General features: G+C 72.1%; 59 protein-coding genes and 1 pseudogene (1 of these 60 running past the window's edge). 29 read left to right on the top strand and 31 right to left on the bottom strand.

Annotation, left to right across the window (positions count from 1 at the left end; translation table 11 throughout):
* Positions 1-167: 167 nt before the first annotated feature.
* The 3 genes from K8612_RS14320 to K8612_RS14310 all read left to right on the top strand — a co-directional run bounded on the left by K8612_RS14320 (position 168) and on the right by K8612_RS14310 (position 3,420).
* Entirely contained in the window at positions 168-944 is a 777-nt protein-coding gene (locus tag K8612_RS14320; RefSeq protein WP_223762656.1) for an IS5 family transposase, read from the top strand.
* Positions 945-966: 22 nt separating this feature from the next.
* Positions 967-2,271, top strand: a complete 1,305-nt coding sequence (locus K8612_RS14315; protein ID WP_223762655.1) for a glycoside hydrolase family 2 TIM barrel-domain containing protein — start codon at positions 967-969, stop codon at positions 2,269-2,271.
* A 219-nt stretch (positions 2,272-2,490) separates the two neighbouring features.
* The gene (locus K8612_RS14310) at positions 2,491-3,420 is read left to right on the top strand and encodes a hypothetical protein (protein ID WP_223762654.1); all 930 of its coding nucleotides are present in this window, start codon (positions 2,491-2,493) and stop codon (positions 3,418-3,420) included.
* A gap of 10 nt (positions 3,421-3,430) precedes the next feature.
* Here the strand turns inward: K8612_RS14310 and K8612_RS14305 are convergent, their stop codons facing one another.
* The 5 genes from K8612_RS14305 to K8612_RS14285 all read right to left on the bottom strand — a co-directional run bounded on the left by K8612_RS14305 (position 3,431) and on the right by K8612_RS14285 (position 13,027).
* The gene (locus K8612_RS14305) at positions 3,431-5,980 is read right to left on the bottom strand and encodes a hypothetical protein (protein ID WP_223762653.1); all 2,550 of its coding nucleotides are present in this window, start codon (positions 5,978-5,980) and stop codon (positions 3,431-3,433) included.
* 96 nt (positions 5,981-6,076) lie between these two features.
* Entirely contained in the window at positions 6,077-8,593 is a 2,517-nt protein-coding gene (locus K8612_RS14300; RefSeq protein ID WP_223762652.1) for a hypothetical protein, read from the bottom strand.
* Between the two features lie 365 nt (positions 8,594-8,958).
* Positions 8,959-11,097, bottom strand: a complete 2,139-nt coding sequence (locus tag K8612_RS39235; RefSeq protein ID WP_306799651.1) for an FUSC family protein — start codon at positions 11,095-11,097, stop codon at positions 8,959-8,961.
* Positions 11,098-11,254: 157 nt separating this feature from the next.
* Complete coding sequence (locus tag K8612_RS14290) at positions 11,255-12,331, bottom strand: hypothetical protein (protein ID WP_223762651.1); 1,077 nt, start codon at positions 12,329-12,331, stop codon at positions 11,255-11,257.
* Between the two features lie 135 nt (positions 12,332-12,466).
* Entirely contained in the window at positions 12,467-13,027 is a 561-nt protein-coding gene (locus tag K8612_RS14285; protein WP_223742876.1) for a DUF2378 family protein, read from the bottom strand.
* A gap of 228 nt (positions 13,028-13,255) precedes the next feature.
* On the opposite strand from K8612_RS14285, the gene K8612_RS14280 reads away from it, so the two are divergent.
* The 3 genes from K8612_RS14280 (at position 13,256) to K8612_RS14270 (ending at position 16,582) form a co-directional block, all read left to right on the top strand.
* Entirely contained in the window at positions 13,256-14,698 is a 1,443-nt protein-coding gene (locus tag K8612_RS14280) for a hypothetical protein (protein ID WP_223762650.1), read from the top strand.
* Positions 14,699-14,792: 94 nt separating this feature from the next.
* Positions 14,793-15,656: an ATP adenylyltransferase gene (locus K8612_RS14275; RefSeq protein WP_223762649.1), complete on the top strand. Its 864-nt coding sequence runs from the start codon at positions 14,793-14,795 to the stop codon at positions 15,654-15,656.
* Positions 15,657-15,769: 113 nt separating this feature from the next.
* Positions 15,770-16,582: an SAM-dependent methyltransferase gene (locus tag K8612_RS14270; protein ID WP_223762648.1), complete on the top strand. Its 813-nt coding sequence runs from the start codon at positions 15,770-15,772 to the stop codon at positions 16,580-16,582.
* Here K8612_RS14270 and K8612_RS14265 read toward each other — a convergent pair.
* Both K8612_RS14265 and K8612_RS14260 read right to left on the bottom strand, forming a co-directional pair.
* A complete protein-coding gene (locus K8612_RS14265; RefSeq protein ID WP_223762647.1) occupies positions 16,563-17,780 on the bottom strand; it encodes an MFS transporter in 1,218 nt (405 codons plus the stop codon). The genes K8612_RS14270 and K8612_RS14265 overlap by 20 nt on opposite strands.
* A 13-nt stretch (positions 17,781-17,793) precedes the next feature.
* Positions 17,794-18,309 carry a hypothetical protein gene (locus K8612_RS14260; protein WP_223762646.1) on the bottom strand — a complete coding sequence of 172 codons (516 nt, stop codon included), beginning with the start codon at positions 18,307-18,309 and terminating at the stop codon, positions 17,794-17,796.
* 145 nt (positions 18,310-18,454) lie between these two features.
* On the opposite strand from K8612_RS14260, the gene K8612_RS14255 reads away from it, so the two are divergent.
* Genes K8612_RS14255 through K8612_RS14240 form a run of 4 tightly spaced genes read left to right on the top strand, consistent with a single transcriptional unit; the run spans position 18,455 to position 21,830 of the window.
* The gene (locus tag K8612_RS14255; RefSeq protein ID WP_223742882.1) at positions 18,455-18,967 is read left to right on the top strand and encodes a sigma-70 family RNA polymerase sigma factor; all 513 of its coding nucleotides are present in this window, start codon (positions 18,455-18,457) and stop codon (positions 18,965-18,967) included.
* Positions 18,960-19,679, top strand: a complete 720-nt coding sequence (locus K8612_RS39545) for a hypothetical protein (protein WP_223762645.1) — start codon at positions 18,960-18,962, stop codon at positions 19,677-19,679. The genes K8612_RS14255 and K8612_RS39545 overlap by 8 nt, the downstream gene beginning before the upstream one ends.
* Positions 19,676-21,226, top strand: coding sequence for a caspase family protein (locus K8612_RS14245; RefSeq protein WP_223762644.1), 1,551 nt, complete (start codon positions 19,676-19,678; stop codon positions 21,224-21,226). Before K8612_RS39545 ends, K8612_RS14245 begins: the two co-directional genes overlap by 4 nt.
* A 43-nt stretch (positions 21,227-21,269) precedes the next feature.
* Positions 21,270-21,830: a sce7726 family protein gene (locus tag K8612_RS14240; RefSeq protein ID WP_223762643.1), complete on the top strand. Its 561-nt coding sequence runs from the start codon at positions 21,270-21,272 to the stop codon at positions 21,828-21,830.
* On the opposite strand, the gene K8612_RS14235 is transcribed toward K8612_RS14240, so the two are convergent.
* Entirely contained in the window at positions 21,808-22,878 is a 1,071-nt protein-coding gene (locus tag K8612_RS14235) for a beta family protein (protein ID WP_223762642.1), read from the bottom strand. The genes K8612_RS14240 and K8612_RS14235 overlap by 23 nt on opposite strands.
* 215 nt (positions 22,879-23,093) lie before the next feature.
* Between K8612_RS14235 and K8612_RS14230 the strand changes: the two genes are divergently transcribed.
* Positions 23,094-23,591 carry an FmdE family protein gene (locus K8612_RS14230; RefSeq protein ID WP_223762641.1) on the top strand — a complete coding sequence of 166 codons (498 nt, stop codon included), beginning with the start codon at positions 23,094-23,096 and terminating at the stop codon, positions 23,589-23,591.
* Positions 23,592-23,603: 12 nt separating this feature from the next.
* Here the strand turns inward: K8612_RS14230 and K8612_RS14225 are convergent, their stop codons facing one another.
* On the bottom strand, positions 23,604-23,981 hold the full coding sequence (locus K8612_RS14225) for a DUF1304 domain-containing protein (RefSeq protein WP_223762640.1): 378 nt from the start codon (positions 23,979-23,981) through the stop codon (positions 23,604-23,606).
* A 91-nt stretch (positions 23,982-24,072) separates the two neighbouring features.
* On the opposite strand from K8612_RS14225, the gene K8612_RS14220 reads away from it, so the two are divergent.
* Together K8612_RS14220 and dbpA are read left to right on the top strand one after the other, a co-directional pair.
* Positions 24,073-24,666, top strand: a complete 594-nt coding sequence (locus K8612_RS14220) for a TetR/AcrR family transcriptional regulator (protein ID WP_223762639.1) — start codon at positions 24,073-24,075, stop codon at positions 24,664-24,666.
* An 87-nt stretch (positions 24,667-24,753) separates the two neighbouring features.
* Positions 24,754-26,139, top strand: a complete 1,386-nt coding sequence (gene dbpA, locus K8612_RS14215; RefSeq protein ID WP_223762638.1) for an ATP-dependent RNA helicase DbpA — start codon at positions 24,754-24,756, stop codon at positions 26,137-26,139.
* Between the two features lie 21 nt (positions 26,140-26,160).
* Here the strand turns inward: dbpA and K8612_RS14210 are convergent, their stop codons facing one another.
* The 3 genes from K8612_RS14210 to K8612_RS14200 all read right to left on the bottom strand — a co-directional run bounded on the left by K8612_RS14210 (position 26,161) and on the right by K8612_RS14200 (position 28,850).
* Positions 26,161-26,850, bottom strand: a complete 690-nt coding sequence (locus K8612_RS14210) for an abortive infection system antitoxin AbiGi family protein (protein WP_223762637.1) — start codon at positions 26,848-26,850, stop codon at positions 26,161-26,163.
* Positions 26,851-26,978: 128 nt separating this feature from the next.
* A complete protein-coding gene (locus K8612_RS14205) occupies positions 26,979-28,232 on the bottom strand; it encodes an APC family permease (RefSeq protein ID WP_373692104.1) in 1,254 nt (417 codons plus the stop codon).
* An 84-nt stretch (positions 28,233-28,316) separates the two neighbouring features.
* A complete protein-coding gene (locus tag K8612_RS14200; RefSeq protein WP_223762635.1) occupies positions 28,317-28,850 on the bottom strand; it encodes a hypothetical protein in 534 nt (177 codons plus the stop codon).
* An 89-nt stretch (positions 28,851-28,939) separates the two neighbouring features.
* Between K8612_RS14200 and K8612_RS14195 the strand changes: the two genes are divergently transcribed.
* Positions 28,940-30,064: a hypothetical protein gene (locus K8612_RS14195; RefSeq protein WP_223762634.1), complete on the top strand. Its 1,125-nt coding sequence runs from the start codon at positions 28,940-28,942 to the stop codon at positions 30,062-30,064.
* On the opposite strand, the gene K8612_RS14190 is transcribed toward K8612_RS14195, so the two are convergent.
* Entirely contained in the window at positions 30,048-31,097 is a 1,050-nt protein-coding gene (locus K8612_RS14190) for a GNAT family N-acetyltransferase (protein ID WP_223762633.1), read from the bottom strand. The genes K8612_RS14195 and K8612_RS14190 overlap by 17 nt on opposite strands.
* Before the next feature lie 238 nt (positions 31,098-31,335).
* On the bottom strand, positions 31,336-32,337 hold the full coding sequence (locus K8612_RS14185; RefSeq protein WP_223762632.1) for an endonuclease/exonuclease/phosphatase family protein: 1,002 nt from the start codon (positions 32,335-32,337) through the stop codon (positions 31,336-31,338).
* 369 nt (positions 32,338-32,706) lie between these two features.
* Between K8612_RS14185 and K8612_RS14180 the strand changes: the two genes are divergently transcribed.
* On the top strand, positions 32,707-34,260 hold the full coding sequence (locus K8612_RS14180) for a DUF4153 domain-containing protein (RefSeq protein ID WP_223762631.1): 1,554 nt from the start codon (positions 32,707-32,709) through the stop codon (positions 34,258-34,260).
* Between the two features lie 25 nt (positions 34,261-34,285).
* Entirely contained in the window at positions 34,286-35,170 is an 885-nt protein-coding gene (locus tag K8612_RS14175; protein ID WP_223762630.1) for a DMT family transporter, read from the top strand.
* Between the two features lie 19 nt (positions 35,171-35,189).
* Here K8612_RS14175 and K8612_RS14170 read toward each other — a convergent pair whose 3' ends face one another.
* Together K8612_RS14170 and K8612_RS14165 are read right to left on the bottom strand one after the other, a co-directional pair.
* Positions 35,190-36,380, bottom strand: coding sequence for a cysteine desulfurase-like protein (locus tag K8612_RS14170; RefSeq protein ID WP_223762629.1), 1,191 nt, complete (start codon positions 36,378-36,380; stop codon positions 35,190-35,192).
* A 37-nt stretch (positions 36,381-36,417) separates the two neighbouring features.
* Positions 36,418-37,032, bottom strand: coding sequence for a CAP domain-containing protein (locus K8612_RS14165; RefSeq protein ID WP_223762628.1), 615 nt, complete (start codon positions 37,030-37,032; stop codon positions 36,418-36,420).
* A 182-nt stretch (positions 37,033-37,214) separates the two neighbouring features.
* On the opposite strand from K8612_RS14165, the gene K8612_RS14160 reads away from it, so the two are divergent.
* The 4 genes from K8612_RS14160 (at position 37,215) to K8612_RS14145 (ending at position 40,785) form a co-directional block, all read left to right on the top strand.
* A complete protein-coding gene (locus tag K8612_RS14160; protein WP_223742901.1) occupies positions 37,215-37,667 on the top strand; it encodes a putative toxin-antitoxin system toxin component, PIN family in 453 nt (150 codons plus the stop codon).
* An 85-nt stretch (positions 37,668-37,752) separates the two neighbouring features.
* Positions 37,753-39,153: a LysM peptidoglycan-binding domain-containing protein gene (locus K8612_RS14155; protein ID WP_223762627.1), complete on the top strand. Its 1,401-nt coding sequence runs from the start codon at positions 37,753-37,755 to the stop codon at positions 39,151-39,153.
* A 15-nt stretch (positions 39,154-39,168) separates the two neighbouring features.
* Positions 39,169-39,882, top strand: a complete 714-nt coding sequence (gene deoD / locus K8612_RS14150; protein ID WP_223762626.1) for a purine-nucleoside phosphorylase — start codon at positions 39,169-39,171, stop codon at positions 39,880-39,882.
* 12 nt (positions 39,883-39,894) lie between these two features.
* Positions 39,895-40,785: an alpha-ketoglutarate-dependent dioxygenase AlkB gene (locus K8612_RS14145; RefSeq protein WP_223742904.1), complete on the top strand. Its 891-nt coding sequence runs from the start codon at positions 39,895-39,897 to the stop codon at positions 40,783-40,785.
* A gap of 188 nt (positions 40,786-40,973) precedes the next feature.
* Here the strand turns inward: K8612_RS14145 and K8612_RS14140 are convergent, their stop codons facing one another.
* Positions 40,974-43,214, bottom strand: a complete 2,241-nt coding sequence (locus tag K8612_RS14140) for an RIO1 family regulatory kinase/ATPase (RefSeq protein ID WP_223762625.1) — start codon at positions 43,212-43,214, stop codon at positions 40,974-40,976.
* A 296-nt stretch (positions 43,215-43,510) separates the two neighbouring features.
* On the opposite strand from K8612_RS14140, the gene K8612_RS14135 reads away from it, so the two are divergent.
* On the top strand, positions 43,511-44,248 hold the full coding sequence (locus K8612_RS14135; RefSeq protein WP_223742906.1) for a murein L,D-transpeptidase family protein: 738 nt from the start codon (positions 43,511-43,513) through the stop codon (positions 44,246-44,248).
* Between the two features lie 69 nt (positions 44,249-44,317).
* On the top strand, positions 44,318-45,817 hold the full coding sequence (locus K8612_RS14130; protein ID WP_306799650.1) for an amidase: 1,500 nt from the start codon (positions 44,318-44,320) through the stop codon (positions 45,815-45,817).
* 1 nt (position 45,818) lies between these two features.
* Here the strand turns inward: K8612_RS14130 and K8612_RS14120 are convergent, their stop codons facing one another.
* Complete coding sequence (locus K8612_RS14120; RefSeq protein WP_223762624.1) at positions 45,819-47,186, bottom strand: hypothetical protein; 1,368 nt, start codon at positions 47,184-47,186, stop codon at positions 45,819-45,821.
* A 213-nt stretch (positions 47,187-47,399) separates the two neighbouring features.
* Between K8612_RS14120 and K8612_RS14115 the strand changes: the two genes are divergently transcribed.
* The 4 genes from K8612_RS14115 (at position 47,400) to K8612_RS14100 (ending at position 55,191) form a co-directional block, all read left to right on the top strand.
* Positions 47,400-50,528: a tetratricopeptide repeat protein gene (locus K8612_RS14115; protein WP_223762623.1), complete on the top strand. Its 3,129-nt coding sequence runs from the start codon at positions 47,400-47,402 to the stop codon at positions 50,526-50,528.
* Positions 50,529-50,596: 68 nt separating this feature from the next.
* The gene (locus tag K8612_RS14110; protein ID WP_223742910.1) at positions 50,597-51,463 is read left to right on the top strand and encodes an NAD-dependent protein deacetylase; all 867 of its coding nucleotides are present in this window, start codon (positions 50,597-50,599) and stop codon (positions 51,461-51,463) included.
* Between the two features lie 153 nt (positions 51,464-51,616).
* Positions 51,617-53,635, top strand: a complete 2,019-nt coding sequence (locus K8612_RS14105) for a protein kinase (RefSeq protein ID WP_223762622.1) — start codon at positions 51,617-51,619, stop codon at positions 53,633-53,635.
* Positions 53,636-53,649: 14 nt separating this feature from the next.
* Positions 53,650-55,191, top strand: coding sequence for an adenylate/guanylate cyclase domain-containing protein (locus K8612_RS14100; RefSeq protein ID WP_223762621.1), 1,542 nt, complete (start codon positions 53,650-53,652; stop codon positions 55,189-55,191).
* Between the two features lie 3 nt (positions 55,192-55,194).
* On the opposite strand, the gene K8612_RS14095 is transcribed toward K8612_RS14100, so the two are convergent.
* The 8 genes from K8612_RS14095 to K8612_RS14060 all read right to left on the bottom strand — a co-directional run bounded on the left by K8612_RS14095 (position 55,195) and on the right by K8612_RS14060 (position 84,264).
* Positions 55,195-55,875, bottom strand: coding sequence for a Crp/Fnr family transcriptional regulator (locus K8612_RS14095; RefSeq protein WP_223762620.1), 681 nt, complete (start codon positions 55,873-55,875; stop codon positions 55,195-55,197).
* A gap of 418 nt (positions 55,876-56,293) precedes the next feature.
* On the bottom strand, positions 56,294-58,729 hold the full coding sequence (locus K8612_RS14090) for a penicillin acylase family protein (protein ID WP_223762619.1): 2,436 nt from the start codon (positions 58,727-58,729) through the stop codon (positions 56,294-56,296).
* On the bottom strand, positions 58,726-60,129 hold the full coding sequence (locus K8612_RS14085; RefSeq protein ID WP_223742915.1) for an MFS transporter: 1,404 nt from the start codon (positions 60,127-60,129) through the stop codon (positions 58,726-58,728). The genes K8612_RS14090 and K8612_RS14085 overlap by 4 nt, the downstream gene beginning before the upstream one ends.
* Before the next feature lie 93 nt (positions 60,130-60,222).
* On the bottom strand, positions 60,223-64,803 hold the full coding sequence (locus K8612_RS14080) for a type I polyketide synthase (RefSeq protein ID WP_223762618.1): 4,581 nt from the start codon (positions 64,801-64,803) through the stop codon (positions 60,223-60,225).
* Positions 64,796-68,119, bottom strand: a complete 3,324-nt coding sequence (locus tag K8612_RS14075) for a non-ribosomal peptide synthetase (protein WP_223762617.1) — start codon at positions 68,117-68,119, stop codon at positions 64,796-64,798. The genes K8612_RS14080 and K8612_RS14075 overlap by 8 nt, the downstream gene beginning before the upstream one ends.
* Before the next feature lie 2 nt (positions 68,120-68,121).
* Complete coding sequence (locus K8612_RS14070) at positions 68,122-74,082, bottom strand: type I polyketide synthase (RefSeq protein WP_223762616.1); 5,961 nt, start codon at positions 74,080-74,082, stop codon at positions 68,122-68,124.
* Between the two features lie 39 nt (positions 74,083-74,121).
* On the bottom strand, positions 74,122-78,780 hold the full coding sequence (locus K8612_RS14065) for a type I polyketide synthase (protein WP_223762615.1): 4,659 nt from the start codon (positions 78,778-78,780) through the stop codon (positions 74,122-74,124).
* A 45-nt stretch (positions 78,781-78,825) separates the two neighbouring features.
* On the bottom strand, positions 78,826-84,264 hold the full coding sequence (locus tag K8612_RS14060; RefSeq protein ID WP_223762614.1) for a non-ribosomal peptide synthetase: 5,439 nt from the start codon (positions 84,262-84,264) through the stop codon (positions 78,826-78,828).
* A 642-nt stretch (positions 84,265-84,906) separates the two neighbouring features.
* On the opposite strand from K8612_RS14060, the gene K8612_RS14055 reads away from it, so the two are divergent.
* The 3 genes from K8612_RS14055 (at position 84,907) to K8612_RS14045 (ending at position 86,496) form a co-directional block, all read left to right on the top strand.
* Complete coding sequence (locus tag K8612_RS14055) at positions 84,907-85,479, top strand: hypothetical protein (RefSeq protein ID WP_223762613.1); 573 nt, start codon at positions 84,907-84,909, stop codon at positions 85,477-85,479.
* A gap of 94 nt (positions 85,480-85,573) precedes the next feature.
* Entirely contained in the window at positions 85,574-86,293 is a 720-nt protein-coding gene (locus K8612_RS14050; protein ID WP_223762612.1) for a YcnI family protein, read from the top strand.
* A 23-nt stretch (positions 86,294-86,316) separates the two neighbouring features.
* Positions 86,317-86,496, top strand: a complete 180-nt coding sequence (locus K8612_RS14045) for a hypothetical protein (protein WP_223742923.1) — start codon at positions 86,317-86,319, stop codon at positions 86,494-86,496.
* A gap of 6 nt (positions 86,497-86,502) precedes the next feature.
* On the opposite strand, the gene K8612_RS14040 is transcribed toward K8612_RS14045, so the two are convergent.
* The 5 genes and pseudogenes from K8612_RS14040 to xdhB form a co-directional block, all read right to left on the bottom strand.
* Positions 86,503-87,462, bottom strand: a complete 960-nt coding sequence (locus K8612_RS14040; protein WP_306799649.1) for a hypothetical protein — start codon at positions 87,460-87,462, stop codon at positions 86,503-86,505.
* A 703-nt stretch (positions 87,463-88,165) separates the two neighbouring features.
* Positions 88,166-88,678 (bottom strand): annotated as a pseudogene (locus K8612_RS39540) (hypothetical protein); the annotation flags it as partial.
* Positions 88,679-88,748: 70 nt separating this feature from the next.
* Entirely contained in the window at positions 88,749-89,897 is a 1,149-nt protein-coding gene (locus K8612_RS14030) for a methanobactin export MATE transporter MbnM (protein WP_223762610.1), read from the bottom strand.
* A 16-nt stretch (positions 89,898-89,913) separates the two neighbouring features.
* A complete protein-coding gene (locus K8612_RS14025; RefSeq protein ID WP_223762609.1) occupies positions 89,914-90,771 on the bottom strand; it encodes an MbnP family copper-binding protein in 858 nt (285 codons plus the stop codon).
* An 86-nt stretch (positions 90,772-90,857) separates the two neighbouring features.
* On the bottom strand, positions 90,858-92,697 hold the 3' end of the coding sequence (gene xdhB / locus K8612_RS14020) for a xanthine dehydrogenase molybdopterin binding subunit (protein ID WP_223762608.1). 1,994 nt of this gene lie beyond the right edge of the window; 1,840 of the gene's 3,834 nt are visible here — the last part of the coding sequence; the start codon falls outside the window, past its right edge — the gene reads right to left on this strand; its stop codon occupies positions 90,858-90,860.

Below are 92,697 nucleotides of genomic sequence, written 5' to 3'. Positions count from 1 at the left end.
TGCCCCCTCTGCCGCAGGCTCGTCGACGACTCGAACCTGCCGCGCGGCCCCTCACGAATCTGATCAGGTGGTACTAGAGCCGATCTCAGAATTGAGCGGGCAGGCTTGAGGGCGCAGGCCGGGCCGCTGATCGACATGGTGGGGATGGCCATGTTCGAAGCTGACGGGTGGACCTGACGAATGAACAGTGGAGCCTGATTGAGCCGCTCCTCCCCGCGCGGAGGTTGAAGCGGGAGGACCGGCCCGGGCGAACGCCTACGCCCTCGCGGGCGCTGTGGGACGGCATCCTGTGGATTCTGCGGACCGGTGCGCAGTGGAGCGAACTGCCGAGGGGGAAGTACCCGCCCTACAAGACGGTCCACCGCTGGCTTCAGGGATGGGGGAAGGACGGCACCTTCCGGGCGGTCCTGCGTGCCTTGGCCCTGGACCTCAAGGATCGCGGAGGCTTTGACCTGGAGGAAGGCTTCGTCGATGCGTTCTTCGCCTCGGCGAAAAAGGGGGGCCCCTGCGTCGGGAAGACGAAGCGGGGCAAGGGGGCGAAGGTCATGGCAGATGCAGACGGCGCTGGTCTTCCTCTCGCCATTGGCGCGGCAAGCGCTTCTCCCCCTGAAACCAAATTCCTCGAGGCCACCCTCGACGAAAGCCTCCTCGACGAGCTTCCCGAGAGGCTCATCGGAGACAAGGCCTACGACGCCGACAAGCTCGACGAGCGACTGTGGCGCGAGCGCGGAGTGAAGCTGATTGCCCCGCACCGCCGCGGGCGCAAGACGAAGACGCAGGACGGGCGTGAGCTCCGCCGGTACCGACCGCGTTGGAAGGTGGAGCGACTCTTCGCCTGGCTCCAGAACTTCCGTCGCCTCGTGACTCGCTACGAGGTGAGGCTGGAGAACTTCCTCGGCTTCCTCCATCTCGGCTGCATCCTCATCCTCTTGAGGCAATTCTGAGATCACTTCTAGACTCCCTGTCATGGCTACTGCCCGCCCCGTCGCCGCTGGTGTGCTGCTGTTGATCGCGCTCCTCCTGCCCACGTGGGACGTGGAGGCTCGCACCGCCATCGTGAAGGCAGGGGAGGGCTGGAAGTTGGAGGTGGATGGACAGCCCTATGTGGCGAAGGGCGTTACCTTCAGTGGCACGGGCGGGCCCGCGAACTTCGACAGGGATTGCGAGCAGCTCAAGGCCCTGGGCGTCAACACGCTGCGCACCTGGGGCACCGGGGATGAGACGGCCGCGCTGCTCGATGCCGCGCAGAAGCATGGCCTGCGCGTGCTCGTCGGGCTTTGGCTGCGGCCGGGCCGCCCGGGTATGGAGAATGACGACGCCTTTGACTACGTGCGCGACGCCAGGGGCCGTGAGGCGCAGCTCCAGGCCACGGTCGCGCAGGTGCGCCGCTTCAAGGACCACCCGGCGGTGCTCGCCTGGGGCGTGGGCAACGAGGTCATCCTCAACTCGCCGGATGAGCCGTCGAAGGTCGCCTACGCGCGCTTCCTGGAGAAGGTCGTCCGCGCCGTGAAGAGGGCGGACGCCGGGCACCCGGTGCTGTCCGTGGATGCATGGACGCTGGGCATCCCGCTCTGGGAGAAGTACGTCCCCTCGCTGGATGCGTATGGCCTGAATGTCTACGGCCGGGGCATCCACGCGCTGGCGGACGCGGTGAAGCAGGCCGGTGGGCGCAAGCCCTGGTTCATCACCGAGTTCGGTGCGCAGGGCGAATGGGAGGTCCCGAAGGACGCTCGCGGTGTGCCGCAGGAGCCAGGTGACGGGGAGAAGTACGACGTCATCGTGGACGGCTGGCGCAACGCGCTGGCGCCGCATGTCCAGGCAGGGCGGTGTCTGGGATTGTTCGTCTTCAACTACAGCGCGGCGCTGGACCACGGAGGCCTGTGGCTGGGGATGCTGTCCGGTACGTCCAGACGGCCGGCGTGGCACGCGGTGCGAGAGGCATACACGGGCGTGAAGCCGGCGCCGGCGTTGCCTGTTCCGGTGCGCCTGGAGGTCCTGGGCCTGGAGCAAGACTGGGCGACCGTGGCCTTCGACGTCACGTCCGCCACTTCGCTGGAGGTCTCCTTCGCCTACAACTTCCGGGGCGCGCCAACCCGGGCGGAGCGCGACCGCGTGACGGTGCTGGAGTCCCGGAAGGGGAGCACTCCGGGTACGTGGCGGGTGCGCCTGCCCGTCGTGACAGGCACAATCAAGCTGTATGGGCTGGCCAGGGACGGCACGGGGAACCTGGTCGCGGCCACGACGTCCGTGGCGGCTCCCGCGACTCCCTGAAGCATTGCGCTACAGTGCGCCGCCATGTCCTGGCGTCTGCTGGTCCTTTTCCTGCTTTGCCTTTCAACGGGTTGTGGCCATTCCGGTCTTCCCCCACCCACGGCGAGTCATGGTCATTTGTCATTGGCCATGCATGCCTACCTGGACGACCCCAGCTCTTATGAACGCCGTGTCGCCCAGGCCACGAACCTCGGGTACTTCACCCCCAAGGCGTCTTCCTTGGAGGCTGCTTCCCTGGAGCTGGAGCCGGATCAGGCTCCTCGTGTCTTCGAAGAGGTCCTCCAGGTCCTGAAAGGGAATCCCTCCGACGACGTGCTTCGCCGCGCATTGGAGGACCTGCGGGCCGCGTGTGATGCCGACTACGAGAAGGCCTGCGTGTTCTTGAAGGAGGAGGTGCGGGGGCCGGTCAAGGTGGCGGGCGAGGTGGTGCACCCCCTGGAGGGCGGTGTGAAGCGCCGCGGTGCCCAGTTCGCGGTGATCGTCCTCGATTGCCGGCTGGAGGTGGATGGGCGCCTGCATGCCTGTCAGGTCATCGAGGATGGGCCGAACCAATATGCGGCGCGCCTCATCGCGCAGCTCTCCGTGCACCGGTACACGCCGTGGATGCTGGCGGGACATCCGATGAGCAGTCCGTACTCCGTCAACTTCAACCTCCAGTACGGCAGCAGCCGCGCACTGGAGTTGTCCACGGAGCAGAAGCTGCAGTGGGCCCGGCTGCGGGTGGCCTGGTCTCCCCGGAGTCCGTCGGCCTGGACCAACCTGGCCGCGCAGCTCGCCGTCCATGCACCGGCGGATCTGGATTATCCCGGCGCGCTGGAGCGGGCCTACGCGCTGTCGCCTGGATTCTGGTGGACCGCCACGGAGATGGCCTGGCAGCGCATCCAGTCGGGCCAGCACGCCGCCGCGCTGATGGCGCTGCGTCCCGTCATCCGCCGCTCCTCGCTGGGCGAGCACCCCAACCCCTACGTGCTGGAGACCGCCGCCGCCGCGCACTTCGGGCTGAAGCAGTGCACCGAGGCGCTGGCGGAGCAGCGCAAGGCCGTGGAGCTGATGCCCGCGGAGTGGCCCGCGCCCGAGAAGATGCGTTTCCAGGCCAGGCTCCAGGACTACCAGGCCGCCTGCACGCCTTCCGCGCCAGCGGCTCCCTGAACTCCCGCGCTCAAGGCGCCTTGGGCTGGTCCTCCGGGAACTGACGCATCCATCCAGGCGCGAGGTTGGCATTGGCCTTCAGCGCGGCGTCCCGGTCGGCGCGGGCCTGGGCCGAGCCCGGGTCCTTCGTGCGCAGGAGCGCCGCGCGCAGCAGCAGGGCCTCCGGCCAGTTCGGGCGCTCCTTGAGCAACGCGTCCACCAGCGTGAGGCCCTTTGCCAGCAAGGACTCCGCGTCCTGTCCGGCGGCCTTCCTCGCCACGGCCCGGTACCGGTTCAACTCGCCCAGGGCCAGACGGACCTCCTGACTCCGGGGCGCGTGCTCCAGGGCCTTGGTGAGGTTCGCCTCCGCGGCGTCGAAGTGCTTCTGCGCCTCATGTGGATCCGTCCGGGCCGTCCACCGGGCCATCAAGAGAGAGTCCTCGCCCGCGATTCGCAGGTATTGGGGGCGCCTGAACAAGGCAAGCCGGGCGAGCAGGTCGATGGACTTCGCCGCGCGGTCGAAGGTGGGCTGCGGATCCTGCCCCTGCTCCAGCAGGAAGCGCGCCTGGAGTTGAAGCGCCCGCATGAGGCCCATGATGGCCTCCGCGTTCGTGGGGCCCTCGGGCATGGCTTGGAGATAGAAGGCCTCGGCCCTGTCCACGTGGCTGGAAGGATCCTCCCCTCGCCACAAGGCGTACTCCGCTCGGAGCGCATGGATGTCCGCCTGCGCCCGCTTCCCCGGGCCATGCCCGGAGTCCAGCGTCGTGGCTTCTGCCTGCGCCGCCTCCGCGGCATCGAGCAACCGGGTGGGATCGCCTCCGCGCGCCCATCGCTCCTTCGCCTGCTCCAGGAAGACCTGGCCCAGAACGTGATGCAGGGACGATTCACGCGGATGCGCGGTGAGGCCGTCGCGAAGGCGGGCCTCGGCGGTCTTCCATGTGCTACCGGCGTCCTCGCCCCGGGCGCGGTGGCTCAGCGCCTTCGCCATCTGGACATGGGCTCCCAAGAGCCACACCCCATGCGCCTTCGTTTCGAGGGAGCGCACCTTGGTCCAGGCCTGCTCCGCCAGGTCCAGGTCCGCTGCCCCGTCCACCGTCAACGGGTCCATGCCCCGCTCCACGAGGAGCTCCCCGAACCGGATCCAGTACGTGGAGACACGGGGTTCGCGCGCGAGGACGGTCCGCCAGACGTCGAGCGCCTGGTCCCGGTGCGCGCCGTGCCGGTCCCCGACCCGGGGGCCTCCCCATCCGTTTTCGACCGCCGCCCAGTGCTCCAGGAGCCGGGCGTGCAGCAGGTGGAACGCGAGGTCCCGTTCGGCCGGGGGAACGGCGTTCAACAGGTCCTCCTCCGCGGGCTCCAATGAGCCGGAGCGGGCCTGCCTCGCCTTCTCCTGCTGGAACACCAGGGTCCGGATCCGTTCCATCCCGACGCAGCGGTTCGTGGAGTCCCGGGCCAGCATCACGTCCGCGATTTCCTGCGGGTGCTGGGTCAGGTAGCCGCTGAAGGCCTCCTGGAGCAGGGGATGCTCCACCAGGGCATTCAGCAGTCGCAGCCGCTCACAGGCAGGGCCGGAGGCGGCAGGGTTGATCCGGGACGCCGCGTCCAGTGCGCTGAAGGCACGGCCCGCGGGCCCCAGGCCCTCGGGGCCGTCAAAGGCCATGACGCCGGGCACCCGCTCCTCGCGGTCGTAGGAGGGCATGGTGCCGGGCGGATCCGTAGGGATGAAGGCGATGACGGCGGATTCGAACCGGACCTGCGCCAGGTGGGCCTGCATCCGGCTCTCCGCCGTGCTCCTGGCGGCATCCAGGGACTTGCGGCCGTGCTCCAGTCGCGCCCGGGCCGCGCCCTCCTGGCCTTCCTCCCACAACTGGGCGGCGCGGAGCAGCAGCACGTCCGCGCGCAGCAGCGGCGCCTCGACGAACCAGGGATGCGAGGCGGCCAGGGGCTCCAGCAGGGCCGCCGCCGCGTCCAGCCTGCCCTCATGAAAGGCGACGAGCGCCGCGAGGAGGTTCGCCGACGGGGCCTCCTTCTCCCGGGCCTGACGAAGCAGGGCGAGCACCGGCTCGCGGTACTGACGTTCCGTGTCCTGCTCGCGCACCCGCCGCTCATCCGGATCCAGCACCGTCAACGCCGTGATGCGCTGCTCGCGGTAGCGCTGGCTGAGCGCCAGGGCCCGGACCCACGCCACGGAGGGCTCACGGAAGCCCGCGCTCCACGCGGTCTCCAGGTGCTTGATGGCCGCGTCCAGGTCGCCCAGGGCCAGTGCCCCCCGCCCGAGCGCGGCGTGTCCGGGCCCCTGGGCCCCGGCACCTCCGAGGGCCATCTCCTTGGACAGCTTCATCATCCAGCCGCGCAGCTCCGCCTGCTCCGCGCGCGCGTCGTGCACCCGGGTCAGGTCCACCGCGCGGGCCCGCGCCTCGATGCGCTCGGCCTCGAAGGTGAAGTGCGAGGCCCAGGCGGTGTCTTGCTGGGAGCGGTGGGTCGACGCGCAGGCCGAGGCCGCGACGAGCAGCAGGACCTGTGAGGCCAACACCGCGCGCCTGGACCAGCCCGAGGTCGCGTCGTTCTGGGAGTCTTTCAAGCGGACGGCTCCAGGTGTTCCGGAACAGGTTTCATTCCAGGGGATGCAGTTTGACGACGACACGGGTTTTGCCCCGGAGCCATTCCAGCCTCGCGCTCACGGCTTGAGTGGCGGGTCCTCCGGGAACAGACGCAGCCACCCGGGCGCGAGGTTGGCATTGGCCTTCAGCGCGGCGTCCCGGTCCGCGCGGGCCTGGACCGAGCCCGGGTCCTTCGTGCGCAGGAGCGCCGCGCGCAGCAAGAGGGCGTCGGGCCAGTTCGGACGCTCCTCGAGCAACGCGTCCGCCAGCGCGAGTCCCTTCGACAGGAGGGGCCCTGGATCCTGCTTCGCCGCCTTGCGCGCGACTGCCCACTCCCGGAACAGGTGGCCCTCCTCCAACCGGATCTCCTGATTCGAGGGCTCCAACTTGAGGGCCTCCGCGTAGTTCTGCTCCGCGCCGCTGAACTGCTCCTCCGCCTTCCGCGGATTCGTGCGTGCCGAATGGCGGGCCCGTAGACCCAAGGACTCGCCGATGGCCCGATGATGCACGACGCGGTCACGGCCGAGCCACGATATCCCGTCGTTCTCGCCGTGCGGGCGCATGAGGAGGGGCTCCGGATCACGGCCCTGCTCCAGCAGGTGGCGCGCCTGGAGGTGGACCGTCTTCCCGAGGCCCACGAATCGCTCATCTTTCTGCGCCTGGAAGGAGGGACGTGTCTGGAGGTAGAGCGCCTCCGCCCGGGCCGCCTCTCCGGTGGGATCCGCTCCCCGGCGCCAGGCGTACTCCGCTCGCGTCACGATGACCTCCGCCTGCCCGAACCTTCCCAGGTTCAGGTAGGGCGCCAGCGCCGTCGCCTGGGCCTGGACCGCCTCCGCCTTGTCGAGCAGCGCGCTGGGATCGCCTCCGTGCTCCCAGGCCTCCTTCGCCTGTTCCAGCAGGAGCCGTCCCAGCTCATGTTGCAGGGAGGGATTGCGTTTCTGCCGGAAGTACTCGGAGTCGAGGTAGGCCACGGCCTTCTCCAGGTTCGGTCCGGCCTCTTGCCCCCGGGCCCGGTGCCGCTGGGCCTGCGCCACGCGGATGCGCGCCTCCAGGAGCCACACCTCGGGGGCTCGCGTGTTGACCCTGACGGACTTCTCCCAGGCCGCTTCCGCCTGCGCCAGGTCCGCGAGGGCGTCCTTCGTCGCCGGATCCATCCCCCGGGCCAGGAGCAGCTCCCCCAGCCGGACCCAGTACGTGGGGATGCGCGCCTCGAGCGCCAGCGCGCTCCGGTAGGCTTCGATGGCCTGCTCCCTGCGCTCCCAGCCAGGAGATGCGTCGTTGATCCTCCCCACCAGGAGGAGGGTGTCCATCCAGGCACGCAGGAGCCGGGCTCGCAGGAGGTGGTACGCGAAATCCCGTGCGGGAGGTGGCGTGGTCTCCAGCAACTCCAGGGCCTCCTTGAGCTGCTTGCCCCCAGCGGTGTTCTTCCTCAGGGCCTCCTCCGCCTCCTGCACCAACGCCCGGCTCCACTCCGCGCGGCCACACGTGCTCGCCGGCTCCAGCTCCAGGACGTGTTTCGCGGCCTGGATGGCATGCTGGAGCAGGGCTCCTGGGAAGGGCTCGTCGCGGTCCGGGCGCTCCGCCACCGTGTTGAGGAAGCGCGCCTTCTCGCAGGCGAACCCGGCGTTGCCGGGATCCACCCGGGCCGCCAGGTCCAATGCCTCGACCCCCCACTTCGCCGGGCCGGGGTCTCCACCGGTCAAGAGCAGCACGGTGCCGGAGAAGTCGGGACGGGTGAGGTTCATCGCGGCGGTCTCGAAGCGCGCCCGCGCCAGGGAGGCCGGGGCGAAGCTCTCCGCGGTGGACGCGGCCTCCTGGAGCGTCTGGCGTCCGGCCATCAGGTCCTCGCGGGCATGGACCTTGTCGTCCTTGTGCCAGCGTTGGGCGGAGCGCAGCAGGAACACGTCCGCGCGCAGCAGCCGCGCTTCCACGAACCACGGGTGCCGGGTGCCCACGGACTCCAGGAGCGCGAGCGCCGCGTCCAGGCGGCCCTCATGCAACGCGATGAGCGCCGCGCCGAAGTCCGCCGACGGAACCTCCGCCCCCGCCGCCTGTCGCAGCAGCGTGAGCACCGGCTCCCGGTACTGGCGCTCGGCGTCCTCTTCCCGCACCTTGCGCTCATCCACGTCCGGCGTGGCAATCGCAGCCAGCCGCAGCACGCGGTAGTGCTCGCTCAAGGCCAGGGCCCGGGCCCACGCCACGTGAGGCTCGCGGAAGCCCGCGTTCCAGGCGGCCTCCAGGTGCGTCCGTGCCTCCGCGTCCCGGCCCAGCGCGCGCGCCCCGCACCCGAGCGCGTAGTGCCCGGGCCCCTGCGCCTCGGGGCCGCCCAGCGCCATCTCCTTCGACAGCGCCTCCATCCAGGCACGCAGCTCCGCCTGCTCCGCGCGCACGTCGTGCAGCCGGGTCAGGCCCACCACGCGGGCCCGCGCCTCGATGCGCTCGGCCGCTTCGGTGAAGTGCGACGCCCAGGAGGTATCCCGCCGGGAGGGAGCACGGGTCGCGCAGGCCGATGCGGCGACGAGCAGCAGGACCCACGACGCCCACGCCGCGAGCCTGGGCCATCCTGGGGTCGAGTCGTTTGGGATGTCTTTCAAGGCGACGGCTCCAGGTGCGTTCCGGATGATGTCTCTTCCCAGATGACGCACCCTCGCGTCATCACGGTTTGCGCATGGAGGCCTCATTCGTCCGGCACAGGGGCGTCCCGACCCTGCCCGCGAGTCATGGCCATCTGCTGTCCGCGATGGAGGACGTCCAATCGAAGGGGGCCTCCCTTCGACGGGGCTCTGGGACCTTGCGCTGGGGGACGAGGTCGCGCCGCGATCTCCGCTCAAAATCGAGCAGAACCTCGCGGCGCTGAAGGCCGTGGAGCTGCTGCCCGGGGAATGGCCCGCGCAGGAACGGGAACGTTTCCAGCGCAAGCTCCAGGACTACCAGGCCGCCTGCGCCGCGCCCAAGGCCGTCAGCGCAGCGACGGATCCTCGCTGATCCGCGCCACCGCGCCGTGCAGGATGCCCAGTTGCCGGGGCACGCGCTCCAGGAGCGCGCCCAGCACCGGGTCATCGCTCGTGCGCGGCAGCGCCAGGGCCGGCAGGGGCGGGGGCTCGCGCCGCTCCTGCAACGCGCGGGCGAGCAGCTCCAGGCTGTCGCTGGCCCGCTGCGCCAGTTGCTGCGGCAGGACGGACGTCGTCCTTCCCTCGAAGCGCCCCGTGCCCAGCGCCGTCACCGCCAGCGCGAACCTGCGCGCGTAGGTGAGCAGCGCCATGCCCGGCTCCAGGTGGCCGGGCGGGCCCCGGTACTCCGTCATCAGCCGCTGGAAGGACGACTCCGCCTCCAGCAGCGCCTGGTCCAGGCGGCGGCGCTCCTCGTTCACCGCGGGCTCCGTGCCGCTGCGGTGCGTGGCCAGTTGTTGCAGGTACTTCCCGTCCGCGCGCAGGGCGGAGGCCGCCGCGTCCGGGAAGCGGCGGCGCTCCGGGCTGGGCCACAGCGTCCAGGCGCCCACCAGCGCCAGCGCCCCCGCGATGAGCACGCCCAGCGAGCGCTGCGACGCCACCGTCCAGTCCCCGGAGCTGAGCGTGGCCATCAAGAGGTAGTCCGGCGTGAGCAGGACCTGGAACGCGCCGAAGTTCAGCGGCAGCAGCGCCACGGAGATGGCCGTCAGCGCGCTGATGACGGCCACCATCATGGGCGGCGTGTGCACCAGGGTCGCGATGAGCGCCGCCAGGCTCGCGCCCATCAGCGTCCCCAGCGTGCGCTGGAGCACGCGCTCCTCCGTGCTGCCCGCGTAGGGCTGGAGGATGGAGATGACCACCAGGCTCACCCAGTGCGCGTCGCCCACCTGCAAGGCCCGCGTCAGCCCCAGCGCCGCCGTGGCCACCATGCCCGTGCGCAGCGCGTGCCGCAGCACCACCGAGTCCGGGTGCAGGTGGTCGCGCACCGGCTGCCAGAGCGAGAAGCCCGGCGCCTGCCTGGGGCCGCCCACCCGGCCCCTGCCTCGCGCCGACACCGGGTCTCCGAAGAGCAGGCCCGACGCCGTCTCGTGCGCCACACCCGCGTGCTCTCGCAGCCGGTCCAGCAGCGTGGCGACGTGCGTGGACAGCGGCCCCTCCGCGCCCTGACGCACCGGCGGCGCGGCCATCCTCGCGGGCTGCCGGCGGCGGGGCCTCAGCGCCAGCCGGGGCGGCTCGCGCATGCCCTCGTTGCGCTCCTGCCGCAGCGCCCGCGCCACCCATTGGTCCATCGCCCCAAAGGCCTCGCACAGCTTGACGACGCGCTCGCGCGTGGCGTGCATGTGCGGGTCGCGCCCCACCACCTGCATCGCCTCCGCCAGCGCGCTGAGCAGCGCCACCATGGGCTCCACCAACTCCACCAGCACCAGCAGGTGCTCGCCGCGCTCGGACTCGTCCGGCCTCCCGCGCCGCGTGGCCGCGAGCACGTCCCGCGCATGTTCGACGTCCGGGCGCAGCCTCGCGTGGCGCTTCAGCCCCGCCGCCCATTCCTCGGGCGAGGCGCCGTCCCGCGTGGCCCTCCCCAGCTCCTCCGCCGCGAGCGCGAGCCCCGCGTACACGCGTGCCACCGCCCTGCGCGCGGGGCGGTAGGGCCTGAGCGGCCACAGCAGCAGGGAGAGCGTCATCGCCCACAGGCCCCCCAGCAGCAGCGCCGCGCCTCGCAGCAGCGCCTCTCGCGGCGAGGAGGTGGGCGCGCCCAGCGACACGACGAAGATGACGGCGAGCTGCCCTCCCACGGAGCCCGCGGTCTCGCCGTAGCAGCGCGCGAAGTTCGCCGCCGTGACCCCCAGGAAGAGCAGCGTGGCGTCCACCTGGTACGTGTGGCCCGCGGGCGCGGCGAGCAGGCCGACCAGCGCCCCCAGCACCGTCACCACGCCCATCACGCGTGCTCGCACGTGGTAGGAGCCGCCCTTGTCCGCGAGCGTGACGAGCAGCCCCGTCAGGCCCGCCCAGCCGGCCTCGGGCACGGTGAGCAGGAAGGACAGACACAGGGGCAGGGCGGTGGCGACGGCGGCCCGGATGCCCGCCCACAGGGCCGGTCTTCCGGGCTCCACCCGGAGGAGCGACTGGAGGTGTCTCCACAGTCGGTGCATGGGTCTCGGGGGAGCGGCGGGCCGTCACCCCAGAGGGTGGCCACGGCCGTCCCCATCCACAGGCGGAGGCAGCCTCTTCCCCCGGGACCCGGGCGATGCCCCGGGCCCCGTCCCACCAGCCCCTCCCCCCCGGAAGGCGGAGGCGGGCGGCCCGGCGTCAGCCCGTCCCCCGCGCGGTCTCGCCGCCGGGCGCTGGCTCCGCTTCGAGCGCGGTGCCGTCCCAGGGGATGTAGCGCACGCCCGGCATCGGCTCCGGGGCATGGAACTCCAGCGCGCCCACGGCGGAGGTCAGCTTCGCGGTGGGCTTCCACGCCGCGAAGGGGTGGGGCCGGGAGAAGAGCTGGACTTCACAGCGGGCCACGTCGCTCTGGGCCACCAGCACGTCCCAGCCCTGGGGGTCGCGGTACGCGTAGCCCGCCAGCGTGCGCGGGTCGCACCACGCGCGGCCCTCCAGGGCCACGGTGGCGGACGCGGCGCGGAAGGACAGCTCCCCGGACGCGGGCGACGTCACGCGCGACAGCAGCACGTGGGGCATCTCGTGGAACGTGTGCTCGGCGTCTCGCGTGCGCAGGTAGATGGGCGAGAGCTGGGGGTGGCCCCGCTTGCGCCGCGCGCGCACCGCCATGATCTCCAGCCGCGCGTCCGGGTCCTCGGCGAAGCGCGGGCAGTACAGCCACGTCAGCTCCTCCAGCCGCCGGTGGCCCCACAGGTGCTTCTGCAGGCCGGGCGCGCCCTTCACGTCGATGCGTTCGCCGTCCACCGTCACCGTGCCCTCGAAGAGGACGTCGTCGTGCACGTGGGCCACGTGCGTGGGCAGGGGCAGCAGCGCGGTGCCTCGCGGCTCGCGGCGCACCGGCTCCGGGTGACCGCCCTGGAAGCGCAGGTCCCACGCGATGGCGTGCCCGCCGCTCTTCACCTGGCCGTGGACGTGGCCGGGCCTCAGCTCCGAGTCCGCGATGCGCACGCCGCCGTCCGGCAGCGCGGTGAACGCGGAGGCCGGATGGATGGCCTTGAGCGCCACCGCGGGCCGGTCCTGGGACGCGCAGTCGAACGCCGCCGCCCACAGCGTGGCGCGAGGCTCGCCGCCGCTGCCCGGCGCGGGCGTGAACAGGGTGTAGCGCAACCACCAGGCGCGGTCTCCGCCCGGGTCGAGCACCACCAGGAACCAGATTTCGAAGAACCCCTGCTGTTGACCGTTCCAGCGCGGCAGGTTGGCGCGCTTGCTCGACGGCATTTGGATGAATCCCCCTCTTCGCGCGGCCGTTCACGGCCCGGACGCCGCGCGCAGGCCCTCACGCTGGCAGAAGGGGCCCGGTGCGGGCAAGGGGCCCCGGGGTCGCGGATCCGCGAGCAGGGGGACGCCGGTGACTCAGGAGCCCGGAGCGCCCCAGGACACGCGGTACGTGACGCTGTCGTCGTCGAACTGGACCACATCCACCTGCGTGGCCGGGCCGCTGGCGGCGCGCACCGTGGCCAGCATCACGCCCTGCTTGAAGTAGCGCAGCAGGCCGGGCTCGTTGAGCCACAGGTCCGCCTCGCGCTCGCCGCGCTCCGTGATGCGCACCTCGGTGTAGTTGTTGCCGGTGCGGAAGCTGTGCTGCGTGCGCAGCAGCATCCGCTTGGGCCCGATGAGCCGCAGCACGCCCAACAGCGCCCGGCCCACCATCGTGTCGCGGTAGCCGTCGATCATCCGCTCGCCGAGCATCCGCCACGCCACCGCGTCCGGCTGCTCCGGGTGCAGCGTCTTCGCCGTCAGCGCCACGCAGCGCGTCCACGTGTCCAGCGAGTACGCGGGCTGCAGGGGCCGGTCCAGGTCCAACCCCTCCTTGCGCAACTGCTCCTTGAGGGCGAAGGGCACCTTCCCGGAAAGTCCCCGGACGAAGAGTCCTTCGACGATGGTCGGGAATACGAGTTTCTCGGCGGTGGCCATGGGGGCCATTCCGCACGCCACCGCGTGTCCTGGTCAAGACCTACCGCCCGGGTGGCGTCCAACGCCCGAAAGCGAGCTCGGCCTCCAGGGCCATTCCACCCGTCCCGGCGCCCGTGAAACATCGCGTGTAGCTCCGCAATTCACGCAAGGTGCGTAAACACTCCCAGCCCTCGCGGGGCGCGCCCATCTGGTAGCGTCCGGGCGCCCCCCGGCTTCCCCCTGGCCCTGATGACGTCCCGTGTCCTGACGTGCCTGCTCCTGTCCGTGCTGTGCGCGCTCCCGGCGCTGGGCGCCCGCCCGGTGCCCGCGCCCGCCGCGGACGGCATGGCGATGCTCCAGCGGGTGGACACGGCGCGCGTCCAGGGCAGCCCCAGCACGCTGCGCACGGAGCTGGACGCGTTGCAGGCGAAGGCGCCCAAGGACCCCATGCCCCGGGTGTACCGGGCCTTCCTCGCGCTGCCCTCGGACGAGAGCTTCAGCGAGTTCAAGGCGCTGGCGGTGGTGTACCCGGAGAACCCGTGGCCGCACGTGGGGATGGGGCTCGTCTACGTGCGCTGGGGCATGTTGAAGGACGCGGCCGCGCCGCTGGAGACCGCGCGCAAGGCGGTGCCCGGCTTCGCGCCCGCGCTCTGGGTGGACGGCCTGCGGCTCCAGGCGGAGGGCCGGCCCGCGGAGGCGGAGGCCCGGCTGCGCGAGGCGCTGGCGAAGCTGGACATCCCGCGCTTCCGCACGGACCTGGCGCTGCTGCTGGCGGGCCGTCCGGGGGGCGCGGCGGAGGCGCGCGCGCTGCTGGTGCGCTCGGTGAAGGACTGGCCCGAGCAGCCGGAGGCGCTCCAGGTGCTGTCGCGGCTGGCCCGCGAGGCCGGGGACGCGAAGGCGGGCGCGGAGGCCGGGGCGCTGCTCGTCGCGCTCCAGCCCCATGACCGCGAGGCGCACCGGCGTCAGGCGGAGGCGTGGCTCGCCGCGGGCGACAAGGCGCAGGCGGCGAAGATGCTGGAGCGCTACGCGACGCTCGGGGGCGCGGACGCCGCGGTGCTCGCCTCGTGGGTGAAGCTCAACGTGGAGCTCGACCGGCCGGACGACGAGGCGAAGGCCCTGGTGCGCCTGGCCGCGGCGACGCCCAGGGACCCCGAACCGCTCCTGCGGCTGGCGACGCTGGCGGAGGCGAAGCAGGACGCGGCCGGCACCGAGGCGCGGTTGGAGCAGGCGGCGGCGGTGGCCCCGGAGCGCGCGGACATCCAGGTGCGGCGGGCGCGGCTGCTCCTCAAGCAGGAGCGCTACTTCGAGGCCGTGCCCGCGTACCGCGCGGCGCTCGCCGCTCCGGAGCGGCCGGTGCCCGAGGCGGCGGAGGAGGCCGCGCAGTTGAGCCGGAAGCTGCACCTGCCCGCCTCGCCCGCGAAGGGCACGGTGGAGCAGATCTACGACCGGGTGTCGCTGGGGCTGGTGGCGCTGTACCTGGAGCACCTGATGGAGAAGCCGGACCTCAAGGGCAACCTGAAGGTGCGCGTGGACCTGGACCCCACCGGGAAGGCCACGAACGTGGTGGTGCTCTACGACAGCCTCCAGGACGTGCTCATCACCCACAGCGCGCGCGTGGCCTTCATGGACGCCCAGTACCCGCCCGGCAGCGAGCCGCAGGTGTACCAGTACGTCTTCCGCCCTCCGCGCTGAGGCGGACATCCGGAGCGCTCCCCTTCCGGAGGCGGGTTGACGCTCGGGGCGGCGGAGGGCACAGACTGGGAGGCCCCGCGCCAGGAGCCCGCCCGTGAACGCCGCACCGCTGACGCCCGCCGCCCTGTGGCCCCGCACGCTGGACGTCACCCGCCACGCGCTGGAGACCGGAGCGCTCCAGCCCATCGCCACGGAGGCGCGCACGGTGCCGGTCGCGGGCACGGCGTTCCAGGTGCGCGTGCTGGGACGGGTGGCGCTCAAGGAGCGCAAGCGTCCGCCCGCGACGGGCACGGAGCCGTTCAACCCGTTCGCGGACCCGGAGCCGGACCTGGTGCTGGGGGCCGTGGCGCCCGCGCACGTGTGCCTGCTCAACAAGTTCAACGTCGTGGAGCACCACCTGCTCCTGGTGACGCGGGCCTTCGAGCCGCAGGACGCGCTCCTGACGCTCGCGGACTTCGACGCGCTCTCCACGTGCCTGGAGGGGCTGGACGGGCTGGCCTTCTACAACGCGGGGGAGACGGCCGGCGCCAGCCAGCGCCACAAGCACCTGCAACTGGTGCCGCCGCTGGGGCCGGACCGCCTGCGCGCGCCGGTGGAGGCGCTGTTGCCCCCACTGCCGGGGCCGGGCCGCGTGGTGGCCGCGGACTCGCTGCCGTTCGCGCACCTGCTGGCGGGCCTGGGGCCGTGGGGCGCGCCGGGGCAGGGCGCGCGGATGCTGGCGGCGTACCGGCTGCTGCGGGACGCGCTGGGCCTGGCGGAGACGGCGCCGTACAACCTGCTCGTCACCCGGGACTGGATGCTGCTGGTGCCCCGGAGCCGCGCGGAGGCCCTGGGCGTCAACGTCAACGCGCTGGGCTTCGCCGGGTCGCTGCTGGTGCGCACGCCCGAGCAGTTCGACGCGGTCGCCGCGCTGGGGCCGCTGGAATTGCTGCGCCAGGTCGCGGGCGTCGCTCCGTAGGAAGTGTGCATCCGCGCGAGCGGACCGGCACAATGCCCGGGCAGCAGGCTCACCCGTCGACAGAGGCAGTCGCACGCCGCGGGTGGGGGGCCCGAACCGATGGAGCGACGACCATGGATGTGAACGAGCTGGCCCGCGTGCCGGGCGTGAATCCCCAGGTTCCCGACGCGGCACGCATCTACGACTACACGCTGGGCGGCACCCACAACTTCGAGGCGGACCGGCAGGCGGCGGAGTACATGTTCTCGCTGCTGCCCTCCACGCGGAAGTGGGTGCGGATGCTGCGCGGGTGCCTCCAGGCCGCGGCGAAGCGGCTGTCCACGGAGGGCTTCACGCACTGGGTGGACTTCGCGTCCGGCCTGCCCACCAACGACCACGTGCACGGCGTGCTGCCGCCGGACGTGAAGGTGCTCTATTCGGACATCAACCCGCTGACGATGGCGCAGGCGCGCGTGCTCCTGGGGGACGACCCGCGCGTGCGCTACCTGGAGTGCGACATCCGCCAGGCGAAGTCCTTCCTGGAGCGCCCGGACGTGCGCGACTTCCTGGGCGGCGAGCGCAAGGTGGCCCTGGGCGCCAACGGCATCACCGTGTTCCTCCAGGCGGAGGAGAACCGGAAGTTCTTCCGCGACTTGTACGACTGGGCCGCGCCGGGCTCCCGGCTCTTCACCACGTTCGAGACGAAGGACCCCGCGAAGACGACGCCCCAGTGGGAGCAGTTCGTGGGCATGTTCCAGAAGATGGGGGAGCACTTCGAGCTGTTCTCCCTGCCGGAGTACCTGGAGCTCTGCAAGCCGTGGACGCCGGGCCCCGGGGGCGTGCAGCCCGTGAGCCGGTTCCTGGGGCTGCCGGACGACGCCATCACCGAGGAGGACCGGCAGGGCGTGGGCATCGAGTTCTACGCGGTCATCCTGGAGAAGAAGTAGCCGCCGCCTTCGCGCGGTAGCGCAGGCCGATGAGCGCCGCGACGAAGCCCGCCGCGGCGCCCACGCCCAGCGCCTGGCGGGGACCGAACGTGTCCGCGACCCACCCGACGATGGGGGCGCCCAGGGGCGTGCCGCCCAGCGCGATGGCCAGGAGGATGGCGAGCACGCGCCCGCGCATCGCCGGGTCGGTGGACAACTGCACCAGGCTGTTCGCGGTGGTGGTGAAGGTCTGCGCGGACACGCCGATGATGACGAGCATCACGCCGAAGAGGGCGTAGGCCGGCATCAGCGCCGCGAGCGTGAGCCCCGCTCCGAAGACCGCGGCCCCCGTCACCAACAGGCCGATGCGCGGGTGGGCTCGCCGGGCGGAGAGCAGCGCGCCCGTCACCGAGCCGAGGGCCATCACGGACGTGAGCAGCCCGTAGCCGCTGGCGCCTTTTCCGAAGACGCGCACGGACATGGTGGAGATGAAGATGGGGAAGTTGAGGCCGAAGGTGCCGATGAGGAAGAACATGGTCAGCACCGCCACCAGGTCGGGCCGCTTCCAGACGTAGCGGAAGCCCTCCAGCAGGCTCCCGCGCGTGCGCGGCGCGCGGTCCGTCACGTGCAGTTCGTGCCCGCGGAGCAGGCTCAGCGAGAGGAGCACGGCGCCGAACGAGGCCGCGTTGAGCACGAACATCCACCCGGAGCCCACGGCGGAGATGAGCAACCCCGCGATGGCGGGGCCCAGCATGCGCGCGGCGTGGAACGAGGTGGAGTTGAGGGCCACGGCGTTGGCGAGGTCCTCCTCGCCCACGAGCTCCGACACGAACGTCTGGCGCGCGGGGGCGTCGAACGCGGTGACGCACCCCAGGAGGAACGCGAACACGTCCACGTGCCACAGCCGGATGTGCCCGGAGAGCGTGAGCAGCCCCAGGCCCAGCGCCAGGGCGCCGAGCGCCGCCTGCGTCGCGAACAGGAGCTTGCGCCGGTCCAGGTGGTCCGCCGCGAAGCCCGTCAGGGGGAGGAACAGGAGCGGCGGCGCGAACTGGAGCGCCATCACCACGCCCACGGCGGTGGCGTTGTTGTGGGTGAGCTGGGTGAGGACGAGCCAGTCCTGGGCGGTGCGCTGCATCCACGTGCCCACGTTGGACACGAGCGCCCCGGCCGCCCACGTCCGGTAGTTGTAGCCGCGCAGCGAATGGAAGGTGCCCTTCATCCCGCCGGAGACCTTATCCGCATGACTCCCCGTTGGGTGCGCAGCGGCCGGACGCGCAGGGGGAGAAGGCCGCGCCGGAGCAGCCCGTGGGCTCGCAGCGGCAGGTGGTGACACGGTGGGTGAGCGGGTCGCAGCACGGCTCGTAGTTCACCGGCGGCGTGCCCGCGTCCGTGCCGCCGTCGGTGGGAGTGCCCGCGTCGGTGGGGCTGCCGCCGTCTTCGGTGCTGGCGCCTCCGTCGGTGGTGGTGCCCGCGTCGCTGGGGCTGCCTGCGTCGGAGCCCGCGCCGGCGTCCTGGGTGCCGTGGATGCTCTCGCAGCTCTCCCGGAGCGACGGTGTGCAGGTGCCTGCCGCGCATGCCTGGAAGGCGACGTCACAGCCGTGGGGGGCCTCGCAGAGGCAGGTGTCCACCTGGTTGCGGACGCAGCAGACGGCCCAGGACCCCTCGCCCAGTGCGTCCGGGTCCTCGTAGAGCGGGTCGAAGCAGGCGCCCAGGAGCGCGACGAGGGTGGCGAGGACGGGTCGTTTCACGGCGGTTGGGACACCCGGTGCGGCGGGCCTGGGACATGCCGCCGGGGGCGACTAATATCCCACAGCCCATCGCGGATGCGATGCGATGTCCCAGGCCGCCGGGGCCGGGTGTCTCAAGGACGAAAAGGAAGGTCGGACCCATCGGATGGCGAGCGGGCTCGGTGCGGAGGAGCTCAGGGAGCTCTACGAGCGCTTCGCGCCCGTGGTGCACCGTCGCGCGCTCGCGCTGCTGGGACGCGATGCGGACGCCTGGGACATCGTCCAGGAGGTCTTCGAGCGCATGTTGACGGCCGGAGCGCGGTTCCGACGGGAGGCCCGTCCGATGACGTACGTGTACCGCGTCACCACCAACCTGTGCCTCAATGCGCTGCGCTCGCGCCAGCTCCGGGAGCCGGCGCTCCTGGAGGCGCCGGAGGCCGCGGCGCTCACGCCTGCCCAGTGGGAGGCCGCGGACTTCATCCGGCACCTCGTGGGGCGGATGGGCGAGCGCGAGCTGGAGGTGGCTACGCTGCACTTCTTCGACGGGCTGACGCAGGAGGAGATCGCCGGGATGCTGGACGTGTCGCGGAAGACCATCGTCCGGGACCTGGACTCCATCCGGAAGAAGGCGGCGGAGCTGGGGCGGCTGCCGGAAGCGGTGGAGGCGGAGCGTGGCTGAGCACCTGACGCGGCTGGAGTTGGATGAGTGGCTGGCGGGGCTGGATGCCTCGGGGCGCGCGGAGCGGCACGTGGCCGCCTGCACGGCCTGCGCGACGCTCGCGGAGCGGATGCGGCAGGCGCGAGCGTCGAGCCTGGCACAGCCCCAAGCGAAGGCGGTGCTGGCGAGGTTGGAGGAGAAGCGAGCCCGGTCCGCGAGGCCCTGGTGGAGCTGGGGCGTCCCGCTGGTGACGGCGCTGGCGGTGGGGCTCGCGCTGGTCGTCTACGTGCCGCGAGGCGCGGAGGAGGGCGTGCGGCTGAAGGGGGCGGTGGCGCTGCGGCTCTTGTCCGCCCGGGGCGAACCGGTGCGGGACGCGAGGCCCGGAGCGCAGGTGATGCTGGCGGTGGGCACGGGGCCGTACCGGAACGTGCTGGTGCTCGCGGTGGATGAAGCGGGCGCGGTGGAGCCACTCTGGCCGAGGGAAGGGCAGACAAGCGGCACGGTGGAGCCAGGGGCGGAGGTCCGGTTGTCCCCCGCGCTGGAGGTGACGCCAGGGTCGGTGGCGTTGCACGCGTTCTTCTCGGATGCGCCGCTGGACATGGAGCAGGCGCGCGAGGCGCTCACGTCGCGTGTCGCGGAGGCGCGCGGGAAGGGGCAGGGTCCGCTGGACGCGGCGACACCGGATGCCATCGGAAAGGCCCAGGCGCGCACGCTGCTGAGGGTCATGCCGTGAGCCGCGTGCTGGGCCTGGGCGGGTGGGTGTTCGCGGTGGTGCTCCTGGTGCTGGGCCCGCTTCCGGGCGCCGCCGCAGAGGAGGCGCCGCGACGTTGGGCGCTGATCGTGGGAGAGAACCAGGGCCTGGCCAGCGAGGAGCGCCTGCGCTTCGCGGAGACGGACGCGCAGCGGATGCGCGAGGTGCTCCAGGAAGTGGGCACCGTGTCGCCTGAGCGCACGATGACGGTGCTGGGCGCGGATGCCGCGAAGCTGCGTGAGGCACTGACGCGCTTCAGGGCGAGGCTGGCCGTGGAAGCCTCACCGAGGGACTGGCTCCTGCTCTACGTGTCATCGCATGCGGGCGACGGCAGCCTGCACCTGCGCGGCACCGAGCTGCCGCTGCGCGAGCTGGTGGACTTCCTCAAGGGCGCGCCGGTGGGCGTGGGGCTGCTCATCCTGGACTCGTGCCGCTCCGGTATCGCCACGCGCTTGAAGGGCCTGAGGCCGGTGGCCACGCCGGTCACGATGGAGGCCTCGGAGCTGGAGGGCCGGGTCGTCATCAGCGCGTCTGGCGCGGATGAGTACGCGCAGGAGTCGGATGCGTTGCAGGGCTCCTTCTTCACGCACCACCTGTCCGTAGGGCTGCGCGGAGCGGCCGATGCATCGCGAGATGGCCGCGTCACACTGGAGGAGGCGTACCGCTACGCCTACGCGAGGACGCTGGAGTCCACGCTCGTCTCGCCGGGAGGCATGCAGCGTCCCACGTTCCGCATGGACCTGCGTGGTCGTGGAGAGTTGATCCTCTCCGAGCCCCAGCGCGCGAGAGGCCGGCTGACGCTCGACGTGAAGGCCCCGGGCCGTTGGCTCGTCCTGGCGTCGGAGAGCGGCACGCTGGTGGCGGAGCTGGAGAAGGGCGAGGGCCCCACGACGCTGGCCGTGGCGCCCGGCGCGTACCGGCTGCTGCTCCGAGCGGAGGACGGATACCTGGAGCGCTCGGTGAGGGTGCCGCTCGACGGGACCGTGTCGGTGGGAGGCGAGCCCCTGGAACAGGCCGCGAGGATGCGGCTCGCGCGAAAGGGTGGGGCGGAGTCAGCGCTGCTGGTCGCGGTAGGGCCATCGTTGACGTCGGGAATCGTGGGGGGCCTGTCGTCACTCGCGGGCCTGGACGTGCGCCTGGTGCGCGAAGGGCGGCTGCTGACCGGAGTGGACATCTCAGGCCTGGGGTTCGCCGTGCGGAGGGGGACGGGCAGCAGGGTGTCCTTCCAGCAGACGGAACTGGAGCTGAGACTGGGCGCGGGGCCGCACTGGAAGCACGGGGCCTGGACGTTCAGCGGCGCGCTGGAGGCCGGGGCACTGGCCGTCTTCCAGTCGCGCATCCCGGACGAAGAAGCACGCTTCGGGCTGGAGCCGCTGGCGCTCGTCACCGGGGGCGTGAGGCTGGACCTGCGAAGCCGCCTGTCGATGCTCCTGAGCGCCTCCGCCGGAGGCGTCCTGGCGAAGCGTGACTCCGGCACGGCGCTGGTACCCAGGGCCTCCGCGTCCCTGATGGTCGGCTACGCGCTCTGACCTGTCGCGTTCGCCGTGCCTGAACCGTAGACTCCGCCGCCCCATGCGTGACTTCGACGTGCGACAGGCCCTCACGGCGAGCCTCAAGGCCACTCACGCGAGTGACCCTGGAACCCTCATCCGTGAGGAACTGGGTTTGGAGCACGGACAGGTCTTCGTGGACGTGGCAGTCATCAACGGCGAACTCCATGGCTACGAGCTGAAGAGCGAGCGGGACACCCTGGAGCGACTTCCGCGTCAAGTCGAGGCGTACAGCGCGGTGCTCGACCGGGCCACGCTCGTCGTGGGCGCTCGTCATGTGCAACAGGCCCTCGGACTCATCCCCGCATGGTGGGGCGTCAAGACGGCCACGACCCAGCACGACGGCTCAGTCAGGCTGCGCCCCTTGCGAAAGGGGCGGCGCAATCCCCAGCAGCAGATGTCAGCCATGGTTCGGCTGCTCTGGCGCGACGAGGCGCTGGAACTCCTGGAGTCACGGGGAGTCGCCAAGGGACTGCGCAGCAAGCCGAAGAAGATGTTGTACGAGCGCCTCGTGGAATTGCTGCCTGCTGAAGCGCTGCGCTCGGAGGTCCGCCGCCTGCTCAAGGCACGTGAAGACTGGTGAGCTGCTTCAGCACCTTCGCGATGTGATGGTTTGTTCCCACCCTGCGCCAAACGGCCGGGTTTCCAGGCGTCTCCGCGCCACCGGCGCACCCGAAGATGTAGCCGTCGCCCTGACTGAAGGTGCGCCCGGCGTAGCACTCCTGTTCCACCAGGTACTGTGCCAGCGCGGCGTATTGCTCATGGCCGAGTCGCTTCAAGGCGCCGCCGCGCACCACGAGCCAGTGGTCGTCCGCCGTATAACGGATGTTGGGGCTTCCAGAGTGGAGTGCCGCATCGGTTGAGGGAGGCTGCGCCCCCTGGATTGCGTAGTCGCCATAGGTGGGCACCCGCACGAGCGGCTTCTCCTTCCCGGCCAGGATTCGCCACAGGAGCCAGTCGGCCCGCTGGACCTTCGTTGGCCGCTTGATGTCGCTGATGGATCGCGGAAATGCGCCGGCAGCCACGGTCAGCGTTCGATAGGTCATCAGCCCATCGATACCGCCGATGACGCCCGGGAGACTCTTCGAGAGCACGCTCACGTCATCGGGAGCGATAGGGCCCAGGTCCAGCACCAGGTCGGCGGATTCACGAGTGGCCCCTGCCTTTCGAAGGGTCGAGGCAAGCGCCTCGTCGAGGTCGTCCCCAAACAGCTCATTCTTGCGAACGCGGATGCATACGCCTCGCTTGTCTTCCTCGACCGCGGCCCTGACCGTGGATAGGTACTCGGAGTCGCGTTCCGGGCCTGTGACAGGGACGAGTGCGACTCCAGACTCCCGGGCCTTTGCCAGGACATAGGCCAGGGGATGCTCTCCGGAGGGCATTGTCTGCGCGGGCGTCAGGTGAAGTCCGTCGATGAAGGCACGGCCATCCGGGATGGCCTTCGCGAGATGGGGCCCCGCCTTGGCAAGCAGCTCCTCCAGCGTTTCCATGCGGAGGGTCTTCTTCCTGTCTTTCGCGCGCTTGGGCTTGGGCGGACGGATTTCGAAGAGCGGGGTCACCCGCTGGCGCTGTGCGGTCTCAAGTTGCGCGAGGGCGTCTCGCTCTCCCTGCATGAACTTGAGGATGGGCACGTAGTGCGTTCGGTTGAAGCCTTGTGTCACCTGGATGTTCCCCCCGGGTTGTGACGCAAGCCTGCCCGGGTCGTGCCATCGCGTGGCGGTCCCAAAGGAGGTATTGCGTTGGCGGCGACTCTGCCATCCGGCCCTGACACACCCGCTCGGTCAGTCGTCAGCGGCGGATGCTTCCAGGTAGAACGCGATTCCTCTGTCTTTCACCGGAGCCACCCATGCCCCTGCGCCGCCACCTCCTGCTCGCCGTCACGCTGGGCTTCACCCTGGGCTGCGCGGGCGCGAAGCCCGCCGCGACCCCGTCCGCGCTGGAGCGGGTGGCGCTGGTGCATGGGGGCGCGGGGCCGTGGGCGGTCGCGGGCTACCGGATGGGCGATTACGCGCTCCGGCAACTGGGCCTGCCCCGGGGCAGCTTCAAGCTGGAGGTCATCCACCACAGCCCGGCGAAGGTCCAATACACCTGCGTCGCGGACGGCGCGGCGGCGGCCACCGGCGCAAGCCTGGGCAAACTCAACCTGTCGCTGGTGACCGCGCCCTCGCCGGAGGATGTCGCGACCACGTTCCGCAACCGCGACACCGGCCAGTCCCTCACGCTGCGCCCAGCCGCGTCCTTCGTGCAGCGCTTCCGAGACATCCCTCGCGAGAAGCTGGGCGAAGCGGGCCGGGCCGTCCTCACCCTCCCGGACGCCGAAGTCTTCGAGACCGCCACGCCCTGAGCGGAACGCCGATCAGAAGGCCACGAGCGCGATGGCCAGCGCCGGCAGCGCGCCCTGGACCAGGCTCGCCGTGAAGAACTTCCGGTTGCTGCTCACCAGCACCACCGCCGCCAGCAACATGCACGCGCAGCCGAACACCACCGCCGCCACGCCCGATGCCACCGCGCCCGTGTGCACCAGCGCCACGCCCACCAGCACGCCCACCGCGAGGAACAGGTTGTAGAAGCCCTGGTTCAGCGCCATCGGCTTCACCACGTCCGCGTCCGCCTGCGACTTCAGCCCGAAGCGCCTCCACACCTTCGGCCGCGAGAAGACGATGCTCTCCATCACGAAGAACAACACGTGGATGAGCGCGGCGATGACCGCGAAGACCTGCGCCAGTGGCGACATGATGACTCCCCCTCCGGGGTTGGGTATTCTGAACCAGTCAGTTCTGAATTTATATTGAAACGGTCAGTTCAGAATTGTCAAGGAGGGTGACGTGGCGCGGACGCGGGCGTTCGACGAGACAGAGGCGGTGCGGGCGGCGTTGGGGGTGTTCTGGTCGCGCGGCTACGAGGCGACGTCGCTGTCGGACCTGGAGGCCGCGACGGGGCTGAACCGCTCCAGTCTGTACCAGACGTTCGACAGCAAGCGCGGGCTGTTCGCGCGGGCCATCGCGCTGTACCTCCAGGAGGTCATCGGGCCCCGGCTGGGCGTCTTCGCGAAGGACGCGCCGGGACTCGCGCAGGTGACGGAGTACTTCGAGTCGCTCGCGGCGACCATGGCCTCCGCGCCGCCAGCGCTGACGCGGCGGGGCTGCCTGCTGGTGAATACGGCCACGGAGCTGGGCCCGCATGACGCGGAGGCGAAGCAGGCGGTGGAGGACTACCGGGCGCTCCTGCGAGGCCACCTGACGCGGGCCCTGGAGGGCGCGGCCAAGGCGGGCGTGCTGCCTCGCAAGACGGTGGCGCGCCGGGTGGAGCTGCTCCTGGGGGCCGTGATTGGCGTGCTCGTCACGGCGCGCGTGGACCCGGCGGCCGCGGCGAAGCTGGCCCAGGCGGCGGCGAGCGAGGTGGCGGGCTGGGCGGGGTAGGGGGCGCCGGGCTTGTCCGGCGTGGGAAGGCTGCTACAAGGGCGCGTTCTCCCGAGGCGCCCCGTGCCTCCGTCCCCCGAGGCTCCGATGGAATTCTCCGCGCTCGCGCTGTCACCCCCGCTGCTCCAGGTGCTGGAGGAGCTGGAGTTCAAGACCGCCACCCCCATCCAGGCGCAGAGCATCCCCGTGCTGTTGCAGGGGAAGGACCTGGTGGGCCAGGCGCGCACGGGCAGCGGGAAGACGGCGGCGTTCGCGCTGCCCATCCTGCAGAAGGTGAAGCTCACGCAGGACCGGCGGCTCCAGGCGCTGGTGCTCTGCCCCACGCGCGAGCTGTGCGCGCAGGTTGCGGGGGAGATCCGCCGGTTGGCGCGGCGGATGCCGGGCGTGCAGGTGCTGGCGCTCGCGGGCGGGCAGCCCATCCGGCCGCAGGTGGAGGCGCTGGAGAAGGGCGTGCACATCGGCGTGGGGACGCCCGGCCGCATCATGGACCTGCTGGACCGCGAGGTGCTGGACACGCGGCACCTGGCCACGGTGGTGCTGGACGAGGCGGACCGGATGCTGGACATGGGCTTCCGGGAGGACATGGAGCGGGTGCTCGGGGCGACGCCCTCGAAGCGGCAGACGGTGCTCTTCTCCGCGACGTTCCCGGACGACATCGAGAAGCTGAGCCGCGCGTTCCAGAAGGACCCCGTGCGGGTGTCGCTGGCGCAGGAGGAGTCCGCGCCGGACATCCAGCAGGTGGCGTACGCGTGCACACCGGAGGAGAAGCAGGGCCTGCTGCTGCGGCTCCTGCGCCAGCACCAGCCGGCCTCCGCCATCGTGTTCTGCAACTTCAAGGCGGTGGTGGTGGAGCTGACGCGAGCGCTGGTGCAGGCGGGCGTGAGCGCGGACGGGTTGCAGGGCGACCTGGAGCAGTTCGACCGGGACCGGGTGATGGCGAAGTTCCGCAACCACAGCACGCGCGTGCTGGTGGCGACGGACGTGGCGGGCCGGGGCATCGACGTGGAGGCGCTGGACGCGGTGGTGAACTACGAGCTGCCGCAGCAGCCGGAGGCGTACGTGCATCGCATCGGCCGCACGGGGCGCGCCGGCCGTCGCGGGCTGGCGCTGTCGCTGGTGACGCGCTCGGACAGCCGCAAGGTGGAGGACATCGAGGCGACGACGGGCGTGAAGCTGGAGAAGGGGGACGTGGACGCGCTGGTGCCGGAGAACGTGCCGGGCGTGTCGCTCATCTCCGGCTGGGAGACGCTGTCCATCTCCGCGGGGCGCAAGGACAAGATGCGCCCCGGAGACATCCTGGGCGCGCTGACGGGCGAGGCGGGCGGGCTGAAGGCGGAGGACGTGGGCAAGATTGAGATCCATGACCATCACGCCTTCGTCGCCGTGTCCAAGCGCGTGGTGAAGGTCGCGTTCCAGCGGCTGACCGAGGGCCGCATCAAGGGCCGCCGGCACCGCATCGAACGGGTGCGGTGAGGGACGACGCGCGGCTCGCGGTCATCCGCCCGGCGCGCTCTTGCGCTGCTCCGTGGCGGCCGGCGCCTCCGTCTGCTTCGCCAGCGCCGCCATGATCTGCTCCGCCTTCCAGCCTGGATCCAACACCGGGCAGAAGTAGCCCGGACCCGCGCGCTCGCGCACGGCCCAGGCGAAGAAGTCCCTCGCCAGGGTGTGCACCTCCTCCGGCAGGAAGAGCGCCGCGACGTCGTACTCCGTGAAGCGCAGCAGCCCCGGGACGCGCCACTCGCGCTCCCAGTCGAAGCGGTAGCTGTAGGGCGCGTTGTGCGCGTCGCCCTGGATGTCCACGAAGGGCGTCACCGCCCACACGGGCTCCTTCTGGGGCTCCTTCGCGGACAGGGCCTGGTCCAACTGGTGCTTCATCGCCAGGTGCGCCGGGGAGCCGTACTGCACGTACCAGACAGGGCCTCCGCCCTGCGACAGGATGAAGCTCTTCCGGAAGGCGATGCCGTACAGGCTGCGGCGCTGCACCAGCCGCGTGAGCTGGTCCAACGGAATCTCGCTGAAGCACACCGAGCGGTGCCGGTCCGCCACCAGCGACTCCCGCCGCGCGATGCCAAACCCCTCCGCGCCCGGGATGAGCGTGCGCGCTCCCAGGATGCTCATCATGTTCTGGTAGGCGTCGTGGTACGGGGGCCCCGGCTTCGTGAAGTGCACCACGAAGTCGGACATGTCCCGCCACTGCGCATTCGCCTGATACCCGAGCATCGCCTCGCGAGTCTCCCGGCCCGGTCCCTCCTTCGCAACACAACGTGCCGGGTTGTCCCCAGGCCTGCCCCCTCTCCTGACGTGCGGGTGCCTCAGGGCAGGCGGACGGGCGCTGGCTCCCTCGGCCGTGACAGGCGCATCAACGCCAGCCCCGCGAGCACCGCCACCGACGCCACCGCCGCCTCCCGCGCGCTCGCGCCGAAGGTCACCAGCGTCAGCCCCAGCACCAGCGTGGGCAACGCGAGCAGCGCGTGCACCGGCCGCAGGTTCCGCTCCCGCCGCAGCGACAGCACCGCGAGCGCCGCCGCGGTGACCCCGAATTGCATCAGCACCGCGATGGCGGAGAGCGCGAAGAGCTCCGACAGGTCCCCCAGGTTCACGAACCCCAGCACCAGCGCCCACGTCACCGCCAGCGCCCGCATGGGCACGCCCGACTCCGACATGCGCTCCAGCCCGAACAGCGAGCGCTCCCCGGAGGCCAGCGCGGACAGGTAGCGCGGCGTCGTCACCATCATCCCCACGCAGATGCCCAGCGCGGACACGCTCGTGCCCGCGCCCACCAGCCGCTCCAGCCCCGCGCCGCCCCACACCCCCGCCGCCTGCGCCAGGGGCGCGCTCGCACCCGCCAGGTCCGGCAGCGCCGCGACGCACGCCCACACGAGCCCCACGTACAGCAGCATCGCCAACAGCAGCGAGCCCACCGTCGCCAGGGGCACCGTGCGCTCGGACGCGCGCACCTGCCCCGCGATGACCGGGACGATCTCAAAGCCCTGGTACGCGAACATCACCGTCAGGCCCGCCGTCAGCCAGGATGCCCCCGTGGCGGGCAGCGGTGGCGGCACCTCCCGGACCGGCAGGAAGAAGAACGCACCCAGGAGCGCCGCCAACGGCACGAGCTTGAGCACCGTGAGCGCCGTCCAGGTCCGCGCCGACACGCGGATGCCCGACGCCACCAGCGCCGCCAGCCCCGTCACCAGCGCGGAGGCCAGCAGCCGCTCGCCCACGGGGCCGCCCAGGCCCAGCGACGGCGCCACCGCCCGCGCCAGGCCCGCCATCACCGCGGACGTGCTCAGGAAGGCGCTCACGTAGGCCACCCAGCCGACGAGGAACGACACGCGCTCGCCGAACGCCGCCCGCGCGAACACCACGGGGCCGCCATCCGAGTCGAACCGCCGGCCGAGCACCGCGAACGCGAACGCCACCGGCACCAGCGCCAGCCCCGTCAGCGCGAAGGCCCACACCGCGCCCAGGCCGGGGGCCTGCGCCGCGACCTCCGCGGGCGCGAAGAAGATGCCGACGCCCACGATGCCGTTGACGCCCAGGGCCAGCAGTTGGAACGGCCCGATGGTGCGCTCGGGCGCGACGCCGGAGGGAAGGGTGGACACGGCGCGGACTTCACTACACCCGCGCCCCGCGCACCATCGCCCTGCTCACGGATGGGAGAGCAGCACGCTCAGCGCGGCCATGCGCCCGGACGCGGGCTCCCGCTCCAGGGACTTCGGGATGGAGACGAGCACGTCGTTCTCGCGCTGGTCGCCGCAGGCGCGCGTGCCCCGGTAGTGCTTGCGGTCGCGCTCGATGATGAGGTTGTAGCCGCACGGCCCCACCGTCCCCGTCAGCTCGTCCGGGCTGAGCGTCAGCGACGAGGGCTGGCCCGCGAAGGTGCCCATCATCTCCACGACGTCCGGCCGCTCGGTCACGGTGAGCTCCACGGGTTTCTCTCCCACCGTGCCCTCGATGCGCCGCTCCGACAGCTTCAGGTCCACGGGGCGCTGGAAGGCCTGGCCCTTCAACGCGTTGTCCGACAACTGGAGCTTCAGGTCCGGGCCCTGGAGACCCTGCGCGTCGACGTTCGCACGCACGGTCGTCCGGGGCGTCCGCAGCTCCACGGTGTCGGTCTTCTTCGCCACGGCGGATCCGCCCGCGAGCAGGGCGGCAACGGTCAGGATGCGTGCGATTCTCATGCTCCAAAGCTGGTGCATCGGTCCACGCGTCACCAGGGCCATGCCCCGGGCTGCTCGGCGGGCCGCATGTTCGTGATATCCGTGCGCGCGTGTCCCGCACGCGCCTGCTGGCCCTCCTCGTCGCACTCGCCGCCGTCGTGGTCGCCGCCTGGCAACGCTCCCGGGCGGTGGAGCGGCTGGGCCAGGACTTCGACGAGGCGGTCTACCTGCCCATCGCCTTCACCTATGCCGGGATGATGGACGAAGGGCGCTGGGGCGACATCGGCAAGGTCCGGGAGAACTTCGAGCACCCGCCGCTGGTGAAGCTGCTCTTCGCCGAAGCCGTGCGCGTCTCGGGCGCTCCGGAGCCGGACTGGCGGGACGTCCCCATGGGCCGGCCCATCCCGGACGCCGCGCGCCCCGCGTTCAACGTGACGCGAGGCCTGTCCGCGGTGGCCGGGGTGCTCCAGGTGGGGCTCGTCGCCCTCGTGGATCCGCTGGGCGCGCTCCTGCTCGCGTGGGACCCGTACCACACGAAGTACACGTCGCAGGCCTACCTGGAGGCGGTGCCGGGGCTGCTCGCGGTGCTCGCGCTGCTCGCGTTCGAGCGCGCCCGGCGGATGGGCTTCGCGCCGGGATGGACGGCGGTGTCCGGCGCGCTGCTGGGGCTCGCGGCGGCGGGGAAGTATCCGTATGGCCTGGTGGGCGGACTCACGTTCCTGCCCTTCCTGGTGGCGGGCGCGCGCACGCGGTGGCGTCCGTGGGCCGCCATCGTCGTGTCCACGGCGGCGGTGTTCATCCTGGTGAACCCGGCCCTGTGGGCGTCTCCGTTCGCGTCGCTGTGGGAGTCCATCACCTTCCACTGGGGCTACTCCCACAACGAGCACGTGCGCCGCGCCGGCCTGCCCTGGTACCAGCCGCTGGTGTTCCTCACGGACACATGGCTGTCCGCGTCCGACCCGGGCATCTATCTCACGCACTTCAACGCGTGGGCGCTGCTGGCGCTGGCGGTGCTGGGCCTGCCCCGGACGTGGCGCGAGCGGCCCGTGTGGGCGGTGGCCGCCGTCGTGGGCCTGGTGTTCCTGCTGCTGTGGAACACCAAGTGGCCGCAGTACCTGCTGCTCGTCATCCCCGCGCTGTGCGTCTGCGCGGGCCGGGGCGCGCGGACCCTGGCCCACGGCGCCGTGTGGCTGGTGCGCAGGGTCCAGGGCTCGCGCGTCAGCGCAGGTGCGTGAAGACGCACGGGTCCGCGGGCAGGTCCAGGTCGCAGACGGGCATCAGGCACGTCACCTTCGCGCGGCGGGGCAGCGGCACCCAGCCCGAGCGCAACAACAGACAGGCCGTGGTGCCGGGCCCGCGCAGCATGCCCGCGAAGGCCACGCCCCGGCGCTCCATGTCCTGCATGGCCACCTGGAGCAGCCGCTGCCGGTCCTCGGCGGACACGGAGGCGTGGAAGGCCATCAGGTCCACGACCTCCGCGGTGAGCTCGCCCACGCCCGTCATCAACAGGCTGTGTGAGCTCACCAGCCCGCGCACCTCGCCGTCCTGCTCCAGCACGAAGGTCCGGGGCACGTCGCGGTACTGGAGCTGGGCCGCCAGTTGCTCGGTCGTGTACGTGTAGCCCAGCGTCACCGGGCGCAGCATGTCGTGGACCAGCGCCGTGCAGCCGCCCAGGTCCGCCGCCTGGTAGGGGCGGATGCCCTGGCGGTCCGCCTCCCGGAAGCGGTGCCGCAGCAGGGGATGCGCCAGCGTGAACAGCCTCCGCTCGTTGTCCGTGAAGGACCAGCGGGCGAGCGTTCGTGCATCAAAGGCATACATCCACATCCCCAGGCCTCCGAAGAGGCGCGTGTTCCACGCGTGCCGCCAGAAGCCCGGCGGGCGGGGCTCCGTGGTCGTGAAGCCCAGGGTGATGCGCGCGGCCCGGTCCTGGTGTCTGCGGAGCAGCTCGCGCGCGAGCTTCGCGCCAATGCCCTGTCCCCGATGGGAGTTCGTGACGGTGGCCCGCACGCCGTAGCTGCCGTCCACCTCCATGCGTCCCAGGCGCAACCTCGCGGGCTCCGCGAAGAGGGTGCCCACCAGCGTCTTCCCCTCGTACGCCGCCAGCAGGTAGTCGCGCGGCGCCTGCCCGTCGCGGAACAGGCGCCAGTCGCAGAAGCGCTTGTCCCAGACGGGGAGCGGGGCCGTCTTGCCGTAGGTGGATTGCCAGACGCGGTTGAGGAACCAGGACGCCTCGGAGGCGTCACCTTCGAAGGTGCGCACCTCAATCATGGCCTGCCCTCCAGGACGGGATGCCGGAGCGCCCGGGGATGGCGTGCCGCATGCGCCATGCGATTGCTGTTCATGGCAAGGAAGGTAGGGAGGGGGGGCGGGCTGGAAACCGGCCGCCGGGCATGGCTCCTCCCTGGCTGTCATTGCCGCGTCAATGCCAGCCCTTCCGCGTGCGGTGGTCCACAGGCACCGCGCTGACAGGGCGGGGGAGTGTGCGGGGTTCGCCGTCCCGCGCGCTTCAGTGCGGGGTGAGGGCGAAGTCCGCGTACACCGCGCCGTGGTCGGAGCCGCCGTAGCCGCCCGTGGGCTCGCGGGCCACACGGAAGGAGCCCGGCACGTACACGCCGCCCCCGTCGGGCGCGAGGTAGAGGTGGTCGATGGCCTGGCCCCTGCCGGAGTAGAAGTACGTCCAGGTCTCGCTGTCCGGCCGGTCCCTGGCGACGCGCAACAGCGCCTGGTCCAGGGCGTTGATGGGCTCCGAGCCGGGGACGTCGTTGAGGTCTCCGCCGAGCACGATCATCGCGCCGGGGAACTCCTTCGCGGATTCGAGGAGGATGTCCCGCGAGGCCGTGGCCTCCGCCAGGCGGCGGCCCGGATCATCGTCCACCTTGGAGCGGAAGTGCGCCGCGAAGGCGATGACCCGCGTGCCGTCCACGTCCAGGTGGACCTCGAGCAGGTCGCGCGAGAAGCGTGTGGCGGAGCCATCGGGCCGGTAGATGTATTGGTTCCGGTGGCTGCGCACTTCGAGGATGGGGTGGACGGAGAGGACGGCCACGTCCACGGACGCCTTGGTGTACGTCTCCCCGAGCTTCGAATAGGGGAAGCGCGGGACCTTCCGCAGCAGCCCGTCCAGCGAGTTCTGCGTTTCGACCTCTTCCAGCATCACGATGTCCGCGTTGAGCGCGTTGATGGCCTGGCCGAGCCGGGTCACCTGTGCCTCGAACTCCGCGTCGGTGGGCAGCTCCTCGTAGTTGGAGCCGCCGCACGCGCCCGTGTCGCAGACGGTGTCGAAGAGGCGGTGCACGTTGAACGCCGCGATGCGCACGCGGGTGCCGGCCGGGTCCACCGGCGTTCCGCTGTCGGGCTGCGGGCAGTTGCCCTGGACGCAGGCGCCCGCGTCTGGAACCGGCAGGGACTGGGAGGACGGTCCGTCACAGCCCGCGACGGTGAGCACCAGGCCCCACAGGGCGAGGGTCCAGCGGGGACGGAGGCGGAAGGGGGGCCGCGTCAGGGGTGACATCGGGGCGGCAACCTAACATCGGCCCTCCTCGGGTGCCTCGCGGACCTGACTGGAGCGTCCGACGACGCGGCGCGGCTCACCCCGCGTCCCGGGCGAGGACTCCCGGTGCCGGTGGGGCGGACACCGGGTGGTGCCCGGGTGTCGCCCGGTGCGTCACACCGGGTGCGCGACCGGAGCGGTGGCGCTTTCCGACCGTTCACGGCCGGGGGCGCGCTCCCGGCTCCGGCCCGGGCGACCGGCCACGGGAGGGCTCGCGCCGTTCGGCGTGGCTCCGCGACCGCTCGCCTCCGAGGTCCCCGGCCGTGCCCTCGGGCGTGGGCATCCTGTCGCCGTTTCCGGGTGCTGAACCGCCCGCGAGGTGCCGACGCCATGACCCCGTCCGTTCCCCTGTCCCCGCTTCCTCCTTCTCCCGCTCCCTCCGTCACGGCTCCGGCCCGGCCGCTGCTCCCGTGGGTGCGCGCCCCGCGCCGGACGCTGGCGGCGTCGCTGACGCTGGGGGTGCTCGCGGAGGTCCTGCTCGACCGGGCGCGTTGGGGCCTGGGCTTCCCGCTGCTGGTGGCGGCCCTGGTGGGCGCGCTCGCGTGGCTGGGCGGGCGTGAGGGCTGGCAGCGCGCGCGGCCCAATGCGTGGCTGCTGGCGCCGCTGGGGCTGGTCAGCGTCTTCGTGGCGGTGCGGGACAGCTCCTGGCTCCTGCCGCTCAACGTGATGACGGCGGCCGTGCTCCTGATGATGCTGGCGCACTTCTGGGCCGCGGGCCGCGTGGAGCGGCTGGGGCTCACCGACTACGTCGTCGTCTTCTTTGGCTCCGCCGCGCAGGGCCTGCTCTACCCGCCGGTGCTCGTCCGGGACGGCGTGGACGTGCGCGGGCTCAAGAGCCACTCGCGCCTGCTGTGGGCGCTGACGCGGGGCCTGCTGCTGACGCTGCCGGTGCTGCTGGTGTTCGGGCTGCTGCTGGACTCCGCGGACAGCATCTTCTCCTCCACCTTGCAGCGGCTGCTGTCGTTCGACCTGGGCCTGGAGCTCCTGGTGGGGCGCGGCATGGGCGTGGCGTTCGGCGCGAGCGTCGCCGCGGGCGTGCTGGGACATGCGCTGCGCCGCCGCGCCACGAAGGAGCTGGGAGACGCGGAGGTGGCGCCGGCCACGCCGCGCCTGGGGCTCATCGAGGCGCTCACGCTCATCTTCGCCGTGAACGCGCTGTTCTTCGTCTTCGCGGCCTTCCAGGTGGCGTACCTGTTCGTCGGCGACGCGTCGTCGCCCGCGGCCGGCTACACCTTCGCGGAGTACGCGCGGCGCGGCTTCTTCGAGCTGGTGATCGTCGCCTCGCTGACGCTGGTGCTGGTGATGGCCCTGACGCGCTGGACGCGGCGCGAGACGCGCGTGGCGCAGACCGTCTTCCGCGCGAGCACGTCGTTGATGGTGGTGCTGACGCTGATCATCCTCGCGTCCGCGATGCGGCGCCTGTCGCTGTACGAGGACGCGTTCGGCTACACGCTGCTGCGCGTGCACACGCACGTCTTCATGGTGGCGCTGGGCGCGGCGCTGGCCTGGCGCGCGGTGACGCTGTGGTGGAAGCCGGAGCGCTTCGCGGTGGGGGCCTTCGCCACGGCGCTGGGCTCGGTGCTGGTGCTCAACTTCCTCAACCCGGAGGCCTTCATCGTCCGCCACAACCTGGAGCGGTACGCGCGCACCGGTTCGTTGGACACCGAAATGTTCTACGACCTGTCCGCGGACGCCGTGCCCGGGCTGGTCCAGGCCGAAGCCACCCTCGCGGAGCAGTACCCGGGGCCGCTGGCGACCGTCCTGAAGGAGCACCTGGAGCGGCTGGAGCAGCGGGACACGGTCCCGGAGTGGAATCTCTCCCGCTTCCTCGCCCGCCGTGCGCTGCTGCGGACGGGGGCGTGGAGTGCGCCCGTGAATCCGTGAGGCACCCTGGCTAGATTCCGGCGCCATGAGTGAAGTCGCCGGACGCCGTGTCCCCGCCTTGCCCCCCATCCCCGCGGTCCTCATCGCCGTGGTGAGCGTGCAGGGGGGCGCCGCGCTCGCGAAGGGGCTCTTCCCGGTCCTGGGCTCGGTGGGGGCCGCGGGCCTGCGGCTGGTGCTGGCGTCGGTGATGCTGCTGGCGTTCTTCCGTCCGCCGCTCCTGCGCTACACGCGGGCGCAGTGGGCGGCCGTCGTGCCGTATGGCGTGGCGCTGGGCGTGATGAACCTCACGTACTACCTGGCCATCGCGCGCATCCCGCTGGGGCTCGCGGTGACGCTGGAGTTCGTGGGGCCCTTCGTGCTGGCGGTGGTGGGTTCGCGCAAGGCCTTGGACTTCGTGTGGGTGCTCTTCGCTGCGACGGGCATCGTGTTGATTACGCCCTGGACGGCGAAGCCCGGCGCGTTGGATCCGCTGGGCGTGGTGCTGGCGCTGACGGCGGGCGCGTGCTGGGCGCTCTACATCCTGGCGGGGGGAAGGCTGTCGCGCCGCGTGCCGGAAGGGCAGGGCGTGGCGGCGGGCATGGTGGTGGCCATGCTGACGGTGCTGCCGTTCATGCTGCGCGAGGGCCACCTGGAGCGGCTGACGCCGGGCCTCTTCGCCGCGGGAGTGGGCGTGGCGCTCCTGTCCAGCGCGCTGCCGTACACGCTGGAGATGCTGGCCCTGGGACAGCTCTCCAGCCGCACCTTCGGCATCCTGATGAGCCTGGAGCCCGGGGTGGCCACGCTGGTGGGGTGGTTGTTCCTGCGCGAGCAGCTCACGCCCATGCAATGGCTGGCGGTCGCGCTGGTGAGCGTGGCGTCCGCGGGGGCGACGCTGACGGCGAAGCAGCCTCCTCCTCCCGTGGAGGCGTGAGGGGCACGGCCCTCCGGCATCAGGGCAGTGAGTCCAGCGCCGCGAGCAGCCGGCCCACGTCCTCCGCCGTGTTGTAGTGGAGCAACGATGCGCGCACCGCGCCGTCGGGCATGAGCCCCAGCGCCTCCGCCGCCATCGTCGCGTAGTAGTGCCCCGCCGCGACGCCCACGCCCTGCTCCGCCAGGTGCTCCGCCACGGCGCGCGGCGACAGGCCCGTCACGTTGAAACAGAACGTGGCCACGCGCCCGGCGGATGTCTTCGGCCCATACAACTGCACTCGCGGATGCCGGGACAGTTGCTCCAGCGCGGCCTCCAGCAGCGGCTGCTCCAGTTGCGCGATGCGCTGGAAGGCCCGCGTCAATCCCTCTCGCCCCGGCTGGCCGCCGCCCAGCACTTCACGCAGGTAGCGCAGCGAACCCAGCCACCCGGCCCAGCCTTCGTGGTTCGCCGTGCCCGGCTCGAACTTCTGCGGGCCGTCATCCGGCATGAACCACAGCTTGTCCGCCGGCAACCCCGCCAGCAGCTCGCGCCGCACGAACAGACAGCCCAGGTGCGGACCGAAGACCTTGTACGGCGAGAACACCGCGAAGTCCGCGCCCCACGCGCGCACGTCCGGCAGGTGATGCGGACTGGAGTGCACAGCGTCGACGAACAGCCGCGCGCCCACGCCGTGCGCCACCTCCGCCGCCGCGGCCACGTCCGGCGTCGCGCCCACCGAGTTCGCCGCCGCGGACACCGCCACCAGCCGCGTGCGCGGCGTGACGAGCTTGCGCAACTCGGAGGCCTCCAGCCGGCCCTCCGGCCAGCTCGCGCGCCAGGTCGTCACCTTCACGCCCTGCGCCTCCAGCGCGCGCCACGGGGCCGCGTTGGATTCGTGCTCCAACTCGGAGATGACCACCTCGTCGCCCGGCTTGAAGAGGCGTGAGACGGCCCGGCCCACCTGGAACGTGAGCGCGGTGGCGCTGGGCCCGAGCATGACTTCATCGGGCCGGCAGTTCAGGAACTCCGCCGTCTCCTCGCGCGCCCGGGCCTTGAGCGCCGTGGCCACGCGGGAGGCGGGGTAGGGCTGGCCCACGTTGCAGCTCCCACCCGAGAGGAATTGATGGATGGCGTCGATGCAGTGCGTGGGCACCTGCGCCCCCGCCGCGTTGTCCAGGTAGCTGAAGCCAGACCGCAGGGCGGGGAAGTGCTCGGCGAAGGGGGAGGGCATGGGCCGCGGAGCATAGCCCTCCGCCCTTCCCCGGGAACTACGGCGTGCCGAAGTCCTGCGTCCAGTACGCGCGGTACGTGCTGGAGGGCGCGTTGAAGTAGCCGATGCCCGTCTCCTTCAGCGCCCCGTCCATGATGTTGTTGCAGTGCCCGGTGCTGGCCATCCAGCCGTCCACCACCGCCTGCGCGGTGCCGTAGCCCGCGGCGATGTTCTCCGCCGCCCTGCGGTAGCTGTAGCCCGCGGACGTCATCCGCTGCCACGGCGTGGAGCCATTGGAGCCCGTGTGGCTGAAGAAGTTGTTCGTCCCCATGTCCTTGGAGTGCTTGCGCGCCGCACAGCGAAGCTTGTCATTGTTCGTGAGCGCGCCCACCGCCGGCTTCGCCACGCCGCCACAGGTGGCACCCGCCGCGCGCCGCTGGTTGATGAGCGTGAGCACGTCGTTCTCCAACTGCACCCAGGCCGGGTCCCACGTCGTCACGTCGTCGCAGTACGCGGCGCTCGCGCTCAGGTCGTTGCCAGCGGCCTCCGTCTGGGCCGGCGGCACGACGACGCCTTCCCCCTGCTGCGTGGGCGACTCCTCGCCTCCACAGCCTCCCAGCAGGGCAGCGGCGCTCAACAACGTCAGACACAGCGAACGGGCGGAGGGCTTCATGGACAGACCTTTCACCGGCGGGGGCCAGTCAGGGGGAGGGGTTCAGCGAGATGCATTCTTGTCGGTGATTCCTGGTTTCCGCCATGGACCCGCCGTGCATTGTGATTGACGCGGGAAGGGGCAGGGTTGTGTCGGCGGTGTTGGTGACGGAAAGTTCCTTCACCGTGAAGACGCCTTCCGCTGTGCCTGCCGTTCGTTCCGTGGTGCTGGACACCAACGTGGTGCTGGACGTGTTCGTCTTTGATGACGTCTTCACGCGGCCGTTGGCGCAGGCGCTGCGTTCGGGCTCGCTGACGGCGTGGGCGGACCGGCACACGCTGAAGGAGCTGGCGCTGGTGCTCGCCTATCCCTGGTTCAAGCTGACGGCGGACGCGCAGCGGGCGGTGCGCGACGCGTACGGCGCGCTCGTGCGCGTGGCGGACGGTGAGGGCTCACCGGTGGAGCTGCCGCCGTGCCGGGACCGGGATGATCAGAAGTTCCTGGAGCTGACGGCCCGCGCGGGCGCCGCGTGGCTGGTGAGCAAGGACCAGCGCGTGCTGTCGATGGGCGGCGGACGGCGCCTGCCCTTCGAGGTGCTCTCGCCTCGCCGTGCCTCGCAGGTGCTCGAGGCGGAAGGCGTGGCACGGAGCGGTTGAAGCAGGCAGGCAGGGGTGCGCACGCGCAGTCAAAATCGCGCTCCGCGCTTGGTGACCCGGGCATCTCGGGCCATCCTGCGGCCCGGTGCGTTCCTCACTCCTGATCCTCCTGTTCTGCGCCGGCTGCGCCGCGCGTGTCGTCACCCCCGTCCCGCCTCCGGCACCGGCCCCGGTCCAGGCCTCGGCCGCGACGCCTCCCGTGGAGACGCCGGCCCAGACGCCGCCCGCGCCGGCTCCGGCCGCGGCCGAGCCCCAGGCCACGCCCGCCGTGAGCGCGTCCGGTGCCCCCGTCGCGATGCCTTCCCCGGCGGAGGTCGCCGCCGTCGTCACCGACGCCGCCGTGCGGGAGAACCCCTGCCCCGTGGACGCGGAGGAAGAGGAGGACGAGGCCTCCGCGGCCACCGACGACGAAGGCGTGAGCGAGGAGGGCGAGATGCAGGCGCCGCTCGCGCCCGCCGCGCCCGCGGGGCCGCTGTACACGGCGGACCTGTCCGACGAGGCGCTCACCGAGGCGTGGAAGAAGGACCCGGCCACGCTGGGCTCCATGTCCATTGGCTTCGTGGAGAGCGGCCGGCAGCTCAACAGCGTGCGCGTGCCGGATGACAAGGATTGGCTGGTGGTGTCGCCGGACATCGCCTACGGCACGCAGGAGACGGTGGACTACGTGGTCGCCGCCATCCGCGCGGTGCGCGCGCAGTACCCGAACGTGCCCCCGCTGCGCGTCAACCGCCTGTCCACCAAGGACGGCGGCTACCTGCGCCCGCACAAGAGCCACCAGAACGGCCGTGACGTGGACTTCGGCTTCTACTACCCGACCGCGGAGCCGGTGCGCGAGCGCGAGCGGGAGCGCTACATCGACGTGGCCATGAACTGGGCGCTGGTCCGCTCGCTGGTGGTGAACACCGACGTGCAGATGATCCTCGTGGACAAGCGCGTGATGAAGGTCCTGTACGACTACGCGCTGTCCATTGGCGAGGACAAGGTCTGGCTGGATTCGCTGTTCAACGCGGGCTTCAACTCACTCATCAAGCACGCGCGCCGGCACCGCGACCACTTCCACGTGCGCTTCTTCAACGGCCGCGCGCAGGAGCTGGGCCGCCGGGTGGCGCCGCTGCTGGCGCTCCAGCCGGACCAGAACCTGATGATGTACAAGGTGCGCAACGGGGACACGCTGGGCGGCATCGCGTTGCGTCACAACTCCAGCGTGGTGGCCATCAAGAAGGCCAACCGGATGCGCAACACGTTCCTGAGCATTGGCCGGCGGCTGGTGATTCCGCTCAAGGGGCCGTGCACGCACTGCCCCATCCCCCCGCCGGTGCAGTTGCCCCCGCGCCGGCTGCCCCCCCAGGCGCAGGCCCCCGCTTTGGTGAACACGACGCCCGCGGCTTCGGGCAAGCTGCCCAACCCGTGCACTCCCGCCGCGCCGGCACCGACGCCGGTGGCCGTTCCCACGGGTGTTCCCTCCGGTCTGTCGACCGGGCGCTGAAAGGCTTCTGCTTCCATGGCAACTCCGCACATCTCCGCGTCTCCCGGTGACTTCGCTGAAGTGATCCTCATGCCGGGCGACCCCCTCCGGGCGCGCTACATCTCCGAGCGCTTCCTGGAGAACGCGCGCTCCGTCACGGCGGTGCGCAACATGCTGGGCTTCACCGGCACCTTCCGGGGCAAGCGACTGTCGGTGATGGGGCACGGCATGGGCGTGCCGTCCATCTCCATCTACGCGACGGAGCTGGTGAAGAGCTACGGCGCGAAGGTGCTCATCCGCGTGGGCAGTTGCGGCGCGCTGCGCACGGACGTGAAGCTGCGCGACGTCATCGTGGCGATGGGCGCGGGCACGGACTCCAACGTGAACCGCATGCGCGTGATGGGGCACGACTTCCCGGCGGTGGCGGACTTCACGCTGGCCCGGCGCGCGGTGGAGGCGGCGGAGAAGCGCGGCAAGCCGGTGCGCGTGGGCAACGTCTTCACCTCGGACCTCTTCTACCACCCGCAGGAAGCGCTCAACGCGACGCTGGAGAAGATGGGCATCCTGGCGGTGGAGATGGAGATCGCCGGCCTGTACGGCGTGGCCGCGGAGTTCGGCGCGCGGGCGCTGTCGCTGCTCACCGTGTCGGACCACATCCGCACCGGCGAGCACCTGTCGCCGGAGGACCGTCAGACGACGTTCGACGAGATGATCGAACTGGCGTTGGACGTGGCCGCCTCCGAGGCGTGAGGACCTGAGCGCATGGCCTTGCCTCCCCGCAGGGGCCCGGGTTCCCCGCTGGCGCGCAAGGCCGCGCAGCGCACGCCGGGCCACCACTACAACGCGAGCTTCCTGAACTCGGCGGACCGCGCGGAGATATTGGCGTGGCTGGGCACGCTGCACCCGCTGTGGGAGGAGCGCTATTCGAAGCACTTCCCACCGCCGGAGGGGCAGCAGCAGCGCCGGTTGCTCAGGCCGGTGTACTGGCTGGGCAACTGGCAGTTCGCGTGCCTGGACTACTACCGGCCGCCGAAGGGCGTGCGGAACCGCTGCGTGAAGGCGGAGCCGTTCCCGGCGGTGCTGCAGCGGCAGATCGAGAAGGTGGAGGCGCTGGCGCGGCGGATGTTCCGGGGGCCGGACATGCCGCAGGGCTGGCACCTCAACACGTGCCTGGTGAACTTCTACGGCAGCCGGTTGGAGGACGGGCGCTGGGTGGACACCGCGCGCGTGGGCGAGCACAAGGACTTCGAGCCGGGGCCGGTGGCGTCGCTGTCACTGGGGGAGCGTGCGCTCATCCAGTTCGTCACGTCCACTCGGCCCGGCGAGCGGGACGCGGTGGTGCTGGAGCAGTGGCTGGATGACGGGGCGTTGCAGCTCTTTGGCGGGGCGCAGTGGAAGGAGCAGACGTTCCACCGGGTGCAGCGGGTGGACACGCGCGCGGGGCACGTGATGCCGCCGGAGCTGCCGGACTTCCGCACGCGGCGCATCAATCTGACGTTCCGCTATGTGCCGGACGCGCACGTGACGCCATTCGCGGCGCTGAGTCCGGAGGCCCGCGAGGACGTGCGGCCGTACATGGAGACGCTCGCGAAGGGCAGCCGGTTCTTCCGCGAGGAGCTGGCGCGCGAACCGCAGCCGGTGAAGGCGGAGTAGGGCGCGGTCTTCCAAACCGGTCCGACAGTCGGACCGGTCTCCGCTGCCCGGCAAGTGCACGAAGCCGCGAATCACGGAGGGTGCAGGGGCGACCTCGCGGACCTCCAAACCTGTCCGACAGTCGGACAGGTTTTTGTGGTGCGCCTCCGCCGGGGAGACCCGGCGGGTGCTCCTCCTGACGGAAGAGGCTAGGAGGAGCCCGTCTCGGGGTTCGAGGACGAGGCCGCGGGCGGACGGGCCACGTAGCTCACCTGGGGCGCCGAGGAGCCCCGGGACGCACGTCCAGCGCTGCGCTCCGGGCCCTGACGGGGCATCCGGGGGCCATTGTTGGGCAGGTTGCCGCGCGCCTCGCGAGGACCCCGGCCGTTCTGGCGCGGCTCGCTGTTCTGCTGCGGGACGCCGTCCTGGAAGGAGCCATTGTTGCGCGGCGGCCGGCCGTTCATGCGCGACTGTGACCCCGGACCCTCCTGGCGTGGCTCGCTGTTCTGCTGCGGACGCCCATTCGCGCGCCACTCGTTGCGCGGCGGCCGGCCGTTGCCGTTCTGCGCTTGCGACGGGCCATTCAAATCCGACTCGCCGCCATGAGGATGGCCGTTCATGCGCGCATCGCGGCCAGAGAACTGACCATTCTGGCGCGGCTGTTCATTCAGCCCTGACTCACCGCCACGGGACTGACCATTCATGCGCGGCGGCCGGCCGTTCTGCTGCGGTGCCTGCCCGTTCTCGGCGTAGGCCTGTCCGTTCATGCGAGGCGGCCGACCGTTCTGCTGCGGCGCCTGCCCGTTCTCGGCGTAGGCCTGTCCATTCATGCGAGGCGGCCGACCGTTCTGCTGTGGCGCCTGACCGCTCTCGGCGCGGGCCTGCCCGTTCAGGCGAGGAGGCCGACCGTTCTGCTGCGGCGCCTGACCATTGTCGGCGTAGGCCTGCCCGTTCGTGCGCGGCGGCCGGCCGTTCTGTTGCGGTGCCTGACCGTTCTCGCCATGCGGCTGGCCGTTCTCGCCATGCGGCTGGCCGTTCATGCGCGGCGGCCGGCCGTTGTGCTGCGACGCCTGACCGTTCTCTGCGTAGACCTGCCCGTTCGTGCGCGGCGGTCGGCCGTTGTGCTGCGGCGCCTGACCGTTGTCGCCGTTGGCCTGGCCGTTCATGCGGGCCTCGCCGTTGGGCGAGCGCGGCGGACGTCCATCCCGGCGCGGTTCGTTGCGCGGCCCGCCCTGCTGCGGACGGCCGTTCATGCGCGCATCACCCTGCGCCACCGGCGCATTCGCGCCCTGTGCCGGAGCTCCGTTGCGCGGCCCGCCCTGCTGCGGACGGCCGTTGTTGCCGTTGGGCCGGTTGTTGCCCCCTGCCTGCGGCGGACGCGCTCCCGCGTTCTGCTGGGGCCCGCCGTTGCCGGGCCTCGGCGCATTGCCGGTGCGCGGCGGCGGCTTGCCTCCAAACCCACCCCGCCGACGCCCATCCCTGGGGCTCTGCGTCACGATGGGCCGCCCGCGCTCGCCGCCACCCTGGCGCAGCACCAGCGCCTCCAGCGCGCGCAGCTCCGCCTCCTCCGCGCTCAGCCCCTCCTCCACCTCCACCACGGGCGCCGGAGCCGGACGGAGCTCGTTGCGCCGGGCGTCCTCCTGCTGCAGGAACCGCTCCTGCCGGGACTGACGGCCCGCGCCTCCCTGCCGGCGCGGCGCCTCGCGGAACGCGCCCGACGGCACGAACTCCGGCGTCAGCTCGCGCCGCACGTACGCGTTCCAGATTTCGCCCGTGTCACCCGCGCGGCCCGCCAGCCGGGTCGAAAAGCCCTCCAGGTACTGCCGCACGTTGTCCAGGTCGCGGCGGAAATAGAACTCCGCCTGGCTGTTGCGCGCCGCCGCCACCGTCTGCGGGAAGTCGATGATGGTCGGCCCGGACCCGCTCATCAGGATGTTGTAGGGCGACAGGTCCCCGTGAATCAGGTCCGCGCACAGGGTGCGAACCACCTGGGCCCGCAGGTCCAGGTAGAGCGCCTCGGCCTCCTCGGGCGTCTGGGGCGGGGCCTCCACGAGCCGGGGCGCGGGCTGGCCTTCCGCGTCCAGCACCAGCTCCATCAGGAGGATGCCCTCGTAGAACATCACCGGGGTGGGCACGCGCACGCCCTGTGCGTGCAGCTTGTAGAGCGAGTCCGCTTCCGCGTTCTTCCACGCCTCTTCCGCGGCGGCCTGCCCGAAGCGGCTGCCCTTCTCCATGGCGCGGCGCGTGCGCGAGTTGCGCACCTCGCGGCCTTCCTTGTAGCCGGAGTTGTTGCGGAAGTTGCGCTCGTGGCGCTCCTTGTACAGCTTCGCTGCGACGACCTGGCCGGCGTGCTGGACGAGCCACACCTCCGCCTCCTTCCCCGTCTTCAGCTGGCCGATGACGGCGTCGATGATGCCGTCGGCGAGGAGGGTCTCGAGGGAGTCATTCATTCTTAGGCAAAAGGCCGGAACGGCACGGGGCGGGGAGCTTCAGTCGATGCGCACACCGGCGGCCCCTGCTCGCCATGATGCGCGTTGGAGATGAGAACACCGGGCCACCCCTGGTTTCCATCGCCGTTACGCTGAACGTCATCCAGAAAGCCCACGAACCGCTTGCTAGCAGCTTGGGAAGCAGGGAGCCAGGGGTGCCCCCGTGCCAGGAGCCTGTTCTCCGCCCACCCCTGCCCAGGGACCGGATTGACGTCCGCCAGCGTCCAACCGGCTTTGACCCGAGGTGCATTCCGCCCATGAAGAACCTGCTCGCCTGGGGTGTCCTGCTGGCCTCGCTGTGCGCTCACGCGGAGGACCGGGTCGCGGGGGCCCGCCAGCGCCAGACGGCCGGCCTGGTCCGGACGTTCCAGGCGGCGGGGCTGGCCTGGCCCCCGGAGGAACTCTACCTGCGGGCCTTCAAGGTGGAGCGCGAGCTGGAGGTCTGGGCGGGCAGGCCGGGCCGGCCGCTGGTGAAGGTGCGCACCTACCCCATCTGCGCGGCCTCGGGCGACGTGGGCCCCAAGCGCGCCCAGGGCGACCTCCAGGTCCCGGAGGGCTTCTACACGGTGGACCTCTTCAACCCGAAGAGCGCGTACCACCTGTCCCTGCGGGTGAGCTACCCGAACGCCCTGGACCGCGAGCTGGGCGCCGCGAAGCCCGGGGGCGACATCTACATCCACGGCGACTGCGTGAGCATCGGCTGCCTGGCCATCGAGGACGGCCCCATCGAGGAGCTGTACGTGATGGTGTCCGAGGCCCGCGCGCGCATGGGCCGCGACGTGCCGGTGCACCTCTTCCCGCGCCGGCTGGACGCGGCGGGGCTCGCGGCGCTGGAGGCCCTCTCCGGCGTCACCGACGCGCGCAAGGCCTTCTGGCGCGGCCTGGAGCCGGGCTACCGCCTCTTCGAGGAGTCCCGGCGTCCGCCCCGGGTGAAGGTGGACGCCTCCCGGTCCGCCTACGTGGTGACGCCCGCCCCCCAGGCCCGGGCGCGCTGAGGAGCTGGTAGAACCGGGGGCCTGGGAGGGCCGCGCCGCCGGGGCCGCCCTCTGGGGGAGTGCAGGCCCATGGGTTCATCCGTCCCGCTTCAGGAGTCCGCGACCGCCGGGGGCGCGCGAGCGCTCGTGTCCCTCACGACGACGGAGCTGGCCGCCGCCCTGCGCGAGCGCCACGTCACCGCCGTGGAGGTGCTGGACGCCTTCCTCGCCCGCGCGCGAGCGCACAACCCCGCGCTCAACGCCGTCGTGACGTGGGACGAGGCCCGGGCCCGGAGCCGGGCGGAGGCGGCGGACGCGGCGCTCGCCCGGGGGGAGCTGTGGGGGCCGCTGCACGGCGTGCCCTTCACGGTGAAGGACGCGTTCAGCACCGAGGGCCTGCTCACGACGTCCGCCCACCCGGACTTCGCGCGGTACGTGCCCGCGCGGGACGCGACCGTGGTGGCCCGGCTCAAGGCGGCGGGGGCCATCCTCTTCGGCAAGACGAACCTGCCGCCGTTCGCGGCGGACTTCCAGACGCACGGGCCGCTCTGGGGCCGCACGAACAACCCGCATGACCTGGACCGCACGCCGGGCGGCTCCAGCGGTGGGGCCGCGGCGGCGGTGGCGGCGGGGCTCACCCCGTTCGAGGTGGGCAGCGACATTGGCGGCTCCATCCGCCAGCCGGCGCACTACTGCGGCATCGTGGGCATCAAGCCCACGGAGCACCGCGTCTCCTCCATGGGCCACATCCCGGACCCGCCGGACGGGCCCCGCCACGTGCGCCACATGGCGTGCGCGGGGCCGCTGGCGCGCTCGGTGGCGGACGTGCGGCTCATCCTGTCGCTCATCGAAGGCGCGGATCCGCGCGCCCCGGAGGTGCCGCCCGTCCCGCCGCTGGGGGCCGCGAAGCCCCGGACGCTCCAGGGCCTGCGGCTGGCGTGGACGGACACGCTGGGGCCCTTCCAGGCGGACCGCGAGACGCGGGAGCTGTTCCAGCGCTTCACCGCCGCCGCCCGCGCGCAAGGCGTCGTGGTGGAGCAGGCCGTGCCCGAGGGGCAGGACTTCACGGACCTGGTGGAGGTGTGGGGGCTGATGGAGGGCGGCGAGGTGGGCGCGCCCCTGCCGCCGCCCGTGCGCGAGGCCTTCCAGCGGCAGTTCCTCCCCTTCGAGCGAGACCTCCTGGCGCAGGCCATCATGCAGGGCACGCGCATGGACATGGCGGGCTACGGCGCGGCGCTCAGCCGGCGGGACGCGCACATCACCCGGCTGGAGGACTTCCTGTCCGGCTGGGACGCGTGGCTCGTGCCGGTGGCGATGACGGCCGCGCCGCCGCACACGCCGTTCGGGGCGCCGGTGGAGGTGGACGGGGCGCCTCGCGACTACCTGGAGGCCTTCGGCGGGTTCACCTGCCTGTTCAACGCGACGGGGAGCCCCGTGGTGGTGTTCCCGCTGGGGCGCACGGCGGCGGGCCTGCCGGTGGGGGTGCAGTTGGTGGGGCGGCGGTGGACGGACGGGACCCTGCTCGACGTGGCGGAGGCGCTCCTGCCCCTGGGCGGAGGCGTGCGGTGGCCCGCGGCGTTCACGCCCTGAGTCAGTAGACGCGCAGCAGGCGCGAGCGGCATTCGAAGTGCGGGTTGCGCACGTCGATGACGTAGACCTCGCCGGTGGTCTCGTCGAAGTTGCCGGCGAGGAGCCCCGCGGCGGCCAGGGCGGCGAGGTAGACGTTGTCCGTGCCCTTCTTCATCTCGCTGACCTTGCGCACGTAGACGACGCGGCCCTCCACGGCCCACACGCTGCGGATGCCGTCCGTGTGCACGCCCATCGCGTCCGTCGGCGGCGCCGCGGCCTTCCCCAGCGCGGGCGGGACGGACTGGAGCACGTAGTCGTCGTAGGCGCGGTTGCCGCTGCGGCTGATGAGCTTCACCTCGCGCAGCAGGCCGTCCGGGCCCTGGAGCAGCTCCAGCGTGACGGTGAGCTTCATCGTGCTGACGCCGTGGGCGAAGTCCTGGAGCTCCTCGCCCGCCTGGGAGAGGCCGCGCAGGCGGTCGTAGCCGGGCTCGTCCCGGGCGCGCTTCGCGAGCAGCTCGCCCGGCTTGGGGGGCTTGCGGGGCCCGGGCATGCTCCCGGGGGAGCCGCTGGCGCCGAACTGCCGGGCCTTCTCCGCGTACGCGTACAGCATCTGCTTGGGGAAGCTGGGCATGTCGAAGAGGGGCGGGGCGTCCATCTGCTTCTCCAACTGCGCGCGCAGTTGGCCGAAGTAGGGATGGACGCGGCCGGTGTCCACGCGGTCGCGGGCGCGGCGCTCGTCGACGATGCCCTGCACGCGCTCCGACACGCGCGCGTGCTCCTCGGCGGTGAGGGCTTCGCGCGACAGGCTGGGGTCACCGGGGCGCAGCGTGCGGCCTCCGCCCCGGGAGTTCTCCGGCGTCGTGATGATGATCCCCGTGCTCGAGCCGGGGGAGGGGAGCAGGTTCTGGGGGAGGGGGCCCTGGGGCCGGTCCCCGCCCGGAGCGGGCACGCGGGTCGCGATGTCCAGGCGTGGGATGTCGTCCGCCTGGGCGCGCGGAGCGTCCTCGGAATGAGCGGGCTCGCGCGTCGCGACGGGAGGCGGAGGCGGCTCCGGGGGCTCGCGGGTCGCGGTCGGAGGCGGTGCCCCGGTGGGCGCGTCCTCCGCCGGGGCGCGCGGTGGGACGGCAGCCGGCGCGGACTCCGGCGGCTCGCGTGTCGCCACGGGGGGCGGTGCCGGAGGCGGGCCGCGCTTCGGCGGCTCACGCGTCGCGATGGCGGAGGGGGGCGGGGCGGGCTCCCGGACCGGAGGCGGTGAAACCGCCGGCGTGACGGAAGGGGCGGAGAGGATCTCCACCTCGACGGCCCGCTCGCGCGGCCGGGCCGTGCGTCCGGCGGCCGACGGATGCGGGTCCAGCGTCCACAACAGCCCGAAGACGAGGGCGTGCAGCACCAGCGATATCAGCCCGGCCCATCCGAGACGTCGCAACCGCCGCATGCCGGGACACTGCCCGCAAAGCACCCCCTGTCTCAACACATTGAGACGCGTGCGTTCGCGAACCGACGTCCCACCCGCCGAGCAGGCGACCCGTCAACGCATGAAACGTCCCGGGGGTGACTCGACGCCCGCCGTGACTCCTGCTGTGCTGCCCTCCACGTGCCTCCCATGCCCCTCGCCTGCCTGGACGAACCCACGTTCATGGACCTCCTGCTCGGGACGCTGCCTCCCGACAGGGCCGCGCTCGTCGACGAGCACCTGGACACGTGTCCCTCCTGCCGGCGCATGGTGTCCGAGGCGCTGAAGGTGCAACCGACCGACGACTCCGGGCCCGCCGCGCCGGAGGAGGCCGTCCTGGACAGCCAACTGGCGACGCTGGCGGTGGACCCGTGGCGCGGGAGGAAGCCGCGCCTGAGGCTGCCCACGCCGCCGCTCGCGCGCGGCACGGCGGTGGGGCGCTACCTCATCCTGGAGATGCTGGGCGTGGGCGGGATGAGCGTCGTGTACGCCGCCTATGACCCGGAGCTGGACCGCCGCGTCGCGCTCAAGCTCCTGCAGGTGGAGGCGCTGGGGCTGGGCGCGGAGGCCGGACGCACGCAGGTGCTGCGCGAGGCGCAGGCCATGGCCCGCGTCTCCCACCCGCACGTCGTCTCCGTCTTCGACGTGGGCACCTTCGGCCGGCAGGTCTTCCTGGCCATGGAGCTGGTGGACGCGCACACGCTGCGCAAGTGGGAGCACGACGGCCCGCACCCGTGGCGCCAGGTGGTGGAGCTCTTCCTCGCCGTGGCCCGGGGGCTCGCCGCCGCGCACGCGGTGGGCGTCGTGCACGGCGACGTGAAGCCGGAGAACATCCTCGTGGGCCAGGACGGCCGCGTGCGCGTCACCGACTTCGGCCTGTCGCGCATCATGTCCGGCGCCGTGGCCCCGCCCATGATGCCGGGGAGCCCCACGCACCCGCGCGCCATGGAGGGCGGCACTCCCGCGTACATGGCCCCGGAGCAGTTCCCGCCGGAGGAGCGCACCGACGCGCGCAGCGACCAGTTCGGCTTCTGCGCCGCGCTCTATGAAGGCCTCTACGGCGAGCGCCCCTTCGCGGGCAACACGGTGGAGGAGCTGTCCCAGGCGGTGCACGCGGGGCGCGTGAAGAGCGTGCCCCGGCACTCGGGCGTGCCGCAGTGGCTGCGCAAGGTGGTGGTGAAGGGCCTGTCGGTGAAGCCCGAGGACCGCCACGTGTCCATGGAGGCGCTCATCGCCGCGCTGGAGGCGGACCCCGCGGCGCGCAGGACGCGGCGGCTGCGCGTGGCGGGCGCGTCGCTGCTGCTCCTGTCCGCGGTGGGCCTCACGCACGTCCTCCACGGCCGCGATGTCACGGGCTGCGAGGGCGCCGCGCGGGCCATGGACGGCGTGTGGGACGCGCCCCGGCAGCAGGCGGTGGAGGCGGCCTTCGTCGGGACCGGGCGCCGCTTCGCGCACGACGCCTTCCGGCACGTGCGCCGGGGCCTGGACGCGTACACCGCCGCGTGGGTGACGACGCGCACGGCGGCCTGCGAGGCCACCCGCGTGCGCCACGAGCAGAGCGAGGCGGTGATGGCGCTGCGCATGCGCTGCCTGGACGCGCGGCTCGCGGACGTGGCCGCGCTCACGCAGTTGTTCACGCAGGCGGACCCGGACCTGGTGGAGCGGGCGCCCCGCGCGGTGGAGGGGCTGGCGCCGCTGGCGGGCTGCTCGGACGTGGAGGCGCTGACGTCGCGGGGCCACTCCGCTCCGGACGACCCCGCCGCCCGGGACCGCACGGTCGCGCTGCTCCAGGCGCTCGTGGACGCCAGGGCGCTGCGCGCCGCCGGCCGCTATTCGCAGGGCGTGGCGCGGGTGGAGCCGGTGGCCCAGGCCGCGCGCGCCGCGGGGGACTGGTCCGGCGCCGCGGACGCGCTGCTGCTGCTCGCGGAGTTGAAGGACGGGGCCGGGGACTACCGGGGCGCGGAGGCCACGGTGCTCCAGGCCGCGTGGAGCGCGGAGGCCGGCCGCAACGACGACGCCGCCGCCCGCGCGTGGACGCTGGCGGTGCGCGTGACGGGGGAGCGGCTGGACCACTACGCCCAGGGACAGCAGGCCGCGGAGCGCGCCAGCGCCGCGGTGGAGCGGCTGGGCGGAAGCCGGGAGCTGGCCGGCGCGCTCGCCATGAACCTGGGCCGGCTGTTGTCGCGCCAGGGCCGCTACCCGGAGGCCCACGAGCAGCTCACCCGCGCGCTGTCCTTCCTGGAGAAGCGCTTCGGCCCGGAGGCCCTGGAGGTCGCGGACGTGCGCGTGGAGCTGGGCACCGTGCGCCGCTCCCAGGGGCGCGCGGAGGAGGCCCTGGGCCTGTACGAGCGCGCCCTGGGCACCGTGCGCGGGGCGCTGGGGCCCGAGCACCCGGACGTGGCGCGCATCCGCCTGGAGCAGGCCAGCGTGCGCTGGCAGCAGGGTGACTTCGTGCAGTCGGAGCGGCTGGCCCGGGGCGCGCTGGCGCTGCTGGAGCGCTCGCTGGGGCAGGACCACCCGCAGGTGGCGGACGCGCTCAACAGCCTGGCGCTGGCGCTCCAGTACCAGGGCAAGCGCGAGGAGGCGCTGCCCCTGTACGAACGCGCGCTGCGCATCGCGGAGACGACCGAGGGGCGCGACAGCTCCACGGTGGCCATCATCGTCAACAACATCGGCACGCTGCTGGTGCACATGGGCCGGCTGGAGGAGGCCACCCAGCGCTTCGCCACGGCGCTCGGGCAGGTGGAGAAGAGCCTGGGCCCGGACCACCCCACGCTGGCGCTGGTGCTCCGGGGCATGGGCCAGACGCTCAGCTACCGCAACCAGCCGGACCAGGCCCTGCCGTACTTCGAGCGCGCCGCCGCGCTCCAGACGTCCCTGCCGGACGACGTGAACGGCGGCTGGACGGGGGCCCTGGTGGACCTGGGGCGCACGTACATGGTGCTTGGCCGTCCGCGCGAGGCGCTGGCCCCGCTGGAGAAGGCCGTCGCCGGGTGGGAGCGCGCCCGGCCCCGTCCCGCGGAGCGCCCCGCCGCGCGCTACATGCTGGCCCGCGCGCTGTGGGACGCGAAGCAGGACCCGGACCGCGCCGTCCGGCTCGCCGCCGAGGCCCGCCTGGAGGCCGGAGCGCTCCCGGACGACGAGTCCTCCGTGCCGGAGCTGCGCCAGGCGATGGACCGCTGGATTGCCCGGCTGCCCCCCGCCGCGCGCCGGGACATCAAGGCCGCCATGGCCACGCCGAAGCCCGCGGACCCCGCCAGGGACGCGCTCGTCCGGTAGGCGCCCACACCCAGGGGGGCGAAGGCCCGGGAGCGAGCGTGAGCGGGCCGCGTTATACGGAGGGTGGAATGACGCTCCTCACGGACTCCCCTGTCGCCGCCCTCCCGCCCGAGCCGGGCCTGGACGCCCTGGTCCGGCTGCTGCGCGGACGCCGCGTCGTGGTGCTCACCGGCGCTGGCTGCAGCACCGAGTCCGGCATCCCCGACTACCGCGGCCCGGAGACGCGCCACAAGGTGCGCAACCCCATCCAGCACCGCGAGTTCCTGCACCAGCCGGCGGTGCGTCAGCGCTACTGGGCGCGCAGCCTGCTGGGCTGGCCGCGCTTCACCACCGCCCGGCCCAACGACGCGCACCTCGCGTTGGCCGCGCTGGAGAAGGCGGGCGTGGTGCCCGGGCTCATCACCCAGAACGTGGACGGGCTGCACCACGCCGCGGGCAGTGAGCGCGTGCTGGAGCTGCACGGCGCGCTGTCCCGGGTGCGCTGCCTGGCGTGTGGCGCGCAGGAGCCGCGCGCGTCGCTCCAGGCGCGGATGCTGGGCCTCAACCCGGACTTCGCGCACACCGTGGTGGAGCTGCGCCCGGACGGCGACGCGGAGCTGTCCCAGGAGGCCCTGGAGGGCTTCCGCGTCCCCGCGTGCACGCGCTGTGGCGGGACGCTGAAGCCGGACGTGGTGTTCTTCGGCGACAACGTCGCGGCGCCGCTGGTGCAGGACGCGTTCGCGCTGGTGGAGGAGGGGGACGCGCTGCTGGTGGTGGGCTCGTCGCTGACGGTCTACTCCGGCTACCGCTTCGTCACCCGCGCGGCGGAGCGGCACCTGCCCATCGGCATCCTCAACATCGGGGAGAGCCGGGGCGACGGGCTCGCGGATGTGCGCGTGGAGGCGCGGGCGGGGGACGTCCTGCCCCGGCTCGCCCAGGCGCTGACCCGTCCCTGACGCTCCTCCGCCCACACCGGGCGTGCAGCCGGGCCCCGGGGCTCCGGGCGCGGCACCGAATGGGCACGCCAGGGGAGGCGCCAAGTGTGCCATCATTCCCGGCTTCGCGAGGCACGCGCGGCAGGCCGTGCCCGGGACGGAGACACAGGGCCGATGGACACCGGGCGCCCCATGGGCGGCAGGTACGCGCTGGAGCGCAGGATTGGCGGCGGTGGCATGGGCGCCATCTGGCGGGCCGTCGACCTGCAACTCCAGCGGCACGTGGCCCTCAAGCTCATCGTCTCGGACGTGGTGGCGCGCACGCCGGAGGCCCACCGCCACTTCGAGCAGGAGGCCCAGGCCGTGGCCCGGCTGCGCCACCCGCACGTGGTGCAGGTGCACGACTCCGGCGTGGACGGCGGCGTGCCGTACATCGTCATGGAGCTGCTGGAGGGCGAGGACCTGGAGACGCGCCTCACCCAGCAGGGGCGCCTGTCCCCGGCCCGCGTGGCCGCGCTCGTCACGCCGGTGGCCCGCGCGCTGGCGGCGGCGCACGCGGCGGGGCTCGTCCACCGCGACCTGAAGCCCGCCAACCTCTTCCTCGCCCACGTGGACGGCGAGGAGGTGGTGAAGGTGCTCGACTTCGGGCTCGCGCGCTCGCTCATCCCCACCGGGGCGCCCGCGCAGGCGGAGGGGCTCACCGGCACGCTGCGCTACATGAGCCCGGAGCAACTGCGCGCGGATCCGGACCTGGACGCCAGGGCGGACCTCTGGTCGCTCGCGGTGGTGCTCTACCGCGCCCTCACCGGCCAGTTCCCCTACGGCCCCGAGTCCGTGGGCGCGCTCCTGCGCGGCGCCTTCCACCCGCCCGCGGTGCCCGTGTCGCAGTTGGTGCCGGAGCTGGGCGCGGGCGGCGACGCCTTCTTCCAGCGCGCCCTGCACCCGACGCTCGCGCAGCGCTTCGGCTCCGCGCGCGAATTGGCCGCGGCCTTCGTCGCGCTGGTGGAGGCGGGCCGCGCTGGACAGGCCGCCACGGTGCTGGTGGTGGACGACGAGCCGGACGTGGAGCTGCTCATGCGCCAGCGCTTCCGCCGGCACGTGCGCGACGGCGTCTACCGCTTCGTCTTCGCGCGCGACGGCGAGGAGGCGCTGGAGGCCCTGCGCCAGCACCCGGACACGCACGCCGTCCTGTGCGACCTGAACATGCCGCGCATGGATGGGCTCACCTTCCTGTCGCGCGTGGGCGAGGTGGACCCGCTGGTGAAGGTCGTCATGGTCTCCGCGTACGGCGACCTGCCCAACCTGCGCACGGCGATGAACCGGGGCGCGTTCGACTTCCTCGTGAAGCCGGTGGACCTGGACGACCTGGAGTCCACCCTGGCCAAGACGGTGCGGCATGTCGCCGAGCTGCGCCGCGCGGTGCGCTCCACGGAGGAGAACGCGCTCTTGCGCATGTTCGTGCACGGCGGCATCGTGGACCGGGTGCTGCCGCTGGTGCGCGGCCCGGGCGCTCTCGCGGGCGAGCAGGTGGACGCCACGGTGGCCTTCCTGGACGTCGCGGACTTCACCGCCGTCACGCGCCAGCACCCGCCGGAGTCCGCGCTGCGCCGGCTCAACGCCAACTTCGAGGTCATCCTCCCGGAGCTGGAGTCGCGCGGCGGCGTGGTGGACAAGTTCCTGGGCGACGCCGTGATGGCCGTCTTCCAGGGCGAGGGCCACGTGTCGCGCGCGCTGGACGCCTGCCTCGCGGTGAAGCAGCGGCTGCAGGGCCTGGCGTGGAGCGGCGGTGACGCGTCCCCGTACGCCCACGGCGTCTGCATGGGCGTGGACACCGGGCCGGTGCTGTCCGGCAACGTGGGCGCGGCCGGGCGCGGGCGCCTGGACCACACGGTGCTGGGCGACGTGGTGAACACGGCGGCCCGGCTCGCCACCGTGGCCGCGCGCGACCAGGTGCTGGTGAGCGAGACGCTGGCCGCGCGGCTCCAGGACGCCTTCGACTGCCGGCTCGCCGGGGACCGCCGCCTGCCGGGGCCCGCGGGCCAGTCGCTCGCGGTGCGCGAGGTGGTGGCCCGCCACGGCAGCCAGTCCGAGTCCTCCGCGGACCGCACCTCCGAGCAGGTGGCCCCCGCCGTCCTGAAGGCGCCCGCGTCCGCGCCCCGGCCCGGCGTCTTCACGGCCAAGGGGCCCACTTGAAGCCCCGCTAGCGCATGCGCCTCATCCTCAACCCAGGCCAGGTGGATGAACGGGTGGTGATGCTGCCGGAGGGCACCACCACCATCGGCCGCACGGAGGAGAACGGCATCCGCGTGCCGCACCCCAGCCTGTCGCGGCGCCACGCGCGGCTGGAGCGCGCGGGCGGGCGCGTGGTGCTGGTGGACCTGGACAGCAAGAACGGCAGCTTCGTGGGGCCGCACCGCGTCTCCCGCCAGGAGCTGGGCCACGGCCAGTCCTTCCGCTGCGGCGAGGTGTGGTTCCGGCTGGTGTCCCTGGACACGCCGCTGCCGGACGGCTGGGGCCCGCTGCGCACGCAGCCCCTGGAGACGCGCTTCTCCGGCGGGTCCTCCATGGAGGCGCTGCTCGACACGCGCTCGCCGGACCGCACCCGCGACAAGCTCCAGGTGCTGCTCAAGGTGGGGCAGATCCTCGCGTCCCCGGGCCCGGTGGACGGGCTGCTGGAGCGCGTGCTCCAGCTCGTCTTCCAGATCTGGGCGGTGGACCGGGCGGCGGTGCTGCTGGTGGACCGGGACACGGGGGCGCTGGCGCCGCGCGTGGCCCGGGGGGCGCGGGGCGGGGCGCTGCCGGAGCGCTTCTACAGCCAGCACATCGTGGACTACGTGCACTCGCGCGGCGTGGCGGCCCTCTTCACGGACGCGCGGGACGACGCGCGGCTGGTGGGCGCGGACTCCGTCTTCCGCCAGTCCATCCGCGCCTCGCTGTGCGTGCCCCTGCGCACGCGGGACTCCGTGCTGGGCGTGCTGTACCTGGACAGCCTCACGCAGGGCGGCCTCTTCACCGACGAGGACCTGGAGTTCCTCACCGCCTTCGCCAACCAGTCCGCCGTCGCGTTGGACCACGCGCACCTGGCGCGGCGGCTGGAGGAGGAGGCGGTGCTCAGGAACGCCTACCAGCGCTTCTTCCCGCCGGACGTCGTGCGCCAGTTGAAGGCGCTGAGGGGCGTGCCGCTGGAGGTGCGCGAGGCGAACGTCACCATCCTCTTCTCCGACATCACCGGCTTCACCGCCATGTCCTCGCGCCTCAAGCCCCGGCAGGTGGTGGACATGCTCAACGCGTACTTCCCGGTGATGGCGGACGTCGTCTTCCGCCACGAGGGCACGCTGGAGAAGTACATCGGCGACGCGCTGATGGCCGTGTGGGGCGCCCCCTTCGCCCGGCCGGACGACGCGGAGCGGGCCGTGCGCGCGGCCGTGGAGATGCAGCAGGCCCTGGCGGCCCTCAACGACCGCTGGCGGGCGGACGGCGCGCCGGAGCTTCAAGTCCACATCGGGCTCAACTCCGGCCCCGTGGCCGCGGGCAACATCGGCTCGGAGCGCTACCTCCAGTACGCCACCGTGGGGGACGCCACCAACGTCGCGGCCCGCGTCTGCGGCGTCGCGCGGCCGGGCGAGGTGCTCATCACCGACGCCACGCGGGCCCTGCTGGACGCGGGCGCCTTCGCGCTGGAGCCCCTGGCGCCGGTGAAGGTGAAGGGCCGTGACGAGCCCCTGTCCCTCTTCCGCGTGCGCGGCTGACGGCTACTCCGCGTCCTGCCCCAGCCGCTCCGGCTGGAGGAGGACGATCTGCCCGCCCTCGAAGCTGAGCATCCCCTCGCGCACGTAGTAGCGCAGCCACTTGTTGACGCTCTCGCGGGTGACGCCGCACAGGTTGGCCAGCTCCGACTGCGTGAGCTTCGGGGTGATGACCAGCCCCTCCGGGGCCTGCCTTCCCTGCGTCTTCGCCAGCTCCAGCAGCACCCGCACCAGCCGGCTCCGCGCGTCCAGGAAGGCCGAGTCGTAAACGAGCTGCGTCGTGCGCCGCACCAGCCGGCTCATGTTCGCCAGGAGCGCCAGGCCCACCTGCGGCCGCGTCTCCAGGTAGCGCCGGAAGTCGTCGCGCTGGAGCGTGAGCAGGTGCGCCTCCTCGCGCGCCATCGCGTCCGTGGAGCGCACCTCGCCGTCCAGCAGGGACAGCTCCCCGAAGGCGTCCCCCCGGTCCAGCAGCGCCAGGGTGATTTCGCGCCCCTCGCTGGAGGAGAGCCGGATGGCCACCTGCCCGCGCCGGATGATGAACAGCGCGGTGCCCACGTCCCCCCGGTGGAAGATGACCTCTCCCCTCGCGAAGCGCCGGGGCTGGAGGAGCGACGACATGTTCTCCAGGTCCTCCCGGCCGAGGCTCTCGAACATGGGGATTTCGGCCAGAAGCTGCGCGTAGGACATGAGGGGACCGCCATTCTGCCCGGAATCCCTGGATGCAGGTAGGGAAGCCTCCCATCCAGGGCGGGCGGACAAGTCCGGCGGGTGTGAACGCCTTCACAGCGGGCTTGTGGGCCGCTTCACAGATCGAAACAGGGGGGCCCGGTACTGTTCCTTCATCGCAGCACGGGAAGCAGGGGGGCCCGCGCAGCAGCGACACGGTGAGTCAGGGAGTCGGGGGACTTCTTAGCTCACCGCGGCATGCGCGGGAAATGAGGGGGACCGCAGGGGCTGGCACATAGAAGGGGGAAGCGTCGAGTTTCTGAGGGGGAACTCGACGCGAATACGAGTGCCGGCTCCCGCTGGAGCCTGAAACGCAATGGACCCGGGCCTGGAGGCCCGTCGCTCCGGGGGGAGTGACGGCCTTCAAGTCCGGGTTGTTTTATTTGGCCAGGGCCACCGCGGGCGTGAGCGTCAGCGTGGCCTCGCGGTGCTGCTCCACGGCCTGGCGCGTGTGGAGCATGGGGTGGAACTCCACCTTGCGGTTGAGCTCCATCAGGTCATCGCGGTGCTTGTGGTACAGGTGCTCGGACTGCCCCGGCGAGTGGATGGACACGGAGCGGGACAGGTCCGCCAGGTCGACGATCATCCGCAGCGCGGTGCCGTGGACCACCTTGAAGGGGTGGCTCCAGAGGAACGAGGCGCCGTCCACGGAGTAGTTGTCGCCCCGCGCGGGCACCGGGCGGCTGTTGAAGACGCGGCGGATGCGCGCGGGGATGGCGGGCCCGCCCAGCATCTGGTGCGCGTACGTGAGCTGGTGCACCTGGCCCCAGGCCCACGCCTCCGGCTTCGGGCCGTACGTCTTCGAAAGCCACGCGACGGCCACGCCCAGGGCCGCGCGGAGGATGTCGTCGCGCGTCTCCTTCTCCGGCGTCTTCGGGTCATCCCACCAGGGGCTGTCCGGCTGGGACATCAGGCCGATGACGAAGGGCATGTGCAGGCTGCCGTGCCGTTCGTACTGGCCCATCAGGTATTCCTTCACCAGCGACGGCTCCAGCTTGTGCTGGAGCAGCTTGCGCAGCACCTCGATGTACCAGGCCTGGAACACCGTGGCGCCCACGGCCTCCGGCTCGCAGCGCAGGTCCCACGCCTTCAGCGCCTCCACCGCCTGCCGCTGGAGGTCGTCCGCCGGGAGCGCCGCCGCCAGGAGGTAGGGGCGCAGCGCCTCCGCGGGCAGCGAGTACGTCTGCGCCTGGATGTCCCGCATGGACTCCACGGTGTGCTGCGTGCCCGCTTCAATCAGGTCGGTGATGCGCTTGGCGCGGTAGCCGGGGAACCAGTTGTGCGCGATGAGGTGCGGGTAGTCGTCGGACGTAATCTTGTTGTTCGCCGTGGCCGCGTAGCCCGCGGGCGGGTTGAAGGACGCGGGCAGCTCCTCGAACGGGATGAAGCCCGTCCACTCGGACTCCCCCGTCCAGCCCGGCATGGGGATGAGGCCCTGGTGGCCCTGGCGGATGGGGATCTTCCCCGTGGCCTGGTAGCCGACGTTGCCGGCCGTGTCCGCGTACACGAAGTTCTGGCCCGGCCCCTCCCAGCACTTCATGGCGGCGCGGAAGGACTCCCAGTCCGTGGCCAGGTTGAGCTTCAGCACGGCGTTGATGAGCGGCTGGCATTCGCGGTGCGCCCACCGGAGCGCCAGGGGCTCGCTGTCCTTCAGCTCCTCCGCCATGACGGCGTTCATCAGCGGGCCGTGGCGGGTGCTCTTCACCTCCAGCACCACGGGGGCGCCGCCCTTGACGGGGATCTCCTCGCGGCGCACCTCCAGGTCGTGCCAGACGTCCTGGTAGAGGTACTGCTTCGGCGCCTTCGGGTCGTCCAGCTTCTCGATGTAGAAGTCCTGGGTGTCCGGCCCCAGGTTGGACATGCCCCAGGCCACCTCCCCGTTGTGGCCGACGATCAGCATGGGCACGCCGGGCAGGGAGAAGCCCACGTGCTGGAAGCGGCCGGCGTGCAGGCCGTTCTCGTACCAGGTGGACGGCATGCTCAGGGGGATGTGCACGTCGTTGGCGAGCAGCGGCTGGCCGCTCTTCGTGCGCTGGCCGTGCACCACCCAGTTGTTGCTGCCGGAGACGATGTTGGGGTCGCCCATCACCGCGTCCACGCTGTCCAGGCCGGACATCGCCTTCACGTCCTTCAGGCCCGGCAGGCGCGCCTCCCTGGGGACGATGAGGGGCGTCTCCGGCGCGTTCTGCGGCAGGAGCGCGTTGGCCACCTCTTCACCCACCGCCGCCACCAGCCGCGCGCGGAAGAGCTCGATGCGGTGGTTGCCGCCCAGCATCATCGCCAGCAGGTTGCCGCGCGCGAGCGAGTCCACGGGCGTCCAGGGCGTGGGCGTCGTGGCCATCACGGTGAACTCGTAGGGCAGCGGCTCCGCGGCGATGCGCGCGTTGACGCCCGCGCTGTAGGCCTCCAGGACGGCGCGCGCCTCCGGATCCACCTGCTCCCAGGACTTCTCCGCCATGTGGCGCAGGCCCAGGGTGCGGAAGAACTGATCCGCGGGCACGCCCATGGGGCCCAGCAGGGTCGCGAGCCGGCCGTCCACCAGCCGGCGGCTCATCTCCAACTGCCACAGCCGGTCCTGCCCGTGCACGTAGCCCTGGGCGAAGAAGAGGTCGTGCTCGTCGCTGGCGAAGATGTGGGGCACGCCCCACGTGTCGCGCAGCACCTCCACCTTGCCGTGCAGGCCGGGCAGGGTGAGCGTGCCCTCCTCGCGCGTCCAGCGGCGGCGGGCGAGCCAGGGGCCCACGCCCGGCGTGGCCACGGCCATGGCGGACGGCAACATGCGCAGCATGCGCAGGACCTGGGAGAAGGCACTCATGACGCGGAGGCTCCAGCGGTGGGGGCGTTGGGGGCGGCGGTGTCGTCAGGGGGGGCGGGCGGCGTGTCCGGGAGCGCGTCCGGCAGCTCCTTGTCCAGGTTGCGCAGGCGCGGGTTGAGCCACCCGGCCGCGACGTTCGCGAGCGTCAGCAGGCCCAGGACGATGAAGATGACGGCGATGCCGCGCCCCGGGCCCACGCCCAGCAGGCGGCCCATGCTGCTGGCGAGCGCGCCCCCCTCGCGCATGGCCGGCTCGAAGAGGTCGTCCGCGAGCGGCCCCGCGATGAGGCTCGCGAGCGGCGACACGCACAGGATGATCATCCGCTTCACGGCGGCGGCGCGGCCCTGGAGGTCCGCGGGAATCTTGCGCTGCCAGATGGACTGGATGCCCGCCATCACCGGCGGCATGGTGAACAGGTAGAGCGCGGCGGCGGCGGCGACCAGCGGCACGCTGGGCGCGGGCGCGGCCATGAAGAGCACCACGCCCGAAAACGCATGGAAGCCGAGGATGCCGTACAGCGGGTTCTTGGGGCCGCCCCACACGCCCATGCCGATGCCGCCCAGCAGCGCGCCCACGCCCGCGATGGACGCGATGCGGCCCAGCGTGGAGATGTCCGTGAAGGCGAGCACCAGGGGGGTGATCAGCAGCACCACCAGGTCCATGCACAGCACGGCCACGCCGGTGAAGGCCATCAGGGACAACAGCCCCTTGCGCGCGCTGATGAAGCTCCAGCCCTGCTTCATCTCCGCGAGCAGCGACCCCTTGCCCTGCTGGCCCGCCTCGGAGGCGGTGGGCCTGGGGAAGCGGACCATCAGCAGGGTGGTGACGGCGATGAGGAAGCTGCAGACGTCCACCGTCAGCACGCCCTTCAGGCCCACGCTGTCGATGAGCGCTCCCGCGATGATGGGGGAGAGGATCTGGCTGGCGCCGCTGGCCACCTCCGCCATGGCGTTGGCGCGGCCCAGGTGCTGCTTGGGCACGATGAGCGTCACCGTGGCGAAGAAGGCCGGCCAGCGGAAGGCGCCGAAGCACGCGCCCAGGGAGACGGGCAGGTAGAAGTGCCAGGTCTCGAGCTTGAACAGCCCCCGCTCGCTGGCCAGCAACATGCTGAAGATGAGCAGCGTGGTGAAGCCGTTGCCCAGGTCCGCCAGCAGCATGGCGCGGCGGCGGTCCCAGCGGTCGATGAGCGTCCCCGCGATGGGGGACAGCACCACCATGGGCGCCAGCGCGAAGAAGGACAGCAGCGCGAACTGCGTGGTGGAGCGCGTGTCCAGGAAGACCTTCGCGCCCACGCCGAAGGACGTGAGGCCGGAGCCGAGGATCGAGATGAGCTGGCCGAACCAGGTGATCCAGAAGACCCGCATGGGCTGGGTGATGGTCAGGCGTTGCGCGATGCTCATTCCACGTCTCTTTCTCCTGGGGGGCAGGAGGGTCAAGGGCCCGCGCACCGTACTACGGGAGTGCGCGCGGGCCCGGCGTTCCAAAGGGGGATTTCAGCCCTGCTCCAGCTCCGCGAGCATGGCCTCCAGCGCTTCGGGGTCGAGCTGACTGGCGCTCGCCTCCACGATGGCCACCGTCATGATCTCCACGGTGGGGGACTCGAAGAGGGCGCGCATGGACAGCTCGACCTGGAAGGCCTCGCGGATGCGCGACAGCAACTGCACGCCCAGGAGCGAGTGGCCGCCCAGCTCGAAGAAGTTGTCGGTGATGCCCACCGACTCCACGCCCAGCAGGTCCTGCCAGAGCGCGGCGACCTTCTCCTCGGTCTCGTCGCGCGGGGCGACGAAGGCGTTGGCCAGCGGGGGGCGCGGGTGCTTGCCGCTGGCGCTCGTGCTCGCGCGGGCGGTGGAGGCACCGTCGCGCGCCACCTGACGCCGCGCCTCCAGCGACCCGAGCGACGCGAGGAAGCGTCCACCGGTGGGCTGGGTGAGCAGCGCGCGCAGGAGGCGGAAGCCCTCGGCGGGAGGGATGACGGCGTCGGGGCGGAAGCCCTCGCCCACGCCCCACACGTCCCAGTCCACGGTGTACCAGCGGGTGCCGCCCAGCCGGGCCTGCCGGACCGCCAGCGCGTCCATGCCGGCGTGCGCCGCCGCCACCGCGCTGACCGCCATGCCGCCCAGCACCACGGTGAGGGAGGACTGCACCACGACGAAGTCCGGCTGCCGCGACGCCAGCGCCTCCGCCAGGTGCATGAGGCCCCCGAAGCGGCCGGACAGCAGCGGCGCGGTGGCCTCCGGCGTGGCCTCGGCCACGGAGATGCGGGTGGCCATGCCGCCGTCGCCGGCCGCGTAGAAGACGCCGTCGATGCGGCCGAGCTTCGCCTCCGCGACCTGGAGCGCCTTGTCGAGCTGACCCGGAACGCCCGCGTCCGCGCGCAGCGCCAGGACCTGCGCGCCCGCCTCCTCCAGCGCGCGCATGCGCTCGATGGCCCTGGACGTCGCGTCCTGCGCGTCATGGCCCGCGCGCCACGCGTCCCATTCACCCGGGGCGGGGAGCGTGCGGCGGGACAGCAGCACGAGCTTCGGCTTCACCGCCTGCGTGAGCTGCTCCGCGAGCGCGAGCCCCACGCGGCCCAGGCCCCCGACGATGACGTAGACCCCGCCGTCCTTGAGGCCGGCCTGCGAGGAGCCACCGGCCGTGGGGTTGTGCGGCTCCGAAGTGCCCGCGCTCGCGGCACCCGGGACGTCGAGGGGCTCGAACGCCTCGACGTGGCGGTACGGGCCGCGCAGCGCGACCACCGGGTCCTCGCCGGTGGCCAGCTCCGTCACCAGCCGCTCCAGCCACGGCCCGGACGCGGACTCGTCCGGCGCGGGCCAGGTGACGTCGACGGCGCGCACGGTGAGGCCGGGGTACTCCTGTGACAGCACGCGGCTGGTGCCGACCGCGGCCGCCTGCCAGGGCAGCAGCGGCTCCTCGCCCGTGACGTCCTGGGCGCCGGTGGTCACCACGTCCAGCGACACGGGCGTCTTCGCCGCGCCCGGGCCCACGGCCTTCGCCAGCGCGAGCAGCCCGTGGAACGACGTCGCGAGCCCCGACTCCAGGTCTCGCGGCTCCTTCACCAGCGGCCACAGGTACGCGACGTGCGCGGGCGTCCAGTCCTCACCGCGCAGGCGCTCCAGGTGTGCTCCCACGGCATCCGGAGACGCGGGGTCCACCGCGAAGCGCTTCGTCACCGGATCCGACGCGCCCTGGCCCGCGACGAGCGACACCACGTCCGCGCCCGCCTGACGCAGCCGCTCCGACACGCGCGCGGCCACCGGCGTGTCCGCCTCCAGCACCAGCCAGCGCTGGCCGGAGAGCGACGGAACCTGGGGGGACGCGCGCGTGCGCGGCCACGCGGGGACGGTCAGCTCCACGCCCTGCGCCGTGGCGGGCCGTGGGGACGCGGCGCGAGGCAGCGCGGGCGGCGGACCCTTGAGCAGGTCGTAGCGCTCGCGCTGGAAGGGGTAGGCGGGCAGGGGGATGCGGCGGCGGGCCTCGCCCTTGTAGACGCGGCCGGCAATCGCCTTCGCGCCCGCGAGCCACAGCTTCGCGAACGCGTCCGCGGCGTGCGTGAGCGCGTCCTGCTGGGCGTCGCGCGGCGCGGGCAGCGTCGTGAGGATGGCCGGGAAGGTGCCTTCCTGCGCGTTGCGGCGCACCAGCGTGGCCAGCGCGTTGCCGGGGCCGACCTCCAGGAAGACGTGCTCGGGGTCGTTCAGCAGCAGCGCGGCCGAGTCCTGGAAGCGCACGGCGTCGCGCAGGTGACGCGCCCAGTACGCCGGGCTCACCGCGTCCTCGCGCGTCACCCAGGTGCCGGTGACGTTGGACAGGTAGAGGTCCTTGGGCTCCTTGCGCGCGACCTTCGCCACCGCCTGGCGGAACTCCTCCACGATGGGGTCCATCATGTGGGAGTGGAACGCGTGCGACGTGTGCAGCCGCGACACCTCCACCTTCTGCGCCTCCAGCTTCGCCTGGAGCGCGTCCACCGCGTCCGTGGGGCCCGCCACGACGGTGAAGCCCGGCGCGTTCACGGCCGCCACGGAGATGCGCGCGTCCATCAGCGGCGCCAGCGCCTCCGGCGTCATCCGTACGGAAAGCATGGAGCCTGCCGGCAGCGACTGCATCAGCCGGCCGCGCGTGGCCACCAGCGCCAGCGCGTCGTCCAGGCTGAACACGCCCGACAGGCACGCGGCCACGTACTCGCCGATGCTGTGGCCCACCATCGCCTGCGGCGTCACGCCCCAGGACGCCCACAGCTTCGCGAGCGCGTACTCGATGACGAACAGCGCGGGCTGCGTGAGGGACGTCTGCTTGAGCTGCTCCGTCGCCTTCTCACGCCCGTCCGCGGGCGGGTAGAGCACCGTGCGCAGGTCCAGGCCCAGGTGCGGCTTGAGCTTCTCCGCGCACGCGTCCACCTCCGCGCGGAAGGCGGGCTCCTGCTCGTAGAGGCCCCGGCCCATGTCCACGTACTGCGAGCCCTGGCCGGAGAAGAGGAACACCACCGGCCGGCGCGTGTTGGTGCCGGAGCCGCCCAGCAGCCGCCGCGCATCCCGCAGCGCCGCCTTCGCGTCCGCCACGTCCTTCACCACCACCGCGCGGCGGTGCTCGTGCACGTGGCGGCCCACCTGGAGCGTGTAGGCCACGTCCGCCAGGGACAAGTCCGGGTTCGCGTCCAGGTGCGCGGCCAGCCGCTCCGTCGCCGCGTCCAGCGCCGCGGGCGTGCGGGCGGACAGGGGCAGCACGTGCCACGCGCGGCGCGACGTCGCGGGGGCGGCCGCCTTCGGGGCCTCCTCCAGGATGACGTGCGTGTTGGTCCCGCCGATGCCGAAGGCGCTCACGCCCGCGCGGCGCGGCCCGTTGGGGGACGTCCACGGCCGGGGCTGCGAGGGCACGAAGAAGGGGCCCGCGTCGAAGTCGATGACGGGGTTGGGCTTCTCGAAGTGGGGGCTCGCGGGGATCTCGCCGTGCTCCATGGCGAGCACCGTCTTCACCACGCCCGCGATGCCGGCCGCCGCGTCCAGGTGGCCGATGGCCGCCTTGAGCGAGCCCAGCGCCACGCGCTTCTGGCCCGTCTCCGTGCCACCGAAGGCCTGGTTGAGCGCTGCCACTTCAATCGGGTCGCCCAGCGGGGTGCCCGTCGCGTGGGCCTCCACGTACTGGATGTCCTCCGGCGTGACGCCGGAGATGGCGAGCGCCTCCGCGATGACCGCGGCCTGGCCCTCCACGCTGGGCGCGGTGAAGCCCACCTTGCCCGCGCCGTCGTTGTTCACCGCCGTGCCCAGCAGCACGCCGTGGATGGTGTCGCCGTCCTTCAGCGCGTCCGACAGGCGCTTGAGCACCACCACCGCCGCGCCCGCGCCGCGCACGGTGCCGTTGGCCTTCGCGTCGAACGCGCGGCAGTAGCCGTCCGGCGAGAAGATCATCCCCTCCTGGTAGAGGTAGCCCGCCGTCTGCGGGAAGGACACGGACGAGCCGCCCGCGAGCGCCATGTCGCTCTCGCCGGACAAGAGGCTCTGGCACGCCAGGTGGAGCGCCACCAGCGAGCTGGAGCACGCCGTCTGCACCGTCGCCGAGGGGCCGCGCAGGCCCAGCCGGTGCGACACGCGCGTGGCCACGTAGTCCTTGTCGTTCGCCAGCATCACGCCGAACGAACCGGCCGCGTCCATCAGGTCCGGCTGCCGCATCAGCGCGCGCAGCAGGTACGAGCTCAGGCTCACGCTGGCATAGACGGCCACCGCGCCCTTGAAGCGGCCCGGGTCGTAGCCGGCGTTGTCCAGCGACTCCCACGCGCACTCCATGAAGATGCGCTGCTGGGGGTCCATCAGCTCCGCCTCGCGCGGGCTGTAGCCGAAGAGGCCCGCGTCGAAGTCCGTCGCGCCCTCCAGCACGTAGCTGGAGCGCACCCACTGCGGGTGGGCGCGCAGCGCCTGGGGCACGCCCGCGTCGTCCAGCTCCGCGTCCGTGGGCACGCGGCGCGCGTCACCGCCACGGCGGAGCATCTCCCAGAAGGCCTCCAACGTCTTCGCACCCGGGAAGCGGCCCGACAGGCCGACGATCGCGATGCGCTCCTCGCCACCACCCACTGCGTCACTCATCCGCGTCTCCATCCGTTTCCACCCGACCGCGCGAGGCCACCGCGCGGCGGTTGACCGTGCGTCGCGCCTCGGCACGGCTGCGGCCCGCCTGCGCCGCGTCCTCCGAGGGCGTGTCCTCCCGGCGCGACAGCCGCGCCGCCAGCGCCCGCACGGTGGGGTACTGGAAGAGGTCTGTGAGCGCCAGCGTCACGCCCAGCTCCGCCGTCAGCCGGCGGTGGAGCTGGAGGGCGAGCAGCGAGTTGCCACCCAGCTCGAAGAAGGGGTCGTCCAGGCCCACCCGCTCCACGTGGAGCAGGTCCTTCCACGCCTGGGCGATCTGCTGCTCGATGGCCGTCCCCGGCGCCACGAAGGGCCGCGACGGATCCGCGCCACCGGCCTCCGGCGCGGGCAGCGCCTTGCGGTCCGCCTTGCCGTTGGGACTGAGCGGCATGCGCTCCAGCACCACGACGTTGGACGGCACCATGTACTCGGGCAGCCGCTCCAGCAGGTACGCGCGCAGCGCCGCGCCCTCGGGCTTCGCGTCCTTGCCGGTGACGTAGGCCACCAGCCGCTTCTGGCCCGGCCGGTCCTCGCGCGCGAGCACCACCGCCTGGCGCACCGTGGGGTGCTTCTCCAGCGACGACTCAATCTCGCCCAGCTCGATGCGCAGGCCGCGGATCTTCACCTGGAAGTCCGCGCGGCCCAGGTACTCGATTTCACCGTCCGGCAGCCACCGCGCCACGTCGCCCGTGCGGTACATGCGCGCGCCCGGCACCGCCGCGTACGGATCCGGGATGAAGCGCTCGGCCGTCAGCGAGGGCCGCGCCAGGTAGCCGCGCCCCACCTGCACGCCGCCGATGTACAGCTCGCCCGCCGCGCCCTGGGGCACCGGCTGGAGCTCCGCGTCCAGGATGCGAATTTGCGTGTTGTCCACCGGCCGTCCAATGGGCACGGAGCGGCGGCCGTCATTGGCCTTGCACGCGTGGAACGTCACGTCCACCGCGGCCTCGGTGGGGCCGTAGAGGTTGTGCAGCCCCGCGCCGGGCAGCGTGCGCAGGCACAGCTCCTTCAGCTCCAGGGGCAGCGCCTCACCGCTGCACACCACGCGCTTCAGCGACGTGCAGTCCGCCACGCCCGGCTCGTCCAGGAAGGCCTGGAGCATGGAGGGCACGAAGTGCAGCGTGGTGACGGACGCGGAGGCAATCAGCGCCTTCAGGTAGCCCGGGTCCTGGTGCCCGCCGGGCTTCGCGACCACCAGCTTCGCGCCCGTCATCAGCGGCCAGAAGAACTCCCAGACGGACACGTCGAAGCTGAACGGCGTCTTCTGGAGCACCACGTCCTGCGGCGTGAGCCGGTAGGCGGACTGCATCCACAACAGGCGGTTCACCACCGGGCCGTGCGCATTCATCGCGCCCTTGGGGCGGCCCGTGCTGCCGGACGTGAAGATGATGTACGCCAGCGAGTCCGGCGTGGCCGTGGGCGCGGGCGCGGTGGTGGGCTCGCGGGCAATGTCCTCCCAGCCCGTGTCCAGCTTCACCACCTTCGCGTCCGACGCCGGCAACCGCGCCAGCAGCCGCTCCTGCACCAGCAGCACGGGCGGACGCGCGTCCTCCAGCATCCAGCCCAGGCGCTCCTGCGGGTAGCCCGGGTCCAGCGGCACGTACGCGCCGCCCGCCTTCAGCGTGCCCAACAGGCCCACCACCATCTCCAGCGAGCGCTCCACGCACAGGCCCACGCGGACCTCCGGCCCCACGCCGTGCCTGCGCAGCGCGTGCGCCAGTTGGTTCGCGCGGGCGTCCAGCTCGCGGTAGGTGAGGCGGCTGCCCTCGAACTCCAGGGCGACGGCGTCCGGCGTGCGCGCCACCTGCGCCTCGATGAGCGACGTGAGCGTCGCGTCCTTCGGGTGCGTGACGGCGGTGTCGTTCCAGTCCTTCAGCACGCGCTGCCGCTCGGCGTCGGGCAGCAGCGGCAGGCGGGAGATGGGCACGTCCGGCTGCGCGACGATGCCTTCCAGCAGCGTCAGGTAGTGGCCCAGGAGGCGCTCCGCCGTGGAGCGCTCGAAGAGGTCGGTGCTGTACTCGGCGGTGACGCGCAGGCCCTGCGGCAGGTCCACCAGCAGCAGCGACAGGTCGTACTTCGTCGTGCCGGTGTCCACCGGCTTCGCCTCCATCACCACGCCCGGGGCCTCCAGGGCTGGCATGGGCGCGTTCTGCAGGACGAACATCACCTGGAAGATGGGCGAGTGGCTGAGGTGCCGCTCCGGCTTGAGCGCGTCCACCAGCCGCTCGAAGGGGATGTCCTGGTGCGCGTACGCGTCCAGCGTGGACTCGTGCACGCGGCTCAGCAGCTCCTTGAACGTGGGCTTGCCGGACAGGTCCGAGCGCAGCGCCAGCATGTTCACGAACAGGCCGATGAGCCCCTCCACCTCCGCGCGCGGACGGCCCGCGATGGGCGTGCCCACCACGACGTCGTCCTGGCCGGTGTAGCGGGACAAGAGGACGTTGAAGGCGGACAGCAGCGTGACGAAGAGCGTGCGGCCCTCGCGCTGGCCCAGCGCCTTGAGCGCCTGGGTGAGGGCGGGGGACAGGTGCATCACCTGCCGCTCGCCCTTGGAGCTCATCAGCGCCGGGCGCGGCTTGTCCTGCGGCAGCTCCAGCAGCGCGTTCGGGTTGAGGCGGTTCTTCCAGTAGGTGAGCTGGCGCTCCAGCTCCGCGCCCTGGAGCCACTCCTTCTGCCACACCGCCCAGTCCGCGTATTGCAGCGGCAGGGGCTTGAGCGGCGAGGGCTGGCCCTCCAGGCACGCGCGGTACAGCACCGCCAGCTCGTGCACGAGCACGCCCATGGACCAGCCGTCGGACACGATGTGGTGCTGATCCATCAGCAGCACCTGCTCACCGTTGCCCAGCAGCATCAGCACCGCGCGCAACAGCGGCCCCTGCTCCAGGCTGAAGGGCTGCTGCGCCAGCGTCACCACGCGCCGCTGGGCTTCGGCGTCGCGCTCGGTCACCGGCAGCCCCTGGAGGTCCATCACCTCCAGCGGCACCTCGCCCGTGGAGGCGATGACCTGCACGGCGCCGCCCTCGCGCTCCTGGAAGGTGGTGCGCAGCGTGTCGTGCCGCTCCACCAGCAGGGCCAGGGCGCGGCGCAGCGCGTCCGTGTCCACGGTGCCCGTCAGGCGCACCGCGGTGGGCATGTGGAAGGCCGCGCTGCCGGGGCTCCACTTGTCCAGGAACCACATCCGCTCCTGCGCGAAGGACAGGGGCGCCTGCTTGGAGGCAGGGCGCGACTTGTCCTTCAGGAGCTGCGCCAGGCGTGCTCGCTTCTCTTCGGGCGTCATGTTCAGGCCGCGTCCTCGCTGCTGCTGCTGCCACCACCGTCACCGCCGCCCGCGTCTTCCAGCACCGCGAGCAGCTCGGCCACCTGTTCGTCGGACAGTTGGTCCATGTTCTCCAGCAGCTTCTCCGCCTCCGCCGCGGTCACCTTCTGCTTCGCGGCGGGCGTGGCCACCGGCTGCGCGGTCACCAGGGGCTGCGCGGGCGTGGCGCCCTCCACGGAGTAGCCCAGCCGGTCGATGACCGCGTGGGTGGAGGCGTCGAAGGGGCGGGGCCACTTGATGCGCTTCCACGACTCGCCCATCTTCTTCTCGATGCCCTGGTGCTGGAGGATGTTGGGGTCCCCCAGGCCGCCCATCATGCGGTCCTTCTTGCCGTCATACGGCTGCACCATGCGCTCGTCGAACTCGAGCCCCAGGAAGTGGGCCACGCCGGTCATCACCTTCGTGGGGTCCGCGACCAGGTCCTCGTAGCGCACCTGGTGGCAGCGGTCCTTCCCGATGCCGTCGAAGAAGCGGAGCAGGTTCCGGTTGGACAGCGCCCACACCGTCTCCGCCACCACGTAGGGGTCCACGTCCGCGTCGCCGAAGAGGCCGGCGGCGAAGAGGCGGTCGAAGCGCATCCGGAGGATGGACTCCATCACCGGGAGCGGGTGGCGGTAGAGGTAGATGTACTTGTTGCCCTCGAACATCCGCTCCGCGCGCTCCAGCGTCTCCACGTCCATGGCGTACGTGGGCGTCTTGTCCACGAGCAGCCGGGGCGAGGACTTCTCCTGGAGGCGGCGGTAGACGTCCTGCGCGGACACGTCGTCCGCCACCAGCCGGTCCACCAGCGCGGCGCCGGCGGGCGAGTCCAGCTTCTCCAGCTCCATGAGCGCCCACTGCAGGCCGCCCGTGGTCCACTCCATCTCGGAGCCGAAGCCGATGTTCTCACGCCACTCGCGCATGCTCTCGAAGAAGAGCAGGTTCACTTCCGGCGGGCAGAACAGCCGCGGGTGTCCCGCGAGCATCACGCGGAACAGCGTGGAGCCCGCGCGCGGGCTGGAGTGCACGAACACCATGGGCGGGTTCTTCTTCGCCGTGTTGGTGCGCTGCACGCCGGACGTCTGCGCCCGGTAGGGCTTCAGCGGGTACGCGGACAGCGGCTTGTTCTCCGCGAAGCGCTGCGGGTCCTGGAGCCGGTCCATCTCCACCAGCAGGTACTTGGACAGCTCCGGGATGGACGGGTGCGCCTGCACCTCGTGCGGGTAGAGCTGGAACTTGAAGTCCTGCCGCAGGTCGTACTCCAGCTCCGCGCCCAGCGCGTGCAGGTCGTAGCCCTTGAGGCTGCCGTCGGCGGGCAGCTTGTCCAGGGGGACGCGCAGGCCCTCAGAGATGTGGTGGCGCAGGTACTCGGTGAGCAGGGCGGGGCGCTCGGTGGGGAACGCGGTGCGCAGGCGCTCCGCGATGGGCTTCTCCGTGGAGGCCGCGCGCTTGCCCAGCTCCTGCTCCACGCGCCCGGCGACGCCCGCGACGGTGGGCGTCTCGAAGAGGCCGCGCAGCGACAGGTCCACCTTCAGCACCGCGTGGATGTGGTTGCGAAGCTGCGTGGCCAGCAGCGAGTGGCCGCCCAGCTCGAAGAAGTTGTCGTGGATGCCGATGCCGTCGATGCCCAGCACCTGCTCCCAGATGCCCGCGACGGTCTTCTCCAGCTCCGTGCGCGGCGCGGCGTACGGCGTGAGGATGGACGGCCGCGCGTGCTTGTTGCCCTTCGCCGCGTCCTTCCTGCCCTTCTCCGCCTTCGCGGCCCGAGGCCCCTGACGGCGGCGCGCGGCCAGGTCCCCCGTGGAGACCGCGAGCCGGCCGCTCTCGCCGTGCGACAGCGCGCGGCGCAGCGCCTCCAGCCCTTCCGCGGGCTGGATGGCGAACTGGGCCAGCGTGGGAGACAGCTCCGCCATGGCCTGCGCGTCCGCGAACTGCCACGCGTCCCAGTCCACGCTCAGCCACGGGTAGGCGAAGCCCTCCGTGCGCGCTTCGGCGAAGGCGTCCATGAAGGCGCTGGCGGAGGCCTGCGCCACCTGGCCCAGGCCGCCCAGCACGGACGACAGCGAGGACACCAGGAGGCAGAACGCGGGGCCGTCCTTCGGGAGCACCGCCGCCAGCACGCGCACGCCGTGCACCTGCGGGCGGAAGTGCCAGGCGCACTCGTCCGGGCCCGTCTCCGCGATGGTGCCCAGCGTGGCGCCCTGCATGCCGCCCGCCGCGTGGATGACGCCGTCGATGCGGCCGAAGCGCGCCACCGCCGTGTCCACCACGCCGCGCATGGACTCCACGTCGGTGAGGGACGCCGGCAGCACCAGCATCTCCACGCCCGTGCGCTCCAGGGCGAGCGCGCGCTGGATGCGGCGGGACACCGCGTCCTCCACGCCGTGCTTCTCCACCCACGCCGTCCACTGGCCGCGGCTGGGGAAGTCCGCCGTCTCCACCAGCGTCAGCTTCGCGTGGTGCACCGAGGCCAGCTCGGACGCCAGCGCGTGGCCGATGCCGGTGAGGCCGTCCGTGATGAGGTACGCGCCGCCGTCGCGCAGCACCTCCGCGCCGGCCGCCTCCAGGCGCACGGGCTCGAAGGTCTGCACCCAGCGCTGGCGGCCACGCAGGGCCACCACCGCGTCACGCGGCTCGGCGCCCAGCTCCGCCGCCAGCCGGTCCGCCACCGCGCCCGCGTCCCCGGGCACCACGTCCACGAAGCGGCAGGCGAGGTTCGGGTACTCCTGCGGCAGCACGCGCGTGGGGCCCACCAGCAGGGCCTGCTCCGGGAGCTGCGCGTCCGCCTGCTCCACGCGGGCGGAGCGGCTGGTCACCACGGACCAGGTGAGCGGCTCCAGGTGGCCCGTCTCGCTCAAGGCGCGCGCGAGGAACAACTGGCTGTGGAAGCCCAGGTCCAGTGACGCCGGCTCGCGCGACAGGCTCCACAGGTGCACCACGTTGGAGAACGCGCGGCCCTGCTTCCTCAGCGCCTCCATCACCGCGCAGAAGTCCTCGCGGCGCGCCGGGTCCACCGTGAAGGTGCCGTCCGGGCGCTGCTCGAAGCGCGCGCCGGGCACGACGCGGAAGACGTCCCCGCCCAGCTTCGGCGCCAGGGCCTCCGCCACGCCGGTGTCGTCCGCGAACACCAGCCAGCCCGCGCCCGCCGAGGCCTTCGCCCTGGGCAGCGGGGCCAGCTTCCACGACGGCGCGTAGAACCAGTCCGCCACGTCCGGGCGCTTCGTCAGCGACGCGGGCGCGTCCGTCCGGGCCCCGCCGCCCAGCGGCTTCGCGTCGATCCAGTAGCGCTCACGCTGGAAGGGGTAGGTGGGCAGCGGCACGCGGCGGCGCTGCTCGTGGGCCGCGAAGCCCTTCCAGTCCACCGTCACGCCGTTGAGCCACAGCCGGCCCAGCGCGCCCAGGAGCACCTGGAGGTCCGGCGCCTGCTCGCGCGGGTGACGCGTGGAGGAGATGACGACGCGCGCGTCCGCGCCCGGCTGCTGCTTCGCCAGCGTGGCGAGCACCGTGCCGGGGCCCACCTCCAGCAGGGCCGCCTGCGGCCACTTGCGGCACAGCTCCTGGAGGCCCGCGGAGAAGCGCACGCCCTGGCGCAGGTGGGTGGCCCAGTAGCCCGGGTCCGTCGCCTGCGCGGCTTCAATCCAGGTGCCCGTCACGTTGGACAGGAAGGGCAGGGTGGGCGCGGAGAGCTTCACCTGGCGCACGCGCTCGGTGAAGGGCGCGAGGATGGGGTCCATCATCGCGGAGTGGAACGCGTGCGACGTGTGCAGCCGCGACACCTCCACGCCCTGCGCCTCCAGCTTCGCCTGGAGCGCGTCCACCGCGTCGGTGGGGCCCGCCACGACGGTGAAGCCCGGCGCGTTCACCGCCGCCACGCTGACGTTCGCGGGGAGCAGCGGCTGGAGCGCGGACTCCTCCAGCTTCGCGGACAGCATGGCGCCCGCGGGCAGCCCCTGCATCAGCTTGCCGCGCGCGGCCACCAGCGCCAGCGCGTCGTCCAGGCTGAAGACGCCCGCGAGGCACGCGGCCACGTACTCACCGATGCTGTGCCCCAGCATCGCGGAGGGCGTCACGCCCCAGGCCATCCACAGCTTCGCCAGCGCGTACTCCACGGCGAAGAGCGCGGGCTGCGTCAGCTCCGTGCGCGTCAGCGCCTGCGTCGCCGCTTCCGCCTTGGAGGCCTCCGGGAAGAGGACCGTGCGCAGGTCCAGCCCCAGGTGCGGCGTCAGCTTGTCCGCGCACGCGTCCAGGTGCCGCTTGAAGGCCGGCTCGGACGCGTACAGGTCGCGCGCCATGCCCACGTACTGCGAGCCCTGCCCGGGGAACAGGAAGGCCACCGGCCGCTCGTGCACGTCCGGCGCGTGCGTCCACTGGCGCGGGCCGTCCTCCACCTCCAGCGCGGCCAGCGCGTCCTCGCGGTCGCGGCACACCAGCACGCGCCGCTTCGCCATGGCCTGACGGCCCGTCTGGAGCGTGAAGGCCACGTCCGCCAGCGCCTGCGCGGGGTGCGCCTTCAGGTGCGCGGCCAGGTTCTTCGTCGCCGCGTCCAGCGCCGCGTCGCTCTTCGCGGACAGCACCAGCAACTGCGCGGGGCGGGACGCGCCGGACGGCGGAAGGGCCGGGGCCTCCTCCAGCACGATGTGCGCGTTGGTGCCGCCCACGCCGAAGGAGCTCACGCCCGCGCGGCGCGGGTGCTTGGGGTTCGCCTGCCAGTCGGTCAGCTTCGTGTTGACGAAGAACGGACCGCCCGCGAACGGGATCTCCGGGTTCACCTCCGTCACGTGGAGGCTGGGCGGAATCTGCCGGTGCTCCAGCGTCATCACCGCCTTGATGAGGCTGGACACGCCGGCCGCGTTGGCCAGGTGGCCGATGTTGCTCTTGAGCGAGCCCACCGGAATTTTGGGCGGGCTCGCCTTCGCCGCCGCCGAGCGGAACTTGAACGCCTTGTTGAGCGCGCGCACCTCGATGGGGTCGCCCATCTTCGTGCCGGTGCCGTGCGCCTCCAGGTAGCCGATGGTCTCCGGCGCCACGCCCGCCGCGCCCAGGGCCTCGGTGATGACGGTGGCCTGTCCCTCCACGCTGGGGGCGGTGAAGCCCACCTTCAGCGCGCCATCGTTGTTGATGGCGCTGCCCTTGATGATGGCGTGGATGTGGTCGCCGTCTTCAATGGCGTCCGCCAGCCGCTTGAGCACCACCACGCCCACGCCGCTGCCGAACACCGTGCCCTCCGCCTTCGCGTCGAACGCGCGGCAGTGGCCGTCCGGGGACACGATGCCGCCCGGTACGAAGGGGTAGCCCTCCGGGTGCTTCACGTGCACGGACACGCCGCCGGCCAGGGCCAGGTCGCACTCTTCATTCAAGAGGCTCTGGCAGGCCGCGTGCGTGGCCACGAGCGACGTGGAGCACGCGCTGGTGATGGAGTAGCTGGGGCCGCGCAGGTTGAGCTTGTACGCGACGCGGGTGGCCAGGAAGTCGCCGCCGTTGTTCACGTCCACCTGCACCTGGTCCATGCCGCTCAACTGGTCGAAGTTGGGGACCAGGTGGAACACCAGGTACGTGTTGGTGGACGCGCCCGCGAACACGCCGATGGAGCCGTCGAAGCCCTCCGGCGTGTGGCCCGCCTTCTCCAGCGCCTCCCACGCGCACTCCAGGAAGACGCGGTGCTGCGGGTCCATCAGCTCCGCCTCGCGGGGCGTGAAGCCGAAGAAGCCCGCGTCGAACAGCTCCATGCCGGCCAATGCGGCGCTGGCCTTCACGTGGCGCGGGTCCTTGCGCAGGACGGGGTCCACGCCCAGCTTCTCCAGCTCCGCGTCGGGGACGGGCTGGATGGACTCCACGCCGTCGCGCAGGTTCTTCCAGAAGGAGTCCAGGTCGGGGGCGCCGGGGAAACGTCCGGCCATGCCGACGATGGCGATGGCCTGCGCGTCGATGTTCGATTCAGCGGACATGGGGTGTGCTCGGGCTTCGAAAGGTGGGGGAGGGGACGGCTACTCCTCGTCGGAGGCGCTGTCGCCCCGGCGGTTCGCGCGGCGCGCGCGGCGGCGCTCCCCGCGGCTGAGCGCCTCGGTCTCCTCGGGCGCGGCTTCCGTGTCCTCGCTGCCGCTGGCGGCCTTGAGCAGCTTCGCCAGCGCCCCCACGGTGGGGCCTTCGTAGAGGGTGACGGCCGGCAGCGCGACGCCGAACTGCTCGCGCACGCGGGCAATCAGCTTCACGCCGACGAGCGAGTTGCCACCCAGCTCGAAGAAGTTGTCGTGCACGCCGACCTGGTCGATGCCCAGCGTCGTCTGCCAGAGGCGGGCGATCTTCTCCTCCAGCTCGTCGCGAGGCGGCACGTAGGCGTTCTGGAGCGCCGGCCGGGGCGTGGTGCCCAGGGCGGAGCCCACGTCCTGCTTCGCCTCCGCCTTCTCCTGCGCGGCGGCCGGCTGGGCCCACTTGCGCGCGCGGGCGCGCAGGTTGCTCGTGGACACGGCCACGTGGGACACGGCGCCCAACTGGAAGAGCTGCTCGAAGGCGTCCTCGCCCTCGGAGGCCGTGATGGCCAGCGCGCCGAACGGGCTCTGCGCGCCGCCCGCGCGGGACTCGTACTGCCACGCGTCCCAGCCCACGCTCATCCACGGCACCGGCGACGTCTGCGCCTGCTTCGTGGCGAACGCGTCCATGAACGACGTGGCCGCCGAGTACGACGCCAGCCCCAGGCCGCCCAGCACCGCCGCCAGCGACGACGACAGCACGCAGAAGTCCAGCGAGCGTCCGCGCACGGCCTCCTCCAGCGCGTACAGCCCGCGCACGCGGCCGTTGAAGGTGTCGCGCACGTCCTCGGGGCGGGTGTCCGGGATGGCGCGGAAGAGCGCCTGCCCCACGTCACCCGCCGCGAACACCACGCCGTGCAGCGCGCCGAAGTGGGTCAGCGCCGCGTCCACCGCTTCCTTCACCTGGACCTTGTTGGCGGCGTCCACGGACACGGTGTGCACCTGGGCGCCCAGCGCCTCCAGCTCGCGCACCTGACGGATGCGGCGGCAGACGGCGTCGTCCTCGCCGTGGGCGGACAGGTGCGCGTCCCACTGTGCGCGCTCCGGCAGCGCCGTGCGGCCCGCGAGCACCAGCTTCGCCTTCGCGCGCTTCGCCAGCGACTTCGCGTGGGAGAAGCCCAGCGTGCCGAAGCCGCCGATGAGCAGGTACACGCCCCCGTCGCGCAGCGGCAGTTGGGCCGTGCGAGGCGCGTCCGCGGGCACATGCTCGAAGTGCTGCACCCAGCGGGCGCCGCCCCGGTACGCGATGACGGTCTCCAGCCTGGACGGCGTGGCGGCCTCGGACAGCAGGGCCTCCACCAGCGCCGTCTCCCGCCAGCTTCCGGACGGGGGCAGGCGCACGTCCACGGCCTTCGCGGACAGGTGGCCGTACTCCTGGGGAATCACGCGCACCGGGCCCAGCACCGTGGCCAGCTCCGGGTTGGGCGCCTCGTCGCCCAGCGCCTGCATGCGGTTCGTCACCGCGACCAGCGACACGGGACGCGTGCCGGGCTGGCGGCCCAGGGCCTGCGCCAGGGACAACAGCCCCAGGAAGCCCTTGCCCAGCGCGGCCTCGAAGTCCGCCTCGCCGTGCGCGTCACCCAGGCCCAGCGTGCCCAGGTGCAGCACGTGGTCCGGGGCGCGGCCCTGCGCGGTGAGCGCCTCCAGCACCGTGGCCTCGCCGCCCAGCGCGAGCGACCAGTGGTGCTCGTCGTGCTTCGCGGTGACGGCGGCCGGGGTGATGCGCACCACGTCCTGGCCGGCCTCTCCCAGCTTCAGCGCGAGCCGCGCGCCCAGGCCCTCGTTGGAGTCGTCCGGGAGCAGCAGCCACCAGGTGGCCTTCTTCTCGCTCCAGGCGCCCTGCGGCGAGGGCAGCGCGCGCTGCCACGACGGCAGGTAGAACCAGCGCGCCACGGGCTGCTTCTGGTCCGCGGACGCCCACTCGGAGCGCTCGCCGTCGGCGGCGGTCTCCTTGCGCGGGTCCACCCAGTGGCGCTGGCGCTCGAAGGGGGACGTGGGCAGCGCGATGCGGCGGCGCTTCTCACCGCCCCGGAACGCGTCCCAGTCCGCCTCCACGCCCTCCAGCCACAGCCGGCCCAGCGTGGCCAGCACGTGGTCCAGGTCCGCGACCTGCTCCTTGGGGTGGCGCAGCGAGTTGATCAGCGCGTGCTTCGCGCCCTTGTCCGGGTGCTGCCGCGCCAGGGTGACGAGCGTGTTGCCCGGGCCCACCTCCATCAGGATGGCGTCGGACTCCTTGAGCAGCTCGCCCACGCCGTCCGCGAAGCGCACCGCGCCGCGCAGGTGCTTCGCCCAGTAGTCGGGGCTCGTGGCCTGCTCGGCCGTCACCCAGGTGCCGGTGACGTTGGACAGGTAGGGCTTCGTCGGCGCCTTCCGGGCCACCTTGCGGACCGCCTCGCGGAAGGCGTCCAGGATGGGGTCCATCATCGCGGAGTGGAACGCGTGCGACGTGTGCAGCCGCGAGGACGCCAGGCCCTGGAGCTTCAGCGTCTCCACGAACGCGTCGATGAGCGGCGTGGGGCCGGCGACCACGCACGTGGCCGGGCTGTTCACCGCCGCCACGGACAGGCCCTCCGGCAGCATGGGCGTGACGTGCTCCTCCGGCAGGGACACCGCGAGCATGGAGCCCGAGGGCAGCGACTGCATCAGCCGGCCGCGCGCGGCCACCAACGCCAGCGCGTCATCCAGGCTGAACACGCCCGCGAGGCACGCCGCCACGTACTCCCCGATGCTGTGGCCCACCATCGCGTGCGGCGTCACGCCCCACGACTCCCAGAGCTTCGCCAGCGCGTACTCGATGACGAACAGCGCGGGCTGGGTGAGGCCCGTCTGCTTGAGGCGCTCGGACGCCAGCTCACGCGACTCCGCGGCCGGGTACAGCACCGTGCGCAGGTCAAGGCCCAGGTGCGGCTTGAGCTTCTCCGCGCAGGTGTCCACCTGGGCGCGGAAGGCGCCTTCCGTCTCGTACAGCTCGCGGCCCATGTCCACGTACTGCGAGCCCTGCCCGGAGAACATGAACATCACCGGACGGCCGCTGTTCTCCGCGGTGCCGCTGAACACGCGGCCCGGGGTGCGCTCCGCCAGCGCGGAGGCCAGCTCCGCCGTGGTGCGCGCCACCACCGCGCGGCGCTTGCCGAAGCGCTTGCGGCCCACCTGGAGCGTGTACGCCACGTCCGCCAGGTCCACGCCGGGGTTCTCGCGCAGGTGCGCGGCCAGCCGGTCCGTGGCGACCTCCAGCGAGTTCTCCGTGCGCGCGGACAGCAGCACCACCTGCGCGGGCAGGCGGGCCTTGTCGGTGGCGGGCAGCTCCGGCGCCTCCTCCAGGATGGCGTGCGCGTTGGTGCCGCCCATGCCCAGCGACGTGACGCCCGCGCGGCGCGGCGTCTCCCCGCGCGGGAAGTCGCGCAGCTCCGTGTTCACGTAGAACGGGCTGTTGGGGAAGTCGCACGCCGGGTTGGGCGTCTTGAAGTTGAGGCTGGGGGGAATGACCTTGTGGTGCAGCGTGAGGGCCGCCTTGATGAAGCCCACCGCGCCCGCCGCCGAGTCCAGGTGGCCGATGTTGCTCTTCACCGAACCCAGCGCGCAGAAGTTCTTCTTGTCCGTGCCCTGGCGGAAGGCCTGCGTGAGCGCCGCGACCTCAATCGGATCACCGACCTTGGTGGCCGTGCCGTGCGCCTCCACGTAGCCGATGGAGTCCGGCTCCACGCCCGCGACGGCCTGCGCCAGCGCGATGACCTCCGTCTGGCCCGCGACGGCGGGGGCCATGTAGCTGACCTTCTGCGAGCCGTCGTTGTTCACCGCCGAGCCGCGCACCACCGCGTAGACGGTGTCGCCGTCCTTGAGCGCGTCCGACAGGCGCTTGAGCGCGACCACCGCCGCGCCGTGGCCCGCGACGAAGCCCGCGGCCTCCTCGTCGAACGTGTGGCAGTGGCCGTCCGGCGCCGTGGTGCCACCCTCGTGGTACAGGTAGCCCGCCTTCTCCGGGAAGTGGATGGACACGCCACCGGCCAGGGCCATGTCGCACTCGAACGACAAGAGGCTCTGGCAGGCGTAGTGGATGCACGTGAGCGACGTGGAGGACGAGGACTGGACCGTGACGGCCGGCCCCTTCAGGTCCATGCGGTACGCCACCTCCGTGGTGAGGCTGTCCTTGTCGTTGCCGATGGACGCCTGGAGGCTCTCCACGCCCGCGACGTGCGCCAGGTGCGAGTACAGGTTGGAGAGCAGGTACGTGTTCATGCTCATGCCGCCGAACACGCCCACGCGGCCGGGCTGGCGCTCCGGGCTGTAGCCGGCGCTCTCCATGGCCTCCCACGCGCACTCCAGGAAGACGCGGTGCTGCGGGTCCATCAGCGCGGCCTCGCGGGGGTTCATCCCGAAGAAGGCCGCGTCGAACTGGTCCGTGTCGCCCAGCGTGCCGCGGGCCTTCACGTAGTTGGGCGCGCGGACCATCGCGGGGTCGGCGCCCTCCGCGATGAGCTCCTCGTCGGTGAAGAAGGTGATGCTCTCCACGCCGCCGGTGAGGTTCTTCCAGAACTCGGAGATGGTCTTCGCACCGGGCAGGCGGCCGCCCAGGCCGATGACCGCGATGCCGTCCACTTCGGGAGTCTCAGTGCTCATGAAGCCGTCCTTCGAAATCTGGGGGGTGTGCCTGAAAGTCGTTGGTTACTTGCCACGGCCGCGCGCCTGCTGACGCCGCGCCTGGGCGGCCCGGCGGCGCTCCGCCTCGTCCTTGATCTTCTGGGAGGCCGCGCCCGAGTCCTCGCCCTTGTTCGCCAGGTGCTGGGCCAGCGCGCTCACCGTGGTGAACTTGAACATGTCCACCAGCGCCAGGTCCGCGCCCAGCTCTTCCCGCAGCCGCCGGTGGGCCTGCGCGATGAGCAGCGAGTTGCCACCCAGCTCGAAGAAGTTGTCGTTGAGGCCCACGCGCTCCACCTTCAGCACCGCCGCCCAGATGGCCGCCACGCTGCGCTCCACGGCGCTCTGCGGCTGGGCGTAGGCGACGCCGGAGGCGAGGCGCGCCCCTTCCGGCGCGGGCAGTGCCTTCGCGTCCACCTTGCCGTTGGGTGACAGCGGCAGCGCGGACAGCGGCACGTACGCGGACGGCAGCATGTACGGCGGCAGCCCCTCCGCGAGGAACGTGTTCAGGTCCGAGTGCGTGGGCGCGGGCTCGCCCAGGACCACGTACGCCACCAGGCGCTTGTCGCCGGGCGAGTCCTCGCGCGCCATCAGGAACGCGTCCTTCACGGCCGGGTGGCGGCGCACGGCGGCCTCCACCTCACCCAGCTCGATGCGGAAGCCGCGGATCTTCACCTGATCATCCGCGCGGGACAGGAACGTGAGCACGCCATCCGGCAGCCAGCGCGCGCGGTCGCCCGTGCGGTACAGGCGCTGTCCGGCGTGGAACGGGTCGGCCACGAAGCGCTCCGTGGTCAGCTCCGGCCGCTTCCAGTACCCGCGCGCCACGCCCAGGCCGCCCACGTACAGCTCACCGGGGACGCCCACGGGCAGCAGGTTCTTCTCCGCGTCCAGCACGTACACGTCCGTGTTGATGACGGGCCGGCCGATGGGCACCCACGCGTGGCCCCGCAGGTCCTCCACCGCCATGCGGTGGTAGGTGGAGCACACGGTGGTCTCCGTGAGGCCGTAGCCGTTCACCACCGGCACCGTGGCGAGCAGCTTCTCCACGTCGCTGGCCACCAGCGCCTCGCCGCCGGAGAGCACCAGCTTGAGCGGCGGCAGTTGCTCCAGGCGCGCGTTGAGCCCGGCGATGACCGCGGGCACCGTGCTCACGATGGTGACGGTGTGGCGGGTGATGAGCTGGAACAGCTTCTCCTGGTCGAGGATCTCCTCCTCGGTGGGCAGCACCAGCGCGCCGCCCGTGCACAGGAGCGGGAGGATCTCGCCCACGAAGCTGGCGGAGGCCACCGACGTGAGCGGCAGCATCCGGTCCGTGGCCCCAGGCGCGTAGGACTCCACGAAGGAGCGGACGAGGTTGGCGAGGCCCCCGTGCTCCAGCATCACGCCCTTGGGCTGACCGGTGGAGCCGGAGGTGTAGACGAGGCACGCCAGGTCCCCGGCCGCCACCGTCGCGGCGGGCGCGGAGGACAGCGCGCCGTCCAGCGGCTGGTCCACGAACAGCGTGCGCGCGGACATGCCCGAGGGCAGCGTGCGCTGGAGCCAGGACTGGGTGATGAGCACCGGCGCCTGCGTGTCGCCCAGGATGAAGGCCACGCGCTCGGACGGGTACGCCGGGTCGATGGGCACGTACGCCGCGCCCGCGGCCATCACCGCCAGCACGGACACCAGCGTCTCCACCGAGCGCTCCAGGCAGATGCCCACGATGTCGCCCGGCTTCACGCCCGCGCCACGCAGCCACGCGGCGAGCTGCCCCGCGCGAGCGTCCAGCTCACGGTAGGTGAGCTGCGAGTCCTTGAAGAGGACCGCGACGTTGTCCGGCGTGCGCGCCACCTGCGCCGCGAAGAGCGCGGGCAGCATGTCCGCCTGCGTGAGCGGCACGCGCGGACCCTTCCAGGTCTCCAGGAGCTGCTGCTGTTCGGCCTGCGTGAGCAGCGGCAGCCCCGCGAGCGCGCGGCCCGGCTGCGCGGCGATGCCGGACAGCAGCGTGGCCAGGTGCCCGGCCATGCGCTCGATGGTGTCCGCCTCGAAGAGGTCGGTGTTGTACTCGAAGGAGGCCACCAGCTCGCCGTCCGCCTCGCCCATGGTGAGGGTGAGGTCGAACTGCGCGCCGCCGTGCGACAGCAGCAGCGACTCGATGGGCAGGCCCGCCACGGTGGACTTCGCGCCCGGGATGTCCAGGGCGAAGGGCGTGAGGCCGCGCTCGTCCAGCTTGGAGGCGCGCTGGTAGACGAACATCACCTGGAACAGCGGCGAGCGGCTCTGGTCACGGACCGGCTGCAGCCGGTCCACCAGCGCGCTGAAGGGGTAGTCCTGGTGCTCCAGCGCGCCCAGCATCGTCTGGCGCGTCTGGGCCAGGTAGTCCGTGAAGGACAGCGTGGGGGACGGGCGCGTGCGCACCACCAGCGGGTTGACGAAGTAGCCGGTGATGCCCGCCAGCTCCGCGCGTCCACGGCCCGCGCTCACCACGCCCAGCGTGAAGTCCTGCTGGCCGGTGTAGCGGTGCAGGAGCACCTGGAACGCCGTCTGGAGCACCATGTTCGGCGTGGCGCCATGGTCGCGCGCCAGCGTCTTCACCGCGCTCGCGACGTCAGCATTCAGCCGGGTGGTGTGGACGCGGCCGTTGAAGGTCTGCGCCGGGGGACGCGGGTGGTCCGTGGGCAGGTCCAGCACCGGCAGCGTGCCGGACAACTGCTCGCGCCAGTACTTCTCCAGCGCCTGGCCGCGAGCACCGGTGAGCATCTCCGACTGCCAGCGCGCGTAGTCCGCGTAGGTGCGCGCGGGCTGGGCCAGCGTGGGGCGCTTGCCCAGCTTGAGCGCCGGGTAGAGCGCGTCCAGCTCCTCCGCCATCACCGCCAGCGACCAGAAGTCGGTGACGATGTGGTGCATGCAGATGAGCAGCGCGTGGTCCTCCGCGGACCGCGACACCAGCCGCACGCGCAGGAGCGGACCCTTCTCCAGGTCGAACGGGCGGCGGGCCTCGGCGGACAGGGCCTCCGCGACCTGCGCGTCGCTCCAGCCCTTCGCGTCCGTGACGACGAAGTCCAGCCGCGGCTCCGCGTGCACGCGCTGCACGGGGCCGGTGGCCGCCATGACGAACGTGGTGCGCAGGGCGGGGTGGCGGGCCACCAGCGCCTCGAAGGCGCCCTTCAGCGCGTTCGCGTCCAGCCCCGCGCGCACGCGCACCGCGACGGGCACGTGGTAGGCGGCGCTCTCCGGCGCGAGCTGGTGCATGAACCACAGCGCCTGCTGTCCGCCGGACAGGGGCGCGTCACCGGTGGCGGACGAGGCGGCCACCGCGCTCGAGGCCTGCTGGGACGGCGGCGCCGACATCAGCGTCACCACGACCTCCGCCAGCTTCGCCAGCGACACGCCCTGGAGTACGTCCGACAGCGGCAGGTCGATGCCCAGCCCCGCGTCCACCGCGCTCTTGAAGTCCACCGCCATCAGCGAGTCCACGCCGTAGGCGTGCAGCGGCTTCTGCGCGTCCACCTGCGCCGTGGGCAGCCGCAGCACCTGCGCGGCCTGCTCCTGGAGGAACACCGCCACCATGGCCCTGCGCGCGGTGGTGTCCGTCACCACCGCCAGCATCTTCTGGAGCATGCTGGTGTCCGGGCCCACGGGCGCGGGCGCGGCGGCTTCCGGGGCGGCGGTCTTCACGGCCTCGGGCGCCGGGGCGGGCGCGGCGGCGAGGATGCTCTTGTGCAGCGCCTCCAGCGTGTCCGCGACGTACTCCGCGCGGGTGGCGAAGCGCTGGATCTTGCCGCTGGACGTCTTCGGGATGGCGCCCGGCCCCAGCAGCACCACGCCCTGGGCCTGCAGGTCGTGCCCGGCCGCGACGGCCTGCCGGATGCTCTGCGCCAGCGCGTCCAGGTCCACGCCGTCGCGCTCCACCGCGCGGCGGTCCACCTCCGTCACGACGACCAGGCGCTCCTCGTCGTCCTGCTCGATGGAGAACGCCGCCGTGCAGCCGGGGCGGATGGCGGGGTGGGCGGACTCCACCGTGCGCTCGATGTCCTGCGGGTAGTGGTTGCGCCCGCGGATGATGATCAGGTCCTTCAGGCGGCCGGTGACGAACAGCTCGCCGTCCGCGAGGAAGCCCAGGTCGCCCGTGCGCAGGAACGGCGTCGGGTCCCCCGTGCCGGCCAGCGGCTGCTGGAAGGTCGTCCGCGTCTGCTCCTCGCGGCCCCAGTAGCCCTGCGCGATGCTGGGCCCGGCGACGCGGATCTCCCCCACCTGGCCCGCCGGCAGCGGCGCGCCCGTCTCCGGATGCGCGATGACCAGGCGCTGATCCGTGAGGTTGCGGCCGGAGCCCACCAGCGTCTGGGCGCCGGGGCTCGCGGCCTCCTTCGCCACCACGCGGTTGTCCTTCAGCGCGCCCGCGTCCACGGTGCGCTGCACCGGCAGCTCGCGCTTGTCACCGCCGGAGGCGATGAGCGTCCCTTCCGCGAGGCCGTAGCACGGGTAGATGGCCTCCGAGCGGAACCCCTGCGGACCGAACGCCTCCGCGAAGCGCCGGAGCGTGTCCGGCATGATGGGCTCCGCGCCGTTGAAGGCCAGGTCCCAGTGGCTCAGGTCCAGCTTCGCGCGCTCCTCCGGCGTGCTCTTGCGCACGCACAGGTCGAAGGCGAAGTTGGGCCCGCCGCTGGTGGTGGCCTTGTAGCGGGAGATGGCCTCCAGCCAGCGCATGGGGCGCTTGAGGAAGTCCACCGGCGAGAACAGCGTCACCGGGAAGCCGCCGTACAGGGGCTGCAGGATGCCGCCGATGAGGCCCATGTCGTGGTACGGCGGCAGCCAGATGACGCCCTGGCTGTGCGTGGAGTGACCGAAGCACTCGTGGATCAGCTTCGAGTTGTGCAGCAGGTTGCCGTGCGTCAGCACCACGCCCTTGGGCGACGACGTGGAGCCGGACGTGTACTGGAGGAACACCCGCGTGTCCGTGGCCACGCCGGGGTCCTTCCACCCTTCGGCGACCTCCGCGTCCAGCGTGTCCGTGGCGATCCAGTGCAGCTCCCGCAGCTCCGGCGCCTGCTCGAAGAGCATCTCCCCCATGCCGTAGATGAAGTCGGTGGTGAGGGCGATGGTGGCCTGCGCGTCCTGGCTGATGGCCAGCAGGCGCGGCAGCGTGCGCGCCAGGCGCATGGGGTCCGGCGGATAGATGGGGACCGCGATCACGCCCGCGTACAGACAGCCGAAGAACCCGGCGATGTAGTCCAGGCCGGGCGGGTACAGCAGCAGCGCCCGCTGGCCCTGGGCGCCGCGCGCCTGGAGCGCCGCCGCGATGGCCCGGGCCTTCTGATCCAGCTCCGCGTACGTCAGGTGCGCTTCGTCCGTCTCCCCGTCCAGCAGGAACGTAAAGCCGCGCCGGTCACCCTGGGTGGTCGCGCGGACGCGCAGCAATTCAACCAGGGTGGAAAACGCAAGGTCGGGGACCGGGGAAGAACCGGGCGGGGTTCCAGTGGGCATTGACGCGACTCCTGGGAGGCGGGGGTGTTCCGTGCGCGGGGGGCACGGAGACGCGGATTCAGGGGCCGGGGGGGTGCTGTCTCCCGGCGAGACAGGGTTTCAAGAGGTCAGTCGCAATCAGCACCCGCCGTGAAGGGGCGTTGTCTCGCGCATGTATCGTCTGACGCGCGCGCGAGCAATCCCCCCCACCCACATTGGCGCCATGCTGGAAATCGGGCACCGCGGGGAGCGCGTGAAGCAGGGGCGGGGCTGGGTGCGAATTTCATGAGGACGGAATTCGGAGAGCGTCTGGGCCGCGACTCACTTCATCTCGCGAATGGGGGAACATTCAAACGACCCCCAAGGTCGGAAACCCGGGGACCTCCCCTGTTCGCGGGATAGTGCGCGAGGTGTCCGTGTAAACGTGACACATCGGATCATGCGACGGGAACACGCGGAGTGTACGGGTCCGCCTCCGCGCGAGCGGCTCCACCGCCGCGGCCCTGTGTGTGTCTGTGAATTGCCAGTGAAAATAGGATTCCTTGGATTCGTCTGGAGAGTGTTTCCGGAGGATACGGGGCGGGTCCGACACGGCGCCTGCGCGCTTGTGCCGCAGGGGGCGCCGGTGGCGCGCGTGGTAGAGGCGGCCCGGGAGCGTGAGACATGCCGGGACCGGCGGTGCGTGACGTGACGCGGTGGACGTGGAAGGCGCTGGTCCTGTGCGGCGCGCTGGGCTGTTCCGCGGAGCCGGAGCTGGCGGCGGTGGTGGACGTGGACGCGGGCGGGGAGCCGGGGCCCGCGCCGACGACGTGCGCGAGCGGAAGCGTCTGGACCGAGGCGACGGGCGGCACCGGGGCCACCATGGCGCCGGGCTACGCCTGCCGGAGCTGTCACCTGCGGGACGCGCCCTCCGTGGCGTACTACTTCATGGGCACGGTGTTCCCGTCGCTCCACGAAGCGGACGGGTGTGATGCCCGGCTGGCGGAGCCGTCGAAGGTGAGGGTGGAGATATTGGATGCGGACGGCCAGGTGCGGCTCACGCTGGTGCCGAACTCCGCGGGCAACTTCATGTCCACGACGCGCCAGCCGTCCTTCCCGCTGCCGTACCGGGCGCGGCTGGTGGGGCCGGATGGCACGTCGCGGATGATGGCCACGCCGCAGAGCAGCGGAGACTGCAATGGCTGTCACACCGAGCAGGGCACCCAGAGCGCACCGGGGCGCATCGCGCTGCCGTGAGGAGGCCCCGCGCGGGCGCTGCGACAAATGACCGCAGCGGCCGTGTCGCGGTGGGCTGATATCCGGGATGCTCCTTTCTTCCCGGAGTCACCCGATGAAGTCTTGGCTGGGGCCGTTGTGTGTTGTCGCGGGTTCGCTGGTGTCCTCGTCCGCCTTCGCGCACGCGGCGGTGTCGGGGGCCACGCCTCCGTATGCCGGGGGGACCTTCGAGGCGGACATCACGGTGAGCCACGGCTGTGATGGCGCGGACACGTCCAAAATGCGGGTCCAGATTCCGGAGGGCGTCACGAACGTGCGCCCGTTGGACTCCGTGTTCGGCACGGCCGAGGTGGAGAAGGACGCCAGCGGCAACGTGACGGCGGTGACGTGGACGAAGCCCCCGGGCAACGTGAAGGCGGCGGACACGCACTTCTTCCACCTGGGGCTGCGCATGAAGCTGCCCTCGAAGCCGTTCACCACGCTGTTCTTCCCCACGACGCAGACGTGCAGCACGCAGGGCGGCGCGCAGACGGTGGTGGAGTGGACGAGCACGGCGGGAGGCGCGCACGGCCACGACGGGGACGCGGGCACGGGGGCTTCGGAGAACCCGGCGCCGTCGCTCTACCTGCTGCCCTCCCGGCTGCCGGGCTGGAACCAGTACACGGTGGAGGAGCACGTGCATGACCTGACCGTGTTCAAGGACGCGCTCATCGTGTGGTCCGACACGAAGGCGTACAGCTTCAACCCCGTTACGCAGGCGCTCATCGAGAAGGAGCCCGGCGTCACCGCGCTCACGGAGATCCATCCGGGCACGGTCATCTGGGTGAAGTACTAGGCCCGCACTGGGGGACAGCGACCATGCGCCATTGGCTCTTCGTGTTGTGCGTCGGCGTTCTCGCCGGCTGTTCGGACAAGCCTTCGCCGCCGCCCGCGGGGCAGGGGGACGCGGGCACGCCCTCCGGTGTGGAGCGGCCCGGGGCGTTGGAGCGTCCGCCGCTGGAGCGGTTGCCGGACGACCTCAAGCCGCCGGCCCGGTAGTGGCGGTCAGCGGGACCGGTGGCGCTCCGCGACGCGGTAGAGCTGGGTGAGGGAGTGGTCCAGCAACGCCTGGGTGGAGCGCATGCAGCGGTGGGCGCGGACGAAGGGCAGCCACACGCGGTCACCGACGCGGACCTGGGCTTCCATCCACTGCTTGCGGGGGAGCCACTGGCCGCCCAGGTGTTTGACCAGCACTTCGCCCAGGTAGGCGCCCACGGCGGGGACCGCGGTGGCGTCGATGTTGTGGCGCTCGAAGATGTCCGGGAAGGTCTGCTTCCAGAAGTGGAAGTCGATGTCCGTCAGGGATTCGGGGGACATCTTGAAGACGGAGGGCACCGGCGTGTGGAGCAGCGCCACGAGGCGCTCCGCGAAGTACGCGTACTGGTCGAGGGCGGCCTTCGGATCGGCCACGTCCGGAGGCAGGGCGGCGTCTGGAGGGAGCCACTCGTCCGGCTCTGGAGGGACGTACGCGTTGAGTTCGGCGATGCGCCGCTGCCGCTGGGCCAGGGAGCTGTATTCGGGCAGGCGCGCGAGGAGTGCGGCGACGTCTGGCGCGAAGCGGGGTTCGACGGGGGCGAGGATCGCGCTCCGTTCACGGAGGGTGGCCATCGCCGTGTCGAAGTCCAGGTCGGGCCGGAGGTGGACCCACGCGCGGGCCTGGGCGACGCGCGCCGCTTCGCTGGCGAAGTCCGCTGCCGTGGGCCAGGTGACGAGGAGGACGGAGCCGTCGGGGAGTTCTTCGACGCGGTGGGCGGGCGTGGAGCGCATGCGCTCGCGGCCGACGGTGTCCACGAGCTTCGCGCTGAAGACGTTGAGCCAGCAGACTTCATAGACCTTGTCGAAGCCGTCCTGATAGGCCGTTTCCCGGTCTCGGCCGAAGAGAGGGAAGTCCGCCAGTTCCCTGTCCGCCACGCTATGTGCCGACGCGTGGGTGACGGGGTAGTGGATGGCCCAGGTCCGGACCATCTCCACGAGTCCCTTGCAACTCGATTCCTGTGCGAAGAGTTCAACCGGCGCGACCGTGAGAGAAAGATTCAGGCTGGGTCGTAGCGGCGGGAGTCGAAGCCGGAGCGACATGTCCAGGTCGGCCCCCCTCGTGCGGTAGAGGCCCACGGACGTACTTCTTTCCTGGCGCGATTCAGTCAATCCCTTGGCCACTGCCTCGCGTGTGTACTTGCGGCGTCGTACTCCCTTGACGATGTCTGGCATCCACTCGCCAGCGCCTGATTCAAGTGCTTCAAGAAACGGCGCGAGTTCCTGTTCGAGGGCGCCGGTGGTGTTACAGGCTCCATCAAACGAAAGGCGCAGGAAGTCGTCCGTCATCTGCCTGGGGATGCCATCCATCGTCATTGGATTTGGACCTCCACCCCCGGGCTCTCTTCCAGCAGGGTCGCAAAGGTTCTTTCCAGGTTGACCCTGCCCCCAGGCTTGAGGTCGCCCCCTTCGTAGATGAGGTGCACCCTGCGAATTCGTGCCGGCCCTTCCAGCCCAGGTCTGCGGATGTTCACGGTCTCGCCGTAACACCGAAGAGCCGCACGCGCGTCCGCTCTCATCTGGGCCGTCACTGAATCCTCATTGAGCAAGCGCAGGTCGCGGCTCTTGAAGCTGATGGTCTCCATGCGTGGCGGTTGCCCTGAAGGCGGCCTTGTTTCGATGACTCCGCCAGCACCCCAAGCTGCTTGTCGCGGGCCAGTTGCTGGACCAGCTCGCGCAGTTCGTCGTCGAAGCTGGTGTGCAGGACGAAGAGCGCGAACACCTCCGCGCGCGGCAGGCCATACTTCTCGACCGCGGTGAGCAAGAAGGCCGCGCGCTTGCGCTGGAGGACTCCGGAGGTCTTCGCGTCCAACGGACCTAGCGCCCCCAGCCGGACGGCATCCCAATCCTCCAGGGACTCCACCAGCCAGGCCATGTCCACGCCGCGCTGCATGGCCACGAAGGCCGCGGGCGAGGCACAGGCCATGAAGGGCGCGAGGCGCTGCTCGCTTCGGTCCAGGTCGGGCCAGCCCCGCGGAAGGGGCCGACCGCCACAGGTCCATTTCCTGCCGTCACCCGACTCAGCGGAAACCTTCCGGGCCTCTCCTGCCCACGGCCGCCATGCGGAGGACCGTGCCGCCGGGGTGCCGTAGCTCCAGGTCCCGCCATGGGACGGCGTGGATGCACAGCCCGCGATGAGCAGGGCCATGCAGGCCAGCACCGCCCACCGCCGCACGGGGAATCGCCATGGCCGGGTCACGGCCGATGACGATACCGGCTCACGGCTCGGTGGCGGGGTCCGCGAAGCGCGGGTCGGTCAGGAACGCCGTGTCCGTGAGCGACTCCAGGAACGCGATGACGTCCGCCTTCTCCTCGGGCGTCAGCTCGAAGCCGCGCACGAAGGCGCTCTGCAGGGGGCTCGGCTGTCCGCCGTTCGCCGCCCGGGCCCGGCCTCCCGCCGCGTAGTGGTCCAGCACGTCGGAGAGCGTCTCCAGGCTGCCGTCGTGCATGTACGGCCCGGTGACGGCCACGTTGCGCAGGGAGGGCGCGCGGAAGCGCCCCATGTCCTCCGGCCGGAGCGTGATTTCGTAGAGGCCGGTGTCCCCGGCGGGATACGCGCCCCGGCCGTCCTCGTTGTAGAGCCCCGTGTTGTGGTACGGCAGCGCCGGCTGGGGCGTCGACTCGTGCACGGTCGCGTCCTGGAAGTTGAAGCCGGAGTGGCAGTGGTCGCACTCCATTCGCTCGGACAGGAACAACTGCAGGCCCCGCTTCGCCGCGGGACTCAGCGCGTCCACCTCCTTGCCGTACACATAGCGGTCATACGCCGACGTGCCGGAGATGAGCGACCGCTCGAACGCGGACAGCGCCCGCGTCAGCGTGGCCAGCGACACCGGCGTGGCCTCCTGGGGGAAGGCCTCCGCGAAGCGGGCCGTCAGGTCCGGGTCCGCGCGCAGCCGCTCCAGCAGGACCTCCTGTTGATCCGCGAAGCCCAGCTCCACCGGCTCCCGGCCGAACAGCGGCACCAGCGCCTGGGCCTCCAGCGTGGTGAGCGCGGAGTTGGCCCAGGTGAGGCTGGTCGCGTACGCCACGTTCGCCAGCCCCTGCCCGTTGCGGCGGTGCGCCTGGCCCGTGCTGCCCACCGCGTGCACGCGCCCGTCCGTGAAGGCCCGGGCCTGCTCGTGGCACGAGCCGCAGGACTGCGTGCCGTTCAACGACAGGCGCTTGTCGTAGAAGAGGCGCCGGCCCAACTGGACCTTCGCCTCCGACATGGGGTTGTCCTCCGGCACGCGCGGCTTGGGGAAGCCCGCGGGCAGCTTCCAATCGTAGGGCGCGGGCTCCTCGGCCGGTCCGGGGGATTCGCCGCAGCCCGCGGCCAGCAACGCCGCCGCCGCCAGTGCCTTCAACGCCTGTGCTTGTCGTCGTGCCACGTCGGACGTCCTCCTGCTACTCGGCCCGGATGAAGGTCTGCACGGCCGGGTCCGCCGACTGGCCGCCGAACGCCAGCCCCATGCGCTGGAACAGGGGACCGCAGTCCGCGTCGTTGGGGGACGACATGCAGCCCGGGGACGTGCTGGGCGCGTTCGCGTCCAGGTTGGAGTCCGCGAAGAGCGTGCCCAGGTCCATCACCACCTTGTTCTTCGTCACGTCGAAGCCGTCCAGGTGGAACTCCGGCCGGTTGTTGTTCGCGCACCCGGCGGTGCCCTGCGTCTGGCCTTCGGGCGGCGGCGCGCAGGCCGTGCTGCCCACGTGCAGGACGTGCTGGGGGATGCCCCGCGTGCGGCCCTCGATGCGCGCGAAGACGAAGCCGCCCTGCCAGTTCCAGTGCAGGCTCGTGTCGCCCATGGGCGCGCCGAGCGTCGTGGGGTCGCCGTGGTTCAGCTCCTCCGGCACGCCCACCGTGAAGCGCAGGCCCGTGTAGTCACCCTGGGGCACCGTGCCGCGGAGGGACGTGTTCATGCCCTCCGTGTACTGCTTGCACAGCCCGTCGTTGTTCGCGAAGTCCAGCAGCGCCACGCCCGAGTGCTGCCACGTCCCGTCCTCGGTCAGCGTCACGGGCACCTCCTGCCCGTCCCGCGTCACCAGCCGCACGCCGTGGATGTACACGCGGAAGTCCATGGGCTCGTACGTCGTCCCCGTCGTGCCGACGTTCGTGTACGTCTTTCCGCACGCGAAGGCCTCCGTGCCCACGCGGGCGACGACGGGGAGGTCCACCGTCAGGACCTCGGGTTCATCCTCTCCACAGCCGAGCGCGCCCATCAGGGCCAGCGGCAGGAGGAGGCGGGAGCGGAGCACGGAGCGCATGAGGGTCATCCTTGGAAGGTGCCCCCGTCTAACGCACTGGCGGCAAAAGCTTGCCGTGGCATGTTGCCGCACCCGCGCCGCCCGCCTCAGGCCACCTCGCGCGCCTCGTCCGGCACGGGGAGCCCCGCGCCCCTCGCCTTGCGCCGCTGGATGGCCAGGAAGAGGGCCTCGTGCGTGGCGGGCGAGGGCAGGTCCACGTCGCCTCCCGGCGCTCCGAAGGCGGCCACCGCGTCGCGCAGGGCCTCGCGCACGGACAGGGCCAGCATCAGCGGCGGCTCGCCCACGGCCTTGCTGCCGTGGATGGTGCCCTGCTGCCCGGCGCGCTCCATGAGCGTCACGCGCAGGTCGATGGGCGCGTCGCTGAACGCGGGCACCGCGTAGGTGCTGGCGGAGTGCGTGAGCAGCCGCCCGTTGGCGTCCCACTTCAGCTCCTCGCCGGTGAGCCACCCCATGCCCTGCACGAAGCCGCCCTCCACCTGTCCCCGGTCCACGCCGGGGTTGAGCGAATCCCCCACGTCCTCCAGCAGGTCCGAGCGCAGCACGCGCTTCATGCCCGTGTCGCCGTCCACCTCCACCTCGCTCACCGCCGCGCCATAGGCGAAGTAGAGGAACGGCTTGCCCCGGCCCACGCTCCGGTCGTAGCCGATGCCCGGCGTGCGGTAGTAGCCCGTGACGGACAGGCCCACGCGGTCGCGGTACGCCTCCTCCACCACCGCCGCGAAGGGCAGCCCCTGGTCCGGCCGCGACGCCGCCGCGATGCGCCCGTCCTCGAACACCAGCGCGTCCGGCGACACTGCCTGCCCGTGCAACTGCACCAGCATGCGCGCGGCCACCGGGGCCAGCCGCTCGCGCACCTGGATGCAGGCCTCGCGCACCGCCGCGCCGTTGAGGTCCGAGCCGCTGGAGGCCGCCGTCGCGGACGTGTTGGGCACCTTGTCCGTGGCCGTCTGCGCCACGCGCACCAGGTCCGCGGGCAGGCCCAGCTCGCGCATGGCCACGCCTTGAATCTTGGTGTGCAGCCCCTGGCCCATCTCCGTGCCGCCGTGCGACAGCAGCACGGAGCCGTCGCGGTACACGTGCACCAGCGCGCCCGCCTGGTTGAGGAAGGTGGCGGTGAAGGAGATGCCGAACTTCATCGGCGTGATGGCCAGGCCGCGCTTGATGCGGGGGCTGGACGCGTTGAAGGCCTCCACCTGCGCGCGGCGCTTCGCGAAGTCGGACGACTCCAGCAGGTCGTTCCACAGCTTCGGCAGCCGGTTGTCCTCCAGCTCCTGGCCGTAGTGCGTGGTGTTGGTGTCGCCCACGCCGTCGTAGAGGTTGCGCTGGCGCACGGCCTCCGGGGCCAGGCCCAGGGTGCTCGCGATGCGCGCCAGGATGTCCTCCATCACCAGCATGCCCTGCGGCCCTCCGAAGCCGCGGAAGGCCGTGTTGGAGACCAGGTGCGTCTTCGCCACGCGGCCGGTGTAGCGCACCGCCGGCACGTAGTAGCCGTTGTCCAGGTGGAAGAGGGCGCGGTCGGTGATGGACTCGGACAGGTCCAGGGACCAGCCGCCGTTGGACGTGAGGTCCGCCTTGAGCGCGAGCAGCCGGCCCGTGGCGTCGAAGCCCACCTCCCACGCCGCGTGGAACGGGTGGCGCTTGCCGGTGACGACCATGTCCACGTCCCGGTCCAGCATCCACTTCACCGGCCGGCCCGTGTGCACCGCCGCCAGCGCCACCAGCGCCGCGGGCGCGTTGCCTTGCGTCTCCTTGCCGCCGAAGCCGCCGCCCATGCGCGGCGCCTTCACCACCACGCGGCTGCGCGGCACGTGCAGCACGTGCGAGATGATGGCCTGCACCTCCGACGGGTGCTGCGTGGAGGACGTCACCGTGACGTCGCCGTCCTCGCCCACCTCCGCGAAGGCCGCGTGCGTCTCCAGGTAGAAG

The organism is Corallococcus sp. AS-1-6 (genome assembly GCF_020037015.1).
In the GTDB taxonomy this organism is placed as follows: domain Bacteria; phylum Myxococcota; class Myxococcia; order Myxococcales; family Myxococcaceae; genus Corallococcus.
This window is presented reverse-complemented; position numbering and strand designations above follow the sequence as displayed.

What these genes read in the sequence shown, in the direction of transcription:
- K8612_RS14265 (WP_223762647.1), bottom strand. Translation starts at nt 17,780, where the DNA reads ATGAAGGGCACCTTCCATTCGCTGCGCGGCTACAACTACCGGACGTGG.
- K8612_RS14060 (WP_223762614.1), bottom strand. Translation starts at nt 84,264, where the DNA reads ATGCCCACTGGAACCCCGCCCGGTTCTTCCCCGGTCCCCGACCTTGCG.
- K8612_RS14185 (WP_223762632.1), bottom strand. Translation starts at nt 32,337, where the DNA reads ATGTCACCCCTGACGCGGCCCCCCTTCCGCCTCCGTCCCCGCTGGACC.
- K8612_RS14050 (WP_223762612.1), top strand. Translation starts at nt 85,574, where the DNA reads ATGAAGTCTTGGCTGGGGCCGTTGTGTGTTGTCGCGGGTTCGCTGGTG.
- K8612_RS14100 (WP_223762621.1), top strand. Translation starts at nt 53,650, where the DNA reads ATGCGCCTCATCCTCAACCCAGGCCAGGTGGATGAACGGGTGGTGATG.
- K8612_RS14200 (WP_223762635.1), bottom strand. Translation starts at nt 28,850, where the DNA reads ATGAGAATCGCACGCATCCTGACCGTTGCCGCCCTGCTCGCGGGCGGA.
- K8612_RS14085 (WP_223742915.1), bottom strand. Translation starts at nt 60,129, where the DNA reads ATGAGCATCGCGCAACGCCTGACCATCACCCAGCCCATGCGGGTCTTC.
- dbpA (WP_223762638.1), top strand. Translation starts at nt 24,754, where the DNA reads ATGGAATTCTCCGCGCTCGCGCTGTCACCCCCGCTGCTCCAGGTGCTG.
- K8612_RS14170 (WP_223762629.1), bottom strand. Translation starts at nt 36,380, where the DNA reads ATGCCCTCCCCCTTCGCCGAGCACTTCCCCGCCCTGCGGTCTGGCTTC.
- K8612_RS14130 (WP_306799650.1), top strand. Translation starts at nt 44,318, where the DNA reads ATGGGTTCATCCGTCCCGCTTCAGGAGTCCGCGACCGCCGGGGGCGCG.
- K8612_RS14285 (WP_223742876.1), bottom strand. Translation starts at nt 13,027, where the DNA reads ATGGCCACCGCCGAGAAACTCGTATTCCCGACCATCGTCGAAGGACTC.
- K8612_RS14075 (WP_223762617.1), bottom strand. Translation starts at nt 68,119, where the DNA reads ATGACGCCCGAAGAGAAGCGAGCACGCCTGGCGCAGCTCCTGAAGGAC.
- K8612_RS14115 (WP_223762623.1), top strand. Translation starts at nt 47,400, where the DNA reads ATGCCCCTCGCCTGCCTGGACGAACCCACGTTCATGGACCTCCTGCTC.
- K8612_RS39235 (WP_306799651.1), bottom strand. Translation starts at nt 11,097, where the DNA reads ATGCACCGACTGTGGAGACACCTCCAGTCGCTCCTCCGGGTGGAGCCC.
- K8612_RS14055 (WP_223762613.1), top strand. Translation starts at nt 84,907, where the DNA reads ATGCCGGGACCGGCGGTGCGTGACGTGACGCGGTGGACGTGGAAGGCG.
- K8612_RS14280 (WP_223762650.1), top strand. Translation starts at nt 13,256, where the DNA reads ATGACGTCCCGTGTCCTGACGTGCCTGCTCCTGTCCGTGCTGTGCGCG.
- K8612_RS14175 (WP_223762630.1), top strand. Translation starts at nt 34,286, where the DNA reads ATGAGTGAAGTCGCCGGACGCCGTGTCCCCGCCTTGCCCCCCATCCCC.
- K8612_RS14135 (WP_223742906.1), top strand. Translation starts at nt 43,511, where the DNA reads ATGAAGAACCTGCTCGCCTGGGGTGTCCTGCTGGCCTCGCTGTGCGCT.
- K8612_RS14230 (WP_223762641.1), top strand. Translation starts at nt 23,094, where the DNA reads ATGCCCCTGCGCCGCCACCTCCTGCTCGCCGTCACGCTGGGCTTCACC.
- K8612_RS14105 (WP_223762622.1), top strand. Translation starts at nt 51,617, where the DNA reads ATGGACACCGGGCGCCCCATGGGCGGCAGGTACGCGCTGGAGCGCAGG.
- K8612_RS14255 (WP_223742882.1), top strand. Translation starts at nt 18,455, where the DNA reads ATGGCGAGCGGGCTCGGTGCGGAGGAGCTCAGGGAGCTCTACGAGCGC.
- K8612_RS14025 (WP_223762609.1), bottom strand. Translation starts at nt 90,771, where the DNA reads ATGCGCTCCGTGCTCCGCTCCCGCCTCCTCCTGCCGCTGGCCCTGATG.
- K8612_RS14140 (WP_223762625.1), bottom strand. Translation starts at nt 43,214, where the DNA reads ATGAATGACTCCCTCGAGACCCTCCTCGCCGACGGCATCATCGACGCC.
- K8612_RS14110 (WP_223742910.1), top strand. Translation starts at nt 50,597, where the DNA reads ATGACGCTCCTCACGGACTCCCCTGTCGCCGCCCTCCCGCCCGAGCCG.
- K8612_RS14225 (WP_223762640.1), bottom strand. Translation starts at nt 23,981, where the DNA reads ATGTCGCCACTGGCGCAGGTCTTCGCGGTCATCGCCGCGCTCATCCAC.
- K8612_RS14190 (WP_223762633.1), bottom strand. Translation starts at nt 31,097, where the DNA reads ATGATTGAGGTGCGCACCTTCGAAGGTGACGCCTCCGAGGCGTCCTGG.
- K8612_RS14090 (WP_223762619.1), bottom strand. Translation starts at nt 58,729, where the DNA reads ATGAGTGCCTTCTCCCAGGTCCTGCGCATGCTGCGCATGTTGCCGTCC.
- K8612_RS14045 (WP_223742923.1), top strand. Translation starts at nt 86,317, where the DNA reads ATGCGCCATTGGCTCTTCGTGTTGTGCGTCGGCGTTCTCGCCGGCTGT.
- K8612_RS14145 (WP_223742904.1), top strand. Translation starts at nt 39,895, where the DNA reads ATGGCCTTGCCTCCCCGCAGGGGCCCGGGTTCCCCGCTGGCGCGCAAG.
- K8612_RS14270 (WP_223762648.1), top strand. Translation starts at nt 15,770, where the DNA reads ATGGATGTGAACGAGCTGGCCCGCGTGCCGGGCGTGAATCCCCAGGTT.
- K8612_RS14095 (WP_223762620.1), bottom strand. Translation starts at nt 55,875, where the DNA reads ATGTCCTACGCGCAGCTTCTGGCCGAAATCCCCATGTTCGAGAGCCTC.
- K8612_RS14070 (WP_223762616.1), bottom strand. Translation starts at nt 74,082, where the DNA reads ATGTCCGCTGAATCGAACATCGACGCGCAGGCCATCGCCATCGTCGGC.
- K8612_RS14290 (WP_223762651.1), bottom strand. Translation starts at nt 12,331, where the DNA reads ATGCCGTCGAGCAAGCGCGCCAACCTGCCGCGCTGGAACGGTCAACAG.
- K8612_RS14165 (WP_223762628.1), bottom strand. Translation starts at nt 37,032, where the DNA reads ATGAAGCCCTCCGCCCGTTCGCTGTGTCTGACGTTGTTGAGCGCCGCT.
- K8612_RS14315 (WP_223762655.1), top strand. Translation starts at nt 967, where the DNA reads ATGGCTACTGCCCGCCCCGTCGCCGCTGGTGTGCTGCTGTTGATCGCG.
- K8612_RS14040 (WP_306799649.1), bottom strand. Translation starts at nt 87,462, where the DNA reads ATGGTCCGGACCTGGGCCATCCACTACCCCGTCACCCACGCGTCGGCA.
- K8612_RS14080 (WP_223762618.1), bottom strand. Translation starts at nt 64,803, where the DNA reads ATGAGTGACGCAGTGGGTGGTGGCGAGGAGCGCATCGCGATCGTCGGC.
- deoD (WP_223762626.1), top strand. Translation starts at nt 39,169, where the DNA reads ATGGCAACTCCGCACATCTCCGCGTCTCCCGGTGACTTCGCTGAAGTG.
- K8612_RS14240 (WP_223762643.1), top strand. Translation starts at nt 21,270, where the DNA reads ATGCGTGACTTCGACGTGCGACAGGCCCTCACGGCGAGCCTCAAGGCC.
- K8612_RS14180 (WP_223762631.1), top strand. Translation starts at nt 32,707, where the DNA reads ATGACCCCGTCCGTTCCCCTGTCCCCGCTTCCTCCTTCTCCCGCTCCC.
- K8612_RS14210 (WP_223762637.1), bottom strand. Translation starts at nt 26,850, where the DNA reads ATGTCCGACTTCGTGGTGCACTTCACGAAGCCGGGGCCCCCGTACCAC.
- K8612_RS14065 (WP_223762615.1), bottom strand. Translation starts at nt 78,780, where the DNA reads ATGAGCACTGAGACTCCCGAAGTGGACGGCATCGCGGTCATCGGCCTG.